Below are 93,473 nucleotides of genomic sequence, written 5' to 3' on the forward strand. Positions count from 1 at the left end.
CGCCCACGGGGTGAGCCCTGACCTGGTGATCGGGCACTCGATGGGCGAGGTCGCCGCGGCCGTGGTGGCCGGCGCGCTCACCCCCGCCCAGGGCCTGCGGGTCACCGCCACCCGCTCCCGGCTGATGGCCCCGCTATCCGGGCAAGGCGGCATGGCTCTACTCGAGCTCGACGCCGCGGCCACCGAGGCGCTGATCGCCGGACACCCGCAGGTCACCCTGGGCATCTACAACTCCCCACGCCAAAGCGTGATCGCCGGACCCACCGACCAAATCGATGAGCTGATCGCCACCGTGCGCGCCGGCAACCGATTCGCCAGCCGGGTCAACATCGAAGTCGCACCCCACAACCCGGCCATGGACCCCCTGCAACCCCTGATGCACGCGGAGCTCGCCGACCTGTCCCCGCGACCGCCGGCCATCCCGATCATCTCCACCACCTACCCCGACCCCACCACCCGCCCAGTCTTCGACGCCGCTCACTGGGCCACCAACATGCGCAACCCGGTCCACTTCCACCACGCCATCGCCCACGCCGGCACCCACCACCACACCTTCATCGAAATCAGCCCCCACCCACTACTGACCCAAGCCATCCTCGACACCCTGCACACCGCCCAACACGGAAGCAAATACATCAGCACCGGCACCCTGCAACGCGATACCGACGACACCACCAACGTCGACACCCCGGCGTCCCCGTCTGGCCGGACCGCCGGGGCGACGTCCTGGCCCTGCTCGATCACCACGTGTGCGTTCGTCCCACCGAAGCCGAATGACGACACCCCGGCCCGGCGCGGGTGCTCCCGAGCGGGCCAACTGGTCTGGGTGCGAACGACTTTCATCCGCAATTCGTCGAAGGGGATGTGCGGGTTGGGGCTTTCGAAGCGCTGGTTCGGCGGGATCTGGCCGCGCTGCACCGCCAGCACCGTCTTGATGAAGCCGGCAATGCCCGCCGCCGCCTCGGTGTGCCCGAGGTTCGTCTTGACCGCCCCGATCAGCAGGGGAGCGTCGTCGGGGCGCCCGCGACCGAGCACCGTGCCGAGGGCGCGCGCCTCGATGGGATCACCCAATAGCGTTCCAGTGCCATGTGTTTCGACGTAGTCGACGTCGCTCGGCTGCATCCCCGCATTGCTGTAGGCGGCCCGTAAGACCGCCATCTGCGCCGCGGGGTTGGGGGCCATCAGTCCGTTGGACCGGCCGTCCTGGTTGATCGCCGAGCCGCAGATCACGGCCAGCACCCGGTCGCCGTCCCGCTGCGCGTCGGTCAGCCGCTTGAGCACCACCACGCCCGCACCCTCGCCGCGCACGAACCCGTCGGCGGCCGCATCGAACGCGCGGCACTTACCCGTCGGCGACAGGGCGCCCACCTGATCGAAGCCGCGAAATACCGCCGGCGACAACAACAGGTTCACCCCGGCCGCGATCGCCAGTTGGGAATCCTCGGTCCGAAGGCTCTGACAAGCCAGGTGGATGGCCACCAACGACGACGAGCACGCCGTGTCGACCGCCACCGAGGGGCCGCGCAGGTCGAGGAAATAGGAGAGACGGTTCGCGATGATGCTCATCGCGCCGCCGGTGTTGCTCCAGCCGTCCACCCCGCAGAAGTCGTTCGAGGCGATGGCCCCGTATTCGCTCAAGCATGCGCCGGCGAAGACGCCGGTCTGTGACCGGCGCAAGGAGGTTGGCGGAATTCCCGCGTGCTCCAACGCTTCCCAGGCCACTTCCAGCAGCAGGCGTTGCTGGGGGTCCATCTTGTCCGCTTCACTCGGGGAGATCTCGAAGAACTCGGCGTCGAAGGCGTCGACGTCCGGCAGGAACGACCCCCAGCGCGTCGTCCGCGCGAGCGCCGCCGCCACGTCGGGTGAGCCGGATTCGAACGGCTGCCAGCGTTCCGGGGGCACCTGGCCGATCGTGCAACCGCGTTCGCACAGGAATTTCCATAATGCGTCGGGCCCGGCGATGCCGGGAAAGCGGCACCCCATCCCGATGACGGCGATCGGCTCGTCGAGTGAGGTTCGTGCCGGGCGCTTGAGTGCGGCGTCCGTCTCGGGCGCGGGCTCGGGTGCGGTGAGGTAGGCGGCCAGGGCGTTGATGGTCGGGTGCTGCCAGAAGTCGACGGGGGATACCTTCTTGCCCAACAACTCCGAAATTTCGCCGGAGAGCACCACCACCTCGCGGGAGCTCACGCCGAGGTCGGCCAGCGACAGGTTGGGATCGACCTCGTCCGGTGTGCAACCGATGTTGGTGACCAAGTAATCGACTAACCAGTGGCGGAGGTCATCCTCGCCACCGATGCCTGACGTCATACCGTCACGTCCAGCCTGGTGAATCCGTCGCTTTGGTAGCGCTCGACGCACGCCGAGCGCCGAACCTTGCCGCTGGTGGTGATCGGGATGGATCCCGGTGACACCAGAACAAGGTCGGCGACGCGCACGCTGTGCGATTTCGAGATCGCCGATGTGACTTCGCGTTTCACCGAGCGGAGTCGCAGCCGTGCCTCTTCCTCGGACGCTCCGCGCCCCTTCAGTTCGATGATTGCGACCAGCTGCTCGGTGATGTCGTCGGGCACCGAGATCGCCGCGACTCGACCGCCGGTGATCTCCTGAATGGTCGCCTCGATGTCGTCGGGGTAATGATTGCGCCCGTCGACGATGAGCAGGTCCTTGATGCGGCCCATGATGAACATCTCGCCGTCGGCGATGACGCCGAGGTCGCCCGTCCGCAACCACGGCCCCGCCGGACATCCCGGCGCGGGATTGACCAGTTCGGCCTGGAAAACGCGCGCCGTCTGTTCGGGCTTTCGCCAGTAGCCGAGGGCCACGTGATCCCCACGCACCCAGATCTCCCCGACGGTGCCCGCGGGGCTCTCGGTCATGGTCTCGGGGTCGACTATTCGCACGGCGGCGGGATCGGGCGAACCGTAGCTGATGAGCTCGGTGCCGACCATCCCTTCGGCTCCGCACGGTCGCGCCCGGCCGGCGGTCAAGTGCTCGTAGTCGAACCGGACCGTCTTGAGCATGGTGCCGGGTTCGGGACCCGCCACGTACAACGTCGCTTCGGCGAGCCCGTAGCAGGGTCGAATCGTCGTCGGGTGCAGGTTGAAGGGGGCGAATCGGTCGGTGAAGCGCTTGACGGTGGCCACATGGATTCGTTCGCTGCCGCTGACAATCGTCTGCACCTCGCCGAGGTCGAGCCCCGCCATGTCGTCGTCGGATGTCCTGCGCACGGCCAGCTCGAAAGCGAAATTGGGTGCCGCGGAAAAGCACTGACCGTTGGTGGCAAGCATTTTCATCCAACGGGCGGGCCGTTGCAGAAACGCCATGGGACTCATCAGCACAGCGCTGCGGTTGGTCACCAGCGGGGCACAAACTCCCAATATCAGGCCCATGTCGTGGAACAAGGGCAGCCACGACACCAAAGAAAGGTCTGCCGGAAGTTTTTCGGGTTCGCCGAAGAAGGCGTACATGCATTGCGTCACGTTGGTGACGACATTCTTGTGCGACACGATCACGCCGGCCGGTGTGCGCGTCGAACCGGACGTGTATTGCAGATAGCCGGCACCCGACGCGAAGTGCCGAGCGGGCGGCAGCTCGCGGGTGGAATCCAGGTCCAGCAGGTCGACTTCGATGACTAACGGCGCGGGGTGGCCGTCCTGGCCGCAGGCGTACTTGTTGACATCGCTGACCACGGCCGACGTGGTGAGAATGGCAACCGGATTGCAATCCCGCAGCACCGAGGAGATCCGGTCGTCGTGTACGCCGTAGAGCGGTGTGGACAGTGGAACGGCGATGAACCCGGCCTGCAGCGCACCGAAGAAGGCGGCGACGTATTCCAGTCCCTGCGGCGCCAAGATCGCCACGCGATCACCGGGGGAGCCGCAGAGCGCCAACTCCTCAGCAATGATGCGGGCCCGGCGCGAGACCTGGGCCCAGGTGAGGTGTTCGGCAAACCCGGCGGGGTCTTGCTCGTAGTCGATGAACGTGAAGGCTGTCGCGTCGGGCCGTTGCTCAGCCCGCTCCTGTAGCAAAGCAGGGATGGACGTGTCGGTAACCGGCATTGGGGGCCCTTCCAGTTCGCTGACGCCGTTTTTGATGTGCACGCGTCTCGCGTGCGGCGCGAAGAGCGGCTTCCCCGGTTACCGACAACCACTCTCGTGAAGCAACCTAAGCATTCTTTGCGGATGAGACCTTCCGATTTACAAAATCGATAAGAGATGTAGCCCACATCACAGTGGCCTGGCGGGGGCTGCGTGCCAGGGGAGACGGTTCCGCCGGATCTTGCACGCTATATATGTAGTACGCGCCCGTGGCAGGTGATGCAGCTGTTGTACGAGTGACAAATAGTAGTCAGAGTGGCAAGGGCGACTCGGTTTGCACCAAGCGACAGGCTTGGGTCCGTTGTAGTCCCAGCGCTCGGTTTTGACAACCCCTGGCGGTTCTCGTCGGCGCGGCCGGATGTGACGCCCGCCCGGGTCCGGACCGGCCGGCGGCAACCCGGGGGCCGGAATCGGCGACGTGCCGGGCGACGCGGTGTTCTTGACGGCAAACTCGCGCGCGATGGGGCCCGGGTGGCTGGCCGGAGCGGGCGGCTCGCCTGCTGCCGCGCGCGCAGCTATCTACTCGCGCACCGATCGACGACGGCTTCCTCGATATCTTTCGCGAGTTCTGGCAAATTGTCGTTCAGATAAAAGTGGTCGCCGGGAAACACCCGAATGCGGAACTCGTCGGTGGTGCGGTCGGACCAGGCCAGCATGTTCTCCTCGGCCACGATGATGTCGTTGTCCCCGACGAACGCGTAGATCGGGCACGACACCTTGACCTCTGGCGGGTGGGTATAGCCCGCGATGGCCCGCACGCTTTGCAGCGTGGGCAGGATGGTCAGGGCGAATTCGTCGTTGGCCAGCAGCTCCGGATTGGTGTCGGTCACCTGGGCGACGACGTTGAGGATGTCGCGATCGGAGCCCTGCAGTTCCTTGTAGCGGATGTGGCCGGGCGCGGCGCTCGAGGACACGAACAGGGCGGAGACACCTCGCCCCGCGGACTGGAACCTCAGTGCCACCTCGAAGGCCATCAGGCCGCCCATGCTGTGGCCGAAAAAGGCCAGCGGTGCATCGGCCGGCACGGAAGGAGCCATCATCGAATAGATTTCGTCCGCGAGTGCGGGAATGCTCGGCAGTTGGGTGAGGCCCTTCGCGCGCCCGGGGTATTGGACGGCGACGCGTTTAATATCCGCGGAGAATGCCTTGGCGAACGGAACGTAATAGCTCGCCGATCCGCCCGCATGCGGAAATATGTATAGCGCCGGCGCGGCCTGTTGCGCGTTGCCGCTATCCGGTTCCGTGGGCCTGTTCACCGCGCCACCCTATCCCGAGGCGATTCGCCGCTCGCCCGTATCGCCGTGGCGATATTCGCCCGCGGCGTCGGGCTGCGCGGCGCCGGTGGACAAATGCTGGAACAATCGAGCTCGTGTTCCGATTGTCCCCGCGAATTCCGGCGCTTTTCGCGCCGGATTTCCCGCCCGTCGGGGTCCGTGGGCGCGGGGACGCCGCCGGGTGGTCGCCAGTCGGCTCCGGAGCGGAAGGGGCCGTGGCGGCCAATTGTCCGACACACCGGTCCGCCACCGCTGTCACAAAGGCAACACCAGGCACACTGGTAACAACAAGTTTTTTGCAGACGCCAGGAGGATATGGCCGTGTACCGAGTCTTTGAAGCGCTCGACGAATTGAGCGCCATCGTTGAAGAAGCACGCGGCGTTCCGATGACGGCCGGCTGCGTGGTGCCCCGCGGTGACGTGCTGGAACTGATCGACGACATCAAGGATGCGATCCCCGGCGAGCTGGATGACGCGCAGGATGTGCTCGACGCGCGTGACTCGATGCTGCAGGACGCCAAGTCGCACGCCGAATCCATGGTGTCCTCGGCGACCACCGAGTCGGACTCGATGCTCAACCACGCCCGCGCGGAGGCCGACCGGCTGTTGTCCGACGCGAAAGCGCAGGCCGACCGCATGGTGAGCGAGGCGCGCCAGCACAGCGAGCGGATGGTCGGTGAGGCCCGCGAGGAGGCGATGCGCATCGCCACGGCGGCGAAACGCGAGTACGAGGCCAGCGTCGGCCGCGCTCAGGCCGAGGCCGACCGGCTGCTGGAGAACGGCAACATCTCCTACGAGAAGGCCGTCCAAGAGGGCATCAAGGAGCAGCAGCGCCTGGTGTCGCAGAACAGCGTGGTGGAGGCGGCCAACGCCGAAGCCACTCGGCTCATCGACTCGGCGCATGCCGAGGCCGACCGGCTGCGCGGTGAATGCGACATCTACGTCGACAACAAGCTCGCCGAGTTCGAGGAATTCCTCAACGGGACGCTGCGTTCCGTGGGACGGGGTCGTCACCAACTCCGCACGGCGGCGGGCACGCACGACTACGCCGTGCGCTAAACCCTGCAGGCGGCGGTGCGCTGGCATTATGCGGCGCGCGCCGTAGGATTTCTGCTATGACGCGGCAGCACAGCACGACCTCGCAGCGCCGTCAGAGCTCGCCGATGTCGATCGACATCACCAAGCTGGGGCGGCGCCCCGGCGCGATGGTGACCTTGCGCAAGACCGTGCCCAGCCCGTCGCGCATCGGCCTGGACATGATCGCGATCGCGCAGGACGCTCCGTTGGAACTGGACCTGCAGATTCAGTCCGTCTCCGAAGGCGTCTTGGTGACGGGGACGGTGGATGCGCCCACGGTGGGCGAATGCTCCCGCTGCCTGACGCCGGTCAACGGTCGGGTGCAGGTCAGGTTGACCGAGTTGTTCGCCTATCCCGACAGCACGACGGAGGCGACCACCGAGGAGGACGAGGTGGGCCACATCGTCGACGACACCATCGACCTCGAGCAGTCGATCGTCGACGCCGTGGGGCTGGAGCTGCCGTTCGCGCCGGTGTGCACACCCGACTGCCCGGGGCTGTGCCCCGAATGTGGGGTCGCCCTGGCGGCCGAGCCCGGCCATCGGCACGATCGCATCGACCCGCGGTGGGCCAAACTGGCCGGCATGTTCCCCGAGCCCGACTCGCCGCGGGGTGAGCAATGACGTCGCGCCAGGATCTGCTCGACGCGCTCGGGGTCGAGCTGCCCGATGAGCTGCTCTCGCTGGCGTTGACGCATCGCAGCTATGCCTACGAGCACGGCGGCCTGCCCACCAACGAACGCCTGGAATTTCTTGGCGACGCGGTGCTGGGTCTGACCATCACCGACGAGCTCTACCACCGCCACCCCGACCGCTCCGAAGGTGACCTGGCCAAGCTGCGGGCCAGCGTCGTCAACACCCAGGCGCTGGCCGATGTCGCCCGCAAGCTGTCCCCGGACGGCCTGGGCGTTCACCTGTATCTCGGGCGCGGGGAAGCCAACACCGGCGGCGCCGACAAGTCGAGCATCCTGGCCGACGGGATGGAATCGCTGCTGGGCGCCATCTATCTGCAGCACGGGATCGACACCGCTCGCGAAGTGATCCTGCGGCTCTTCGGCGGGCTGTTGGACGCGGCGCCCACGCTGGGGGCCGGGCTGGACTGGAAGACCAGCCTGCAGGAGCTGACCGCCGCCCGGGGCATGGGCGCGCCGTCCTACGTCGTCACCTCCACCGGCCCGGACCACGACAAGGAATTCACGGCGGTCGTCGTCGTGATGGACACCGAATACGGCTCGGGCGTCGGGCGCTCCAAGAAGGAAGCCGAACAGAAGGCCGCGGCCGCCACCTGGAAAGCCCTCGAAGAGCTGGACCCCGCCGGGAAAACGTCGGTCTAGATGACCCCGTCGCCCGGCTTCCCCGCGCTTGGGATCATCACGCGAACCGATGGTGATGACCCCCGTCGCCCGGCTTCGCCGCGCTTGGGATCATCACGCGAATCGATGGTGATGACCCCCGTCGCCCGGCTTCGTCGCGCTTGGGATCATCACTAGGTGCCTGAACTGCCCGAAGTCGAGGTGGTGCGCCGCGGCTTGCAGGCCCGGGTCGTCGGCAAAACGATCACGGCCGTTCGGGTGCATCACCCGCGCGCGGTGCGCCGCCACGAGGCCGGTCCCGCCGACCTCACCGCCCGGCTGCTCGACGCGCGCATCACCGGCACCGATCGGCGCGGCAAGTACCTGTGGCTGCTGCTCGACGGCCCCCAGGACCCGGACACCGCGCTCGTCGTGCACCTCGGGATGAGCGGGCAGATGCTGCTGGGCGAGGTGCCCCGCGCCGACCACGTGCGCATCTCCGCGCTGCTCGACGACGGGACCGTGCTGAGCTTCGCCGACCAACGCACCTTCGGCGGCTGGATGCTCGCCGACCTGGTGACCGTCGACGGCAGCGTCGTCCCGGCCCCCGTCGCGCACCTGGCGCGTGACCCGCTGGACCCGCTTTTCGACCGCGACGCCGTCGTGAACGTGTTGCGGCGCAAGCACTCCGAGATCAAGCGGCAGCTTCTGGATCAGACCGTGGTGTCGGGCATCGGCAACGTCTACGCCGACGAGGCGCTGTGGCGCGCCAAGGTCAACGGGGCCCGCATCGCCGCCACGCTGAGCCGCCGCCAGTTGGCCGCCGTCCTGGACGCCGCGGCCGACGTGATGCGCGACGCGCTGGCGCAGGGCGGGACGTCGTTCGACTCGCTGTACATCAACGTCAACGGCGAATCCGGTTACTTCGACCGGTCGCTGGACGCCTACGGCCGCGAAGGGCAGAACTGCCGCCGCTGCGGCGCGGTGATACGCCGGGAGAAGTTCATGAACCGCTCGTCGTTCTACTGCCCGAGATGCCAGCCGCGGCCGCGCCTTTGAATGTGCGAGCAGGGCATTGAGCGTGCACCCACGGTTGCGACACGCCGAGGGACGTCACCCGGGGCGCACGCTCGATGGGCGCCGGCCGGACGTTTGCAAGAAAGGTGAGGATATCCTCACCTCGCGTCGTTATCCTGGGTGGCATGGTGAACCGATGGAGTTGGGTCGGCTAGTGCGGAGCTCGCTTGAATCGGGTTCGCCGACCGTGCTGGCTCAGCTCGCGCCGGGCCAGCGGGCGACCGTCCTGGGCGTGGCGCCGGCGGCGTCTGCCGTGGTAGCGGGCCGACTGCGGCAGCTTGGCTTCCGGCCGGCATCGGACGTCGAGGTCATCCGGCGGGCGCCGATGGGCGACCCGACCATCTACCGCGTCCAGGACACCGAGCTGTGCCTGCGCCGCCGCGAGGCGCGGCTGATCCAAGTCGACCCCGGGAGCGTCGCATGACGTCCTGCCACGAAGAAGGCGCCGCGGTCGCGGTCGCCGGCGTGGCGCGCGTCGCGCTGGTGGGCAGTCCCAACGCGGGTAAGACGTCGGTGTTCAACCACCTCACCGGGCTACGCGCCAAGACCGGCAACTACCCGGGCGTCACGGTCGGGCGCAGGGTCGGCAACACCAAAGTTGACGGCGTCGAGATCGCCGTGGAGGACCTGCCCGGCACGTACAGCTTGCAGCCCATCAGTCCGGACGAACAAGTGGTGGCCGACCTGCTGGTCGGCAACGTCGACGGCGCCGGCCGTCCCGACGCGATCGTCCTGGTGGCCGACGCCACCACGCTGCACCGCTCGATCACGCTGGTGGCGCAGGTGATGCGGCTCGACGTCCCGTGCCTGTTGGCGCTGACCATGACCGACGAGTTGACCGCGCGCGGCGGCGGCATCGACGTCGACGCCTTGTCGACGGCGCTGGGCGTTCCGGTGCTGCCGGTGATCGCGCACCGCGGCGGCGGCATCGACGCCCTGCGCGCCCGACTCGTGTCCTTCGACCGGTGGCAGCGGCCCCCCATCCTGCCGCCCGGCGACGACGACGCCGTCGACGCCTGGGGCAAGTCGGTGCTGCGGGCGGCCAAATACGTTGCGCCGCAGCCCGATCAGCGGACCCGCGGCATCGACAGGATCGTGCTGCACCCGCTGTGGGGAACGGTCATCTTCTTCGCGGTGATGTTCTGCTTCTTCCAGGTCGTCTTCACCGTCGCCGCGCCGCTGCAGGACCGCGTCAGCCAAGGCCTCGGCTGGCTCGGCGCGCTGGTCAGCGACCACGTCGGCAACTACGTCGTGCGGGGTCTGCTCGGCCAGGGGCTCATCGGCGGCGTGGGCACGGTGCTCCAGTTCATCCCGCAGATCGTGTTGCTGTTCTTGCTGATTGCGCTGCTGGAGAACGTCGGCTACATGGCGCGCGCGGCATTCCTGATGGACCGGGTGATGGCCACGACCGGCCTGGAGGGTCGCGCCTTCGTCGCGATGCTGTCGTCGTTCGCCTGCGCCATCCCGGGGATCATGGCCACCCGGACGCTGCCGTCGTCGCGCGACCGGATCGCCACCATCATCACGGCGCCGTTGATGACCTGCTCCGCGCGGCTTCCGGTCTTCACCCTGCTGGTGGGGCTGCTGGTCTCGCCGCAGACCCAGTGGTGGGGCATGAGCGCGCAGGGCGTCGCCATGTTCCTGCTGTATCTGTGTGGCGGCACCTCGGCGCTGATCGCCGCGTCGCTGTTCAAGTCCACGATTCTGCGCAGCGATCTGCTCCCGTTCACGATGGAGCTGCCCCCGTACCGTTTCCCGTCGCCCAAGAACGTGCTCATCACCATGTGGGATTCGGCGAAGGTCTTCCTGCGCAAGGCCGGGACCATCATCCTGGGCACCTCCGTGGTGCTCTGGGTGCTGCTCAATTTGCCGGCGCGCCAAGCGGAAACCGCGCACATGTCTCCGACGGAGACCACCGCCTACGTGATGGACCACAGTTACGCCGCCGACGTCGGGAAGGCGATCGGGCCGGTGTTCGCCCCGCTCGGTTTCGATTGGCACATCAACGTCGCCCTGCTCGGCTCCTTCTCGGCCCGTGAGGTTTTCGTGTCCACCCTCGGCCAGGTGTCGGCGGCGACGAGTCCCGACGACCCCCATGAGGCCCTCGTCACGATGACCGACGACAGCGGCCACAAGGTGTTCACGGCGCCGACCGTCATCGCGCTGATGGTGTACTTCATCTTCGCGCTGCAGTGCATGTCCACCGTCGCGGTGATGCGCCGCGAGACCAACTCGTGGCGGTGGCCCGCGTTCGCGTGGTCCTACATGTTCGTTCTGGCCTGGACGATGGCGTTCGTGGCCCGCGCGATCGCGGTCGGGGTCGGCGCATGATCCCGCTGCACGCCACCGCGACCGCGGACCCGCGTCAGCTGCGCTGGGTGGTCCCGCCCGATCGGCTGCCGGCGCGCGGCGTCGTCCGGGGCGCCCCGGGCCGGCTCGGCGCGCTGCTGGACAGTGGGGTGATCACCGAGCTGGTGGTGGGCGCCGGGGACATCCTGATCACCATCGGAGCCGGCGGAAGCTGGCGCGAATTGGGTGACGACGTCCGCGAGGCGCTCGGCGAGGCGCTGCTGGATCCGCAGGGCTGGACGGTCGACGAGTCATCCGGTCCGGACCTGGAATCCGTTGCCGCGGAACTGCTTGCCGGGCCCGTCGGCGCGCTTGCCGCCTCGCACGGCGGGTCGATCGAGCTGGTCTCGGTGGCCGGCCACACCGTGACCGTCCGGATGGTCGGCGCCTGCGATGGGTGTCCGGCCGCGTCGTCGACGCTGCGGGACGTCTTCGAGCGAGAGCTGCGGAACCGCGTCGGTCAGCAGGTGGTGGTCTCCTGCGAAAACAATTCGGCGGCAATCTCATTCGGTAAGAAGCTGCTGTCGTTGATCGTCCGCTGAGGGCTCATCGAGCGTGCGTCCATGGCGGCGACACGCCGGACGACGTCGCCCTGGACGCACACTCGACGCGGCGTCGGCCGTATCAATCGAAGATGTCCCGGCGGGCAGCCCCCGCGGGCAGGGCGGGGTCGACGAACCATTCACGGGAAAACAGCAGGCCGAACACCTGAGGCGGCAGCCGGAGCAGCGCGCCGTACAGGCGCGCGCCCGCGGTGGACTCACCGATCTGCGAGCGGTGCGCGGCGAACGCGTCCCGCTTCTGGCGGGCGAAGCGAAAGACGTCAATCCGGTGGGTGATGCTCGCCCGGGGCGCGTACGCGGTGCGGGCCACGTCCGGCTCATAGGGCGGCGGCAGCCTCAGCAACCGGGCGAGACGGCCGGTCTTGACCAGCAATTCGCGCGGCATCGTCGCCTCCAGCACGCGCGGCGTAGCCGCGAGTTCGGCGGCCCGCTTGCCGACGCGGTGCACCTGGACGTGGTCGCGGTGACCGTAGCCGCCGTTCGGCTGGTAGCTGAGCAAAAGGTCGGCGTCCTCCTCGGCGAGGATCGCCGCGAGCCGGCCCGCCGCGTCCTCGACGTTCGCGCGCCCGAAACGGATTCGCCCCGGCGGGTCGGGGTAGAACAGCGGGCCGAAACCGCTATCGGCGTAGCCCAGGCACTCGATCCGCTGCACACCTAAAATGCTTGCGCTCGAACGCAATTCGTCGAGGCGGAAGCCGCCGTCTTCGTTGTGCACCCGGCCGTCGGTCGCGGTCACGACGACCACGCGATGCCCGTCCGCCGCCGCCCGCGCGAGCGTTCCCCCGGTGAGGATCACCTCGTCGTCGGGGTGGGCGTGGAAAGCGACCACGGTGGCCATGAACGCAGTATGCCCGCGGCATCGGGCGCGCATCCCCCGGTAGAAATGAGCCATGACCGAACTCTGGGTGGAGCGCACGGGAGCGCGCCGTTACACCGGACACAGCTCGCGCGGTGCGCAGGTACTCGTCGGCTCCGAAGACGTCGACGGCGTGTTCACCCCCGGCGAGCTGCTCAAGATCGCGCTCGCCGCCTGTAGCGGAATGTCGACCGACCAACCCCTGGCCCGCCGGCTCGGCGACGACTACAAAGCGGTGGTCAAGGTGTCCGGGGACGCCGACCGCGAACGCGAGGTCTACCCGCTGCTGGAAGAGACGCTCGAGCTCGACCTGTCCGGGCTCACCGCGGAGGAGAAGGAGCGGCTGCTGGTGGTGGTCGACCGGGCGATCGAGGCGGTCTGCACCGTCGGGCGCACGCTGAAGGCCGGTACGAAGATCAACGTCAAGGTCGCCGATGTCGGAACCTGACGTCCGGCTCACCGCCTGGGTGCACGGGAAGGTCCAGGGCGTGGGCTTCCGCTGGTGGACGCGCAGCCGGGCGCTCGAGCTGGGGCTCACCGGCTACGCGGCCAACCAGGCCGACGGCCGCGTGCTGGTGGTCGCGCAGGGGCCGCGCGAGGCCGCGGAGAAACTGCTGGCGCTGCTGGAGGGCGGCGAGGCGTGGCCGTCGCGGCCCGGACGCGTCGACAAGGTGGTCGCCGACTGGTCGCAGCCGCGGGAACGGTTCGAGGGGTTTGTCGAGCGCTGAGCGGCGCGGCGACGCACCCCAAAGCGTGACTGATGTGGCCATTGTGACCAGTGCGGCAAGGCGTGAACAATGGCCGCATTTCGCGCCTCCCGACACCCCTCGGTACGGCCGAGCCGGGCGATTCGAGCGGTAGTCTGGCTCGCCGTGTACCTCAAGAGTCTGACGCTGAAGGGCTTCAAGTCCTTCGCTTCGCCGACGACTCTGCGCTTCGAGCCGGGCATCACCGCGGTCGTCGGGCCCAACGGTTCCGGCAAGTCCAACGTCGTCGACGCCCTGGCCTGGGTCATGGGGGAGCAGGGAGCGAAGACCCTGCGCGGCGGCAAGATGGAAGACGTCATCTTCGCCGGCACCTCGTCGCGGGCCCCCCTCGGCCGCGCCGAAGTCACGGTCACCATCGACAACTCCGACAACGCCCTGCCGATCGAATACTCCGAGGTGTCGATCACGCGGCGGATGTTCCGCGACGGCGCCAGCGAATACGAAATCAACGGCGCCAGTTGCCGTTTGATGGACGTGCAGGAGCTGCTGAGCGACTCCGGGATCGGCCGGGAGATGCACGTCATCGTCGGGCAGGGCAAGCTTGACGAGATCCTGCAGTCGCGACCCGAAGACCGTCGCGCCTTCATCGAAGAGGCCGCCGGGGTGCTCAAGCACCGCAAGCGCAAGGAAAAGGCCCTCCGCAAACTCGATGCGATGTCGGCGAACCTGGCCCGCCTGACCGACCTCACCACCGAGCTGCGCCGCCAGCTCAAACCCCTGGGCCGCCAGGCCGAGGTGGCCCGGCGCGCCCAGACCATCCAGGCCGACCTGCGCGACGCCCGGCTGCGCCTGGCCGCCGATGACCTGGTCAACAGGCAGACCGAGCGCGACGCCATCTTCGAGGCCGAGGCCGCCATCCGCCGCGAGCACGACGAGGCCGCCGCCCGCCTGGCCGTGGCGTCCGAGGAGCTCACCGCGCACGAGGCGGCGGTCGCCGAACTCTCCCAGCGGGCCGAGTCGGTGCAGCACACCTGGTTCGGGCTGTCCGCGCTGGCCGAGCGGGTGGCCGCGACGGTCCGCATCGCCAGCGAACGCGCGCACCACCTCGACGTCGAACCAGCGCCGCCCAGCGACACCGACCCCGACGCCCTGGACGCCGAGGCCGAGCGGGTCGCCGTCGCCGAGCGGCAATTGCTGGCCGAGCTGGCCGAGGCGCGCACCCGGCTCGATGCCGCCCGCGCCGAGCTGGGCGAGCGCGAGCGCGAGGCCGCCGAGGCCGATCGGGCCCACCTGGCGGCGGTGCGCGCCGAGGCGGACCGGCGCGAAGGCCTGGCCCGGCTGGCCGGCCAGGTGGAGACCATGCGGGCGCGCGTCGAATCCATCGATGACAGCGTCGCCCGGCTGTCCGAACGCATCGAACAGGCCGCCGCCCGCGCGCAGCAGTCAAAGGCGGAGTTCGAGACCGTGCAAGGCCGCGTCGGCGAGCTCGACCAGGGCGAGGTGGGCCTCGACGAACACCACGAGCGCACTGTGGCCGCCCTGCGGCTGGCCGACGCGCGCGTCGCCGAACTGCAGGCCGCCGAGCGCGACGCCGAACGCCGGGTGGCCTCGCTGCGGGCCCGCATCGACGCGCTGTCAGTGGGGCTGGAGCGCAAGGACGGCGCCGCCTGGCTGACCGAAAACCACGCCGGGACAGGGCTTTTCGGGCCCATCGCCAAGCTGGTCAAGGTCCGCTCCGGGTACGAGGCGGCGCTGGCCGCGGTGCTGGGATCGGCGGCCGACGCCCTGGCCGCCGAGAGCTTCGGCGCGGCCCGGTCCGCGGTCGCCGCGCTCAAGCAGGCCGACGGCGGGCGGGCCGCGCTGGTGCTCGGCGACTGGCCCGCCGACGACGGCGCGGTGCACGACGCGCTGCCCGGCTCCGCCCGCTGGGCGCTGGACCTGATCGAGGCGCCCGCACGCCTGCGCGGCGCCATCACCGCGATGCTCTCGGGCGTCGCGGTGGTCGACGACCTCGATCAGGCGCTCGAGCTGGTCGCGGCGCGCCCGCGGTTGCGCGCGGTCACGCTCGACGGGGACCTGGTGGGTGCCGGCTGGGTGAGCGGCGGCTCCGACCGCAAGCTGTCCACGCTCGAGGTGACCTCGGAAATCGACAAGGCCGGCACCGAGCTGGCCGCCGCGGAATCGCAGGTCGCCCAGCTGACCGCGGCGCTGTCCGGCGCGCTGACCGAGCAGACCGCCCGCCAGGACTCCGCGGAGCAGGCGTTGGCCGCGCTCAACGAATCCGACACGGCGATCTCGGCGATGTACGAGCAGCTGGGCCGGCTCGGGCAGGAAGCCCGCACCACCGAAGACGAGTGGACCAGGTTGCTGCGGCAGCGCGAGGAGCTCGAGGCAGGCCGCGCGCAGACCGTCGACGAAGTCACGGAACTGGAAAACCGGCTGCGCAACGCGCAAGAGACGCAACACGTTCAGGCCGAGGAGCCCAACCACGCCGAGGTCCGGCAGCGGATCGCCGCCGCCGCCGAGGCCGCCCGCAGTGCCGAGGTGGAGGCCCGGCTGGCGGTGCGCACCGCCGAGGAACGGGCGAACGCGGTCCGCGGGCGGGCCGATTCCCTGCGCCGCGCCGCGGCCGCGGAACGTGAGGCACGGCTGCGGGCCCAGCAGGCGCGCGAGGCGCGGCTGCGCGCCGCCGCGGTCGCCGCGGCGGTGGCCGACGCCGGACGGCTGCTGGCGCAGCGGCTGGACGGGGTCGTCGGGGCGGCGTCGAAGATCCGCGACGCCTTGGCGGCGGAACGCCGGGACCGCGCGACGGCGATGGCGGCGGTGCGCGACGAGGTGAACGCGCTCAGCGCCCGGGTCGCCACCCTCACCGACTCGCTGCACCGCGACGAGGTGGCCAACGCGCAGGCGGCGATGCGCATCGAGCAGCTCGAGCAGATGGTGCTCGAGCAGTTCGGGATGGCGCCGGCCGACCTGATCGCCGAGTACGGGCCGGACGTGGCGCTGCCGCCCACCGAGCTCGAGATGGCCGAGTTCGAGCAGGCCCGGGAGCGCGGTGAGCAGGTGGTCGCGCCCGCGCCGATGCCGTACGACCGCGCCACCCAGGAGCGGCGGGCCAAACGCGCCGAGCGTGAGCTCGCTGAGCTGGGCCGGGTCAACCCGCTGGCGCTCGAGGAGTTTGCCGCCCTGGAGGAGCGCTACAACTTCCTGTCCACCCAGCTCGAGGACGTCAAGGCGGCCCGCAAGGACCTGCTCGACGTCGTCGCCGACGTCGACGCCCGCATCCTGCAGGTGTTCAGCGACGCGTTCGTCGACGTCGAACGGGAATTCCAGGAAGTGTTCACGGTGCTGTTCCCCGGCGGCGAGGGCCGGCTGCGGCTGACCGACCCCGACGACATGCTCACCACCGGCATCGAGGTGGAGGCGCGTCCGCCCGGCAAGAAGATCACCCGGCTGTCTTTGCTGTCCGGCGGCGAGAAGGCGTTGACCGCGGTGGCGATGCTGGTGGCCATCTTCCGCGCCCGCCCGTCGCCGTTCTACATCATGGACGAGGTGGAGGCCGCCCTCGACGACACCAACCTGCGCCGGCTGATCAGCCTGTTCGAGCTGCTCCGGGCGCGGTCGCAGCTGATAATCATCACGCACCAGAAGCCCACCATGGAGGTCGCCGACGCCCTGTACGGCGTGACCATGCAGGGCGACGGCATCACCGCGGTGATTTCGCAGCGGATGCGCGGGCAGCAGGTGGAGCAGCTGGTATCGAGCTCCTCCCCCTAGGCATCAGGTCGGGCAGTGCTCGCCGGTGAACTGACGGCGTTGGGCGTGTACTGACGGCGGGATTTCGGCGATCTCTCCGCCCAGGAGTCACACTCAACGCCCAGAACGCACACCCGATGCCCCGCGAGCGCCATCCCGCTTGAAACAATGTCAGCGTGTCGCAAGGTCTTTGGATCGCCATCGCGGTCGTCGCCGTCCTGGTTGTCATCGCCGCGCTGGTCCTGGGCCTGGTGCGGTATCGCCGCCGCCGGATCAGCTTCACCGCCAAGCCGGAGCCCGGCGCGATCGACCGGTCGGGCGGCTACACCGCGTCGTCCGGCATCACCTTCAGCCAAACGACCCAGGCCGACCGGCTCGACACCACGGGCCTGCCCGCGGTGGGCGACGACGCCACCATTCCCCGCGACGCCCCCCGGCGCACGATCTCCGAGGTCGAACTCCCGGAACCGGAGGCCCCGGAAACCCTTGCCCCGCCGCCGGTAGCGCCGACCGAGCCGCCGGTAGCGCCGACCGAGCCGCCGGTAGCGCCCCCCGAGCCGCCGCAGGCGCCCCCCGAAGCGGCGTCCACCCCCGAGATCGAGGCCATCGCGCCGCCGGAGGGCCGCCTGGAGCGACTCCGCGGCCGGCTGGTCCGCTCGCAGAACGCGCTGGGACGCAGCGTGTTGGGCCTGATCGGCGGCGGCGACCTCGACGAGGACGCCTGGCAGGTCGTCGAGGACACCCTGCTGGTCGCCGACCTGGGCCCGGTGGTCACCGATTCGGTGATGACGCAGCTGCGCGCCCGCCTGGCCGGCAGCGACGTGCGCACCGAGGCCGACGCGAAGGCCGTGCTGCGCGACGTGCTCATCCGCGAGCTGCGCCCCGAGATGGACCGTTCGATCCGCGCCCTGCCCCACGCCGACCACCCGTCGGTGCTGCTGGTCGTCGGCGTGAACGGCACCGGAAAGACCACCACCGTCGGCAAACTGGCGCGGGTGTTGGTGGCCGACGGGCGCCGCGTCGTGCTGGGCGCCGCCGACACCTTCCGGGCCGCCGCGGCCGACCAGCTGCAGACATGGGCGTCCCGGGTGGGCGCGGAGGTGGTGCGCGGGCCCGAAGGCGCCGACCCCGCATCCGTGGCGTTCGACGCCGTCGACAAGGGCATCGCCGCGGGCGCCGACGTGGTGCTCATCGACACCGCCGGCCGGCTGCACACCAAGGTCGGGCTGATGGACGAGCTCGACAAGGTCAAGCGCGTGGTGAGCCGCCGCGCAGCCGTGGATGAGGTGCTGCTGGTGCTCGACGCCACCATCGGACAGAACGGGCTGGCCCAGGCCCGGGTGTTCGCCGAGGTCGTCGAGATCACCGGCGCCGTGCTGACCAAGCTGGACGGAACGGCCAAGGGCGGCATCGTATTCCGCGTTCAACAGGAACTCGGCGTGCCGGTGAAGCTGGTCGGGCTCGGGGAGGGGCCCGACGACCTGGCGCCGTTCGAGCCGGGCGCCTTCGTCGACGCCCTGCTCGGCTGAACCGCTTACACGGCGAGCGGGACGTTAATACCGCCGAAACACCGTGGCCCCATTGCGGAAACAACCATTGCGCAAGGTTCTGGATCAGGTCACAGGCGTCGCCTGACGGCCATTCATGTCCTGACCGGAGGTGAGCGAGTGGCATTCCCGCAATTGGGCCAACCCGATACCGGCGATACCGCCTGGATGTTGGCGAGTTCCGCGCTAGTGCTGTTGATGACGCCGGGCCTTGCGTTCTTCTACGGCGGCATGGTCCGCACCAGAAGCGTGCTCAACATGATCATGATGAGCATCAGCGCCATGGGCGTCGTGACAGTGCTCTGGGTGCTCTACGGCTACTCGATGTCGTTTGGAGACGACCGGGGTGGCGTCGTGGGCAACCCGACCGACTACTGGGGCTTGGCGAAGCTGATCGGCGGCAACGCCGCCAAGGCGGACCCGAGCAAGGGCGTCACGCAGGTCGACATCCCGCTGGCCGGCACCATGCCCGCGACCGTGTTCGTGGCCTTCCAGCTGATGTTCGCGATCATCACCGTCGCGCTGATCTCGGGTGCGGTCGCCGACCGGCTCAAGTTCACCGCGTGGCTGGTGTTCTCCGGACTGTGGGCGACCCTGGTCTACTTCCCGGTCGCGCACTGGGTGTTCGCGGCGGACGGGTTCGCGTCCGAGCACGGCGGCTGGATCAACAACAAGCTGCACGCGATCGACTTCGCCGGAGGGACCGCGGTCCATATCAACTCCGGTGTGGCGGGCCTCGCCCTGGCGATCGTCCTGGGCAAGCGCAAGGGCTGGCCCACGACGCTGTTCCGGCCGCACAACCTGCCGTTTGTGATGCTCGGCGCCGGTCTGCTGTGGTTCGGCTGGTTCGGGTTCAACGCCGGTTCGGCGACCAGCTCGAACGGTTCGGCCGGGTCGACGTTCATGACCACCACCATCGCGACGGCCACGGCCATGCTGGCCTGGCTGCTCACCGAGCGCATCCGCGACGGCAAGCCCACGACGCTGGGAGCGGCGTCGGGCATCGTCGCCGGGCTGGTCGCGATCACGCCGTCCTGCTCGTCGGTCAACGTGCTGGGCGCGCTCGTGGTCGGTGCGGTGGCCGGCGTGGTGTGCGCGTTGGCGGTCGGGCTGAAGTTCAAGTTCGGCTACGACGACTCGCTCGACGTCGTCGGGGTGCACATGATCGGTGGTTTGACGGGCACCCTGCTGGTGGGCCTGCTCGCCGCGCCGGAGAGCACCGCGATCAACGGCGTGACCGGGGTGTCGAAGGGGCTGTTCTACGGCGGCGGCTGGTCCCAGCTCGAACGCCAGGCGGTCGGCGCCTTCGCCGTACTCTTCTACTCGGGCATCGTCACGCTGATCCTGGCCTTGATCCTCAAGTACACGATCGGGTTGCGTGTCCCCGCTGAAGAAGAATCAACCGGCATCGACGAGTCTGAGCACGCGGAGAGCGCGTACGATTTCGGAACGATCGGTGGGCAAGGATCCGTCCTTCCGACGGCGCGGACTCCCGTGGATGACCGCAACGGCCTGGAGGGCGATCGAGTGGGCGACAAAGTGGAGGCAGAGCAGGCATGAAGCTAGTCACCGCAATCGTGAAGCCGTTCACCCTCGATGACGTGAAGACCAGCCTCGAGGACGCGGGCGTCCTGGGGATGACGGTCAGCGAAATCCAAGGGTACGGGCGGCAGAAGGGCCACACCGAGGTTTACCGGGGTGCTGAGTACTCGGTGGATTTCGTGCCGAAGGTGCGAATCGAGGTCGTGGTCGACGATTCCATCGTGGACAAGGTCGTGGACAGCATCGTCCGGGCGGCGCGCACCGGCAAGATCGGTGACGGCAAGGTCTGGGTCACCCCCGTGGAAACCATTGTGCGAGTGCGCACGGGTGAACGCGGAACCGATGCCCTCTGACCGTGGCCGCGCATCGTTGAACCAGGCCGGACGGGCCGGGAGGGTATGACAAGCCCCCCCGGCCGGTCATCTGAAGCGGGGACAGGAAGCGCCGGCGGGGCAGCCGATTTGGCTGCCTCGCGGCGCCGACTGCTGTCCGAGGGCCGCGAGCTTGGCCCGGCGGAGCTGCGCAAGGCCTGGCTCGAGTTGCACGAGTCCTGGCTGGTGGCCAAGGGCGACGAGATCGGCATCACCGACGACAGCGGTTTCGCGATCGTCGGGGTGGGCGGGTTGGGCCGCCGCGAACTGCTGCCGTATTCCGATCTCGACCTGATGTTGTTGCACGACAACAAATCTGACGACGTGCTGCAGCGGGTCGCCGACGGCCTGTGGTACCCGCTGTGGGACGCCAACGTTCGGCTCGACCACAGCGTGCGGACCGTATCGGGGGCCCTGGGCGTGGCCAACAGCGACCTGGTGGCGGCGCTGGGCATGCTGGACGCGCGCCACATCGCCGGGGACGAACGGCTGTCGGCCGAACTGATCGACGGGGCCCGACGCCAGTGGCGCAGCGCGATCCGCTCCCGCATGGACGAACTCGTCGCGATGACATACGAACGCTGGCAACGGTGTTGGCGGATCGCGCAGCGCGCCGAACCTGACCTCAAGTCGGGCCGCGGCGGCCTGCGCGACGTTCAACTGCTCGACGCGCTCGGCGTCGCGCAGCTCATCGACCGCCACGGCATGGGCCATCCGGACGCGCCGGGGGGCTCGCTGGACGCCGCGTATCTGACGATGCTCGACGTGCGCACCGAGCTGCACCTGGTGTCCGGGCGCGGACGCGACCAACTGCTCGCGCAGTTCGCCGACGACGTGAGCGCCGCGTTGGGCGTCGGGGATCGATTTGCGTTGTCCCGCTTGCTGTCCAGCGCCAGCCGCACGATCGCCTACCATGCCGAAACCGGGCTGCGGACCGCGCAGAACGCGCTGCCCCGGCGTGGGCTCACGGCGCTGGTGCGGCGCCCGAGGCGGCGGCCGTTGGACGAGGGCGTGGTCGAGTATGACGGCGAGGTGGTGCTCGCCCGCGACGCCCAACCCCAGACCGATCCCGGATTGGTGCTGCGGGTGGCCGCCGCGTCGGCGGACACCGGCCTGCCCATCGGCGCCGGCACGCTCAAACGGCTGGCCGACAGCGCCAAAGACCTGCCCTCGCCGTGGCCGCGGGAGGCGCTGGACGACCTGCTGGTCGTGCTCCTGGCGGGGCCCACGACCGTCAACACCATCGAGTCGCTGGACCGCACCGGGCTGTGGGGTCGCCTCTTCCCGGAGTGGGACGCGGTGCGTGACCTGCCGCCGCGCGACGTCTCGCACAAGTGGACCGTCGACCGCCACATCGTCGAAACCGCCGTCAACGCCGCGCCGCTCACCACGCGCGTGGCGCGGTCGGACCTGCTCGCGCTCGGCGCGCTGCTGCACGACATCGGCAAGGGCCGCGGTGTCGACCATTGCGTGCTCGGCGCGGAACTGGTCATCCCGATCGCCACCAGGCTGGGCCTTTCCGACGAGGACACCGCCACACTCGCGGGCATGGTCCGCCACCATCTGCTGCTGCCGGTGACGGCCACCCGAAGCGACCTCAACGACCCCGAGACCATCGGGGCGGTCGCAGCCGCCCTCGACGGGGACCCGCAACTGCTCGAACTGCTGCACGCGCTGGCGGAGGCCGACTCCAAGGCCACCGGGCCCGGGGTCTGGAGCGACTGGAAGGCGTCCCTGATCGAGGACCTGGTCCGCCGCTGCCGTTTGGTCATGGCGGGGGAGCGGCTTCCCGAGGCCGAACCCATTGCGCCGCATTATCTTTGGCTAGCGGCCGACCGCGGTGTGCACGTGGAGATCAAGCCCGGTGATCGCGAGCGGCTGACCGCGGTGATGCTCGCGCCCAACCAGCGGGGGCTGGTCTCGAAAGCTGCCGCGGTGCTCGCGCTGAACTCGCTGCGAATCCATTCGGCGTTGGCCAACATTCACGAGGGCGTCGCGATCGTCGAGTTCGTCGTGTCCCCGATCTTCGGCTCGCCGCCCGAATCGGGTTTGCTGCGACAGCAATTCAACGGAGCCCTCGCCGGCGACCTCGACGTCCTCGGCACGCTGGAGAAGCGTGACAGCGACGCCATCAGCGCCGCGACCGCGCGGGCCGGCGAGATTCAGGCCGGCGTGCCCGTCACCCGGTCGACCGCCCCGCCGCGCATCCTGTGGCTCGACGCGGCGACCGCCGGCCAGCTGATCTTCGAGGTCCGCGCCATGGATCGCCTAGGGCTGCTCGCGCTGCTGACCCGGGCGCTCGAACAGGCCGGGGCCGACATCGTCTGGGCCAAGGTCAACACGTTCGGCTCGACCGCGGCGGACGTCTTCTGCGTGTCGGTGCCGGCCGACGCCGAGCACGACGCGCGGGCCGCGATCGAAGAGCATCTGCTCGCCGTGCTGGGCGGTCCCGCGGTCGAAGTGCTTCAGGAGCCGGTCGGCGACTGAGGGCGTCGAGGCGCTAGGAGTGCTCGGCGTTGAGGCGGCGCAGTGCCTCGATGCGGGCCTGGATCTGCTCGCGGGTCGCGGCGGCGATCGGCGGCCCGCCGCACCGCCGGCGCAGTTCGCTGTGGATCCAGCCGTGCGGCTTGCCGGTGCGGTGGTGGGTGGCCGACACGAGGGAGTTCAGCTCGCGGCGCAGGTCGCGCAGCTGGCCGTGCAACGTGGGCGCCGCGGACACCGCGGCCGGCTGCGCGGCCCGTCGCTGCAGCTGCTCGTCCTGGCGGCGGTGCAGCAGCGCCCGCATCTGTTCGGCATCCAGGAGACCCGGGATGCCGAGGTAGTCGGCCTCCTCGTCGCTGCCGGCCGGGGCGGCGGTGCCGAACGACGACCCGTCGAAAATGACCTGGTCCAGTTCCGCGTCGGCGCCCAAGGAGGTGAAGCCGTTGTCGGCGTCGATCTTCTCGGTCTGCGTCCTGGTGGCCGGGTCCCCGTCGAGGGGGTCCTCGTCCGGCCGGTGCGGCTCCCCGAGCACATGGTTGCGCTCGGCCTCCAGCTCGCTGGCGAGCTGCAGCAGGTTGGGCACCGACGGCAAAAAGATGCTCGCGGTCTCGCCCGCGCGGCGCGATCGCACGAACCGGCCGACGGCCTGGGCGAAGAACAGGGGCGTCGACGCGCTGGTGGCGTAGATCCCGACCGAGAGCCGCGGCACGTCCACGCCCTCGGAAACCATGCGCACCGCGACCAGCCACCGGCTGGTACCGGCGGCGAATTCGCTGATGCGCGCGGATGATCCGGGGTCGTCGGACAGCACCACCGTCGGCGCCTCCGAAGTCAGCCTCGTCAGCAGGGCGGCGTAGGCGCGGGCCGCCGTGCGGTCGGAGGCGATGATCATGCCGCCGGCGTCGGGCACGTGCTCGCGCTTCTGGCGCAACCGTTGGTCGGCGGCCGCGATCACCGCCGGCATCCATTCCCCGGCGGGGTCGAGCGCGGTGCGCCAGGCCCGCGCCGTGTGCTCGGCGGTCAGCGGCTCGCCCAGCCGCGCGGCGTGCTCCTCGCCGGCGCTGTCCCGCCAGCGCGCCTCGCCGGAGTAGGCCAGAAACACCACCGGGCGGACCACCCCGTCGGCGAGCGCCTCGGCGTAGCCGTAGGTGTGGTCGGCCCGCGAACGCCGCACCCCGTCGGCTCCGGACTCGTAGGCCACGAAGGGGATGGGGCTGTCGTCGCTGCGGAAGGGCGTGCCCGTCAGGGCGAGCCGGCGGGTGGCGTCACCGAAGGCCTCGCGGATGGCGTCACCCCACGTCTTGGCGTCGCCGCCGTGGTGGATCTCGTCGAAGACGACCAGCGTCTTGCGCTGCTCGGTGCGCACCCGGTGCAGCGTCGGGTGCGCGGCGACCTGGGCGTAGGTGACCATCACGCCGTGGTATTCGCCCGACATCCGGGCGTTGGAGTTGGCGAACTTGGGGTCCAGGGCGATGCCGTGCCGGGCCGCGGCCTGCGCCCACTGCACCTTGAGGTGCTCGGTGGGCACCACGACGGTGATCTGCTCGACGGCGCGCTGGCCCAGCAATTCGGCCGCCACCCGCAACGCGAACGTCGTCTTCCCGGATCCCGGGGTCGCCACGGCCAGGAAATCGCGCGGTTGGCCGGTCAGGTATTTGACCAGCGCCCTGCGCTGCCATCCGCGCAGCGCCCGGCCGCCGCTGTCGTCGACGGAGGTCTCCGTGCGAGCGACCGGTTGCACGGACATTTCCCCCCGGTGGTTGCAGTTCTCGAATGTGCCGAGCCTGATTAGGCGATGGCTGTGAAATCTAGCACGCCAACGCTTTTCGGCGCAGTAACGACTCGGGCGAGGTTACCGCGCCTGGCTCGCCAGGTCGCGCGCCTCGAGCCACCCATGGATGCGTTCGGCGACGTCAGCCCAGCCCGGCTCGAGCATCATGTTGTGCCCCATCGAGAAGAAATGCGGCTCGGTCCGGTAGGCGCGCGCCGTGGCGCGTACCTCGCCGACGCTGACGAACCCGTCGTGCTCGGCACCCAGGACCAGGATCGGGGTCCTCACCCGCCGGGTTCGGACGCGGCGGAGCACCGGGTCGGTCATGGCGGCGCGGACGCTCTCGGCTCCGGCGCGTTGCCTGCAGGATTCGACGATGGCCTCGGGCGTGTCGGCGCAGAACAGGTACTCGCGGGCCAGCGCCGGGGTGGCGAGGAATTTGAGTAGCGTGGGGTCGCTCCAGGCTTCCATGGTCATCGACGGCCGGCGGCGCCAGACCCGCAACGCCAAGGTGAGCACGCCTTGCGGCGGGACGGAGCCCACCAGCACCGCCGCCGGCGCGCTGCGATCTTCGAGATAGCGCTGGACTACGAAGCCGCCCAGCGAATGTCCGATCAGCACCGGCCCGCCACCCAGGTCGTCGGCCACCGACCGGACGTCCTCGATGTAATCGGCGAGGGAAACCTTGTGCAGCGGCTTGGCCGTCGGGCTGCCCCCGTGCCCGCGCAGGCTCACCGCGACCGCGCGGTAGCCCGCGTCGGCGAAGAAGTCCAGGAAGTGCTCCCAGCACCATGCGCCGTGCCAGCCGCCGTGCACGAAGAGCAGCGGCACCGGATGGTCTCGGGTGCAGGATCCGTTGTCGATCACCTCGAGCATGAGCCCATTCAAGCCCGCGCGCCGCCGCGCCGAGACTGAAACCACGCACACGTTTGCCGGCGTGTCGTGTGCGTGGTTGCAGTGTCGCGGTCCGACGGGCGTCGTCGGGCCTGCCTCAATGAGTGGTGACCCGCGGCGGCGCCAAGCCGGCCGACGCGCACAACCACTAGGCTGGCGGGGTGTTTGAATCGCTGTCCGACCGGTTGACCGGTGCACTTCAGGGACTACGCGGCAAGGGTCGACTGACCGACGCCGACATCGAGGCCACCACCCGCGAGATCCGGCTGGCGCTGCTGGAAGCCGACGTGTCGTTGCCCGTGGTGCGGGCGTTCGTCACCCGGATCAAGGAGCGCGCCCGGGGCGCCGAGGTTTCCGGTGCCCTCAACCCGGCGCAGCAGGTCGTCAAGATCGTCAACGAAGAGCTCATCGGCATCCTGGGCGGCGAGACCCGCCAGCTGGCCTTCGCCAAGACGCCGCCGACCGTGGTGATGCTTGCCGGCCTGCAGGGTTCCGGTAAGACCTCATTGGCCGGCAAGCTGGCCGCCTGGCTGCGCGGTCAGGGGCACACCCCGCTGCTGGTGGCCTGCGACCTGCAGCGGCCGGCCGCGGTGAACCAGCTGCGAGTAGTCGGTGAGCGCGCCGGGGTACCGGTGTTCGCGCCCCATCCCGGCGAATCGCCCGAATCGGGGCCCGGCGACCCGGTCGCGGTGGCCGCCGCGGGGCTCGCCGAAGCCCGGGCCAAGCACCACGACGTCGTCATCGTCGACACGGCGGGGCGCCTGGGCATCGACGACGAGCTGATGGCCCAGGCCGCGGCCATCCGCGACGCCGTCAACCCCGACGAGGTGCTGTTCGTGCTCGACGCGATGATCGGGCAGGACGCCGTCACCACCGCGGAGGCCTTCCGCGAGGGCGTCGGCTTCACCGGCGTCGTGCTGACCAAGCTCGACGGCGACGCCCGCGGCGGCGCGGCGTTGTCGGTCCGCGAGGTGACCGGCGTCCCAATCCTTTTCGCGTCCACCGGGGAGAAGCTGGAGGACTTCGACGTCTTCCACCCGGACCGGATGGCCAGCCGCATCCTGGGCATGGGCGACGTGCTGAGCCTGATCGAACAGGCCGAGCAGGTCTTCGACGCCGAACAGGCCGAGGCCGCCGCCGCCAAGATCGGCACCGGCGAGCTGACGCTCGAGGACTTCCTCGAGCAGATGCTCGCCATCCGCAAAATGGGTCCGATCGGCAACCTGCTGGGCATGTTGCCCGGGGCCGGGCAGATGAAGGACGCGCTGGCGCAGGTCGACGACAAGCAACTCGACCGCCTGCAGGCCATCATCCGCGGCATGACGCCCGAGGAGCGGGCCGACCCGAAGATCATCAACGCCTCCCGGCGGCTGCGCATCGCCAACGGGTCCGGCGTCTCGGTGTCCGACGTCAACCAGCTGGTCGACCGCTTCTTCGAGGCCCGCAAGATGATGTCGTCGATGCTCGGCGGCATGGGCATTCCCGGCATGGGCCGCAAGTCGGCGACCCGAAAGGCCAAGGGCGCGAAGGGCAAGAAGGGCAAGAAGGGTGGCCGCGGTCCGACCCCGCCCAAGGTCCGCAACCCACTCGGCGCCGGGATGCCGGGCATGCCGGCCGGTTTCCCGGACCTGTCGCACATGCCCGAGGGCCTCAACGAACTGCCGCCGGGGCTGGCGGACTTCGACCTGTCCAAGCTCAAGTTCCCAGGCAACCCGGGTAGAAACTAGCCCGCCGTGCGCGTGCACGTGCGAGGCGTCGGGCTGCCCGACGAGACCCCGACCGAGCTGTGGATCGTCGACGGCCGCATCAGCGCCGAACCGGTCGCCGGCGCAGACACCGTCTTTGATGGCGGCTGGATTCTGCCCGGCCTCGTCGACGCCCACTGTCACGTCGGCCTCGGTGAGCGCGGCGAGATCCCCCTCGACGACGCGATCGCCCAAGCCGAAATCGAACGCGACGTCGGTGCGCTGCTGCTGCGGGACTGCGGCTCACCCACCGACACCCGCAGCCTCGACGATCACGACGACCTGCCGCGCATCATCCGGGCCGGGAAACACCTGGCCAGGCCCAAGCGCTACGCGGCGGGCTTCTCGCGCGAGCTCGAAGACGAGTGGCAGCTGCCCGAGGCGGTCGCGGAAGAGGCGCGCCGCGGGGACGGCTGGATCAAGCTGGTCGGCGACTGGATCGATCGCACCGTCGGCGACCTCGCTCCGCTGTGGTCCGACGACGTGCTCAAGGCCGCGATCGAGACCGCGCACGCCCACGGCGCCCGCGTCACCGCGCACGTCTTCAGCGAGGACGCGCTGCCCGGCCTGATCAACGCCGGTATCGACTGCATCGAGCACGGGACCGGCCTCACCGACGACACCATCGAGCTCATGGCCGAACAGGGCACCGTCCTGGTCCCCACGCTCGTCAACATCGTCGAGAATTTCCCCGGCATCGCCGCTGCCGCCGCCGAGAAGTATCCGACCTACGCCGCCCACATGCGCGATTTGCATGCCCGCGGCCCGGGGCGGCTCGCCGCGGCGCGCGATGCAGGTGTGCCGATCTACGCCGGCAGTGACGCGGGCACCATGGTCGCTCCCGGCCGCATCGCCGACGAGGTCGAGGCGCTCAAGGGCATCGGGATGAGCGGAGGTGAGGCGCTGGGCGCGGCGTGCTGGGACGCCCGCCGGTGGCTGGGCCGGCCCGGCCTCGATCACGGCGCGTCCGCGGACCTGGTGTGCTACTCGGACGACCCGCGGTCGGGGCCGGCCGTCCTGCGCCGCCCGGACCTGGTGATATTGCGCGGCAAGGTTTTTCGTCCTTCGGCGTAGCTCGCGCGGGCCGCGGCCAACGCCGTCGGCGGCGCGCGCCTTAGACGCCGGTTCGCGACCCGCGCCGCCCTTAAGCAACGACCCCCGCCGTCCCCGAGTTGCATCGGCCCTGGTCAGAGGCTCGCCACGCCGACATCCAGAAAAGATTGCGAGTGCTTGCTATCTATGTTACGGTCTGTGCTACCACGACGACTGGAGGCAAAAGTGGCGTACGACGTGATCATCCGCGACGGGCTGTGGTTCGACGGCACCGGCTGTGCACCGCAGACCCGCACGCTGGGCATCCGCGACGGCGTGGTGGCCACGGTGTCCGACGGCGCGCTCGACGAAACGGGCTGCCCCGAGGTGATCGACGCGGCCGGCAAGTGGGTCGTGCCCGGCTTCATCGACGTGCACACCCACTACGACGCCGAGGTGTTGCTGGACCCGGGCCTGCGGGAGTCCGTGCGTCACGGTGTCACCACCGTGTTGCTGGGGAACTGCTCGCTGTCCACGGTCTACGCCAACTCCGAGGACGCCGCCGACCTGTTCAGCCGCGTCGAGGCCGTGCCCCGCGAATACGTCTACGGCGCTTTGCAAAACAAGACCTGGTCCTGCGCGGCGGAATACGTCAAGGCGATCGACGCCCTGCCGCTCGGGCCGAATATCGGCTCGCTGCTTGGCCATTCGGACCTGCGGGCCGCGGTGATGGGCCTCGACCGGGCCACCGACGCCGCAATCCAGCCCACCGACGCGGAGCTGGAGCGGATGGCGAGCCTGCTCGACGAGGCGCTCGACGCCGGGGTGCTCGGCATGTCGGGGATGGACGCGGCCATCGACAAACTCGACGGTGAACGCTTCCGCTCGCGCGCGCTGCCGTCCACCTTCGCGACCTGGCGCGAGCGGCGCAGGCTGATCAAGGTGCTGCGCAAGCGCGGCCGCATCCTGCAGAGCGCCCCTAACGTGGCGAAGCCGGCGACCGGCATGCTGTTCTTCCTGGCCAGCAGCCGGATCTTCAACCGGGGCAAGGGTGTTCGCATGAGCATGCTGGTTTCCGCCGATGCCAAGTCGATGCCGCTGTCGGTATACGTCTTCGGCCCGGGGACTCGCCTGCTCAACAAGCTTCTGGGCGCGCAGGTGCGATTCCAGCACTTGCCGGTGCCGTTCGAGTTGTACTCCGACGGGATCGACCTGCCGGTTTTCGAGGAGTTCGGTGCCGGAACCGCCGCCCTGCACCTGCGGGACCAGTTGCAGCGCAACGAGTTACTGGCCGACAAGGAATACCGCCGGAAGTTCCGTCGCGAGTTCGACCGCAAGAAGCTCGGGCCGTCGCTGTGGCATCGCGACTTCCACGACGCGGTGATCGTCGAATGTCCCGATAAGTCGTTGATAGGCAAGAGTTTTGGCGCCATCGCCGACGAGCGCAACCTGCACCCACTCGACGCGTTCCTCGACGTGCTCGTCGAAAACGGTGAACGCAATGTCCGCTGGACGACGATCGTCGCCAACCACCGCCCGAAGCTGCTCGACGCGCTGGCCAAGGAGGGCAGCGTGCACATGGGCTTCTCGGACGCCGGCGCACACCTGCGCAACATGGCCTTCTACAACTTCCCGCTCAAGCTGCTCAAGCGGGCCCGGGACGCCGCGCGGGCCGGCACGCCGTTCATGTCGACCGAGCACGCGGTGCATCGCCTGACCGGCGAACTGGGGGAGTGGTTCGGCATCGACGCCGGCACGCTGCGCCAGGGCGACCGGGCGGACTTCGTGGTGATCGACCCGGCCCGCCTCAACGAGGCGGTCGAGGGCTACTACGAGGAACAGGTGCCCTTCTACGGCGGCCTGCGACGCATGGTCAACCGCAACGACGACGCCGTCGTCGCGACCGGCGTGGGCGGCGCCGTGGTCTTCCGCGGGGGCCGGTTCCGCGACGGCTACGGCCAGACCGTCAGGTCGGGCCGCTACCTGCGGGCGGGTCAGCGGCAGCGGGGCCTCGGGGCCGCGAGAATCGGGGCCTGACGTGGCCAGAACCCAGCAGCAGCGCCGCGAGGAGACGGTCGGGCGGCTCCTCGACGCCTGCATCGACACGATCATCGAGGTCGGCTACGCCCGGGCGTCGGCCGCCGTGATCACCAAGCGCGCCGGGGTGTCGGTGGGCGCCCTGTTCCGGCACTTCGAAACGATGGGCGACTTCATGGCGGCCACGGCGTCCGAGGTGCTGCGCCGTCAGCTCGAGACGTTCACCAAGCGCGTCGCCGAGATTCCGCCCGATCGGCCGGCGCTCGAAGCCGCCCTGGGAATCCTGCGCGACGTCACCGCCGCCCCCAGCAACGCGGTGCTCTACGAACTGCTGGTCGCCGCGCGCACCGACGAAAAGCTCAGGGCCACTTTGCAACACGAGTTGCGGCAGTACTCCACCAAGATCCACGAGGCCGCCCGCGCCCTGCCCGGGGCGGAGAGCTTTCCGCAGGAGACGTTCCCGGTGCTGGTGGCGGTGCTGACCAATGTGTTCGACGGGGCCGCCGTTGTGGAAGGCGTGCTGCCGCAGCCGCAGATCTCCGAGCAACGGATTCCGATGCTGATGACGCTGTTGTCCGCGGCGGCGCCGGACGCGGACCTATAGCGAGCCGATGCTGGACTGCGGGTTGAGCGCGAAGCCCCAGTCGAACAGCGTCGCGGCCTGGTCCCAGTAGGTCGGCCCGCCGGCTTTGACCAGGCCGTACATCATCGCGATGACCAGCCGCCGGCCACCGCGTGCGGCCGCACCGACGAAGGTCTTGCGCGCGGCGTCGGTGAAGCCGGTCTTGCCGCCGATCGCGCCGGGATAGCGCTGCAACAGCTCGTCCTGATTGACGATCGGCTGATCCCCGTGGTCGCCGGGGAACATCGCCGACGGCTCGGCGGTGATCTGGGCGAACACCGGATTGGCCATCGCGGCTCGGAAGATGACGGCCAGGTCGTGCGCCGTGGAGGCCCCGGACCCGCCGGGCCCGTCAAGCCCGGACGGCGTCGCGGCGTGGGTGCTCGTCGCGCCCAGGGAGGCGGCCTTGGCGTTCATCTTCGCGACCGTGGCGTCGGCTCCGCCGAGCATGTGCGCCAGCGTGTTGGCGGCGTCATTGCCCGAGACCAGCAGCAGGCCGTCCAGCAGCTGGCGCGCGGTGTAGAGGTGGCCCGGTCTGACGCCGACACAGTTGCACTCCACCTGGGTGTCGGCGGTGTCGGCGACGACGGTGGAATCCAGGCTGACCTGGTCCAGGGTCACCAACGCCAGCAGCACCTTGATGGTGCTCGCCGGCGGATGGGCCACGTTCTGGTCGCGGCCGGCCAGCACCTGACCGCTGTCCAGGTCGGCGACGATCCAGGTCTGAGCCGGGCCGTCCGGGATCGGCACGGAGCCCACCGGCTGCATGCTGTCGGCCCACGACGCCGGGACGCCGGCAGCGCACGCACCGACCGTGAGCAGCGCCGCTGCTGCGGCCATGACCTTGCGCATGGGCCGAAAGTCTAACTTCCGGGCCTTTTCCGCGTCGATTTTCGTCTACTGTCCGATGCATGTTGAGCCTGGCCGAGATTTCCGACCGCTTAGAGATCCAGCAGCTGCTGGTGGACTACTCCACCGCCATTGACCAGCGCCGCTTCGACGATCTCGACAAGGTGTTCACCGACGACGCGTACATCGACTACACCGCGCTCGGGGGCATCGAGGGCCACTACCCGGAGGTCAAGAAGTGGCTGTCGGAGGTGCTGCCGAACTTCCCGGTGTACGCGCACATGCTGGGCAATTTCTCGGTGCAGATCGACGGCGACAAGGCGTCCTCGCGGGTGATCTGCTTCAACCCGATGGTGCTCGGCGGCGACAACGATCAGGTGCTGTTCTGCGGGCTCTGGTACGACGACGAGTTCGTCCGTACGCCCGAGGGCTGGCGGATGACCCGCCGGGTGGAGACGAAGGTCTTCCAGAAGGTGATGTAGACCGGGCGGCCTTCGCCGAGATTGCCGCCGCGGCCGTGCGGAACGCCCGGGCCACGACCATGGCGGCAATCTGGGCGCCATCGCCGCGATTTCTGGCGCGGCGCCCTGTTCTGGCACAATGGGCGGCTGTCCGCCGAGCGATTACGCATCGCTTCGTGGTCAGACACGCGAGGCAAAACCGGATCCGGGCATCCCGCCCCGATCGCTGAATTGCAGCGTGACACACACAGGAGAATTCGCTTAACCATGGCTGTGAAGATCAAGCTCACCCGGCTTGGCAAGATCCGCAATCCCCAGTACCGCATCGCCGTCGCCGACGCCCGGACGCGGCGCGACGGCCGCTCCATCGAGGTCATCGGTCGTTACCACCCGAAGGAAGACCCGAGCCTCATCGAGATCAACTCCGAGCGCGCCCAGTACTGGCTGTCCGTCGGCGCTCAACCCACCGAGCCCGTCCTCAAGCTGCTGAAGATCACCGGCGACTGGCAGAAGTTCAAGGGTCTGCCCGGCGCGGAGGGCCGCTTGAAGGTCGCCCCGCCCAAGCCCAGCAAGCTCGAGCTGTTCAACGCCGCGCTGGCGGAGGCCGAGGGCGGCCCGACCACCGAGGCCGCCAAGCCGAAGAAGAAGGCGCCGGCGAAGAAGGCCGCCAAGGCCGCCGAGCCGGAGGCTGCCGCGCCGGAAGCCGCCGCCGAGGCTCCCGCTGAGGCCGCGCCGGCCGAGACGGCCGCCGAGGGCGGCGAGCAGGCCGAGCCGGGCACCGAAAGCTGACGCGGCGATGAGCACGGTCGTCGTTGACGCGGTGGAGCACCTGGTCCGCGGGATTGTCGACAATCCCGACGATGTCCGGGTGGACATGGTGACCAGTCGCCGCGGCCGAACTGTCGAGGTCCACGTCCATCCCGACGACCTGGGCAAGGTGATCGGCCGCGGCGGTCGGACCGCGACCGCCCTGCGCACGCTGGTCGCCGGCATCGGTGGCCGCGGTATCCGCGTCGACGTGGTGGACACCGACCAGTAGCCGCTCATGGAACTCCGTTGGAGTTGACCGTCGGGCGCGTCGCCAAGGCGCACGGCATCGGCGGCGAGGTCGTCGTCGAGATCCGCACCGACGACCCCGGCGCCCGCTTCGCCCCGGGTAACACCCTGCGCGGCAAGGCGTCCCGCGGTGGGGAAGAGCGCGACTTCGTCGTCGAGAGTGCGCGTGAGCACGGGGGGCGGCTGCTGGTGCGTTTGGCCGGGGTGACCGATCGTGACTCCGCCGACGCACTACGCGGCACCCTGTTCGTCGTCGACTCCGATGAACTGCCCCCCATCGACGAGCCGGACACCTACTACGACCACCAGCTCGAGGGTCTGCACGTCCGGACCGTGAGGGGCCGCGACGTCGGTGTCGTCGTCGAGGTGCTGCACACCGCCGCCGGCGAGCTGTTGGCGGTGCGCCGGGGCGACGGCGGGGAAGTGCTGGTGCCGTTCGTCGGCGCGATCGTCACATCGGTATCGCTGGACGACGGTGTCGTGGAGATCGATCCGCCCGAGGGCCTGCTGGATCTGGCATGAGAATCGACGTCGTCACCATCTTTCCCGCCTTCCTGGACCCGCTGCGGCAGTCGTTGCCCGGCAAGGCGATTCAGTCGGGCCGGGTCGACCTGCGGGTGCATGATTTGCGCCGGTGGACGCACGACGTGCACCGCTCGGTCGACGACGCGCCCTACGGCGGCGGCCCCGGGATGGTGATGAAGGCGCCGGTGTGGGGCGAAGCGTTGGACGAAATCTGTTCGGAGCGAACCGTTTTGGTGGTGCCCACACCCGCCGGTGCGTTGTTCACGCAGGCCGACGCCCAGCGGTGGAGCGCCGAGGAGCACCTGGTGTTCGCGTGCGGCCGCTACGAGGGCATCGACCAGCGGGTCATCGAGGATGCCGCCCGGCGGATGCGGGTGGAGGAGGTCTCGATCGGCGACTATGTCCTGCCGGGCGGGGAGTCGGCGGCCGTGGTGATGATCGAAGCCGTGGTGCGCCTGCTCGAGGGAGTGCTCGGCAATCCCGCATCGCACCTACAGGATTCGCACTCACCTGCCCTGGACCGGCTGCTCGAGGGGCCCAGCTACACCCGGCCGCCGAGTTGGCGCGGGCTCGACGTGCCCGAGGTCTTGCTCTCCGGCGACCACGCGCGCGTCGAGGCATGGCGGCGAGAGGTTTCGTTGCAGCGCACCCGCGAACGCCGCCCGGAGCTGCTGGACCCGTCTGACTAGAGCCCGCGAACGGCACTGCTGGGGCAGTCGGTTTTAGAGCCCGCGCCGCAGCGGGTCGATCCGGCCTTCGGGAAAGATCGTCTTGACCGCCCGGGTGATGGTCTCGCGGGCGGTGGCGTCGTCGGAGGGCTGCAGGGACTGCACCACCATGATGTAGCGGCGGTCGGCACCGATCACCCCGGTCGACAGGTGCATCCAGTCGCTGCCGATGCAGCACATCCAGCCCTGTTTGACCGCCACCGGTTCGGCGTACAAGCCCTCCGGGATGCCGAAGCGTTGCGGATAGCCGTCGAGGCCGTTCGGCGTGGACTGGGCCAGGTCGTCGACGATGAGCTTCGCCTTGTCGGGCGGCAGTCCGCCGGACCCGTCGAGCAGCATTTCGTAGTAGCGGACCAGGTCGGTCGTGGTGCTCATGGTGTTCCACCAGCGTCCGTCGCTGGGCGGGGTGGTCGACGCCAGTCCGTAGCGGGCCGCGACCGCGGTGATGATGGCGTTCTCGCCGCCCTGGGCCCAGAACCTCTCGGCCGCGCCGTCGTCGGAGGACTGCAACATGATGTCCAACGCCTGCCGGTCGTCGGCGCTCAGCGCGGCCTTGCCCTCGGATTCGTGCAGCAGCAGGTCGTCGGCGATGAACAGCTTGGCCACCGAGGCGGTGCCGATCACCTGGCTGTTGCCGGTGGAAACCAGCTGATGGGTCTTGCGATCGAGGATCGCCACCGACAGGGCGGCCCCGCCCGCCGCGGCCTGGTCGACCGCCTGCTGTACCCGAGCCTGCAGCCCGACGGGCCCCGGGCTGGGTAACTGCTCCTCCGGCTGCGTCGGCTTGACCGCCTCGAGCATCAGCTGCGCCCGCTGCGGGGGCGCCTGGCGCAGGCCCCCATCGGGGGTGACGAACACCGGGAAGTTGTAGACCTTGGCCTGTACCTTCGCCTCGCAACCGGCGGCCACCACCAGCGCCACCGCCGCTGTGGCGGTGAACAAAGTCAGCGGCCGAACGCGCATTCCTCTCCTCCGGCTGGCTCGGACGGTGCACAGGCGCGGGCCGCGTCGCGCCACCTGATCCGGCCGTCACGCAAGATCCGGTAGCGCGTTCTGGCCCCAGTCATATGTACCATTCACCAGCGTTTTCGGCGCGCTGCGAACCGCCTCGGAAGCTGTGATTTTCGTGGCAAGCGCCCTGTCTGGCACAATTGACCAGTTGTCTCCAGCGGTTGCCGGCCGGCCGGGCCGCTTCCGCCTGCTGCGAGATACGCGCAAGTTGCCCAAAACCATCGGCTTGGCGACCGCCTCACACCCCAGGTGAGGGCTGTTGCCGCAGGCCGCGACCGCAAGGAAGTGCCTTCTCAAGATGAACCGCCTGGACTTCGTCGACCAAGCGTCGCTGCGCGACGACATCCCGGTTTTCGGCCCGGGCGACACCATCAACGTGCACGTCAAGGTCATCGAGGGCGCCAAGGAGCGCATCCAGGTGTTCAAGGGCGTGGTGATCCGCCGGCAGGGCGGCGGCATCCGCGAGACCTTCACCGTGCGCAAGGAGAGCTACGGCGTGGGCGTCGAGCGGACCTTCCCCGTGCACTCGCCGAACATCGACCACATCGAGGTGGTGACCCGTGGCGATGTCCGCCGCGCCAAGCTGTACTACCTGCGTGAGCTCCGCGGCAAGAAGGCCAAGATCAAGGAAAAGCGCTGAGCTGGGACGGCCGGGCGGCAGTCCCGGTCGGTTTACAGCGCCACAATCTGAGCTGGCTACTCTGATCTCGTGACCGATCCCACGGACTCACCTGAGCCCCCGTCCGCCCAGTCAGAGCCGAAGGTCTCCACCCGCATCCCGGACCCTCCCGAAGGCGAGGCGGCCAAGGCTGCCGAATCGATTCCCGAGCCGGCCGACGCGCCGGAGGACGCGCCGGAGCGGACCAAGCGGTCCGCCCTGCGGGAATTCGCGCTGCTGGCGGTGATCGCGGTGGCCCTCTATTACGTGATGCTGACGTTCGTGGCGCGGCCCTACCTGATCCCGTCGGAGTCGATGGAGCCGACGCTGCACGGGTGCGCCGGCTGCGTCGGCGACCGGATCATGGTCGACAAGGTCACCTATCGCTTCGGCCCGCCGCGCCCCGGTGACGTCATCGTCTTCAAGGGGCCGCCTTCCTGGAACCTCGGCTACAAGTCGATCCGGTCCAAGAACACCGTGCTGCGCTGGGCGCAGGACGCGCTGTCCTTCATCGGCTTCGTGCCTCCCGACGAGAACGACCTGGTCAAACGGGTCATCGCGGTCGGGGGACAGACGGTGCAGTGCCGCGCCGACACCGGTTTGACGGTCGACGGCAAGCCCCTCAAGGAGCCCTACCTGGATCCGGCCACGATGATGGCCGACCCGTCGGTGTACCCGTGCCTGGGCAGCGAGTTCGGGCCGGTCACCGTCCCGCAGGGGCGGCTGTGGGTGATGGGCGACAACCGGACGCATTCGGCCGACTCCCGCGCCCACTGCACCAGCGTCCCGGCCGAGGCGCTCAAGGGCATCTTGTGTACCGGCGATCCGACGTCGGGGACGGTCCCCGTGGCCAACGTGATCGGCAAGGCGAGGTTCATCGTGTGGCCGCCGGGGCGCTGGGGCGGCGTGTCTTCGGTGAACCCGCAGCAGCATCAGTAGCCATGGCCACGACGTGGCCGCCGCGGACGGTGATCCGCAAATCGTCGGGATTGCGCACCCTGGAATCCGCGCTGTACCGCAGCGGGTTGGGCCCGGTCGCGGGCGTGGACGAAGTCGGCCGCGGCGCCTGCGCCGGCCCGCTGGTGGTGGCCGCCTGTGTGCTTGGCCCGGGACGGCTGGAAAGCCTTGCAGCCCTTGATGATTCGAAGAAGCTCACCGAGGCCGCCCGGGAGAAGCTGTTCCCATTGATCCGCCGCTACGCGCTGGCCTACCACGTGGTGTTCATCCCGCCGGCCGAGGTGGACCGGCGCGGCGTGCACGTCGCGAACATCGAGGGCATGCGGCGTGCCGTCGCAGGCCTGCCGGTGCGGCCCGGGTATGTGCTCAGCGACGGATTCCGCGTCCCCGGGCTGCCGGTGCCGTCGCTGCCGGTCATCGGGGGCGACGCGGTGGCGGCCTGCATCGCCGCGGCCAGCGTGCTGGCGAAGGTGAGCAGGGACCGGCTGATGGTCGCCATGGACGCCGACCACCCGGGTTACGGCTTCGCTGAGCACAAGGGTTACAGCACACCGGCGCACAGCGCAGCGCTGACGCAGCTGGGGCCGTGCCCCGAACACCGCCATTCCTTCATCAACGTCCGGCGGGTGGCCATAGGGTCACAGGGGCGGGGTGGCCGCGTGGTGGCCGAATGCAGACCGGACCTCCGCCCGCGCGCGGCGGATATCGGTGAGGAAAGATGGGACCAGGATTCCCTGGGCGGAACGCCGGGGAAGTGTTTCTCCGAGAAGGACGTCTGAACAGATGAGTGCCGAGGATCTCGAAAAGTACGAAACCGAGATGGAGCTCTCGCTGTACCGCGAATACAAGGACATCGTCGGGCAGTTCAGCTACGTCGTGGAAACCGAGCGGCGGTTCTACCTGGCCAACAGCGTCGAGATGGTGCCGCGCAACGCCGACGGCGAGGTGTATTTCGAGCTGCGGCTGTCCGACGCGTGGGTGTGGGACATGTACCGGCCGGCGCGGTTCGTCAAGCAGGTGCGGGTGGTGACGTTCAAGGACGTCAACATCGAAGAGGTGGAAAAGCCCGAGCTGCGGCTGCCCGAATAGTCGGGCCTAGCCTTCTTCCGGGGGCGGCAGCTGGCCGCGTCTCTCGATGACCACCCGCGCGACGTCGGCCAGCTTGATGTTCAGCGACTGGGAATGGCGGCGCAGCAGTTCGAACGCCTGGTCCTCGCTCATGTCGTGCAGCAGCATCAGCATGCCGACCGCCTTGCCGATCTCGCGGTTGCTCATCAGTCCCCGGCGCAGGCTGCTGGCGTCCTCGCCCTTGGCGACCGCGTTGATGGCCACGCTGGCGAACGAGGCGAGCACCGCCGCACGCCCGGCCGCCTCGGCGTCGAACAGGTTGGGGGTGTCGCTGAAGAGGTTGAGCGCGGCCGCCTTGCGTTTGTCCACCAGCAGCCGAAAGCCCATCGCCCCGCGCACCGGGGTTTCCGCCACCAGGACCTTCGCCAGCTTGGGCCACAGCGACGGCGAGGTGAGGTCGGGGTCGATCTGCGGGGTTTCCTCCTCGATGGCGTCGATGCACGGCCCGTCGCCCGAACGCCGTTCCAGCTCGTCGACCTCCTGCGCCAGCCGGTCACTCGCGCCGACGGTGACGTAGCGGTCGCCTTCGCGCACCAAGAGGCTGGCGTGGTCGCATCCGGGGACGACCAGGGTGGCGGCGACGCAGATGGCCGCATACATCTGGCCGGCGTCCGAGCCCTGGTAGATGATCTCGGCCAGCGCGGCGAAGACTGTCCCGGGGTCGGCCTTCTCCCCGCCGGGAGTCGGCCGCTCCGTGGCCGTCGAATCGTCCCCCATGCTGTGCCTCTTTTCCTGCGCAGTCGGCAGCGTGACCCGCGTTCGATCGCCGTAGATTATCGGCTCTCGTCGCTGCCCTCACATGCCGTTCGGCGCGATTGCGGCGAAATCGTCAGCCTCGGCCGTCAGTGCCGGGGCCGGCGGACATTTGCTGACATTACGGGCAGCCGCGCGCCCGGCGCTCGCGAATGGCGCCAGCTCGAGGCGGCGCCATGGGTGACGTTTCCCACCAGTGGTTTCGGCGGGCCTTGGAGGGGAAAGAGTCCTGGGGTGGGAATTACCGTCGCGGTGACCGGGCCGACCGGTGAGATCGGGATGTCCGCGGTGACGGCGCTGGAGCGCGAACCGGCCGTGGACGCCATCATCGGGATGGCGCGCCGGCCGTTCGACCCGTCCTCGCGCGGCTGGCAGAAGACCACCTACCAGCAGGGCGACATTCTCGACCGCGAGGCCGTCGACGCCCTCGTGGCCCAGGCCGACGTGGTGATCCACCTGGCCTTCATCATCATGGGTTCGCGCGAAGAGAGCGCCCGCATCAACCTGCAGGGCACCCGCAACGTGTTCGAGGCGACGGTCGCCAGCGAGCGGACCCGGCGCCTGGTGTACACGTCGTCGGTGGCGGCCTACGGGTACCACCGCGACAACCCGGACCCGCTGACCGAGGACGTGCCGGCGCGGGGCTCCGAGGAGCACTACTACTCGGAGCAGAAGGCGGCGTGTGAGGCCCTGCTCGGCGAGATCACCAAGGACTCGCCCCTGGAAGTCTTCGTGTTGCGGCCGTGCATCGTCGCCGGTCCCAACGCCACCGCCCTCGCCGACGCGATGCCGTGGAACCAGCTGCCCGGCCCGATGCGAGCCGTGGTCAAGGCGGTGCCGGTACTGAAGCCGGTGGTCCCCGACCCGGGCTACCCGCTGCAGCTGGTGCACCACGACGACGGCGCGAGCGCGATCGCGCTCGCGGCCACCGCGCCGGCGCCGCCCGGCGCGTACAACATCGCCGGCGACGGGGTCGTCACGGTGGCCGACGTGGCCAGGGCGCTTGGTGGCCGCCCGGTCCGGGTCCCCGCCGCCGCGGCCGTCGCGGCGTCGGCGGCGCTTTCCCGCGTGCCGCTCGTTCCGTCCATGCTGGAATGGCTGCACACCGCACGCACGTCCATGGTCATGGACACCACCAAGGCGCGCACCCAACTCGGCTGGCGGCCGGTCCACTCCTCGGCGGAAACCCTGACCGCGCTGGCCTCGGCGCTATGAGGCCGAGGTAGTTTTGCTGCGTGAGGTCTCTGCGCTCCGCCGCAATGCCCGCCGACGGTGAAATCGCCTCGTGCGGCGCGTAACTGAGCGCCGGCGGGTGAAGCACCTGACCGCCGGTAAAGCCAGCACCCGGCCCGAGAGCCTGGTCGTCGAGGAACCGCTCGAGATCCGGGTGAACGGCGCGGCGGTCACCGTGACCATGCGCACTCCAGGGGCGGATTTCGAACTGGCGCAAGGCTTTCTGCTCACCGAGGGAATCATCGCGGGCCGCGACGACGTGCAGACCATCCGCTATTGCGGTGGCGCCGTCGAGGGCGCGAACACCTATAACGTCCTGGACGTGACGCTGGCCGCGGGCGTCGCGGCGCCCAGCCTCGACGTGACCCGAAACTTTTACACCACCTCCTCGTGCGGCGTCTGCGGCAAGGCGTCGCTGGATGCGGTGCGGTTGATCGGCCGCTTCGCCCCCGGGGCGGATCCCGCGACTCTTGCGGCGGCCACGCTCGAGGCGATGCCCGCCCAACTGCGTTCCGCGCAGAAGGTTTTCGACAGCACCGGCGGCCTGCACGCCGCCGCGCTGTTCGAGGTCGATGGGACCATGCTCGCGGTGCGCGAGGACGTCGGCAGGCACAACGCCGTCGACAAAGTCATCGGCTGGGCGCTGGAACAGCGCCGGGTGCCGCTGGAGGGCTCCGTGCTGCTGGTGAGTGGGCGGGCCTCCTTCGAGTTGACGCAGAAGGCGGTGCTGGCGGGGATTCCGGTGCTGGCCGCCGTGTCCGCGCCGTCGTCGCTGGCGGTCTCGTTGGCCGAGGAGTCGGGGATCACGTTGGTCGCCTTTCTGCGCGAGGACTCGATGAACATCTACACCCGGGCCGATCGCATCCGCTAGACGCATCCGGCCGGTTGTGGATGAACGCGGCACTGGGGATAACCGGCCGTCGCGGACGGCTCACCCGCGCCGCTGCGGCCCGCCGTGTCGGGGCCGGCCCGCACAGTGGCCGGCATGACGACCGAAACGACGTTGACCCGGGTCCAGCTCGGCGCGCTGGGTGAGGCGCTCGCCGTGGATCACCTGACGAGGGCGGGATTGCGTGTCCTGCAACGTAACTGGCGGTGCCGCTACGGCGAGCTCGACGTGATCGCCTGCGATGACGCCACCCGCACGGTGGTGTTCGTCGAGGTGAAGACGCGCACCGGCGACGGCTACGGCGGGCTGGCCTACGCGGTCACCGAGCGTAAGGTCCGCCGGTTGCGCCGCCTGGCCGGGCTGTGGCTGGCGGGCCAGGACGCGCGTTGGGCGGCGCTGCGCATCGACGTGATCCGGGTGCGGATCGGGCGCCGGCGCACCCCCGAAATCACCCATCTGCAAGGGATCGGCTGATGGCACTGGGCCGCGCGTTCTCGGTCGCCGTCCGCGGCGTGGACGGACAGATCGTGGAGATCGAAGCCGACATCACCTCCGGACTGCCGGGCGTTCATCTGGTGGGTCTGCCGGACGCCGCCCTGCAGGAATCCCGCGACCGGGTCAGGGCCGCGGTCACCAACTGCGGCAACAGCTGGCCGATGGCGCGGCTCACGCTCGCGCTGTCACCGGCGACGCTGCCCAAAATGGGGTCCGTCTACGACATCGCCCTGGCCGCGGCGGTCCTGTCGGCGCAGCGCAAGAACCCGTGGGATCGCCTGGAGAAGACGGTGCTGCTGGGCGAGCTGTCGCTGGACGGCCGGGTGCGCCCGGTGCGCGGCGTGCTGCCGGCGGTGCTGGCCGCCAAGCGCGACGGCTGGCCGGCCGTCGTCGTCCCGGTCGACAACCTGGCCGAGGCCAGCCTGGTCGACGGCATCGACGTCTGGGGCGTGCGCACGCTGGGGCAGTTGCAGAAATGGCTCAGCGGATCCGTCGCCCTGCAGAACCGGATCACCACCACGCCCACCCCGCCGGAACCCGCGATGGATCTGGCCGATGTGGTCGGGCAGACGCAGGCGCGGTTTGCGGTCGAGGTGGCCGCCGCCGGTTCACACCACCTCATGCTCACGGGACCACCGGGTGTCGGCAAAACGATGCTCGCCCAACGGCTTCCGGGGCTGCTTCCGCCGCTGTCGGAGAGTGAGTCACTCGAGGTCACCGCGATCCATTCGGTGGCCGGGCTGCTGTCGGGGGAGACGCCGCTGATCACCACGCCGCCGTTCGTGGCGCCGCATCACAGCTCGAGCATGGCGGCGCTCGTCGGCGGGGGCTCGGGCATGGCGCGCCCCGGGGCGGTCAGCCGCGCGCATCGCGGGGTGCTCTTCCTCGACGAATGCGCGGAGATCAGCGTCAGCGCGTTGGAAGCCTTGCGAACGCCGTTGGAGGATGGGGAGATTCGGCTCGCCCGACGCGACGGTGTGGCCTGCTACCCGGCCCGCTTTCAGTTGGTGCTGGCCGCCAACCTGTGCCCCTGCGCGCCCGCCGACCCGCAGGACTGCATCTGTGCCGCCGCGGCCAAGCGTCGCTACCTCGGCAAGCTGTCCGGTCCACTGCTCGACCGGGTGGACCTGCGGGTGCAGATGCACTCGGTGCGCGCGGGCGCGTTCTCCGGCGGCGAAGCCGAGTCGACGGCCCAGGTTCGGCAGCGGGTGGCCCAGGCCCGCGCGGCCGCGGCCCAGCGGTGGTCGCCGCACGGATTCCGCACCAACGCCGAAGTCAGCGGGGCGCTGCTGCGCCGGAAGTTCCGTCCCGGCAATGCGGCGATGGCCCCGCTGCAGAAGGCGCTGGATCGTGGGGTGCTCAGCATCCGCGGCCTGGACCGGACTCTTCGGGTCGCGTGGAGCCTGACCGATCTGGCCGGCGGGGTGTCGCCCGGGCTGGATGAGGTCGCGGCCGCGCTGAGCTTCCGGCAGCCGGGGGCGCAGCGATGAGTGCCGGCCGCGGATCACCAGTACGCGTGCGTCAACCAGTCGTTGTGGCCGCCGCGGACCGCTATCGCGGCGGTCACCAGGATGGCGAAGGCCCGGGCGAACTGTGCCATCGCGCGACCGCCCTCGCCGCGCTGTTCCATGTCATGCAACGCGACGAACGCGAGGCCGCCGCTGAGGATCGGGATGGGCATGCCGCACCAGCTGACCAGGCTCAACGCGAACGCCGCAACCGCCCAAGGGTTGATGGGGCGGGCGGGTGCCGCGAGCTGGGTCGGCGCGCAGACGATCATTGTTCGCTCCGTTCCTTGCCGGCCGCGCGATGGCGAATGGGTGTCGACGACAACACATTCGCGGATGGGGCTAAAAGGATCCTTGGCGAACACTTGAAGTCGGGGGCGCCCCAATGTTGACCGCTGTCGACGACCCCGTACTGCGGTCCTGGGCATACCTGTCCCGGGTGGCCGAGCCGCCCTGCGCCGAACTGGCAGCGCTGGTGCGGTCCGTCGGCCCGGTGGAGGCGGCCGAGCGGGTGCGCCGCGGTCTGGTCGACGACGATGTCGCGCGGCAAACGGAGGCGAGGCGCGAAATCGACTGTGCCGCAGCCGACCTCGAGCTGCTCGCCCGTCGCGGGGGACGGTTGGTCACCCCCGACGACGACGAGTGGCCGCTGCTGGCGTTCGCCGCCTTCGGGAGCGCCTCGGGCAAGGCGCGCGGCGCGGCCCCAATGGTGTTGTGGGCACAGGGCCCGGCCCGGCTGGACGAGGTGGCGGACCGCGCGGCCGCCGTGGTGGGTACGCGGGCCGCGACGGCATATGGCGAACACGTGACCGAGGACTTGGCGGTCGGGCTGGCGCAACGGGAGGTGGCCGTCGTTTCCGGCGGCGCGTACGGAATCGACGGCGCGGCACACCGGGCGGTGCTGAACGCCGACGGCATCACTGTGGCGGTCCTGGCCGGGGGACTCGACATTCCGTATCCGAGCGGCCATGCGGCGCTGCTGCATCGCGTCGGCCAACACGGCCTGCTCTTCACCGAATACCCGCCCGGCGTCCGGCCCGCGCGCCACCGATTCCTGACCCGCAACCGGCTGGTGGCCGCCGTCACCGGGGCCGCGGTGGTGGTCGAAGCCGGGCTGCGCAGCGGCGCGGCGAACACCGCCGCGTGGGCGCGGGCGCTGGGGCGGGTGGTGGCCGCGGTTCCCGGCCCCGTGACGTCGTCGGCGTCCGCCGGCTGCCACGCGCTGCTGCGCAACGGCGCCGAGCTGGTCACCCGCGCCGACCACATCGTCGAGCTCATCGGTCGCATCGGCGAGCTGGCCGCCGATGAAGCGCGCCCCACGACCGCGCTCGACGGGCTGAGCGACGCCGAGCGCCGGGTGTACGAGGCGCTGCCGGGGCGCGGCGCCGCAACCGTCGAGCAGCTCGCGGTCGCGTCGGGGCAGGTGCCCGAGCGGGTGCTGGGGCCGCTGGCCATGCTCGAGCTGGCCGGGTTGGTGTGCCGTCACGAGGGCGGGTGGCGACTTCTCCGGGCCGCGAGCGGCCAAGCTGCATCGACGACGCGGCTCGTATAGTCGACGGGGGTCGGGCGGGGACAGGAGGACAAGTGGCGGGTCGACCTCTGCAACGCTTCGAGGTTGTCGATACCAAGGAGCTCACACCGCACATGGTCGCGGTCGTGCTGGGCAGCAAGGACTTCGACGCCTTCGTGCCCAGCAAATTCACCGACTCCTACGTCAAGTTGGCGTTCGTCGCCGACGACATCGACGTCGCGGACCTGCCCCAGCCATTGACGCTCGACAGCTTCGCCGGCCTGCCCCCCGAGAAACGGCCGTCGGTTCGCACTATGACCGTCCGCCACGTCGACAGCGCCGCCGGTCAGATCACGCTGAACATCGTCACGCACGGCGAGCACGGGATCGCGGGGCAATGGGCGGCCGCGGCGCACCCCGGCCAGCGGATCTTCCTGATGGGTCCCGGCGGTGCCTACACGCCCGACCCGTCCGCCGATTGGCATCTGCTGGCCGGCGACGAGTCGGCACTGCCGGCCATCGCCGTGGCGCTGGAAGCGTTGCCGTCGAGTGCCGTCGGCAAGGCGTTCATTGAGGTGGCGGGCCAGGAAGACGAGATCCCCCTGGCCGCGCCGGAAGGCGTGGAGGTGCATTGGGTCTATCGCGGGGGCCGGGCCGACCTGGTCCCCGAGGACCGCGCCGGCGACCACGCCCCGCTGATCGAGGCGGTCACCACCACGCCATGGCTGCCCGGGCAGGTGCACGTCTTCATTCACGGCGAGGCGCAAAGCGTCATGCACAATCTGCGGCCCTACATCCGCAAGGAGCGCGGCGTGGACGCGAAGTGGGCGTCGTCCATCTCGGGCTACTGGCGGCGTGGCCGCACCGAAGAGACCTTCCGGCAGTGGAAGAAGGAACTGGCCGAGGCGGAGTCCGGGGCCTCCTAGCGGGTTCGTCGGTCCGATCGCCGGCTGGCATCCTCTAGTTCCATGGCGCATTACGGCGATTACCAGAACGAGATCTACTTCAAGGGTCTGGGCGGGATCGCGCCCGCGCTGCCGATGGCCTTCGCGGAGCTGGAGGCCCGGGCCGAGCGGGCGATGTCGCCGTCGGTGTGGTCCTACGTCACCGGTGGCGCCGGAGACGAGCGCACCCAACGGGCCAATCGCGAGGCGTTCGACCGCTGGGGCCTGATGCCCCGCATGTTCGTCGGGGCCGCCGAGCGTGACCTGTCGGTAGAGGTGTTCGGCCTGACGCTGCCGTCACCGTTGTTCATGGCGCCGATCGGCGTGATCGGCATCTGCGCGCAAGACGGCCACGGCGACCTGGCCACCGCGCGCGCCGCCGCGGCCACCGGTGTCCCGATGGTCGTGTCCACCCTGACCGCCGACCCGCTGGAAGACGTCGCCGCGCAGTTCGGCGATACCCCCGGTTTCTTCCAGCTGTACACGCCGAAGAATCGCGAGCTCGCCGCCAGCCTGGTGCAACGGGCCGAGGCCGCCGGCTACCAGGGCATCATCGTCACCCTGGACACCTGGATTCCGGGATGGCGTCCGCGCGACCTGAGCACGGCGAATTTTCCGCAGTTGCGGGGTCTGTGCCTCAGCAACTACACCAGCGACCCGGTCTTTCGCGCCGGCCTGCAGCGCCCGCCCGAGGAGGACCCGCAGGCCACCGTGCTGCAGTGGATCACGACGTTCGGCAATCCGTTGACGTGGGACGACCTCCCGTGGTTGCGATCGCTGACCGAGCTGCCGCTCATCATCAAGGGCATCTGCCATCCCGACGACGCCCGGCGCGCCAAGGACGGCGGCGTCGACGGCATCTACTGCTCGACGCACGGCGGCCGCCAGGCCAACGGCGGCCTGCCCGCGCTGGACTGCCTGCCGGGGGTGATCGAGGCGGCCGACGGCCTGCCGGTGCTGTTCGATTCGGGCATCCGCAACGGGGCCGACATCGTCAAGGCGCTGGCGCTGGGCGCGACCGCGGTGGGCGTCGGTCGGCCGTACGCCTACGGTCTGGCGCTCGGGGGCGTCGACGGGGTCGTGCACGTGCTGCGTTCGCTGCTGGCCGAAGCGGACCTGATCATGGCCGTCGACGGCTATCCGACACTGAAAGATCTCACCCCGGACACGCTTCGGCGCGTCGACTGATCGGAGTCCGCGGCCCCTGCGAACGTTGCAGGCGTGGAGGCCATCCTCGAGGAATTCGACGAGTACCTGGCGCTGCAATGCGGCCGCTCGGCGCACACCCGTCGGGCCTACCTCGGCGACCTGCGCTCGCTGCTGACGTTCCTGGAGAGCCGCGGCGCCGGGCTGGACGGGCTGAGCCTGCCGCTCCTGCGCTCATGGTTGTCGTCCGCGGCCACCGCGGGCGCCGCCCGCACGACGCTGGCCCGTCGCACCTCGGCGGTCAAGGCGTTCACCGCGTGGGCCGCGCGGCGCGGGTTGCTGGCCGGGGACCCGGCCGCGCGGCTGCAGGTGCCCAAGGCGCACCGCACGCTGCCGGCGGTGTTGCGCCAGGACCAGGCGCTCGACGCGATGGCCGCCGCGAAATCCGGTGCGCAACAAGGTGATCCGATGGCGTTGCGGGACCGGCTGATCGTCGAAATGTTGTACGCCACCGGAATCCGGGTGAGCGAGCTCTGCGGCCTGGACATCGACGACGTGGACACCCGTTATCGGCTGGTCCGGGTGCTCGGCAAGGGCAACAAGCAGCGCACCGTGCCGTTCGGGATGCCGGCCGCCGAGGCGCTGCGCGCCTGGCTGGACCAGGGCCGGCCCGCCCTGGTGACCGCCGAGTCGGGGCCCGCCCTGCTGCTGGGCGCCCGCGGCAGGCGGCTCGACGTGCGCCAGGCCCGCACCGTGGTGCACCAAACGGTGGCCGCGGTGGACGGCGCTCCCGACATGGGCCCGCACGGGCTGCGGCACAGCGCGGCGACGCATCTGCTGGAAGGCGGCGCCGACCTGCGGGTCGTGCAGGAGCTGCTCGGCCATTCCAGCCTGGCGACCACCCAGCTCTACACCCACGTCGCCGTCTCCCGGTTGCGGGCGGTGCACGATCAGGCCCACCCTCGGGCGTGAGCGTGCACCCACGGGAGGGTGCGGACCGGGCGCCGACACACCGTGGGGGACCGCCCCGGGCGCACGCTCAGCCCCGCAGCGGCTTGAGCCGGATCGGCGTCGACTTCACCAGGCCCAGCGGATCGACGTAGTGGGCGCCGGACGCCGGCCCCCACATCGCGCCCCAGTGCAGGCACGCCGCCGCCCCGCAGCCGGCATGCCCGACCTCCAGCGAGCCGATCACGGTCCGGGCCGTCACCGGCTGACCGACCCGCACCGCGGCGCGGACCGGCTCGTAGCTGGTGCGCAGGCCACCGGGGTGGGCCAGCGACACCACCGGGCGCCCCGCCAGCTCCCCGGCGAACACGACGGTGGCGGTGCCCGCCGCGTACACCGGCTGACCGGGGGCGCCGGGCAGGTCCACCCCCCGATGCCCGGGTTTCCAGTCCGGCGCCGGCGCATCGAACCCCCGGGCCACGGCGGGCGGCGGGCGCAGCGGCCAGTCCAGGCGACCGTCGTCCGCGGCCGCCGGTGCCGCGCCCAGCATCGCCAGCCACGATAAAAGCCACCAAACCCGTCGCATCGGCTCAGTGGAGTGCGCCGGCGGCCCCGCCACCAGTCAGGTCCGGCCGGTGCTGTGCAAAACCACCAGCTGAGTCCGTGTAAACTGCTGGTCGCAGCTCGTTCGCGGGCTGACTTCGCGCGTCCGCCCCGCGTCTCCCGTTTGACTAGGAGTTCGCACCGCGTGCCGGGCGGTCCCCGCCAGGGTTTCCTGGCGAGGTCCGGCATCGCAGCAGGCGCCAGGGCCCGGCTTCACCCGATGCCGGGCGACAACCGACACAAGTAAGGCACACGCATGGCCGTCGTAACCATGAAGCAGCTGCTCGACAGCGGCACCCACTTCGGGCACCAGACCCGTCGCTGGAATCCCAAGATGAAGCGGTTCATCTTCACCGACCGCAACGGCATCTACATCATCGACCTGCAGCAGACGCTGACCTTCATCGACAAGGCGTACGAGTTCGTCAAGGAGACCGTCGCCCACGGCGGGACGGTGCTGTTCGTCGGCACCAAGAAGCAGGCGCAGGAATCGGTCGCCGCCGAGGCGACCCGCGTCGGCATGCCGTATGTGAACCAGCGCTGGCTGGGCGGCATGCTCACCAACTTCTCCACCGTGCACAAGCGGCTGCAGCGCCTCAAGGAACTCGAGGCGATGGAGCAGACCGGTGGCTTCGAGGGTCGCACCAAGAAGGAAATCCTGATGCTGACCCGGGAGAAGAACAAGCTGGAGCGCAGCCTGGGCGGTATCCGCGACATGGCCAAGGTGCCGTCGGCGATCTGGGTCGTCGACACCAACAAGGAGCACATCGCCGTTGGCGAGGCCCGCAAGCTGGGCATCCCGGTCATCGCGATCCTGGACACCAACTGCGACCCCGACGAGGTCGACTACCCGATCCCGGGCAACGACGACGCGATCCGCTCGGCCGCGCTGCTGACCAAGGTGATCGCCTCCGCGGTCGCCGAGGGCTTGCAGGCCCGCGCCGGCGTCGGCCGCGGCGACGGCAAGCCCGAGGCGGAAGCCGCCGAGCCGCTGCCCGAATGGGAGCAGGAACTGCTGGCCTCCGCCGCCGCCAGCGCCCCCACCGACGCCGCTGCGGGCGCCACCGAACCAACCACAGACCCTTCATAGGAAGGCTGATATGGCCAACTTCACCGCCGCCGACGTCAAGAAGCTCCGTGAGCTCACCGGCGCCGGCATGCTCGACTGCAAGAACGCGCTGGCCGAGAGCGACGGCGACTTCGACAAGGCCGTCGAGGCGTTGCGCATCAAGGGCGCCAAGGACGTCGGCAAGCGTGCCGAGCGCGCCACGGCCGAGGGCCTGGTCGCCGCGCAGGGTGGCGCGCTGATCGAGCTGAACTCGGAGACGGACTTCGTCGCCAAGAACGCCGAGTTCCAGAAGCTCGCCGACGACATCGTCGCGGCCGCCGCGCAGTCCAAGGCCACCGACGTTGACGCGTTGAAGAGCGCCAAGGCCGGTGACACCACGGTCGAGCAGGCCATCGCCGACCTGTCGGCCAAGATCGGCGAGAAGCTGGAACTGCGTCGCGTCGCGTACTTCGACGGCACCGTCGAGGCCTACCTGCACAAGCGCGCGGCCGACCTGCCGCCCGCCGTCGGTGTCCTGGTGGAGTACCAGGGCTCGGATGCCGAGGCCGCGCACTCGGTCGCGCTGCAGATCGCCGCCCTCAAGGCGCGTTTCCTGTCCCGCGAGGACGTTCCCGAGGACGTCGTGGCCAGCGAGCGCCGCATCGCCGAGGAAACGGCCAAGGCGGAGGGCAAGCCGGAGCAGGCGCTGCCCAAGATCGTCGAAGGCCGGCTGAACGGTTTCTTCAAGGACGCGGTGCTGCTGGAGCAGCCGTCGGTGTCCGACAGCAAGAAGACGGTCAAGGCGCTGCTCGACGAGGCCGGCGTCACGGTGACGCGGTTCGTGCGCTTCGAAGTGGGCCAGGCCTAAGCCCCGCGCGGAGGCGAGCTAGCGTCGATCCATGCGACACGTGCATGCGTTCGGCGACGACGCCCTCGGTGACCTCGACGCGGTCGGCCTCGCCCACGCGCTACAGGCCGGCTGGGTCAGCAGGGCGGAGGTCGTCGAGGCGGCCATCGCCCGCACCGAGGCCGTCGACCCGATCCTCAACGGCCTGGCCTACGCCGCCTTTCAGCAGGCGCGAACCGCGGCCCCGGTGGGGAACGGTTTCTTCGACGGCGTCCCGACGTTCCTGAAGGACAACGTCGACATCGCGGGCCAACCGACGATGCACGGCACCGACGCGTGGACACCGTGGAACGCCACCTCCGACGGCGAGTTCACCCGGCTGTTCCTGGCGACCGGGCTGGCGCCCGTGGGCAAGACGCAGCTGTCGGAATTCGGTTTCAGCGCATCGGCCGAGCATCCCCGACTTGGGCCGGTCCGCAACCCGTGGAACACCGACTACAGCGCCGGCGCATCGTCGTCGGGCTCGGGGGCGTTCGTCGCGGCAGGCGTGGTGCCGATCGCCCACGCCAACGACGGCGGCGGATCCATCCGCATCCCCGCCGCCTGCAACGGCCTCGTCGGGCTGAAGCCGTCGCGCGGGCGGCTGCCGCTGGACGCGCACCTGCGCCGGATGCCGGTGGGCATCGTCGCCAACGGTGTGGTGACCCGTTCGGTGCGTGACACCGCGGCGTTCTATCGGGAGGCCGAACGCATTTGGCGTAACCCGAAGCTGGCGCCGATCGGGGACGTCACCGGGCCCGGCAGGCAGCGGCTGCGAATCGCCGTGCTGACCCGGTCGGTGCAACGCGACTGCAGCCCGCAGGTGCGCGAGCTGGCGCTGAAGTCGGCCGGCCTGCTCGAGGAGCTGGGGCACCGCGTCGAGCACCTCGAGGAACCCCCGGTGCCGGCCAGTTTCGTCGACGACTTCGTGCTGTATTGGGGTTTCTTGGCACTGGCCCAGGTCCGCACGGGGCGCCGAATGTTCGGCGCGACGTTCGACCGCAGCCGGCTGGACAGTCTGACGCTCGGTCTGGAGCGACACACCGCCCGCAACCTGCACCGACTGCCGCTGGCGATCCTGCGCCTGCGCCGAATCCGCAGGCGCACCGCAGAATTCTTCGGCACCTACGACGCGGTGCTGACCCCGACGCTCGCCGACGAGACGCCCCGCATCGGCTATCTGGCACCCAGCGACTACCACCAGGTCATCGAGCGACTGATCGACTGGGTCTCGTTCACCCCGCTGCAGAACGTCACCGGTGAGCCGGCGATCTCCTTGCCGTTGGCACAATCCGACGACGGCATGCCGGTGGGCATGATGTTGTCGACCGACACCGGGCAGGAGGCGCTGCTGCTCGAGCTGGCCTACGAACTCGAAGAGGCCCGACCGTGGGCCCGGATCCAATCCGCTTGATTGCCGGTCAATCGGAGCCGAGCTTGTCGAGCATCCGTTTGAATTCGCGCTGCTGAGGCTCGGTCAGCTTGGCCAGGATGCGGGCGTCGGCGGTCCGCACCGCGCCTTCGGCGCGCTTGAGCAGGGCGCGGCCCTGCCCGGTCAGCGTGGCGGGCAGCGCGCGGCCGCTGGACACCGACGTCGGGCGCGCCACGGCGCCAATGTCTTCCAGCTTGCGCAGCACCGTGTTCATCGCCTGCGGGGTGACCCCGGCCTGCCGGGACAGTTCGGCGCTCGACATCCCCGGCAGTATGGAAAGCATTCGCAGGCAGACGAATTCGGGCAACGTCAGGCCCAGCGGGCCCAGCACCGCCGAAACCTCCGGTCGCAACAGGCTCGCCACCCGGTACAACAGGTAACCAAGCGGGGCGTCTTCGGCCTGAACCATGTCAACCATCTTGACATATTTTGCCGGCCCGAAGGGGACGTTCGGGCGCGACGGGCTGATTGCCGGCCGGTCAACGGGGTAACCGACCAGCGCGACTCGTCACGCGCACCGTTAAAGGAGGTTCCCATGCCGAAGACCACGAAAGGCGGCAAGCCGAAGAAGGACGAATTGCCGAGCACTTTGCAGCGTTCGAACGCCAAAGCGCAACGCACGTTCGCGAAAACGCATGATGCGGCCGCCGACGAATACGGCAGCGAAGAGCGTGCCCACCGGGTGGCCTATTCCGCCCTCAAGCACAGTTTCGAAAAGGTCGGCGACCACTGGGAGCCCAAAGAAAAGAAGGGCCCGTCGGACGAGCGCGCCGAGAGCGGTGGCCCGCGAGCCTCGGGCGAGTCCGCGGAGGGCGTGAACGCCAACGCGAGCAAGAAGCACTTGCTGGATCTGGCCCGGCGACTCGACGTCCGGGGGAGGTCCACGATGAGCAAGGCGGAGCTGGTCGACGCGATCAAGAAGCACAATCGCCGGGTCCGCGGCCGCTGATACGCGCCACCGCACCGATGTGACCGAGACCGCACCCGGTGGCGTCGTTTAGGTCCGCGGCTTGCGGGCATCCCGACAGCCATGGTTGCCTCCACCACCCCCAGTCAGCTGCGTCAATGCCTAAGTGACGTCGACTTTCCGGCGAGCAAGCAGGATCTGCTCGACGCCGCCGATCGCAATGGCTGCGACCACGACACGGTCCGCGCCCTGCGCGGCATCCCGCCCGAGACCTACAACAACGCCGGCCAGGTCGCCGCGTCGGTTACCATCGCCGACGACCGTGACACCCAGGGCCGGGCCGCGGCGCATCGTATCCACACCAAGCCCGGGCTGGCCCAAAGCGCCAAGGACAATCCCGTCCAGAGCCCGATCGTCGACGAGCTCGGCGAGAACCGGGGCTCCTGAAGCCCCGCGCGCACTTCGTTGGGGCGCTAGAGAATCGGCCGGCCCCCGGTCACGGCGACCCGCGCGCCGGAGATGTAGCTCGCGTCGTCGGAGGCCAACAGCACATACACGGGGGCCAGCTCCGCGGGTTGCCCGGCGCGGCCCAGCGGTGTGTTGTCGCCGAACGATTCGACGCTGTCCGGCGGCATCGTGGAGGGAATCAGCGGTGTCCAGATCGGACCGGGCGCCACGCTGTTGACCCGAATCCCCTTGTCGCCCAGCAGCTGAGCGAGGCTGGCCGAAAAGTTCGCGATGGCGGCCTTGGTCGCCGCGTAGGGCGCCAGCGTGGGGTTGGGCGTATCGGAGTTGACCGACGAACTGCCGATGATCGAGGCGCCGGCCTTCATGTGCGGAACGGCAGCTTTGGCGAGGTGAAAGTATGCGCCGACGTTGAGCCGGAACGTGTAATCCCATTCCTTGTCGCCGATTTCGTCGAGGCTTTTGTGCATCATCTGGTACGCGGCATTGTTGACCAGGATGTCGATGCCGCCGAACTCTTCGACGGCACGATTTACCACGGCGCGGCAATGCGCGGCGTCGGACAGGTCGCCGGAAACCAGCTCGCATTTCCGCCCCGCATCCTCCACGTAGCGGGCGACGTCGCTGGCATCGTCGTCCTCATTGAGATAGGAGATCAACACGTCGGCGCCCTCCCGGGCGAAAGCGATCGCGACCGCGCGGCCGATGCCGCTGTCGCCGCCGGTGACGATCGCCTTTTTGCCGGCAAGCTTTCCCGAGCCCCGGTAGCTGTTTTCGCCGCAGTCGGGCACCGGGTTCATCTCGGCCTGCACGCCAGGAGGGGATTGTTGTTGAGGCGCAAAGCCCATCTGTTTCCTCTATTCGTGTCCAAATTGTTGCGAGCAAACAGCTCGCCGGTTTTACGGCTCGCGAGTTATCGGGCCGGCCGTGGGCACGTCGGGGTCGTCGTCGGCCGGGGGTTCGGGATCACGCCACTCCTCGGCGCGACTGGGCCGGTTACCCCGCAACGTGCCGTCCAACTCATGCTTGAGTTCGTCGTCCTCGCGCGGGCTGTGCTTGGAGCTTCCGCGTTCCATCGACGGCCCCTTTCGTTCTCGTCGGTTGCGTACCGCTCCGACTACCCGTCGGGGCGGGCGCTAATCGCTCGCGTTGCGACAGTGAGCCTGCGTGAATAGCGATACGGATGTTAAAAACTGATGCGAAAGATGCCGTCCAACAAACGAACTGATTTTCGCCAGCTAACCGGCGCTAATTGAATATTCAGCGGATACACATGTTTAGAGCGGAAGGCGAATGGCTATCTGCGAATCGTGTGTGTATTGCCCTTCCGGGGGGCGATTGTTCAACACGAAAGGAATGAGCAATGAAGGTCACCAAGAGGGCCATCAAGACTGCTGCCGCTGCCGGGGGTATAGCGGTGGCGAGCGTTTTCGCCGCGTCGACGGCCGCCGCCGCGCCGCCGAACATCCAAGGCTTCGGCACCAGCGAGCAACTCGTCGACGGGCCGCTGATCACCAACTACACGGTGAGCAACCTGCAGCCCAGCAATGTCACGATTCCCGGCTACACGCCCAAGGGGACGCTGTACCAGGCGGACGTCACCGCCCGGTCGGACGGCGGACTCGTGACCCCCATGGTCAATGACTTCATCGCCCGCGGCCCCAACGGCCAGAACTACCGGGTGATCGACAAGGTTGGGGTTCCCAACGGCCTTAACCCCGCGCCGATCCCGCAGGGGAGCGAGTCGACCGGAACGCTGTACTTCGACGTGACCGGCGCTCCGCCGAACGGCGTCGTCTACAACGACGGGATGCAAGACATCCTGATGTGGACGTCGAACGTGCAGGGTGGCTCGGCGCCTGGCGCCGCCCCGAACGCCAGCCCGGCACCGGGCGCTCCGCCCGCCCCGGCCCACACCTGATCCGGCTTGCGGATACCTCCCCGCGTCGCGTGCGACGCGGGGAGTTCCGCGTTTGGGAAAGAGTTGAATCGTGCGCGCTTGAATCGGGTACACCGCAACCATGAGTAACCCGGATCACAGGCCAGTCGAGATACGCGAACAGGCGAAGCGGAACGCCAAAGAGGCGCGGGCGACGATGGAGGAGCGGCGCAGCCGCCAGGAGGGCGGGGTCAGCGGCTGGGTCGCCGAGCGCGCCGGCGAATGGGATCTCAGCGGCCAGGACGAGACCACGCTGCAGCGGCAGAAATATCTGTGGAATGTGCTGGTGGACTACTGGTTTCGGATGGAAATCGACGGCTGGGAGAACATCCCGGCGCCACCGGCGCTGCTGGTGGGGATCCACTCCGGCGCTCCGTTCGTCTGGGACGCCTGGACCGTCGGGCTGCAATGGTGGCGGCGCTTCGGGCAGGAGCGTCCGCTGCACGGCACGGCGCATGACGCGTTGATGGCGATTCCGGTGATCGGCCGGTACTTCCGCTCGATGGGGGTGCTGCCGGCCGCCCCGGATGCGATTGCCACCGCCCTGGCCGAAGGTCGTGACGTGGCGCTGTGGCCCGGCGGTGAGGTGGACTCGCTGCGCCCCTGGACGGAGCGCGACCAGGCCAACCTCGCGGGCCGAAAGGGCTTCGTCAAGATGGCGATTCGGGCCGGTGTGCCGATCGTGCCGATCGCGACGGTTGGCGGCGCCGACGCGATGCCGGTGCTGATCCGCGGTGACAAGCTGTCGAAGGCCTTGCAGCTGGACCGCCTGCTGCGCCTCAAGGTGTTCCCGTTGGCGGTCTCACTGCCGTGGGGGATCGCGCCGGCGGCGCTGCCGCAGCTGCCGCTGCCGGCCAAGATCCGGACCCGGTTCATGCCGGCCGTCGAGCTCGACCACGACCCCGACCGGGCGGAGGACGACGCCTACGTCGAAGGCAAGTACCGCGAGGTGCAAAACGCCATCCAGGAGGGAATGGACGCGCTCGCGCGCAAGCGCGCGTTTCCACTCTTCGGCTGATCGGGAAACGGTTGGGGCGCAAACGGATTCACTGCGCCGGCGCCACTCCCATCGGGGACGTCGACTCGCTGATGATCCACTCCGGGTGCGGCGGGGTCGCCGCCATGTAGCCCACGCCGCGGACCGTGTCGACCATCGACTGATGGCGCGGCCCGAGCTTGGCGCGCAGCCGCCGGATGTGAACATCGACCGAACGGACGCGACCGTTGCAGTCGTAACCCCACGCTTCGTGCATCAGCCGGGTGCGGGTGAACGGCCGACCGGCATGCTGCACAAGGAAACTCAGCAATCTGAACTCGGTCTGCGTCAAGCTCAGGTCCTTGCCTTCCAGCGACCCGGTGAGGCTGGTCGGGTGCAGCAGCAGGGCACCGAATTTCAGGCTGCCGTCGATGGCGCTGCGCCGGTGGGCGATCGCCCGCCCCAGCCGTTCCTGCAACTCGTCCGCGTCCGCACCGGTCGGCATGACGTCATCGACGTTCCACTCGCCGTCGACCATGGCGTCGGCTCCCGACACGAGCGCGACCACCGCGGTGGCGGGGGCATCGGTCGTCAGGCGGCGGCAGGCGGTCTGCGCCGCCGCGAGGTCGTCGCGAGCATCGACGATGGCCACGTCGCCGGAATGGGCGGGACCGTGGCCGTCACCGGTGAGGGGCGCTCGCCGCATGATGCGCGCGAACGAGTTCAGGGGCGGCAGAGCGCGATCGAAGTCGTCCGCGTCGGTCAGCAGTAGCACGTCCAAGGACATCTCCGGAAAAAACTTCGTGTAGGTTCCCGGCCCGTAGGCACCTCAGGGAGATGTCTGCAAGCGCAGCGGTGATTACCCGCTCGGCGCGAAATTATGCAAACTGTGTTGAATTAGCCGCCGACTATGTCGGACCGGCTAACCGGGATCGATTGTCCTGTCCCGGAAAAAGTCGATGGGCCCGGTCCGTTTACACAGACCGGACCCATCCTCCCAGCAAGCTACTGATTGGCCTTCTGGCGCTGCTCAGCGGCCTCGGCGCCGCCGCGGGCCGCCTCGGCCTCGGCTTCCTTCTTCGCCGCGTCGCGCTGGGCTTCCGCCTTGTCCTGCTGGGCCTGGCCTTCGCGGGTGAGGTCGTCTTGACCCGTCACCGCACCAACGGCTTCCTTGGCCTTGCCCTTGACGTCCTCGACGACGCCCTTGACGGCTTCAGCAGGTCCCGAGTTGTTGTCCGCCATGGATCAGTTCCTCCTAGTAGGCGTACCTGAGCGATGCGCGCTCTCTGCCGATCGCCGTGGCGACCGGTCCGGTCATGCGGCGAGATTGGCCCTTGTTCTCAAGGCTGTGAAGTCCCCACCGCGATGGTGCGGATTCCCCCTCTCGGGCACCGTTCAAACATCCTGGATCGGCGGGTGAGGAAACCGCCGCGTCGGCGGCGTCACCTGGACCGATAGCCGCGAAAAGTCGTCGCAGTCGCCAACTCTGCGCATAATGCACCCCGCCGACGCCGCGTTGTGCTGCGATGAGGCAGGATGTGAAATGCCGTTCCGGAGAGGTCACCCCGGGATGGCACTCTCATGCGAGGAGCCTGATGACGGAGTCCAGGGAGCCCCACGCCGCGGCCCCGAAGCCGGAGGCGTCGGCACCGGAGAATGGATCAGCTGCCGGGCGGCCGCGACCGCGGCCCAAATACTCCAGGGTGCTGCTCAAGCTCGGTGGCGAGATGTTCGGCGGCGGCCAGGTTGGGCTCGATCCCGACGTGGTGGCGCGGGTGGCGCGGCAGATCGCCGAGGTGGTGCGCGACGGTGTCCAGGTGGCCGTCGTCATCGGCGGCGGCAACTTCTTTCGGGGCGCGCAACTGCAGCAGCGCGGCATGGAACGCACCCGTTCGGACTACATGGGCATGCTCGGCACGGTCATGAACAGCCTGGCGCTGCAGGACTTCCTGGAAAAGGAAGGGATCGTCACCCGCGTCCAAACCGCGATCACCATGGGACAGGTCGCCGAGCCCTACCTGCCGCTGCGCGCCGTCCGTCACCTGGAGAAGGGGCGTGTGGTGATCTTCGGGGCCGGCATGGGGCTGCCGTACTTCTCCACCGACACCACGGCCGCGCAGCGCGCGCTGGAGATCCGCGCGGACGTCGTCCTGATGGCCAAGGCGGTCGACGGGGTGTTCACCGAGGATCCGCGGGTGAACCCCGAAGCCGAGCTGATCGCCGCGATCAGTCACCGGGAGGTCATCGACCGGGGGCTGCGGGTGGCCGATGCCACCGCGTTCAGCCTGTGCATGGACAATGGCATGCCGATCCTGGTGTTCAACCTGCTGACCAATGGGAATATCGCCCGGGCGGTCGCCGGTGAGAAAATCGGGACACTGGTCACCACCTGAGGGGAAGAGCGAACGATGATTGACGAGGCTCTCTTCGACGCGGAAGAGAAAATGGAGAAGGCCGTAGCGGTCGCCCGTGACGACTTGTCAACCATTCGGACCGGTCGCGCCAACCCGGGCATGTTCTCCCGGATCGCCATCGACTATTACGGCGCCACCACCCCCATCACGCAGCTGGCCAGCATCAACGTCCCGGAGGCCCGGCTGGTCGTGATCAAGCCGTACGAAACCAGCCAGCTGGGCGCGATCGAAACTGCGATCCGCAACTCCGATCTGGGCGTCAACCCCACCAACGACGGCACCCTGATCCGGGTGGCGGTGCCGCAGCTCACCGAGGAGCGCCGCCGCGAGCTGGTCAAGCAGGCCAAGGGCAAGGGCGAGGATGCCAAGGTGTCGGTGCGCAACATCCGCCGCAAGGCGATGGAGGAATTGCACCGCATCCGCAAGGACGGCGAGGCCGGCGAGGACGAGGTCGGACGCGCCGAAAAGGACCTGGACAAGACGACGCATCAGTACATCACCCAGATCGAAGACCTGGTCAAGCACAAAGAAGGCGAGCTGCTGGAGGTCTAGCGGCCGCTCAGCAGCTAAGTTCACCCAGGTCCGTGGCAACCACCGGCGCAGCCAGCACGCCCGACGAGCCGGCGCGTGAGAGCAAGGACACCGGGCAGCAGCCGGCCACGAAGACGTCCCGCGCGGGGCGTGACCTGCGCGCGGCCATCGCGGTGGGCGCCGGCATCGGCGGCGTGCTCATCGTCACGCTGGTGTTCGCACCGCGGTTCTGGGTTGCCATCGTCGCGATCGCCATCCCGGTTGCCACCCATGAGGTGGTGCGACGGCTGCGCGAGGCCGGCTACGTCATCCCGCTGATCCCGTTGCTGATCGGCGGGCAGGCCACGATCTGGCTGACGTGGCCGTTCCACGCCGCCGGCGCCCTGGCCGGCTTCGGCGCCATGGTGGTGGTGTGCAACGTCTGGCGCCTGTTCATGCAGGACAACAGCAAGCGACCCGAGCCGTTCGCCGGCTCCCCGTCGGCAAACTATTTGCGCGACGCCTCCGCGACGGTGTTCCTGGCGGCGTGGGTGCCGCTGTTCGCCTCCTTCGGCGCCTTGCTCGTCTACCCCAAGGACGGCGCGGGCCGGGTGTTCTGCCTGATGGTCACCGTCGTCGCGTCCGACGTGGGCGGCTACGCCGTCGGCGTGCTGTTCGGCAAGCACCCGATGGTGCCCGCGATCAGCCCCAAGAAATCGTGGGAGGGATTCGCCGGCTCGCTGTTCTTCGGAATCACCGCGGCGATTTTGACGGCGACCTTCCTGGCCGGCAAGCCGGTGTGGATCGGCGCGGTGCTGGGCGTGATCCTGGTGCTGACCTGCACGCTTGGCGATCTGGTCGAGTCGCAGATCAAGCGCGACCTCGGGATCAAGGACATGGGCCGCCTGCTGCCCGGCCACGGCGGCCTGATGGACCGGCTCGACGGTGTGCTCCCGTCGGCGGTCGCCGCGTGGACGGTGCTGACGCTCGTGCCCTGAGGAGGGCCGATACTGGACTGGACATGGTCCAACAACTGGTCTTCACCGAACCCCGCCCCAGCAAGCCACCGCGGCACCTGGCCGACCTCGACGCGGACGGTCGCGCCGCGGCCGTCGCCGAGCTCGGCTTGCCGGGGTTCCGCGCCAAGCAGCTCGCAAATCAGTACTACGGCCGCCTGATCGCCGACCCCCATGAGATGACCGACCTGCCCGCGGCCGTGCGGGACCGGATCGCCGACGCGATGTTCCCGCACCTGCTGACGTCGGCCTCCGAGGTCACCTGCGACGCCGGGCAGACCCGAAAGACGTTGTGGCGCGGGACCGATGGGACGACCTTCGAGTCGGTGCTGATGCGTTACCCGCAACGCAACACCGTGTGCATCTCCTCGCAGGCCGGCTGCGGTATGGCCTGCCCATTCTGTGCGACCGGGCAGGGGGGCCTGACGCGCAACCTGTCGACCGCGGAGATCGCAGAACAGGTCCGCTGCGCCGCCCTGGCCCTGCGGGACGATTTCGGGGATCGGCTCTCCAACGTCGTGTTCATGGGCATGGGGGAGCCGCTGGCCAACTACGCGCGGGTGGTGGCCGCGCTGCGTCGCATCACCGAACCGCCGCCGCACGGCTTCGGCATCTCGGCCCGCTCCGTCACCGTCTCGACCGTCGGCCTGGCCCCGGCCATCCGCAAGCTGGCCGACGAGCGGCTCGGGGTGACGCTGGCGCTGTCGTTGCACGCGCCCGACGACGAGCTGCGCGACACGCTGGTGCCAGTCAACAACCGGTGGAAGATCACCGAGGCGCTCGACGCCGCCCGCTATTACGCCGACGTAACCGGCCGCCGGGTGTCGGTGGAGTATGCGCTGATCCGCGACGTCAACGACCAGCCGTGGCGGGCCGACCTGCTGGGCAAACGCCTGCACCGGGCGCTCGGCCCGCTGGTGCATGTGAACCTGATCCCGCTCAACCCGACGCCGGGCAGCGAGTGGGACGCCAGCCCCAAGGCGGCGGAGCGGGAGTTCGTCCGACGGGTGCGGGCCCACGGGGTGTCGTGCACGGTGCGGGACACCCGCGGCAGGGAGATCAGCGCCGCCTGCGGACAGCTGGCCGCCGAAGGCGGGTAGCTGGAGCGCGGGCGAATTAGCCGAAGCCTGCGGACAGCTGGCCGCCGAAGGCGGGTAGCTGGAGCGCGGGCGAATTGGCCGAAGCCTGCGGACAGCTGGCCGCCGAAGGCGGGTAGCTGGCTACCTGATCCAGCCGCGCCGGCGGCCCCACAGGTCGCGGACCAGGACGAAGAGCACCAACGCGGCGAACCCGATCAAGAACCAGTTCTCGACGTGGCCCACGTGGTTGCCGCGCAGCATCGCCAACAGGAACCCGAAGATGACCAGGCCGGTGATGTGCCAGGTGCGGTGATTGATCCTGCTCCAACCCCACGCCGCCGACGGCACCTCAACGGTGTCGACGCCGCTGAACTGTTCCACCTCGGTACTGGCCACGGTGCGTCCCTTTCGTCGCTTCTGCAGCGATTCTGGCATACCCGCGGCCGGGTCCCGCAGCCGTCGCACGCTCCGGTGGCGGGGCACAATGAGTGAGTGACAACCGCGACACCCGACGGCCGCCTGCGTGTGCTGGTGCTGGGCAGCACCGGCTCGATCGGCACCCAGGCGCTCGAGGTGATCGCGGCCCATCCCGACCGCTTCGAGGTGGTCGGGCTTGCGGCGGGCGGTTCGAACCTGGACACCTTGCTGCGGCAGCGCGCCGAGACCGGCGTCACCAACGTCGCCGTCGCCGACGAACGCGCGGCCCAGGCCGCCGACGTCCCCTACCGCGGCCCCGAGGCGGTGACCCGGCTGGTGCAAGACACCGAGGCCGACGTCGTCCTCAACGCGCTGGTCGGCGCGCTGGGCCTGCGGCCGACGCTGGCCGCGCTGGAATCGGGCGCCCGGCTGGCCCTGGCGAACAAGGAATCCCTGGTCGCCGGCGGCCCGCTGGTCCTCCAGGCGGCGCGGCCGGGTCAGATCGTGCCCGTCGACTCCGAGCACTCCGCCCTGGCCCAGTGCCTGCGCGGCGGCACCCCCGACGAGGTCGCCAAGCTGGTGCTGACGGCCTCCGGCGGGCCGTTCCGGGGCTGGACCGCCGCCCAGCTCGAGGCCGTCACCCCGGAGCAGGCCGGCGCCCACCCCACCTGGTCGATGGGCCCGATGAACACCCTGAACTCGGCATCGCTGGTCAACAAGGGCCTCGAACTGATCGAGACGCACCTGCTGTTCGGCATCGACTACGACCGCATCGAGGTCGTCGTGCACCCCCAGTCGATTGTTCATTCGATGGTCACCTTCATCGACGGCTCGACCATCGCCCAGGCCAGCCCCCCGGACATGAAGCTGCCCATCTCGTTGGCCCTGGGCTGGCCGGCGCGGGTTCCCGGCGTGGCCCCGCCGTGCGACTTCAGCACCGCCTCTAGCTGGGAATTCGAGCCGCTGGACGGCGACGTTTTCCCCGCCGTCGAGCTGGCCCGGTACGCCGGCCAGACGGGCGGCTGCATGACCGCCGTGTACAACGCGGCCAACGAAGAAGCCGCCGAGGCGTTCCTGCAAGGCCGCGTCGGGTTCCCGGCCATCGTCAAAACCATCGCCGACGTGCTGCACGCCGCAGACCAATGGGCGGTTTCACCCGCTAACGTGGATGAGGTACTAGACGCGCAGCGCTGGGCTAAGGAGAAGGCCAGGCGCCAAATCGATCGAGTCGCACACGCACGGCCCACCGAGGCCTCCGTCAACGCCTCCGGAATGGTGTGAGAAAGGTCCTGCAGCGGAGATGATGTTCGTTATCGGCATTGTGCTGTTCGCGCTCGCCATCCTGATCTCGGTGGCCCTGCACGAGTGCGGCCACATGTGGGTCGCCCGCGCCACCGGCATGAAGGTCCGCCGCTACTTCGTCGGGTTCGGGCCCACGCTGTGGTCGACGCGGCGCGGCGAGACCGAATACGGCCTCAAAGCCGTGCCGCTGGGCGGCTTCTGCGACATCGCCGGCATGACCTCGGTCGAGGAACTGGCGCCCGACGAAACCGACCGCGCGATGTACAAGCAGGACGTCTGGAAGCGCGTCGCGGTGCTCTTCGCCGGTCCGGCGATGAACTTCGTCATCTGCCTGGTCCTGCTTTACGGCATAGCCCTGGTCTGGGGGTTGCCCAACCTGCACCCGCCGACAAGAGCGGTGGTCGGTGAAACCGCTTGTGTCGCACCGGAAACCGCCCCTGGGAAGATCGCCGACTGCACCGGTCCCGGGCCGGCCGCGCTGGCCGGGATCCGCGCCGGAGACGTGGTGGTCAAGGTCGGCGACACCCCGGTGTCGACGTTCGAGGAGATGGCCGCCGCGATCCGCAAGATGCACGGCACCGTCCCGGTCGTCGTCGAGCGGGGCGGCACCACGATCACCACCCAGGTCGACGTCACGCCCACCCAGCGCTACCTGAGCACGGGGGCGAGCGGGCAGGGCGCTCAGCCGACACCCTCGACGGTCGGGGCCATCGGCGTCGCCGCCGTGAAGACCCCGCCGACGCGCTACAACGCGTTATCGGCGATACCGGCGACGGTCGCCTTCAGCTGGTCGCTGACCGGCGAGGTGGGCAAGGCCCTGGTCACCATTCCCACCAAGGTGGGTGCCCTGGTGCACGCCATCGGCGGCGGGCAGCGTGACCCGCAGACCCCGATGAGCGTGGTCGGCGCCAGCATCATCGGCGGCGACACCGTCGACCACGGGCTCTGGGTGGCGTTCTGGTTCTTCCTGGCCCAGCTGAACCTCATCCTGGGCGCGATCAACCTGGTGCCGCTGCTGCCGTTCGACGGCGGCCACATCGCCATCGCGGTGTTCGAAAAGATCCGCAACCTCGTCCGGTCGGCGCGCGGCATGGTCGCGGCCGCACCGGTGAACTACCTCAAGCTGATGCCCGCCACCTACGTGGTGCTGGTGTTCGTGGTCGGGTACATGTTGCTGACCGTGACCGCTGATCTGGTCAACCCGATCAGGCTCTTCCAATAGCTAAGGAACCACAACAGTGACCGTTGGCCTGGGCATGCCGGACGCTCCGGCGCCCACGCTCGCCCCCCGCCGTAAGACGCGCCAGCTCATGGTCCGCGACGTCGGCGTGGGCAGCGACCATCCGATTTCGGTGCAGTCCATGTGCACCACCAAAACCCACGACGTCAACACGACGCTGCAGCAGATCGCGGAGCTGACCGCGGCCGGCTGCGACATCGTCCGGGTGGCCTGCCCTCGTCAGGAGGATGCCGACGCGCTCGCCGAGATCGCGCGGCACAGCCAGATCCCGGTGATCGCGGATATCCACTTCCAGCCGAAGTACATCTTCGCCGCCATCGACGCCGGGTGCGCCGCGGTGCGGGTGAACCCCGGCAACATCAAGGAGTTCGACGGTCGGGTCGGCGAGGTCGCCAAGGCCGCGGCGGCGGCCGGGATCCCGATCCGCATCGGCGTCAACGCCGGCTCGCTGGACAAGCGGTTCATGGAGAAGTACGGCAAGGCCACCCCGGAGGCGCTGGTCGAGTCCGCGCTGTGGGAGGCCTCGCTGTTCGAGGAGCACGGCTTCGGCGACATCAAGATCAGCGTCAAGCACAACGACCCCGTCGTGATGGTCGCCGCGTACGAGCAGCTGGCCGCGCAATGCGACTACCCGCTGCACCTCGGGGTGACCGAGGCCGGTCCGGCCTTCCAGGGCACCATCAAGTCCGCGGTCGCCTTCGGCGCGCTGCTGTCGCGGGGGATCGGCGACACGATCCGGGTGTCGCTGTCGGCGCCGCCGGTCGAAGAGGTCAAGGTCGGCATCCAGATCCTCGAGTCGCTGAACCTGCGGCCGCGGGGGCTCGAGATCGTGTCCTGCCCGTCCTGCGGCCGCGCGCAGGTCGACGTCTACACCCTGGCCAACGAGGTCACCGCCGGGCTGGACGGTCTCGACGTGCCGCTGCGGGTCGCCGTGATGGGCTGCGTGGTGAACGGCCCCGGCGAGGCCCGCGAGGCCGACCTGGGCGTCGCGTCGGGAAATGGCAAGGGGCAGATCTTCGTTCGCGGCGAGGTGATCAAGACCGTGCCCGAGGCGCAGATCGTCGAGACGCTCATCGAGGAGGCGATGCGGTTGGCCTCGGAGATGGGTACCGATCACGGTCCTGACACAACATCCAGCGGTTCGCCGATCGTGACCGTAAGCTGATGGGGGCCGGTTCCCTGTTGCCGGTCCTTTAGTTCGCAGCACAGAGAGTTCGCCAGATGTCGGCTCCGCCCCTCTTCCGCCTTGTCGGTGAGCGACGGGTGTCGGTGGTGCGCGACGCCGCCGCCGTCTGGCGGGTGTTCGACGAGGACCCGGTCGGTTCGTGCATGGTCGCGGCCCGGGTGGCGGACCACGGGATCGATCCCAACTCCATCGGCGGCGAGCTGTGGACCGTGCGCGGGGCGCATGAGTCGCTGTGCTTCGCCGGCGCCAATCTGATCCCGCTGCGCGGCGCCGCGGCGGACATGGACGCCTTCGCCGACGAGGCGATGAGCGGAACGCGCCGCTGTTCGTCCCTGGTGGGCAGGGCCGATCTGGTGATGCGGATGTGGGAGCGGCTGGAGTCGGCGTGGGGCCCGGCCCGGGACGTGCGCGACCACCAGCCGCTGCTGGCGCTGTCGCGCCACCCCAATTGCGACATCGACGCCGGCGTGCGACAGGTGCGGCCGGACGAGCTGGACGCCTACCTGGTGGCTGCCGTGGACATGTTCATTGGCGAGGTGGGTGTCGACCCCCGCATCGGCGACGGCGGTCGGGGCTACCGGCGCCGGGTGGCCAGCCTGATCGCGGCCGGCCGCGCGTGGGCCCGCTTCGAGCAGGGCCAGGTCGTCTTCAAGGCCGAGGTGGGCTCGCAGTCGCCGGGCGTCGGCCAGATACAGGGGGTCTGGGTGCACCCCGAGTGGCGGGGCCTGGGCCTCGGTACCGCCGGCACCGCGACGGTGGCCGCGGTGATCGTCGGCAGCGGGCGCACCGCCAGCCTCTACGTGAACAACTTCAACACCGTGGCTCGCGCCGCTTACGCCCGGGTCGGCTTCGCCGAGGTGGGCACTTTCGCGACGGTGTTGCTCGACTGAGCCGCTCGCCGCGCTCGCGACCGTAACGTGGTGGCGATTTTTGGCCGCCTTTTTCGCCGTGGCGTTACGAGCGCGGGCATAACGGTTGCATCTCGGTGTGTCGGCGCCGGTGCAACAGCCGGGCTTCATAACATCTGTACCAATGGTCACAAAAACCCCACTGGTAATCGTGGCGGCCGGATTGCTGCTCGCGGCCGTCGCGACGTCCGGGTGCACGCCGCGGCCCGACGGCCCCGGCCCGGCCGCCGAGAAGTTCTTCGCCGCCCTGGCGATCGGCGACACCGCCACCGCCGCCCAACTCAGCGACAACCCCAACGAGGCACGCGAAGCGCTCAACGCGGCGTGGGCGGGGCTGCAGGCGAGGCATCTCGACACGCAGATCCTCAACGCCAAGTACGCCGAGGACACCGGCACCGTCGGCTACCGCTTCACCTGGCACCTCCCCAAAAACCGGACCTGGACCTACGACGGCCAGCTGAAGATGGCGCGCGACGAAGGCCGCTGGGAGGTCCGGTGGACCCCCACCGGGCTGCACCCCAAACTGGGCGAGCACCAGACCTTCGCGTTGCGGGCCGACGCGCCGCGGCGCGCCTCGGTCAACGAGCTCGGCGGCACCGACGTGCTGGTGCCCGGCTACCTGTACCACTACACGCTGGACGCCACCCAGGCCGGATCCGGCGCCGCGCTGATCGGGACGGCGCACGCGATCGTGGACGTCCTGCATCCCTTCAACGGCACGCTGAACGATCCGCAATTGCTCGCCGAGCAGGCCAGCTCGGCGACCCAGCCGGTGGACCTGGTGACGCTGCATCCCGACGACAACGACAAGGTTTTCCCGGCCATCGGCCGGCTGCCCGGCGTCGTCGTCACGCCCCAGCCCGAGATCCTGCCGACCGACCCGCATTTCGCCCCGGCGGTGATGGCCGAGGTGAAGAAGGCCGTCGTCGACCAGCTCGACGGCGAGGCGGGCTGGCGGGTGGTCAGCGTCAACCAGAACGGCGTCGAAGTCGAGGTGCTGCACGAGGTGGCGGGTTCACCGGCGCCGTCGATCTCGATCACGCTGGACCGGGTGGTGCAGAACGCCGCCCAGCGGGCGGTGGACACCCGCGGCGGCAAGGCGATGATGGTCGTGATCAAGCCGTCGACGGGGGAGATCCTGGCGATCGCGCAGAACGGGGGCGCCGACGCGGACGGCCTGGTCGCCACCACCGGCCTGTTCCCGCCGGGGTCGACGTTCAAGATGGTGACCGCGGGCGCCGCCGTCGACCGCGACATGGCCACCCCGAACACCATGCTGGGCTGCCCGGGCCATCTCGACATCGGGCACCGCACCATCCCCAACTACGGCGGCTTCGACCTCGGCGTGGTGCCGATGTCGCGGGCGTTCGCCAGCTCCTGCAACACCACCTTCGCCGAGCTCAGCAGCAGAATGCCGCCCCGGGGCCTGACGCAGGCCGCCAGCAGGTACGGCATCGGGCTGGACTATCAGGTGGACGGCATCACCACGGTGACCGGGTCGGTGCCCCCGACGGTCGACCTCGCCGAGCGCACCGAAGACGGCTTCGGCCAGGGCAAGGTGCTGGCCAGCCCGTTCGGCATGGCCCTGGTCGCGGCGACCGTCGCCGCCGGAAAGACGCCGACGCCGCAGCTCATCGCGGGCCGGCCGACCGCGGTGCAGGGTGACACCACGCCGATCAGCCCGAAGATGGTGGACGCGCTGCGCCCGATGATGCGGCTGGTGGTGACCAACGGCACCGCCAAGGAGATCGCCGGCTGCGGGGCCGTCTACGGGAAGACCGGGGAGGCCGAGTTCCCGGGCGGATCGCATTCCTGGTTCGCCGGGTACCGCGGCGACCTGGCGTTCGCGTCGCTGATCGTCGGGGGCGGCAGCTCGGAATACGCGGTCCGGATGACCAAGGTGATGTTCGAGTCGCTGCCGCCCGACTTCCTGGCCTGACACGGGGCGGCCGCTCAGCGGTAAATTGCGAACATGACGGATCCCGGCGACATGGTGGCTCCGGTATCACTGCGGGTCTCCGACGCCGACCGCAACGGCACGATGCGGCGACTGCACAACGCCGTTGCGCTCGGGCTGATCGATATCGACGAGTTCGAGCAGCGCTCGTCGCAGGTGTCCTACGCCCGCACCCGGGATGAGCTGGACGGGCTGGTCGGCGACCTGCCCGGGCCGGGCGCCATCGTCACCTCGGCGGCCGACCGGGTGGAGCTGCGCGGCTGGGCCGGCTCGCTGAAACGCCACGGCGAGTGGACGGTGCCCACCCGACTGGCGCTGGTTCGCCGGCTGGGCTCCATCGAACTCGACCTCACCAGGGCGCGGTTCGCGGGCCCGGTGGTCGTCATCGAACTCGACATGCGAGGCGGCTCGGTGGACATCCGGCTGCCCGACGGCGCGAGCGCGTCGATCGACGACGTCCAGGTCTACGTGGGCAGCGCCCGCGACCGCCGCAAGGACGCGCCCGGCGAGGGACGGCCGCACGTGATCCTGACCGGGCGGGTGGTGTGCGGCTCGGTGACCATCCGGGGACCGCGGCGCTCGCTGATCCGCGGCCGCCTCGACGGCCCGCATCGTGGCCGACCGCGCGGTTAAGCTGGTCGGCATGCCTGCTCGCACCGCGCTTTCCCCCGGAGAGTTGTCCCCGACTCTGCCGGTGCCCGGCCGCATCCCCCGCCCGGAATACGCCTGGAAGTCCAGCGTGCGCGAGGGCAGCGAGCCGTGGGTGCAGACGCCGGAGGTGATCGAGAAGATGCGGGTCGCCGGCCGGATCGCGGCCGGCGCGCTGGCCGAGGCGGGCAAAGCCGTGGCGCCCGGGGTGACGACCGACGAACTGGACCGGATCGCCCACGAGTACATGATCGACCACGGCGCCTACCCATCGACCCTGGGCTACAAGGGCTTCCCGAAGTCGTGCTGCACGTCGCTCAACGAGGTCATCTGCCACGGCATCCCCGACTCGACGGTGATCGCCGACGGCGACATCGTCAACATCGACGTCACGGCCTACATCGACGGGGTGCACGGTGACACCAACGCGACGTTCCTCGCCGGCGACGTATCCGAGGAGCACCGGCTGCTCGTGGAGCGCACCCGGGAGGCCACGATGCGCGCGATCAACGCCGTCAAGCCGGGACGGGCGCTTTCGGTGGTCGGCCGCGTCATCGAGGCCTACGCGAATCGGTTCGGCTACAACGTGGTTCGCGACTTCACCGGTCACGGCATCGGCACCACGTTCCACAACGGCCTGGTGGTGCTGCACTACGACCAGCCGTCGGTGACGACGATCATGCAGCCGGGCATGACGTTCACCATCGAACCGATGATCAACCTCGGCAGCCTGGACTACGAGATCTGGGACGACGGCTGGACCGTGGTCACCAAGGACCGCAAGTGGACCGCGCAGTTCGAGCACACCCTGCTGGTGACCGACACCGGCGTCGAGATCCTCACCTCCATTTGAGCAAAGCCGTGAACCCGTGAGCGGGGCGCTGCTGGTCGCCGGCACCAGCTCCGACGCCGGGAAATCGGTGGTCGTCGCGGGCCTGTGCCGGTTGTTGGCGCGGCGCGGCGTTCGGGTGGCGCCGTTCAAGGCGCAGAACATGTCCAACAATTCCGTGGTCACCATCGAAGGTGGGGAGATCGGCCGGGCCCAGGCGTTTCAGGCGCGGGCGGCGGGGCTGGAGCCCAGCGTGCGGTTCAATCCGATCCTGCTCAAACCGGGCAGCGATCGGGCGTCGCAGCTGGTGATACGGGGACAGGTCGCCGACTCGGTCACGGCGGCAAGCTATGTCACGCATCGGGATCGCCTCGCGGGGATCGTCGCGGACGAATTTTCCAGTCTGCGTGCCGAATTCGACGCCGTCATCTGCGAAGGCGCGGGCTCGCCCGCCGAAATCAATTTGCGTGCCACGGATTTGGCCAACATGGGCCTGGCCAGGGCCGCGGACCTGCCGGTGGTCCTGGTCGGTGACATCGACCGCGGCGGGCTGCTCGCCCACCTGTTCGGGACGGTCGCCGTGCTCGACCCCGACGACCAGGCGCTGATCGCCGGTTTCGTGGTCAACAAGTTTCGCGGCGACCCCGCACTCCTGGAGCCCGGACTGCGGCAGCTGCAGGCGATGACCGGACGCCCGACCTACGGGGTGCTGCCGTACGCGGACGAGCTGTGGCTGGACGCGGAGGACTCCCTGTCGGTGGTCGCCCACCGCGTCATCGGCGCTCCGGCGCCGCCGCGCGGACGCGACTGGCTGCGGGTGGCCGCGATCCGGCTGCCGCGGATCTCCAACTCCACCGACGTCGAGGCGCTGGCGTGCGAACCGGGCGTCGTCGTGCGCTGGACCGCCGACCCGGCCGACCTGGCCGACACCGACCTGATCGTGATCCCGGGGAGCAAATCCACCGTCGCCGACCTGGCCTGGCTGCGCGAGGGCGGCCTGGCCGACGCGGTCACCGCGCACGCCGCGGCCGGCAAACCGGTGCTGGGAATCTGCGGGGGCTTCCAAATGCTCTGCCGGCGCATCGACGACACCGTGGAGTCCAAGGCGGGCGAAGTCGCCGGGCTCGGGCTGCTGGATGCGGACATCGCCTTCGGCGATGCCAAGGTGCTGCGCCGCTGGCCACCGCCGCTTGCCGGCTACGAAATCCATCACGGCCGGGTGTCGCGCTGCGCCGAGGAGAGCTGGTTCGGCGCGGAGGGCGGCCGCGACTGCGAACCGCACGGCCTCGCCCGCGGCGCCGTCTTCGGCACCCACTGGCATGGCCTGCTCGACAACGACGACTTCCGCCGCGCATGGCTTACCCGCGTCGCGGCCGCGGCGGGCCGTGGCGGGTTCGTCGCCGCCCACACCAACGTCTCCGCGCGACGCGACGCTCAGCTCGACACGGTCGCCGATCTGCTGGCTGACCACCTGGACGTCGACGCGGTTCTCGGCCTGCTCGACGGTCCGCCGCCACGCCGACCGCATATCGCAACTCACTTGCGGCCGTAGGCCATTCACGGGTATGCGCACGCACGGCCATCCAATTTACGGCGACGCAAAACCCGTTGGCGCGCACGGAATTCGACAAATCCTCGCGCATGCATGCCGATCCGCTGTAGCGTGCGTAGATGCCCTCAATGATGACCACGCTCGACGGGTTCCCCGTCCCGGTAGCGGTGGCTGGTCCCGAGCAGGGCGTCGTGGTGGTCATCCTGGGGGACGAGGAACGAGTTCCCGCCGCGTACGACGCGGTTTGCGAGCGTCTGCACACGGCATCGCTGCGGACCGTCGTCGTCGGCCTGGACGCGCGCCTGACCCCCAAATCGGTGATCGGCATCCTCGACGCACTGGGGATCGGGTGGGCCGTGGTGGTGGGCGACCGCGCCGGCGGCGACTTGGCCTGGGAATTGGCGGCGACGAAGCTGGGCCGGTTCGTCGGCCTGGTCGTCATCGACCGCGGGCACCCGCGGGCCGCCGACCGCGACGGCGTGGTGCGCGACGACCACTGCCCGCCGGTGGAGATCGGCACCACCGTGCTGGTCAGCTCCCCGGCGGCGCGCGCGGTGGCCCGCGCGAGCCAGCAGTACGTCTACGCGGAATACCGCGTGGTGCACCTGGGCAGGCGCACGGTGCAGGAGTCGACGGCACAGCTGGCCGCCGAGATCGTGTTGCGCACCAGCACCTGGTAAGCCGATTCGGCGCGCCGAAACATTCACTCGCACAAGCGCATTGATTATCGCTCGGCTGTGGGCGGCGCCGGTCGCGCCTGGGCGGTACCGTGTCGAACGGAGCCCGCGGCGCCTGTGCTGAGCGGTCGCTCGACGAGGATCGGGAAAGGACGCGCGGTTGTGAACGCCCCTGGCCGCCCGGTGGTGGGCCTGACCTGCTACCTGGAGCGGATCCGGACCGGGATCTGGGACATGCCCGCGGGCTACCTGCCCGCCGACTACTTCCAGGGCGTCGTCATTGCCGGTGGGGCTGCGGTGTTGCTGCCACCCCAACCGGCGGATCCCCAGACCGTCGCTCCCGTCCTGGACGGCCTGCACGCCCTGGTGATCACCGGTGGCTACGACCTGGACCCCGCCGGGTATGGCCAGCAACCGCATCCGACCACCGATCAACCGCGCGCCGACCGCGACGCCTGGGAGTTCGCGTTGTTACGCGGCGCGCTGGACCGGGGTTTGCCGGTGCTGGGCATCTGTCGCGGCGCGCAGGTGCTCAACGTGGCGCTCGGCGGCACGCTGCACCAGCACCTACCCGATGTCCTCGGCCACGACGGGCACCGGGCGGGCAACGGCGTGTTCACCACGCTGCCGGTGCGCACCGTTGCGGGCAGCCGGCTGGCCGCCCTGCTGGGGGAGTCCACCACCGCGCAGTGCTATCACCATCAGGCGATCGACAAAGTCGGCGAGGGCCTCATCGTCAGCGCCCGGGATTCCGACGGCGTGGTCGAGGCGCTGGAGCTGCCCGGGGACGGCTTTGTCCTTGCGGTGCAATGGCATCCGGAACAGTCCCTGGACGACATGCGCCTTTTCGCCGCGATCGTGGACGCCGCGCGCGCTTATGCGAGCGCGCGAGCCGAGCGCCGCTAAGCGACCGTCCCGGGGCAGACGGCCAGCGGCGCCGCGGCGGCCGCCCACGCTCGCGGTACCGATAACCCTCCGACGCACGTCGCGCGGCCGACCGCCACGGGGATCGTCGCGGCTCGCGCCACGCGGCGATTGGGCAGCAGGCACTGCAGGGCCGCCGCCTTGTTGAGCGAATTCAGTTGGGCGATCGCGACATCCGACGGCGCCGTCAGAGAGCTCAGTTTCGAGAGCGGGCCGGTCACCGGCGCGAGGGAGACGTCGAACGTGGCCAGCGGAGTCGAGGACAACGCCCGCAGCGCGCCGGGGGCGGCGGCGATCAATTGCCGGCCGGCCTCGACGACCTGCGGCGCCGAATCCAGCGTCCACGTGCCTTGGGCCGGGCGGCCGGGCGGCAAGGTGAACGGGGTGAGGGCCGCGGCGTTCGCCGACGCCTCGGCGTAGGCGTACATGGCCGCGGCGCCCCGGGCCCACATCCGTTCGTACTCGGCCTCGGTGTCCGCGATCGCGGGAGCGGCCAGGCCCAAGGGGTTCGCCAGGATCAGCGACCCGAGCAGCACGCGGTTGGCGGCGATCGACGGCGGCGGCACCGTCGCCGCCAACGCCGCCTCGTGCGCGCTCGCCGCCGCGGCGGCCTGGGTGGCCGCCTGCTCGGCCCGTATCGCCGTGGCGCTGAGCCACTCGACATAGGGCGCCGCGCCGTCCGGCGCGGGTGCCGGCCCCTCCCAGCCGGCCACCAGCTTCGAGGTGACCGCCCGGTAATCCGCGACCGCGGTGTGCAGCCGAGTGGCCAGCCGGGCCCAGGCGGCCGCGGCTTCGGTCAGTGACCCCGGGCCGGGGCCGTCGTGGAGTTGGCCGGAAACGATTTCGGGAGGGAGCGTGGTGAAATTCATAGCTATCTCTGCCTAACGACGGCGCTCTGAGCCCGGGAACACGGACTCTTCTGTTGGGACGTAGGCACGGGGGTTACAGGCCTACTTGCAACTGCGGCAGTGCAACGACGGCGGCTGCCGCGGGATGTCGAACCCTCAGCAGCGAGCGACGCAGAGTTGCGTCAATAGATCTTGGTGGTGTGCCACGGCCCCCGGGGCGCGCGACGGCGGGCGGGGTGGCCGAAACGCCGCCGCCGCGAACGGTAACGGCGACCCGATTGACGGTGGTGAGGAGCGCGCCCACGTCGGCGGCCGATCCCGTGTCATCCACGCATTCTTGGTGGTGCTGTGATGCGTCGGCGCGGAGTCGGATGAAAAGTGTTGTGCCGCAAAGCTCGCGTCGCGCGAATGCGCCCGCGCCGGGTCAATCCCGGCATGCGTCGCTTCCTGCACGGCGAGATGCGGTGGGCCGACGCCGGCGACGGCGGTCCCGCGCGACGCCCAGCCCGCGGTCATCGCGCAGAACACGCAGAGCGCCGCGAGGATCGCGATGGCTGACCGCCATCGCCGATCTCTAGGGGCGCCTCCGACTGTCACAGTGGCCCGAATTTACAACACGAGGCTTGGCGGCCACGGCGTGCGAGCTGTGAAAACGATCAAAGTCCGGTGTGGGTGTCACGATCGCCCGAGCTAGCCGGCTCCAGGGTGAAATCGGCGACTGGCCCATCGGTCAATCGCGGCGCACCGGCTTCGTCGCGGCCAACGCCCGCTCGTACGCGTCGGCGGCCGCGGCGACGCGGGCGGCGGTTTGCTCGGCCAACTCGGCGGTGGCGCGCAGCCACGTTATGTAGGGCGCCGTCGTGGCGCCCATCTGCACGGCTCCGGGTCCACGCACCCCGTCCAGCAACCCCGCGGTGATGAGGTACTTGGTCGCGGTGTCGCGGAGACGGTCCGCCAGCCGTTGCCAGATGGCCGCGGCGGCCAACAGTGATCCGGGGCCGGGGCCCGAAAACGTTCGCGCGGTGTCGATCTGCGGGGGTAGCGTCCCGTAATCCATGGCTATCTACGCCTCGGGCGGGTCGGCACCCAACCGGGGCGCGTGACGGGGTGGGCGGCAAACATGACTTCCTTGGTTTGGGTGGCGACCGACATTCATCATCGGTGCTGGAGGTGACCCGCGCAGGCCGGGCGGCTCGGGCCTGCCCGGCTAACGCGGTCGGCTTTTCGCCGGCGCACGGCGCGCCGGGGCCGAAAATGACTAGTGGGTCTCGGCGCCGCTCAGCGGCGGGACACGCAGAAAATGGTCAAAATGTCTTGAGCCGCAAGGACCGCCGAGGGCGCGCGCGGCGAGCATGCCTCGATGGGCGGTTGCGCTCCCGTGGCCGACGCGGACGACGACAACGTCCAAGCCCATCGCGGCACCGACAGCGAAAAGGTCGTCGGCCGATCGCGCTTCAGTCCCGCGCTCTTGAAGGCCTTGTCGTCGTCGAGGGCGGAGCCGAAGTCCGGGTGGGGCTGGGGCGCCGAGCTAACCCCGGATGGGGCCGTCGCGGTCGCGGCGGCCGGCACCGCGCCGTGCTGGGATGACCCGGCCTGCGTCCCGACCTGCAACGCCCAGAACCCGAAGGCAGCGGCGAAAAGGGACAGTGCGGCAAATACGGCCACCGCCGTGTGGCGTCGTGGCGAATGTGAAGATCTGCCTGTTCCGCGGAAAGTCACAGTGCTGCCACCGTAACAGCGGGCGCGAGCGGGCAGCCCGGCGAGCCTCCTTTGAAAATGCTTAAAGGTAGCGCAATTTCGGCTGTGACAGCGTCACCGGGACGGTCTGGCGGCGACTAATGCTCGGCCGCAGGGGATCTCAAGGCGATGAGGGGGATCGCCATCTCGGCGGGTGTCCCCGCGCCGTGAAAACCTATGAGGCGGGCCGATTCCGCCGGCTCGTGCCCCGTTGCCAGCACGGCGGTGTCGCCGGTGCAGACGGCGACGATATCACCGATTCGCCGCAGGTGCGCGGGGCTGACCGGCCCGAACATCCCGGTGGCCACGGCTTCCTCGCGGCTGTAGATCAACGCCCGCCCGTCGAGCACTTCGCTCCAGGCGGCGTGCACATCCGCCGCCGCGCCCTGCTCGGTGTGCAGGTAACGCACCCGCGGCTCACCGGCGACCACGCGGATCCCCGCGCCCAGTCGCGGGTCGGTGTCGAGGTCGACGCGCGCGCCGGGTGGAACGTTGAAGCCGCCGTGGTCGGCGGTCACCAGCAGCGCCGCGGTCGGGGGCAGCGCCTCGACCAGCCGGGTCAGGAGCGCGTCGACCTGGGCCGCGGCGTCGTGCCATTGGGATGACCCGACGCCGAACGCGTGGGCCGCGGTGTCCAGGGCGGCGGTGTAGCCGTAGACCAGTCCGGGCGCCGCACGCAGCTCGTCGGCGACCCGCTGCGCGGTGTCGTCCGTCGGCTGGACCGGGCGGAATTCGGCGCCCCGGTAGGCCGCGTCGGTCAGCCCGCTACCCATGAACGCGGCCGGCAGGACGGCCCGCGCGCTGACTCCCGCCTGGTTGAGCCGACCGAACCAGGTCGGTAGCGGCTGCCACTCGCTGTGCGGTGGGTCATCGCGCCACAGGATGTGGTTGATCACCCGATCCGAGCCGGGAACGTTGAGCGTGAAGCCCAGGATCCCGTGCTCGCCGGGCTGCGCCCCGGTGCCCATCGACACCAGGCTGGTCGGGGTGGTCGACGGAAACGTGCAGGTGAGCTCCGTGAGGCGGCCCACCTGGCCCGCGGCCACGGCGGCGAGCAGCGGCGCGCTGCCGGCCAGCTCGCCGAGCAGGCGCCATCCCAGGCCGTCGACCAGCACCACCGCGACGCGATCAACCTGGTCGGCGCCGACCCAATCGGCCAGGCCCAACTTGTCGACGGCGTCCGGCGCGCCGAGCAGCGCGCCGGCGGCGGGCAGCACGTCGCACAGGGAACCAGGCACGGGGGCAAGTCTGGCACGAGCCGGCCCGTGAAGTCGGCGACCCGGCATGGCCGTGCCCGCGATCGCCGCTAGACGCGCGCCAGTCGCTCGCTCGTCACGCGCAGCTGGCGATCGGTTCCGTCGGCGAGGGCACGGACCTGCCGCGGGGAGAGCCGGCCGCAGAGCCGCCCCCAGTGCAACGCGACCTCGTCGCCGGCGGCCACGTCGGGCACCGCGCTGTACCCGTCGGTCCAGACGTCGAACGACCGCGGCGACGGTTCCGACAGCACGAGCGCTCCACCGTCGAGCACCAGTTGCCGGCACCGCACCTCGATCCGGTCGTGGTCGCGGCGCAGCACGGTCCCCCAGGTGATGCGGCAGTTGTCGAGGACGGTCAGCGGGTGTTCGTCCATACCGCGGCCCAGGAACCGCGTCCATGGGTACACGCCGAACACGTGGAAGCTGTGATTGGCGGCGGCCTCGCGGGCGAGGTCCGGCGTCAGATGTGACCAGTAGCGGCCCGCCTGCGGGCCGATGATCGCGAGCAACGCGTCGAAGAAGCGTTGCGGGTTCAGGTCGGCCCCGACGCCGCCGCCCAGCCAGTACGACTCGACGAGCCGATCGTCCAGTGGGTCGGCGATCCCGGTCAGGGCCGACAGCACCCGCAGGTACGGCCAGGCCCCGGAGAATTTGGTCGCCGCCCGGCGCACCTCGTCCTGCGAACCGTCGCGCAGGGTGGCTCCCAGCGGGGGACCGCAGTAGCCCAGTGCGTTGGGCGCGTACGCGTAGCGGGCGAACATCTCCACGCCGCGCTGCGAGCCGTTGGTGTCACCGGTCAAGCGCGCCCCACCAGCTTGACGGCGTCACGGTGCATCCGGCCGAAGTTGTAGTAGGCCGCGCAGGCTCCCTCGGGGGACACCATGCAGGTGCCGATCGGGGTCTCCGGGGTGCACGCGGTCCCGAAAACCTTGCACTCCCAGGGCTTCAGCACCCCCTTGAGCACCTCGCCGCACTGGCACGCCTTGGGGTCGGCGACCCGAACGCCGGGCATCGAGAATCGCAGTTCGGCGTCGAACCCCGCGAAGTCGTCGTGCAGCCGCAGCGCGCTTTGGGAGATGAAGCCCAGCCCGCGCCACTCGAAGTGGGGACGCAGCGCAAACACCTTGCCCATCAACGCCAAAGCGGCCGGGTTGCCGCTTTCCGGCACCACGCGCGTGTACTGGTTCTCCACCTCGCAGCGGCCCTCACGGATCTGGGTCAGCAGCATCGCGACGGCGGCCAGAATGTCCAGCGGCTCGAAACCGGCCACCACCAACGGCTTTCGGTACACCTCGGGCACGAACCGGTAGGGGCGGTTGCCCACCACCGTTGACACGTGTCCGGGGCCGATGAATCCGGACAGCCGCAGGTCCGGTGACTCCAGGATGGCCTTGATCGGCGGGACGATCATCACGTGGTTGCAGAACACGCTGAAATTTCTCAGCGCCAGGTCACGCGCCCGCACCAGCGTCACGGCCGTCGACGGCGCGGTGGTCTCGAACCCGATGGCGAAGAACACCACATGTTTGTCGGGGTTGTCGAGCGCGATCTTCAGCGCGTCCAGCGGCGAGTACACGAACCGCACGTCGGCGCCGCGCGCCTTGGCGTCCAGCAGGCTGCCGTTCGAGCCGGGTACGCGCATCATGTCTCCGAAGCAGGTGAAGATCACGTCGGGCTGCCCGGCCAGCCACATCGCGTCGTCGATGCGGCCCATCGGGATCACGCACACCGGACAACCCGGGCCGTGCACCAGTTCGACGTTCTCGGGCAGCAGGTGTTCGATGCCGTGCCGGTAGATCGTGTGTGTGTGCCCGCCGCACACCTCCATGAATTTGAACTGCTCACCGTCGTCGCCGGCCAAGCGTCCTATGGCGCCCAGCAACTTTCGCGCCGCGGCCGGATCACGGAACTCGTCAACGAATTTCATGTGCGTCCCCTTCAGGTGATGGCCCAACCCGTCGGTCCGTTCCCGGACCGCATCGGCGCCGGGCTAGATGATCGACGACGAGTCGAAGGCTTGGATCTCGGTGTCGTAGGCGTCGCCGAGCTTCTTGACGGCGGCCAGGGTGAGCAGCGCCTCCGTCTCGTCGATCTTGGCCATCGCGAACCCTACGTGGACCAGGACCCAGTCGTCGGGCTCGGGCATGTCGTCCTCCAGCAGCCGGACGCTGATGGTGCGCTGCACACCGCTGACGTCCACCTTCGCCAGATGGTTGGCTGGATCGGTGATCTCGACGATCCGGCCCGGAATTCCAAGACACATGCGCGCCTTCCTTCCTTAACAGATCCTCGGCAGGGGATCGCCGACGAGCATGTCGACGATCCGGGTGCCGCCGAATCCGGTTCGCAGCACTACGCTTTCGGCTGGTTCGGTGACGATTTCTCCGACCTCGGCCGCGTTCGCTCCCAGCGGGTGCGACCGCAGGGCGGCCAGCCCGGCCTCCGCCTCCTCCGGCGCGACGACGGCGATGAACTTGCCCTCGTTGGCGACGTAGAGCGGGTCGATGCCGAGCAACTCGCAGGCGCCGTTCACCGTGGGCGCCACCGGAAGCCGCTCCTCTTCGAGCAACACGCCGAGGCCGCAGGCCTGGGCCAGTTCGTTGCAGACGGTGCCCACCCCGCCCCGCGTCGCGTCGCGCATCCACCGGGTCGACGGCGCGGCCGCCATCAACAGTTCCACCAGGGGGCTCACCGACGCGGTGTCGGATGCGATGTCGGCCTCGATGGCCAGGTCGCCGCGCGCCAGCATGACCGCCATGCCGTGGTCACCCATCGACCCCGACAGCAGCAGCTTGTCGCCGGGCCGCACCGCCGCCGCCGACAGCGCGCGCCCCGCCGGAATCACACCGGCTCCGGCGGTGGTGACGAACACGCCGTCGGCCGCGCCCCGGGGGACCACCTTCGTGTCACCGGTGACGATCCGCACCCCCGCGGTGGCGGCCGCCGCCGCCATGTCGGCGACGATCTCCTTCAATTCGCTGATGGGGAAACCCTCTTCGAGGACGAACGCCGCCGAGATCCACGACGGCACGGCGCCGGCCATCGCGAGGTCGTTGCAGGTGCCGTGCACCGCGAGCGCGCCGATGGAGCCGCCGGGAAAACGTCTGGGCTGCACCACGAACGAGTCCGTGGACATGGCCAGGCGCTCGCCGCCGGGCAGCGTCAGGATCGCGCTGTCCCCGAGCGACTCCAGGAGCGGGTTGCGGAACGCCTCCATGAATACGGCGTCCACCAGCGCCGCGGAGGCCTTGCCGCCGGCGCCGTGCGCCAGCGTCACGTGGTCGTCGAGCAAGCGGGGGCGGCGCCTGCGGAACGATTCGATCCGCTCGATCACCTCACCCTCGGCGAAGCGTGGTCCCGACGAAAGATATTCGCCAGCAGAGTTTTTCATGCCGCCCCCCGACCCCGCTCGCCGCGGAGATGTTGATGTACGTTCAGCCACAGCTGGTAGCCGAGCAGCGCCTGTGACTCCTGAATCCGGTGCACGCTCTGCGAACGAACCGCGAAGCAGGCGTCCACGTTCGGGTTGTTCGCGAACGCGCCGCCGTCGTAGCCGGCGAACCCGATGGTGTACAGGCCGCGTCGACGCGCCTCGGCCAGCGCGGCGAGCAGGTTGGGCGAGCCGCCGCTGGTGGACATCGCGATCGCGATGTCCCCGGCGCTCGCGCGGGCGATCAACTGGCGGGCGAACACCAACTCGAATCCTACGTCGTTGCCCAGCGCGGTCAGGATCGCCTGATCGGTGGTCAGCGGCCACGCGGGTAACGGTTTGCCGACCGGCGGCCGCGCGAACAGCCTTGCCAGCGTGGTGGAATCGGTGCAGCTGCCGCCGTTGCCGAAGGTGAACATGCGCCCGCCCGCCGTGAAACGGCGCGCCACCTCGGCGGCGGCCTGACCGAGCAGAGCGGCGTTGGCGTCCAGCGTCGAGCGTCGCAGCGCCAGGCTCTCGGCCGCCTTCGCCTGCGCCGACGCGGCCAGGTCGGCCAGCAGCGAGGCGGGATCGTCTTCCCGCGCGTCGATGAAGGGGTACAGGAAGTTGGTGGGTTCGTCGGCGTCGCGGCTCATCGGTCCTCCTCGTCCAGTCTGCCGATCGCCATGCCGGCGTGCACCAGCATCAGGTCCCCGGCGGCGACCGGTTCGATCAGCGTGGTCACCACGGTCTCCACGCCCCGCGCGGTGCGCACCACGGCGTGCCCGTCGGCCGACGCCGTCACCGCCTCGCCGGGGCGTCCCTCGTCGCTGCAGGTGACGCAGAGCGACTCGGGGGGCTCCGGTTTGAGCAGGCCGGGGTGCTCGAAGCACACGTGGGTCAGCTCCCACAGGAGGTGGTAGAACAGCACGAAACCGCCGGTGGCGGGCACGCGTGGATCGGGGTCGTCGAGCCACAGCACATGGTCGGCCATCCCCGCCGCGGGTCGTTCGCCGCTACCGATCCAGATCGTGGTGGCACCCCACGCGGGCGCGCGCCGCATCACCGAGCGGACCTGTGCCTCCTCGGCACCGGAAACCGCGATCACGATGTCGCCGGGGCGCACCGAGACCCGCACCAGATCCACCAGGTCGGGTCCGGTCAGCGCCACCGCGGGTAGCGCCCGTTTGCCCATGATGACCGGGTGGACGAATTCGACCGCGATGTGCAGCGCGTGTGGTTCCCACGACGGCGCGATGGACCACATGGTGGCGCCGGCGGCGAAGCGCTTGGCGAGGGTGAACGCGCTGGCGGCGAGGTCTTCGGCCAATTCGGCGCCAAGCCCGCGGTCGATGGCTGTGGTGGTCATGACTCAGCCCTTCTCCTGCCCGGTGAGCACGGCGATCGCGGCCTGACCCAAAGCGAGTCCGCCGTCGTTCGGCGGAACGGTGTGATGGGTCAGCACCTCGAACCCGGCCAGCTGCAATCGCTGTCGACATGCCTTCAGTAACAACACGTTCTGGAACACCCCGCCGGTGAGGCCCACCAGCCGGATGGTGCCGGCCAGCTGACCGACCGCCTTGGCGACGGCGATCGCGACGGCCTGGTGAAACGCCGCGGCGAGCACGGCGGGCCGGGTGCCGGCGTGCAGCGCCGACACCAGCGTCTGCACCATGGGGGCGGGGTCGATCACCCCGTCGGCGCGCACCATGAGCGGCAGCGACGGCCCGGACCGCCCCTGCGCCGATTCGGCCAGCGCCTCCAGCTCGACGGCGGCCTGGCCTTCGTAGTCGATGCGGTGCCGCACGCCGAGCAGGGAGGCGACCGCGTCGAAGAGGCGGCCCATGCTCGAGCAGGGCACGCATCCGGTCCCCGACTCCAATTGCGAACGGGTGACTAGTAATTCGTCCCGGGTGGCGGCGGCGACGGGGGCCAGGTCGGGGGTCCAGGCGATGCCGGCGTACCACAACTGGGACAGCGCCATCCGCCACGGGTTGCGCACCGCGGCGTCACCGCCGGGCAATGGCACCGGCAGCAGGTGGCCGGCCCGGACGAATCGGTGGCTGTCGGTGCCGAGACGCAGGATCTCGCCGCCCCAGATGGTCTGGTCGCATCCGTAACCGGTGCCGTCGAAGGAGACGCCGATGACGGGTTCGCCGAGGCGTCCGTGCTCGGCCAGCAGCGACACCACGTGCGCGTGGTGGTGCTGGACGAGGTCCAGCGGCCGACCGTCGGCGCGGCGCTCCGCCCAGCTGCGGGTGTGGTATCCGGGATGTAGATCGGCGGCCAGCCGCGCCGGTTCGCCGCGAATTCCGCTGAGCTGGCGCACGGCGCGCTCGAAGGCGCGCAGCGTCTCCCAGGTGCCCATGTCGCCGATGTGCCCGGACAGGTACGCCCGCGGGCCGTCGGTGAGGCAGAACGTGTTCTTCAATTCCCCGCCGACGGCCAGCACAGCCGGCCCCGAGACGTTGAGGTCGACCGGGAGCGGCGCGTAGCCACGGGAGCGGCGGATCGGCAGTTCGTGACCGTCGACCACGCGGACCACCGAGTCGTCGCACGGGACATGGATCGGGCGGTCGTGGTCCAAGATCGCATCACAGAGCGCTGGAAGGCGTTGTGTGGCATCGTCATCGGTGAAGCAGATGGGTTCGTCGGAGCGGTTGGCGCTGGTGAGCACCAGCGCGTCGGGCGCCGGCGCGGCGGCGCCCGGCACGGGCGCCAGGAGCAGGTGATGCAGCGGGGAGTACGGCAGCATCAGGCCGAGCAGTGGGCTGCCGGGCGCGACGCCGTCGGCGACCGGGGCGTCCGGCCGTCGCTTGAGCAACACGATCGGGCGGGCGGCGCCGAGGAGCACGCCGGCCTCCGTGTCATCGATGCACGCGTAGCGCCGGGCGACGTCAAGGTCGCGGACCAGCATGGCAAACGGCTTGGCGCCGCGGGCCTTTCGCGCGCGCAGCGCCGCGACGGCCGTGTCGTCGCCGGCGGCGCAGGCCAGGTGGTAGCCGCCGACGCCCTTGATGGCCACCACGGCGCCCGCGGCCAGCGCGCGTTGGGCGGCCGCCAGGGCGGCGTCCGGCCCGTCGACGCGGCCGGCCGATGACGAAAACCACAGTGACGGACCGCATTCGGGGCAGGCGATGGGCTGCGCGTGAAACCGGCGATCCGCCGGGTCGTGGTATTCGGCGGTGCAGCGCTCACACATGGCGAACCCCGCCATGGTGGTGGCCGGGCGGTCGTAGGGCAACTCGCGGATGATGGTGAATCGCGGCCCGCAGTTGGTGCAGGTGACGAACGGGTGCCGGTAGCGCCGGTCGCGCCGGTCGAACAGCTCGGCGACGCAGTCGTCGCACACCGCGATGTCGGGTGGAATCGGTGTCGTCCCGCCGGGCTCGGCCCGGCTGGCCACTATCCGGAACCCGCACCGACCACCGGCGTCGGCGACGAGCTCGCGGACCGTCACGTCGCTGATTCGGGCCAGCGGCGGCGCCTCCGCGCGCAGGCGCCGACCGAATTCGGCCAGGCGTGCCCGCTCGCCCTGCACCTCGAGGAAGACGGCGCCGGAATCGTTGCCGACGAAACCGGACAAGCCGAGCTCGGTCGCGATGCGGTGCACGAAAGGCCGGAAGCCAACCCCCTGCACGACACCGGTCACGGTGAAGCGCTGCCGAATGTCGTCGTGCCGCAGCAGCAGGGGGGACGGGGTCATCTCAGCCGCCCTCCGGGAGGTCGAACGGATCCGTACGGCCCCTGCCCATCAGCTCGAGGCCGGCCATCGCCTGCTCGGCGCCCTCGCGGTCGGTCTTCTCGACGGCGAAGCCCATGTGGATGATTATCCAGTCGCCGGGGGCGAACGTCTCTTCCGGCAGCATGCCGACGTTGACCCTGCGCTGCTCGCCGGTGACATCGACCAACGCGAGCTGCCCTTCGTAGCCGTCCAGCATCCGGATCACTTGGCCGGGGATCCCTAAACACATGGCTCAGCGGCCCTCCCGGCTGGTTGCCACCGAGTGCGCCTGCAACGCCGCGACGATCTCCTCGACGGCCCGCGCGGCGCGGGGGACCGCCTTCGCCACGGGTTCCGTGAGGCCGATGCCCTCCTCGACGCTGCCCGCCTCGCACCCGACGACCACCGTGTACGGGGGATTGCCGCCCAGCGCCCGCAGGCTGGCGAACACGGCGGCCGGATCCATGCTGTGCCCGTCGAAACCCACTGCGGGCGAATCGGATTCATGGTCCGCCTGGAAGACGTGCAACGTGCCGGGTTGGCCGCGGCTGGGCACGGCGTCGACGAGGACCAGCGTGTCCCATTCCTCGAGCAGGTCATAGGCGAGGTGCATGCCGCTGATGCCGTAGTCGGTGACGCGGACGCTGGGATCGTCGCGGGATATCTCGGCGGCGCGGATCACTTCGGATCCGAATCCGTCGTCGCCGAGGAAGATGTTGCCGATGCCGGCTACCAGGATGCGCGCTGTCATCTCCGGTGCCGGCTACATCCGCCTCAGCTTGAGGTAGCGGCGGGCATCGGGCAGGGATACCACCCCCAGCACCAATCCGACCGCGAGCACCAATGCGATGATCGCGACGAATATCCAACCCAGGATTTCCATCTCGAACTCCTTTCACGAGTTTGCCGGGCTGCGTTGAGCTTCCAGAGGCTCGATTTCGTCGGGGGAGAAGTACAGGTAACGGCCGTACCAGTCATGCAGGTCGGCGGCCGGGTCGTCCTCGACGACGACGCCGACGTGCTTGTTGCCCTCGACGTCCTCATGCACCGAGGTGACGCGGGCCGTCTTTCCGGCGACGAAGATGTCCTGCGCGTCGGCGTTGCGCCTCGGCCGCAACCGGACCTGGCTGCCGCGCGCCACCCGGATCCCGTTCACCAGCACCGCGTCGATCTCGGGGCGGACCGCGTTGTCGGCCAGCGGATCCCACCAGTCGACCCCCTCCGGGATCTCCGGGACCAGACCGGATATCGCGTGGGGGTCGCGCAGCACGCCGTGCAGGCGCGCCATCGCCTCGGGGGACATGGCGTCGCACTGGTCGATGATCCGCGCCGCTCGTGGGTCGGTGGCGCGGGCCTGCGCCTTCTCTTCGTCCGTCATGGTCATCACGCGCAGGGTGAGGATCTCGTCGATCTCGGTGCAGTCGTACAGCGCGGTGTCGCTCTGTTCGGCGATCTCGGGGTGGTCGTAGAGGATGATCGGCGAGATCAGCAGTGTGTCGTGCGCGCCGGGCGGGCCGGCCAGCACCGGGAAGCAGCGGTGCTGGGCGCACCGGGCGACCGCGTCGGCCGCGGCGGGCGGCGGCTCGAGTAGCGAAACGAACTGCCCGCGCTCGAGCTCGGCGATGAGGTGGGTGCCGATCATGGACCGCGCGATCGCGTCGTTCTTGTCCAGCGCGCCGGCGCCGACGTTGCGGACCCGCACGGACACCCGGCGCAGGTCGCCGTCCGCCTCGCTGGCGACCGTCAACACGCCACGTACCTCCCGTCGTCGGCGCACCAGGCGCCCGCCATCGAGCATTTCGACGTCGGTGCCCGCGTCCGCCGTCACCGACAGTGTCCACGTCCTCCCGTCCAGGGCGACAGGGCCGAAGGGCCTTTCGCATTCGACCGCCTCGTCCCAGGTCAGCCAGGAGCCGCTCGGGGTCGTCAGCTCGTCGACGGCTTGGTATTCGCCGTCGGTGACCTCCCGCTCCGCGCGTCGGTGTTGCAGCTGCAGGAACCGCACCACCAGGTTCAGCTCCCCAGCGCCGTCGACCAGGAACTGCGCCGCCAGGCTGTCGTCCTCGCCCACGCCCGCGTCCGCCGCCCCCGGCGGTCCCAGAACGCCGAATTGCCAGCGGGATTGGTTCTTGGTCGACGTCCCGCGGTAGGGGTAGAGCAGGTACCCCTCGTACAGGACCGCGTCGGCGACGGCGCGGGCCCGGTCCCGATCCTCGGTCACCGCGCCGTCTCCCGGTCCGCGTCCAACAGTGCGGTGATCGCGTGGTCGAGATCGAGCAGCCCGTGCGCCGACTTATACGCGGCCAGCGCGCTGATCGTTTCGTGACTCAGCCGCAGCCAGCCCGCATTCGGATAGTGCTGGGCCATCAGCTGCCGCCACACGGTGACCGGCATGTCGTAGCGGTATTCGCAGTCCCAGGGGACCTGCTGGACGGAGAAGCCGCGCTCGGATTTGGCGAAAATCGTTCCGCTGAAAAGGAACTGGAGGGGCAGCGCGCCGTCGCGCAGCGCGTGCAGGTATTTGGCGGCAGCGACCTCGAAATCGTAGGTGCAATCCAGGGGCAGGGCGGCCGTCGTGGTGCCGGTGAACCCCGGCACCATCGCGGTGCAGTGCTGCCAACAGAAGGTGCGTTGGGTGCTGGCCCAGCGTTCGCGCGGGCCGAACAGGTCGGCCAGCCCGGCGGCTTCGTCGTCGGAGTAGGACCGTCGCAGCGGTTCGATGCGGACCTGGCAGCGCAGGGCGATCGCGTGCACCGGGTCGTCGCCGGTGGCCACCGCGATGCGGGCGGTCAGCACGGGGCTGACGGTGTACGGCTCGGGCGCGACGTCGAGGACCGTGAAGTCGATGTCCATCATGGCGGCGTCCCCCAAGGCGTTTCCACCGCGCGGTCCCGAAGGTGGGCGAAGAAGCCGTCGATGAACGCGCGGGCCTCCTGCCCCCCGTCGAACCCACGCCACAGCATGCGCAGGCGCCCGACGAATTCGTAGCAGGCGTCGATGGGCACCAGATAGGTTTGCGGCGGACCGGTTTCGGGGACCCGCACCAACAGCGCCTCCACGTCGTCGGCCAGCAGGCTTGCCCGCGCGTCGGCGCCGCTGAGCGTGTCCCAAAGATCCAGCGCGAGTTCGGATTCGCAAGCGCCTGCCGGGCCGGGGTAGAAGGCGACGGTGCGTCCCAGCGCGGAGTTGGCGAAGAAGAAGGCCACCCCCACGGGGATCTGCAGTGCCTCCCACGCGCGGCGATCCAGCGCGAAGTCCGGGAAGGACAGGTACCGGTCGGGCACCGCGCGGTAGCGCAGTTCGGCCTGGGCGTCGGTGAACAGCAGGTAGCAGGCTCGGCACACGCACATGAGCTGCCGGTCCGCCACGTTGACCACGTGCTGGTGTTCGTCGGCGATTGATTCCGAGCACATCTCGCAGCGCTCGCCGGCCGGTTCGGGGGCCGCCCGGTTGGTGCGGATGCGGGCCAGGACCTCGTACGGGGTGGTCATGCCGGCGCGCCCATCACGTGCGCCGGCTCATGGGCCGGCAGCGCCACCGACAGCACGCCGTCGCGATCCAACAACGGGAGCGGGTCCAGGTGCGCGCCGTTGGCGCCCGCACCCGCATGGACGGCGTCGAAGTCCGTGCCGCAGCGGGGGCAACGCAGTTGTGCGCCATGCAGTTTCGCACCGGCCAGCGTGGCGTCGCACACGGGGCAATGGTCCCGGTAGGCGAACGTCTGGTCGCCGACCCGGCACGCCAGCACGGTGGTTGCGTCGAACCGGTAGCCCGCCACCTCCCCGGGTGTCAGCTCGGCCAGCTCGGGCGCCGGATGCCAGCCGCTGGAGCCGTTGGAATGCACGCGGGCCAGCAGCGATTCGGCCGGGATGACGCCGGGGGTAGCGGGATCGGCGGTCACCACCTGGATCGACAAGACCTCGGGCGCCGCGGCGCGCACGGCGTCCTCGACGGCCAGCTCCAGCGTCACCGCCGACGACGGACAGCTCTTACAGCTGCCCTTGAAAGCAAGGTGCACGCCAACACCTTCGGGTTCTTCCGTCACCTCCAGCAGGTCGACGTCCCCGCCGTGCGAGCCCAGGTACGGCCGAACGCGGTCCAGCGCGTCGGACACCCGGCGGCGCACGTCGTGCGGGTGCAGGCCGTGCACAAGGAGCAGGCTGGCCACCAGGTCGTCGGTGGCCAGCCGCTCGGCTGCGGCCGGGTCCCCGGCCTCGGCAAGACACTCCATGATCCGTTGCAGCCCGGCCCCGTAGAGGCCGACCACCTCGCGGACCAGCTCGGTCGCGCGCTCCCGTGCGGCCGGCCCACTGGCCGCGCAGGAATCCAGGAGGGTCTGGATCCGATCGCCCGCTGTGCGCCACCGCGCCTCGTTTTCGTCATGGGTGTCCGGGCGATCCACCTTCACTCACTCCCCGGCGGGTGACTGTGTCGGTGTGTGCAGTCTGTCGAGGGTCTTGCCCTTACCCAGATACATGTGCACACCGCAGGGCAGGCACGGATCGAAGCTGCGCACCGTGCGCATCACGTCGATGCCCTTGAAATTCTCCCGGCCGTTCTCCTCGAAGATCGGCTGGCCTTGCACCGCGTCCTCGTACGGGCCCGGCGTGCCGAAGCTGTCGCGGGGGTTGGCGTTCCACGGGGTGGGGGGGTACGGGTGGTAGTTGGCGATCTTGCCGTCCCGGATCACCAGGTGGTGGCTGAGCACACCGCGGACCGCCTCGGTGAACCCGCATCCGATGGCCTCGTCGGGCACCTCGAAGCGCTCCCACGTCTTGGTGCGCCCGGCGCGGATCTCTTCGAGCGCCTTCTCGGCGAAGTACAGCCCGCACGCGGCCGCGTAGGCCTGGAAGTAGGTCCGCGCGCGGTCGCGTTCGATCGTGTTGCTGCCGTACTTGGGAACCTTCCACTCCAACTCCACCGGGCCCTTGAGCGCGGTCTTCGGCAGGTTGATCTTCACGCTGTTCCCGGTCGCCTTGACGTAGCCGATGTCGACCAGCCCGGCCAGCGCCGTCGCCCACAACCGGGCCAGCGGGCCGCCGCCGGTGTCCAGCGCCAAGTGATCCTTGCCGTCGAACCAGCGCGGCGACATCACCCAGCTGTACTTGCCGCCCTCCATGTCCCGCTTCTGCGGATGGGGGTTGGTGTGCTGGTTCCAGGGGTGCCGCCGGTCCACCGCGTTGCCCAGCGGATCGGTCTTGACGAACATCTCCTGGTCGGTCCAGTCGTCGTAATACGAACTGCCCAATAGGATTCGGATGCCCAGGTTGATGTCGACCAGCGAGTGGGTGACCAGTTTGCCGTCGACGACCACGCCCGGGGTCACGAACATCGCGTTCCCCCAGCGCTCCATGTCCTTGTACGCGAAGTTGCACACCTCGGGGTCCTGGAACGAGCCCCAGCACCCGAGCAGGGTGCGGCGCAGCCCGACGTTCTCGTAACCGGGCAACGCCTCGTAGAAGAAGTCGAACAGGTCATCGTGCATGGGCACGACCTTCTTCATGAACTCCACGTACCGCATCAGCCGCGTCATGTAGTCGGTCATCAACTGGATGGTGGCGACGGTGCCGACCCCGCCGGGGTACAGCGTGGACGGGTGCACGTGGCGACCCTCCATGAGGCAGAACATCTCTCGCGTCCAGCGGCTGACCGCCAGCGCCTCGCGGTAGAACTCGCCGGTGAACGGGTTGAGCGAGCGCATGATGTCGGCGATCGTCCGGTACCCGTGCGCGCCCGCCTGCGGCGCGGGTGTCTTCTCCGCCAGGGCCAGCACGCTCGGATTGGTCTCGGAGACCATCTTCTCGCAGAAGTCGACGCCGACCAGATTCTCCTGGAAGATGTTGTGGTCGAACATGTATTCCGCGGCCTCGCCCAGATTGACGATCCACTCGCCCAAGTGCGGCGGCTTCACCCCGTAGGCCATGTTCTGCGCGTAGCACGAGCAGGTGGCGTGGTTGTCGCCGCAGATGCCACAGATGCGGCTGGTGATGAAGTGCGCGTCGCGAGGATCCTTGCCCTTCATGAAGATCGAGTAACCGCGGAAGATCGACGAGGTGCTGTGGCACTCGACGACCTGTCGGTTCTCGAAGTCGATCTTGGTGTAGATACCCAGGCTGCCAACGATTCTGGTGATGGGATCCCAGGCCATGTCGACGAGTTGGCCGGGTTCCCGCTTGGCGTGCATGGGTTCAGGGGTGATGGTTGCCATTGCAGTACCGCTCTCCGCCCCGAGGGCTTCAGTGATGAGAACGAAGCGCGCCGACCCGGTAGCCGAGGTGGGCTACCAGGTGCGGCGCGCTCCGGTGGTTAGTTGATCGCCGTTGTGGCGCCAGCGCGGCTCCTTATCGACGGTGCGTCCCGTGATACCCCTCAGATTGCGAATCACGGTGCCGTACAGTCCCGATGCGGTGCTCGATAACTTGCCGCCCGGCGGTTCGTCCATGAAGGGCATGAACTTGTCGGGGAAGCCCGGCATGGTGCATCCGATGCAGATGCCACCCACGTTGGGGCAGCCGCCGACACCGTTGATCCATCCGCGTTTGGGGACGTTGCACTTGACAACCGGGCCCCAACAGCCCAGTTTGACAATGCATTTCGGCGATCCGTATTCGGTGGCGAAATCACCCTGCTCGTAGTATCCGGCCCGGTCGCAACCCTCGTGGACGGTGTTGCCGAACAACCATTTGGGGCGCAGCGCGTCGTCGAGCGGGATCATCGGCGCCTGACCGGTCGCCATGTAGAGCAGGTAGGTCAGCGTCTCGGACAGGTTGTCGGGATGGATCGGGCAACCGGGCACGCAGACGATCGGGATGCCGGCCTTGCTCTTCCAATCCCATCCGAGATAGTCGGGCACGCCCATCGCCCCGGTCGGATTGCCGGCCATGGCGTGGATGCCGCCGTAGGTGGCGCACGTCCCGACCGCGACGATCGCGGTCGCCTTGGGCGCCAGCCGGTCGAGCCATTCGCTGGTGGTCATCGGCTGGCCGGTGGCGGGGTCGTTGCCGAAGCCGCACCAGTAGCCCTCGTCCTTGAGCTTCTCGTTGGGGATGGATCCCTCGACGACGAGCACGAAGGGTTCCAGCTCACCGCGGTCGGCCTTGAAGAACCACGACAGGAAGTCGTCCGCCCCGCCATTGGGGCCGCATTCGAAATCGATTAGGGGCCAGTGCACGGCGATCTTCGGAAGCCCCGGAAGAGCCCCCAGGGCGATCTCCTCGACCGTCGGTTGGGTGGCGGCAGTCAACGCCACCGAATCGCCGTCACAACTGAGCCCCGCATTAATCCAGAGAACGTGGATCAACGTTTCTTCTGCTTTGACTGCTGCTTCTGTTGGCATGCTGCAGCTTTCCGGGGCCGGGCTGAGACCCCTGCGCCGCCGGAGTCGACCGTCGGCCCACTTGCGCAGCGCTAATTTTTGGGTCTACTCCTCACCGCCGAGCGTGTCAACGGTTCTGCGGCACCAACTAGTTAGACAACCGTTGCATATATTTCGCCCCGCGGTTCGGGCGGTGCCGGCCGGGGCGGCGGGACCCCACCATCATGCAAATTGCTTGCAGAACACGCGGTCAGGCCGAGGGCTCCGCGGCGAATCGCCGCAGCCAGCCGAACCACGCGGCCATCCCGGCTCCGGTACGCGCGCTGACCGGCAGGATCGTCGCCGTCGCATTGACCTTGCGCACGTGAGCGATGTACTCGTCGACGTCCACGTCGAGGTATGGAACCAGGTCAATCTTGTTGAGCAGCACCACATCCACGGAACGGAACATCACCGGATACTTCATCGGCTTGTCCTCGCCCTCGGTCACCGAGTACACCATGGCCTTGGCGTGCTCACCGACGTCGAACTCCGCCGGACAGACCAGGTTGCCGACGTTCTCGATGATCACCAGGTCCAGCGCGGGAAGGTCGAGCCCGGGCAGGGCGCGGTTCACCATCGGTGCGTCGAGATGGCATTCGCCGCCAAAACCATTGCTGGTGTTGAGCAGAGAGATCTGGGCACCGCGCCCGCGAAGCTTGGCCGCGTCGAGGTCGGTGGCGATGTCGCCTTCGATCACCCCGATGGCAAGCTCACCGGCGAGCTCGTCGAGCGTGGCCTGCAGGATGGTCGTCTTGCCCGATCCGGGCGAGCTCATCAGGTTCAGCGTGCGCACGCCGTTGCCCTCGAACGCCGCCCGGTTGGCATCGGCAAGGAGGTCGTTTTCGGCGAAGATCGCCTCCAGCACGTCGACCCGCTGCTTGCCGGTCCGGTATCGGCCGTGGTCGCCGTGCTGGTGATCCGGATTGTCGTGCTCGTGGGTGTGCACCGTTCCGTCGTCATGCCGATGAAATCTGCCCATGGTCAAATCCGTTCGGAAAAGGCGCTTTTCATGAGACGTCCAGCGACGTCACCAAGAATTCGTTGCCGCGCAGCACCTCGACGTCCGAACTGTCGCACCGCGGGCACCAGATCGACCAGGCCGACGTGATCTCCGATCGCCGGCCGCAGGCGCGGCAGCTCACCTCGGCGTCGACGCACTCGAGTTCCAGCTCGGCCTCCGGCATGTTCTCGGCGTCGCGGACCAGCGTCCAGCAGAACGAGAGGGATTCGGGCACCACCTGGCGCAGCGCCCCGATCCGCACACGTACCACGTCGACGTGCCGACCGTCGGCATGGGTCTTGGCCACATCGGCGATCGCTTCACAGAGCGACAGCTCATGCACCGCCGACCACCGGCGTCCGCCGCAGGCTCATGAGCACTGTTCTACACCCGAACGCCCCGGGTGCGCAGCTGGGTCAGGGCGAGGACGTCCACTTCTGTTCCAGCCGGCCGTAGCGCCAGACCAGCACGGCCGCCGCCCAGGTGATGGCGAACGCGCCCACCACGAAATAGCCGACGGTGTTGAGGTCCAACCCGCCGATCCAGTTCCAGAACGCGCCCCGCCAGCCGAACTGTTCGGCGAACAGCGTGAGGAGTTCGACGCTGCCGATCAGCAGCGCGACCACGACCGACAGAGCGGTGATGGTGATGTTGTAGTAAATCTTGCGGACCGGGTTGGAAAAGGCCCAGCCGTACGCGAAGTTCATGAACGAGCCGTCGACGGTGTCCAGCAGGCACATGCCTGCGGTGAACAGCACGGGCAGGCACAGGATGGCGTACCACGGCAGTCCCGCGGCGGCGCTGGTGCCGGCCAGGACCAGCAGCGCGATCTCGGTCGCCGTGTCGAAGCCGAGACCGAACAGCACCCCGACGGGGTAGGAGTGCCACGACTTGGTGATCGATTTGGTGAACCGACCGAGGAATCGGTTCATCAGGCCCCGGTTGTCCAGCTGCCGTTCGAGTTCGGCTCCGTCGATTTCGTGGTCGTAGTCGCCGCGGCGCAGCCGGGCGAACACCCGCAGGATGCCCACCAGCACCACGACGTTGAGTAGGGCGATCGCATAGAGAAACACGCCGGAGACGCCGGTGCCGATCAGCCCCGTGTAATGGTGCAGCGCCGACGAGTCGTCGCGGACCGGCCCGACGATGGTCTTCACCCCGGACGCCAGCAGGACCGCCAGCGCGAACACCACCCGCAAGCTGATGAACGACGGGCAGCGCCCGCTCGCGGTCGGATTCTTCTTCTCGCTCGGCCATTCCACGGTGGTGTTCGCGCTGGCGGTCCTGCTGGCGTCCGGGGTGAAGACCATCGTCGGGCCGGTCCGCGACGACTCGTCGC

General features: G+C 69.5%; 94 protein-coding genes and 4 pseudogenes. 58 read left to right on the forward strand and 40 right to left on the reverse strand.

Features of this window, described 5'->3' with window-relative positions; translation table 11 throughout:
* Positions 1-688, forward strand: a pseudogene (locus tag A5681_RS26285) (acyltransferase domain-containing protein); the annotation flags it as partial.
* On the opposite strand, the pseudogene A5681_RS04385 reads toward A5681_RS26285, so the two are convergent.
* The 3 genes and pseudogenes from A5681_RS04385 to A5681_RS04395 all read right to left on the reverse strand — a co-directional run.
* Positions 616-2,307: pseudogene (locus A5681_RS04385) on the reverse strand (beta-ketoacyl synthase N-terminal-like domain-containing protein); the annotation flags it as partial. The pseudogenes A5681_RS26285 and A5681_RS04385 overlap by 73 nt on opposite strands.
* Positions 2,304-4,058: a long-chain-fatty-acid--AMP ligase FAAL26/FadD26 gene (fadD26, locus tag A5681_RS04390; protein ID WP_067269922.1), complete on the reverse strand. Its 1,755-nt coding sequence runs from the start codon at positions 4,056-4,058 to the stop codon at positions 2,304-2,306. The gene fadD26 and the pseudogene A5681_RS04385, both read right to left, overlap by 4 nt.
* 554 nt (positions 4,059-4,612) lie before the next feature.
* Positions 4,613-5,353: a thioesterase II family protein gene (locus A5681_RS04395; RefSeq protein WP_067269758.1), complete on the reverse strand. Its 741-nt coding sequence runs from the start codon at positions 5,351-5,353 to the stop codon at positions 4,613-4,615.
* A 339-nt stretch (positions 5,354-5,692) separates the two neighbouring features.
* On the opposite strand from A5681_RS04395, the gene sepIVA reads away from it, so the two are divergent.
* From sepIVA to A5681_RS04430, 7 genes are all read left to right on the forward strand, one after another.
* On the forward strand, positions 5,693-6,430 hold the full coding sequence (sepIVA, locus tag A5681_RS04400) for a cell division protein SepIVA (protein ID WP_067269924.1): 738 nt from the start codon (positions 5,693-5,695) through the stop codon (positions 6,428-6,430).
* A gap of 56 nt (positions 6,431-6,486) precedes the next feature.
* Positions 6,487-7,071: a YceD family protein gene (locus A5681_RS04405; RefSeq protein WP_197498505.1), complete on the forward strand. Its 585-nt coding sequence runs from the start codon at positions 6,487-6,489 to the stop codon at positions 7,069-7,071.
* Positions 7,068-7,781: a ribonuclease III gene (gene rnc, locus A5681_RS04410; RefSeq protein WP_067269760.1), complete on the forward strand. Its 714-nt coding sequence runs from the start codon at positions 7,068-7,070 to the stop codon at positions 7,779-7,781. The genes A5681_RS04405 and rnc overlap by 4 nt, the downstream gene beginning before the upstream one ends.
* A gap of 156 nt (positions 7,782-7,937) precedes the next feature.
* Complete coding sequence (gene mutM, locus A5681_RS04415; protein ID WP_067269761.1) at positions 7,938-8,798, forward strand: DNA-formamidopyrimidine glycosylase; 861 nt, start codon at positions 7,938-7,940, stop codon at positions 8,796-8,798.
* Positions 8,799-8,970: 172 nt separating this feature from the next.
* Positions 8,971-9,240 (forward strand): FeoA family protein, encoded by a 270-nt coding sequence (locus A5681_RS04420; protein ID WP_231996211.1) that lies wholly within the window; start codon positions 8,971-8,973, stop codon positions 9,238-9,240.
* Entirely contained in the window at positions 9,237-11,147 is a 1,911-nt protein-coding gene (gene feoB / locus A5681_RS04425) for a ferrous iron transporter B (protein WP_067269765.1), read from the forward strand. Before A5681_RS04420 ends, feoB begins: the two co-directional genes overlap by 4 nt.
* A complete protein-coding gene (locus A5681_RS04430) occupies positions 11,144-11,707 on the forward strand; it encodes a NifU family protein (RefSeq protein WP_067269766.1) in 564 nt (187 codons plus the stop codon). Before feoB ends, A5681_RS04430 begins: the two co-directional genes overlap by 4 nt.
* An 82-nt stretch (positions 11,708-11,789) precedes the next feature.
* On the opposite strand, the gene A5681_RS04435 is transcribed toward A5681_RS04430, so the two are convergent.
* Positions 11,790-12,566 carry a PIG-L deacetylase family protein gene (locus A5681_RS04435; protein WP_067269768.1) on the reverse strand — a complete coding sequence of 259 codons (777 nt, stop codon included), beginning with the start codon at positions 12,564-12,566 and terminating at the stop codon, positions 11,790-11,792.
* A 52-nt stretch (positions 12,567-12,618) separates the two neighbouring features.
* Here A5681_RS04435 and A5681_RS04440 point away from each other — a divergent pair, with 52 nt between their 5' ends.
* The 7 genes from A5681_RS04440 to A5681_RS04470 all read left to right on the forward strand — a co-directional run bounded on the left by A5681_RS04440 (position 12,619) and on the right by A5681_RS04470 (position 22,994).
* A complete protein-coding gene (locus tag A5681_RS04440) occupies positions 12,619-13,032 on the forward strand; it encodes an OsmC family protein (protein WP_067269769.1) in 414 nt (137 codons plus the stop codon).
* Positions 13,019-13,312: an acylphosphatase gene (locus A5681_RS04445; protein ID WP_067269771.1), complete on the forward strand. Its 294-nt coding sequence runs from the start codon at positions 13,019-13,021 to the stop codon at positions 13,310-13,312. Before A5681_RS04440 ends, A5681_RS04445 begins: the two co-directional genes overlap by 14 nt.
* Positions 13,313-13,456: 144 nt before the next feature.
* Positions 13,457-17,068: a chromosome segregation protein SMC gene (smc, locus tag A5681_RS04450; RefSeq protein WP_067269772.1), complete on the forward strand. Its 3,612-nt coding sequence runs from the start codon at positions 13,457-13,459 to the stop codon at positions 17,066-17,068.
* 155 nt (positions 17,069-17,223) lie between these two features.
* A complete protein-coding gene (gene ftsY / locus A5681_RS04455; protein WP_067269774.1) occupies positions 17,224-18,576 on the forward strand; it encodes a signal recognition particle-docking protein FtsY in 1,353 nt (450 codons plus the stop codon).
* Between the two features lie 186 nt (positions 18,577-18,762).
* Positions 18,763-20,154: an ammonium transporter gene (locus A5681_RS04460; protein WP_067269928.1), complete on the forward strand. Its 1,392-nt coding sequence runs from the start codon at positions 18,763-18,765 to the stop codon at positions 20,152-20,154.
* Positions 20,151-20,489, forward strand: coding sequence for a nitrogen regulatory protein P-II (glnB, locus tag A5681_RS04465; protein ID WP_066952569.1), 339 nt, complete (start codon positions 20,151-20,153; stop codon positions 20,487-20,489). Before A5681_RS04460 ends, glnB begins: the two co-directional genes overlap by 4 nt.
* A gap of 45 nt (positions 20,490-20,534) precedes the next feature.
* Positions 20,535-22,994 (forward strand): [protein-PII] uridylyltransferase, encoded by a 2,460-nt coding sequence (locus A5681_RS04470; RefSeq protein WP_082968192.1) that lies wholly within the window; start codon positions 20,535-20,537, stop codon positions 22,992-22,994.
* A gap of 13 nt (positions 22,995-23,007) precedes the next feature.
* On the opposite strand, the gene A5681_RS04475 is transcribed toward A5681_RS04470, so the two are convergent.
* Positions 23,008-24,735, reverse strand: a complete 1,728-nt coding sequence (locus A5681_RS04475) for a DEAD/DEAH box helicase (protein ID WP_067269777.1) — start codon at positions 24,733-24,735, stop codon at positions 23,008-23,010.
* Between the two features lie 105 nt (positions 24,736-24,840).
* Positions 24,841-25,635 (reverse strand): alpha/beta hydrolase, encoded by a 795-nt coding sequence (locus A5681_RS04480; protein WP_067269779.1) that lies wholly within the window; start codon positions 25,633-25,635, stop codon positions 24,841-24,843.
* 179 nt (positions 25,636-25,814) lie between these two features.
* Between A5681_RS04480 and ffh the strand changes: the two genes are divergently transcribed.
* The 4 genes from ffh (at position 25,815) to A5681_RS04500 (ending at position 31,071) form a co-directional block, all read left to right on the forward strand.
* The gene (gene ffh, locus A5681_RS04485) at positions 25,815-27,380 is read left to right on the forward strand and encodes a signal recognition particle protein (RefSeq protein WP_067269781.1); all 1,566 of its coding nucleotides are present in this window, start codon (positions 25,815-25,817) and stop codon (positions 27,378-27,380) included.
* Positions 27,381-27,386: 6 nt separating this feature from the next.
* Entirely contained in the window at positions 27,387-28,472 is a 1,086-nt protein-coding gene (locus tag A5681_RS04490; protein WP_067269783.1) for a metal-dependent hydrolase family protein, read from the forward strand.
* Between the two features lie 165 nt (positions 28,473-28,637).
* Positions 28,638-30,467 (forward strand): N-acyl-D-amino-acid deacylase family protein, encoded by a 1,830-nt coding sequence (locus A5681_RS04495; RefSeq protein ID WP_067269785.1) that lies wholly within the window; start codon positions 28,638-28,640, stop codon positions 30,465-30,467.
* Position 30,468: 1 nt separating this feature from the next.
* Positions 30,469-31,071 (forward strand): TetR/AcrR family transcriptional regulator, encoded by a 603-nt coding sequence (locus A5681_RS04500; protein WP_067269787.1) that lies wholly within the window; start codon positions 30,469-30,471, stop codon positions 31,069-31,071.
* On the opposite strand, the gene A5681_RS04505 is transcribed toward A5681_RS04500, so the two are convergent.
* A complete protein-coding gene (locus A5681_RS04505; RefSeq protein ID WP_067269789.1) occupies positions 31,066-31,941 on the reverse strand; it encodes a D-alanyl-D-alanine carboxypeptidase family protein in 876 nt (291 codons plus the stop codon). The two genes, A5681_RS04500 and A5681_RS04505, sit on opposite strands and share 6 nt — an antisense overlap.
* Before the next feature lie 59 nt (positions 31,942-32,000).
* Here A5681_RS04505 and A5681_RS04510 point away from each other — a divergent pair, with 59 nt between their 5' ends.
* From A5681_RS04510 to trmD, 5 genes are all read left to right on the forward strand, one after another.
* A complete protein-coding gene (locus A5681_RS04510) occupies positions 32,001-32,420 on the forward strand; it encodes a nuclear transport factor 2 family protein (protein ID WP_067269791.1) in 420 nt (139 codons plus the stop codon).
* 246 nt (positions 32,421-32,666) lie between these two features.
* Positions 32,667-33,188: a 30S ribosomal protein S16 gene (gene rpsP / locus A5681_RS04515; protein ID WP_067269793.1), complete on the forward strand. Its 522-nt coding sequence runs from the start codon at positions 32,667-32,669 to the stop codon at positions 33,186-33,188.
* Positions 33,189-33,195: 7 nt separating this feature from the next.
* Positions 33,196-33,438 carry an RNA-binding protein gene (locus A5681_RS04520; protein ID WP_003878715.1) on the forward strand — a complete coding sequence of 81 codons (243 nt, stop codon included), beginning with the start codon at positions 33,196-33,198 and terminating at the stop codon, positions 33,436-33,438.
* A gap of 17 nt (positions 33,439-33,455) precedes the next feature.
* Positions 33,456-33,977, forward strand: a complete 522-nt coding sequence (gene rimM / locus A5681_RS04525; protein ID WP_067269794.1) for a ribosome maturation factor RimM — start codon at positions 33,456-33,458, stop codon at positions 33,975-33,977.
* Positions 33,974-34,669 (forward strand): tRNA (guanosine(37)-N1)-methyltransferase TrmD, encoded by a 696-nt coding sequence (gene trmD / locus A5681_RS04530; RefSeq protein ID WP_067269796.1) that lies wholly within the window; start codon positions 33,974-33,976, stop codon positions 34,667-34,669. The genes rimM and trmD overlap by 4 nt, the downstream gene beginning before the upstream one ends.
* 33 nt (positions 34,670-34,702) lie before the next feature.
* On the opposite strand, the gene A5681_RS04535 is transcribed toward trmD, so the two are convergent.
* Entirely contained in the window at positions 34,703-35,671 is a 969-nt protein-coding gene (locus A5681_RS04535; protein WP_067269798.1) for a hypothetical protein, read from the reverse strand.
* 346 nt (positions 35,672-36,017) lie between these two features.
* Between A5681_RS04535 and rplS the strand changes: the two genes are divergently transcribed.
* From rplS to A5681_RS04555, 4 genes are all read left to right on the forward strand, one after another.
* Positions 36,018-36,359: a 50S ribosomal protein L19 gene (rplS, locus tag A5681_RS04540; RefSeq protein ID WP_007775353.1), complete on the forward strand. Its 342-nt coding sequence runs from the start codon at positions 36,018-36,020 to the stop codon at positions 36,357-36,359.
* Positions 36,360-36,428: 69 nt separating this feature from the next.
* Positions 36,429-37,316 (forward strand): signal peptidase I, encoded by an 888-nt coding sequence (gene lepB / locus A5681_RS04545; RefSeq protein WP_067269801.1) that lies wholly within the window; start codon positions 36,429-36,431, stop codon positions 37,314-37,316.
* A 2-nt stretch (positions 37,317-37,318) separates the two neighbouring features.
* Positions 37,319-38,113, forward strand: a complete 795-nt coding sequence (locus A5681_RS04550) for a ribonuclease HII (protein ID WP_067269803.1) — start codon at positions 37,319-37,321, stop codon at positions 38,111-38,113.
* A gap of 4 nt (positions 38,114-38,117) precedes the next feature.
* On the forward strand, positions 38,118-38,423 hold the full coding sequence (locus A5681_RS04555; protein ID WP_007171389.1) for a DUF2469 domain-containing protein: 306 nt from the start codon (positions 38,118-38,120) through the stop codon (positions 38,421-38,423).
* 6 nt (positions 38,424-38,429) lie between these two features.
* Here the strand turns inward: A5681_RS04555 and A5681_RS04560 are convergent, their stop codons facing one another.
* On the reverse strand, positions 38,430-39,179 hold the full coding sequence (locus A5681_RS04560) for a GAF and ANTAR domain-containing protein (protein WP_067269805.1): 750 nt from the start codon (positions 39,177-39,179) through the stop codon (positions 38,430-38,432).
* Between the two features lie 270 nt (positions 39,180-39,449).
* Between A5681_RS04560 and A5681_RS04565 the strand changes: the two genes are divergently transcribed.
* The 4 genes from A5681_RS04565 to A5681_RS04580 all read left to right on the forward strand — a co-directional run bounded on the left by A5681_RS04565 (position 39,450) and on the right by A5681_RS04580 (position 43,322).
* The gene (locus tag A5681_RS04565; RefSeq protein WP_067269807.1) at positions 39,450-40,430 is read left to right on the forward strand and encodes an NAD-dependent epimerase/dehydratase family protein; all 981 of its coding nucleotides are present in this window, start codon (positions 39,450-39,452) and stop codon (positions 40,428-40,430) included.
* Between the two features lie 70 nt (positions 40,431-40,500).
* Positions 40,501-41,319 (forward strand): formate dehydrogenase accessory sulfurtransferase FdhD, encoded by an 819-nt coding sequence (gene fdhD, locus A5681_RS04570; protein WP_067269809.1) that lies wholly within the window; start codon positions 40,501-40,503, stop codon positions 41,317-41,319.
* A 114-nt stretch (positions 41,320-41,433) separates the two neighbouring features.
* Positions 41,434-41,811, forward strand: coding sequence for a YraN family protein (locus A5681_RS04575; protein WP_067269810.1), 378 nt, complete (start codon positions 41,434-41,436; stop codon positions 41,809-41,811).
* On the forward strand, positions 41,811-43,322 hold the full coding sequence (locus A5681_RS04580; protein WP_067269812.1) for a YifB family Mg chelatase-like AAA ATPase: 1,512 nt from the start codon (positions 41,811-41,813) through the stop codon (positions 43,320-43,322). The genes A5681_RS04575 and A5681_RS04580 overlap by 1 nt, the downstream gene beginning before the upstream one ends.
* A 14-nt stretch (positions 43,323-43,336) precedes the next feature.
* Here A5681_RS04580 and A5681_RS04585 read toward each other — a convergent pair whose 3' ends face one another.
* Complete coding sequence (locus A5681_RS04585) at positions 43,337-43,612, reverse strand: DUF4190 domain-containing protein (protein ID WP_067269814.1); 276 nt, start codon at positions 43,610-43,612, stop codon at positions 43,337-43,339.
* A gap of 113 nt (positions 43,613-43,725) precedes the next feature.
* Between A5681_RS04585 and dprA the strand changes: the two genes are divergently transcribed.
* The 4 genes from dprA to A5681_RS04605 are packed head-to-tail and all read left to right on the forward strand — an operon-like array spanning position 43,726 to position 47,912.
* Positions 43,726-44,892, forward strand: a complete 1,167-nt coding sequence (gene dprA / locus A5681_RS04590) for a DNA-processing protein DprA (protein ID WP_067269816.1) — start codon at positions 43,726-43,728, stop codon at positions 44,890-44,892.
* Between the two features lie 32 nt (positions 44,893-44,924).
* Positions 44,925-45,776, forward strand: coding sequence for a siderophore-interacting protein (locus A5681_RS04595; RefSeq protein WP_067269818.1), 852 nt, complete (start codon positions 44,925-44,927; stop codon positions 45,774-45,776).
* A 42-nt stretch (positions 45,777-45,818) separates the two neighbouring features.
* On the forward strand, positions 45,819-46,982 hold the full coding sequence (locus tag A5681_RS04600; protein WP_067269820.1) for a lactate 2-monooxygenase: 1,164 nt from the start codon (positions 45,819-45,821) through the stop codon (positions 46,980-46,982).
* 33 nt (positions 46,983-47,015) lie between these two features.
* Positions 47,016-47,912 (forward strand): tyrosine recombinase XerC, encoded by an 897-nt coding sequence (locus A5681_RS04605; RefSeq protein ID WP_067269822.1) that lies wholly within the window; start codon positions 47,016-47,018, stop codon positions 47,910-47,912.
* Positions 47,913-47,988: 76 nt separating this feature from the next.
* Here A5681_RS04605 and A5681_RS04610 read toward each other — a convergent pair.
* Positions 47,989-48,510 (reverse strand): annotated as a pseudogene (locus A5681_RS04610) (M23 family metallopeptidase); the annotation flags it as partial.
* 237 nt (positions 48,511-48,747) lie between these two features.
* Between A5681_RS04610 and rpsB the strand changes: the two are divergent.
* Genes rpsB through A5681_RS04625 form a run of 3 tightly spaced genes read left to right on the forward strand, consistent with a single transcriptional unit; the run spans position 48,748 to position 51,839 of the window.
* Positions 48,748-49,581 carry a 30S ribosomal protein S2 gene (rpsB, locus tag A5681_RS04615; protein WP_067269826.1) on the forward strand — a complete coding sequence of 278 codons (834 nt, stop codon included), beginning with the start codon at positions 48,748-48,750 and terminating at the stop codon, positions 49,579-49,581.
* A gap of 10 nt (positions 49,582-49,591) precedes the next feature.
* On the forward strand, positions 49,592-50,407 hold the full coding sequence (gene tsf, locus A5681_RS04620; RefSeq protein WP_067269828.1) for a translation elongation factor Ts: 816 nt from the start codon (positions 49,592-49,594) through the stop codon (positions 50,405-50,407).
* Positions 50,408-50,438: 31 nt separating this feature from the next.
* Complete coding sequence (locus tag A5681_RS04625; protein ID WP_067269830.1) at positions 50,439-51,839, forward strand: amidase; 1,401 nt, start codon at positions 50,439-50,441, stop codon at positions 51,837-51,839.
* A gap of 7 nt (positions 51,840-51,846) precedes the next feature.
* Here A5681_RS04625 and A5681_RS04630 read toward each other — a convergent pair whose 3' ends face one another.
* Positions 51,847-52,266 carry a MarR family winged helix-turn-helix transcriptional regulator gene (locus A5681_RS04630; protein WP_067269832.1) on the reverse strand — a complete coding sequence of 140 codons (420 nt, stop codon included), beginning with the start codon at positions 52,264-52,266 and terminating at the stop codon, positions 51,847-51,849.
* Between the two features lie 126 nt (positions 52,267-52,392).
* On the opposite strand from A5681_RS04630, the gene A5681_RS04635 reads away from it, so the two are divergent.
* Entirely contained in the window at positions 52,393-52,806 is a 414-nt protein-coding gene (locus A5681_RS04635) for a ChaB family protein (protein WP_067269834.1), read from the forward strand.
* A gap of 81 nt (positions 52,807-52,887) precedes the next feature.
* Positions 52,888-53,211, forward strand: coding sequence for a DUF2795 domain-containing protein (locus tag A5681_RS04640; protein ID WP_067269836.1), 324 nt, complete (start codon positions 52,888-52,890; stop codon positions 53,209-53,211).
* A 26-nt stretch (positions 53,212-53,237) separates the two neighbouring features.
* Here the strand turns inward: A5681_RS04640 and A5681_RS04645 are convergent, their stop codons facing one another.
* On the reverse strand, positions 53,238-54,077 hold the full coding sequence (locus tag A5681_RS04645; RefSeq protein WP_067269838.1) for a glucose 1-dehydrogenase: 840 nt from the start codon (positions 54,075-54,077) through the stop codon (positions 53,238-53,240).
* Between the two features lie 51 nt (positions 54,078-54,128).
* Positions 54,129-54,305 (reverse strand): hypothetical protein, encoded by a 177-nt coding sequence (locus A5681_RS27355; protein ID WP_197498506.1) that lies wholly within the window; start codon positions 54,303-54,305, stop codon positions 54,129-54,131.
* Between the two features lie 287 nt (positions 54,306-54,592).
* On the opposite strand from A5681_RS27355, the gene A5681_RS04650 reads away from it, so the two are divergent.
* Together A5681_RS04650 and A5681_RS04655 are read left to right on the forward strand one after the other, a co-directional pair.
* On the forward strand, positions 54,593-55,150 hold the full coding sequence (locus A5681_RS04650) for an MPT63 family protein (protein ID WP_067269840.1): 558 nt from the start codon (positions 54,593-54,595) through the stop codon (positions 55,148-55,150).
* 100 nt (positions 55,151-55,250) lie between these two features.
* A complete protein-coding gene (locus A5681_RS04655) occupies positions 55,251-56,186 on the forward strand; it encodes a lysophospholipid acyltransferase family protein (protein ID WP_067269843.1) in 936 nt (311 codons plus the stop codon).
* 28 nt (positions 56,187-56,214) lie between these two features.
* Here the strand turns inward: A5681_RS04655 and A5681_RS04660 are convergent, their stop codons facing one another.
* A complete protein-coding gene (locus A5681_RS04660) occupies positions 56,215-56,931 on the reverse strand; it encodes a response regulator transcription factor (protein WP_067269845.1) in 717 nt (238 codons plus the stop codon).
* Positions 56,932-57,149: 218 nt separating this feature from the next.
* Entirely contained in the window at positions 57,150-57,386 is a 237-nt protein-coding gene (locus tag A5681_RS04665; protein ID WP_067212426.1) for a CsbD family protein, read from the reverse strand.
* Between the two features lie 353 nt (positions 57,387-57,739).
* Between A5681_RS04665 and pyrH the strand changes: the two genes are divergently transcribed.
* The 4 genes from pyrH to rlmN all read left to right on the forward strand — a co-directional run bounded on the left by pyrH (position 57,740) and on the right by rlmN (position 61,184).
* The gene (gene pyrH, locus A5681_RS04670) at positions 57,740-58,537 is read left to right on the forward strand and encodes a UMP kinase (RefSeq protein WP_067269847.1); all 798 of its coding nucleotides are present in this window, start codon (positions 57,740-57,742) and stop codon (positions 58,535-58,537) included.
* 15 nt (positions 58,538-58,552) lie between these two features.
* Complete coding sequence (frr, locus tag A5681_RS04675) at positions 58,553-59,110, forward strand: ribosome recycling factor (RefSeq protein ID WP_067269849.1); 558 nt, start codon at positions 58,553-58,555, stop codon at positions 59,108-59,110.
* Between the two features lie 134 nt (positions 59,111-59,244).
* The gene (locus tag A5681_RS04680) at positions 59,245-60,066 is read left to right on the forward strand and encodes a phosphatidate cytidylyltransferase (protein WP_156763421.1); all 822 of its coding nucleotides are present in this window, start codon (positions 59,245-59,247) and stop codon (positions 60,064-60,066) included.
* Between the two features lie 23 nt (positions 60,067-60,089).
* A complete protein-coding gene (gene rlmN / locus A5681_RS04685) occupies positions 60,090-61,184 on the forward strand; it encodes a 23S rRNA (adenine(2503)-C(2))-methyltransferase RlmN (RefSeq protein WP_067269861.1) in 1,095 nt (364 codons plus the stop codon).
* Positions 61,185-61,304: 120 nt separating this feature from the next.
* Here the strand turns inward: rlmN and A5681_RS04690 are convergent, their stop codons facing one another.
* Positions 61,305-61,559, reverse strand: coding sequence for a DUF2631 domain-containing protein (locus A5681_RS04690; RefSeq protein ID WP_067269863.1), 255 nt, complete (start codon positions 61,557-61,559; stop codon positions 61,305-61,307).
* Positions 61,560-61,655: 96 nt separating this feature from the next.
* Between A5681_RS04690 and dxr the strand changes: the two genes are divergently transcribed.
* The 10 genes from dxr (at position 61,656) to A5681_RS04740 (ending at position 72,785) form a co-directional block, all read left to right on the forward strand.
* A complete protein-coding gene (gene dxr, locus A5681_RS04695; protein WP_067269865.1) occupies positions 61,656-62,861 on the forward strand; it encodes a 1-deoxy-D-xylulose-5-phosphate reductoisomerase in 1,206 nt (401 codons plus the stop codon).
* 19 nt (positions 62,862-62,880) lie between these two features.
* Positions 62,881-64,104: a M50 family metallopeptidase gene (locus A5681_RS04700; protein WP_067269868.1), complete on the forward strand. Its 1,224-nt coding sequence runs from the start codon at positions 62,881-62,883 to the stop codon at positions 64,102-64,104.
* Positions 64,105-64,120: 16 nt separating this feature from the next.
* Positions 64,121-65,287: a flavodoxin-dependent (E)-4-hydroxy-3-methylbut-2-enyl-diphosphate synthase gene (ispG, locus tag A5681_RS04705; protein ID WP_067269870.1), complete on the forward strand. Its 1,167-nt coding sequence runs from the start codon at positions 64,121-64,123 to the stop codon at positions 65,285-65,287.
* Between the two features lie 56 nt (positions 65,288-65,343).
* A complete protein-coding gene (locus tag A5681_RS04710) occupies positions 65,344-66,198 on the forward strand; it encodes a GNAT family N-acetyltransferase (RefSeq protein ID WP_067269875.1) in 855 nt (284 codons plus the stop codon).
* A 142-nt stretch (positions 66,199-66,340) separates the two neighbouring features.
* Positions 66,341-68,155 (forward strand): penicillin-binding transpeptidase domain-containing protein, encoded by a 1,815-nt coding sequence (locus A5681_RS04715; RefSeq protein WP_067269877.1) that lies wholly within the window; start codon positions 66,341-66,343, stop codon positions 68,153-68,155.
* Between the two features lie 33 nt (positions 68,156-68,188).
* The gene (locus A5681_RS04720; protein WP_067269879.1) at positions 68,189-68,806 is read left to right on the forward strand and encodes a DUF1707 SHOCT-like domain-containing protein; all 618 of its coding nucleotides are present in this window, start codon (positions 68,189-68,191) and stop codon (positions 68,804-68,806) included.
* A 10-nt stretch (positions 68,807-68,816) separates the two neighbouring features.
* Positions 68,817-69,674: a type I methionyl aminopeptidase gene (map, locus tag A5681_RS04725; protein ID WP_067269930.1), complete on the forward strand. Its 858-nt coding sequence runs from the start codon at positions 68,817-68,819 to the stop codon at positions 69,672-69,674.
* A 16-nt stretch (positions 69,675-69,690) separates the two neighbouring features.
* Entirely contained in the window at positions 69,691-71,202 is a 1,512-nt protein-coding gene (locus A5681_RS04730; protein ID WP_067269880.1) for a cobyric acid synthase, read from the forward strand.
* A 119-nt stretch (positions 71,203-71,321) separates the two neighbouring features.
* The gene (locus A5681_RS04735) at positions 71,322-71,882 is read left to right on the forward strand and encodes an alpha/beta hydrolase (protein WP_197498507.1); all 561 of its coding nucleotides are present in this window, start codon (positions 71,322-71,324) and stop codon (positions 71,880-71,882) included.
* Between the two features lie 114 nt (positions 71,883-71,996).
* Positions 71,997-72,785, forward strand: coding sequence for a gamma-glutamyl-gamma-aminobutyrate hydrolase family protein (locus A5681_RS04740; RefSeq protein ID WP_231996212.1), 789 nt, complete (start codon positions 71,997-71,999; stop codon positions 72,783-72,785).
* Here the strand turns inward: A5681_RS04740 and A5681_RS04745 are convergent.
* The 23 genes from A5681_RS04745 to A5681_RS04850 form a co-directional block, all read right to left on the reverse strand.
* Entirely contained in the window at positions 72,782-73,672 is an 891-nt protein-coding gene (locus A5681_RS04745; protein WP_067269884.1) for a PPE family protein, read from the reverse strand. The two genes, A5681_RS04740 and A5681_RS04745, sit on opposite strands and share 4 nt — an antisense overlap.
* 709 nt (positions 73,673-74,381) lie before the next feature.
* Positions 74,382-74,708, reverse strand: a complete 327-nt coding sequence (locus A5681_RS04750; RefSeq protein WP_067269887.1) for a PPE domain-containing protein — start codon at positions 74,706-74,708, stop codon at positions 74,382-74,384.
* 221 nt (positions 74,709-74,929) lie between these two features.
* Positions 74,930-75,316, reverse strand: coding sequence for a hypothetical protein (locus tag A5681_RS04755; protein WP_082968194.1), 387 nt, complete (start codon positions 75,314-75,316; stop codon positions 74,930-74,932).
* Positions 75,317-75,486: 170 nt separating this feature from the next.
* Entirely contained in the window at positions 75,487-76,626 is a 1,140-nt protein-coding gene (locus A5681_RS04760; protein ID WP_067269891.1) for an alkaline phosphatase family protein, read from the reverse strand.
* A 68-nt stretch (positions 76,627-76,694) separates the two neighbouring features.
* Positions 76,695-77,444 (reverse strand): DUF6390 family protein, encoded by a 750-nt coding sequence (locus tag A5681_RS04765; protein WP_269454941.1) that lies wholly within the window; start codon positions 77,442-77,444, stop codon positions 76,695-76,697.
* On the reverse strand, positions 77,441-78,571 hold the full coding sequence (gene hypD / locus A5681_RS04770) for a hydrogenase formation protein HypD (protein ID WP_067269893.1): 1,131 nt from the start codon (positions 78,569-78,571) through the stop codon (positions 77,441-77,443). The genes A5681_RS04765 and hypD overlap by 4 nt, the downstream gene beginning before the upstream one ends.
* A gap of 63 nt (positions 78,572-78,634) precedes the next feature.
* Positions 78,635-78,907 (reverse strand): HypC/HybG/HupF family hydrogenase formation chaperone, encoded by a 273-nt coding sequence (locus A5681_RS04775; RefSeq protein ID WP_067269895.1) that lies wholly within the window; start codon positions 78,905-78,907, stop codon positions 78,635-78,637.
* 15 nt (positions 78,908-78,922) lie between these two features.
* Positions 78,923-80,035 carry a hydrogenase expression/formation protein HypE gene (gene hypE, locus A5681_RS04780; RefSeq protein WP_082968195.1) on the reverse strand — a complete coding sequence of 371 codons (1,113 nt, stop codon included), beginning with the start codon at positions 80,033-80,035 and terminating at the stop codon, positions 78,923-78,925.
* Positions 80,032-80,709 (reverse strand): D-sedoheptulose-7-phosphate isomerase, encoded by a 678-nt coding sequence (locus A5681_RS04785; protein ID WP_067269897.1) that lies wholly within the window; start codon positions 80,707-80,709, stop codon positions 80,032-80,034. The genes hypE and A5681_RS04785 overlap by 4 nt, the downstream gene beginning before the upstream one ends.
* Entirely contained in the window at positions 80,706-81,422 is a 717-nt protein-coding gene (locus A5681_RS04790; RefSeq protein WP_067269899.1) for a HypC/HybG/HupF family hydrogenase formation chaperone, read from the reverse strand. The genes A5681_RS04785 and A5681_RS04790 overlap by 4 nt, the downstream gene beginning before the upstream one ends.
* Positions 81,423-81,425: 3 nt before the next feature.
* Positions 81,426-83,759 (reverse strand): carbamoyltransferase HypF, encoded by a 2,334-nt coding sequence (gene hypF, locus A5681_RS04795; RefSeq protein WP_067269901.1) that lies wholly within the window; start codon positions 83,757-83,759, stop codon positions 81,426-81,428.
* 1 nt (position 83,760) lies between these two features.
* Positions 83,761-84,027 carry a HypC/HybG/HupF family hydrogenase formation chaperone gene (locus A5681_RS04800; RefSeq protein WP_067269903.1) on the reverse strand — a complete coding sequence of 89 codons (267 nt, stop codon included), beginning with the start codon at positions 84,025-84,027 and terminating at the stop codon, positions 83,761-83,763.
* 3 nt (positions 84,028-84,030) lie between these two features.
* Positions 84,031-84,528: a hydrogenase maturation protease gene (locus A5681_RS04805; protein WP_067269905.1), complete on the reverse strand. Its 498-nt coding sequence runs from the start codon at positions 84,526-84,528 to the stop codon at positions 84,031-84,033.
* 12 nt (positions 84,529-84,540) lie between these two features.
* Positions 84,541-84,660, reverse strand: a complete 120-nt coding sequence (locus A5681_RS28125) for a DUF6893 family small protein (protein ID WP_419866291.1) — start codon at positions 84,658-84,660, stop codon at positions 84,541-84,543.
* Positions 84,661-84,672: 12 nt separating this feature from the next.
* Positions 84,673-85,998: a hypothetical protein gene (locus A5681_RS04810; protein ID WP_067269907.1), complete on the reverse strand. Its 1,326-nt coding sequence runs from the start codon at positions 85,996-85,998 to the stop codon at positions 84,673-84,675.
* The gene (locus A5681_RS04815) at positions 85,995-86,633 is read right to left on the reverse strand and encodes a DUF6084 family protein (protein ID WP_067269937.1); all 639 of its coding nucleotides are present in this window, start codon (positions 86,631-86,633) and stop codon (positions 85,995-85,997) included. Before A5681_RS04815 ends, A5681_RS04810 begins: the two co-directional genes overlap by 4 nt.
* Complete coding sequence (locus A5681_RS04820; protein ID WP_067269910.1) at positions 86,630-87,268, reverse strand: DUF5947 family protein; 639 nt, start codon at positions 87,266-87,268, stop codon at positions 86,630-86,632. The genes A5681_RS04815 and A5681_RS04820 overlap by 4 nt, the downstream gene beginning before the upstream one ends.
* On the reverse strand, positions 87,265-88,185 hold the full coding sequence (locus tag A5681_RS04825) for a NifU family protein (protein WP_067269912.1): 921 nt from the start codon (positions 88,183-88,185) through the stop codon (positions 87,265-87,267). Before A5681_RS04825 ends, A5681_RS04820 begins: the two co-directional genes overlap by 4 nt.
* Positions 88,186-89,985: a nickel-dependent hydrogenase large subunit gene (locus tag A5681_RS04830; protein WP_067269914.1), complete on the reverse strand. Its 1,800-nt coding sequence runs from the start codon at positions 89,983-89,985 to the stop codon at positions 88,186-88,188.
* A gap of 72 nt (positions 89,986-90,057) precedes the next feature.
* Positions 90,058-91,113, reverse strand: coding sequence for a hydrogenase expression protein HypE (locus A5681_RS04835; RefSeq protein WP_067269916.1), 1,056 nt, complete (start codon positions 91,111-91,113; stop codon positions 90,058-90,060).
* Between the two features lie 229 nt (positions 91,114-91,342).
* Positions 91,343-92,113 (reverse strand): hydrogenase nickel incorporation protein HypB, encoded by a 771-nt coding sequence (hypB, locus tag A5681_RS04840; RefSeq protein WP_067269918.1) that lies wholly within the window; start codon positions 92,111-92,113, stop codon positions 91,343-91,345.
* 28 nt (positions 92,114-92,141) lie between these two features.
* Entirely contained in the window at positions 92,142-92,477 is a 336-nt protein-coding gene (locus tag A5681_RS04845; protein ID WP_067269920.1) for a hydrogenase maturation nickel metallochaperone HypA, read from the reverse strand.
* Between the two features lie 73 nt (positions 92,478-92,550).
* Positions 92,551-93,396, reverse strand: a complete 846-nt coding sequence (locus A5681_RS04850; protein ID WP_156737847.1) for a HoxN/HupN/NixA family nickel/cobalt transporter — start codon at positions 93,394-93,396, stop codon at positions 92,551-92,553.
* Between A5681_RS04850 and A5681_RS27015 the strand changes: the two are divergent.
* A pseudogene (locus A5681_RS27015) lies at positions 93,338-93,473 on the forward strand (HoxN/HupN/NixA family nickel/cobalt transporter); the annotation flags it as partial. The gene A5681_RS04850 and the pseudogene A5681_RS27015 overlap by 59 nt on opposite strands.

This window comes from Mycobacterium scrofulaceum (assembly GCF_001667885.1).
Taxonomy (GTDB): domain Bacteria; phylum Actinomycetota; class Actinomycetes; order Mycobacteriales; family Mycobacteriaceae; genus Mycobacterium; species Mycobacterium scrofulaceum_C.

Excerpts from the sequence above, each read along its gene's own strand:
- A5681_RS04805 (WP_067269905.1), bottom strand. The coding sequence starts at position 84,528 with ATGACAGCGCGCATCCTGGTAGCCGGCATCGGCAACATCTTCCTCGGC.
- A5681_RS04560 (WP_067269805.1), bottom strand. The coding sequence starts at position 39,179 with ATGGGGGACGATTCGACGGCCACGGAGCGGCCGACTCCCGGCGGGGAG.
- A5681_RS04640 (WP_067269836.1), top strand. The coding sequence starts at position 52,888 with ATGGTTGCCTCCACCACCCCCAGTCAGCTGCGTCAATGCCTAAGTGAC.
- A5681_RS04800 (WP_067269903.1), bottom strand. The coding sequence starts at position 84,027 with ATGTGTTTAGGGATCCCCGGCCAAGTGATCCGGATGCTGGACGGCTAC.
- A5681_RS04580 (WP_067269812.1), top strand. The coding sequence starts at position 41,811 with ATGGCACTGGGCCGCGCGTTCTCGGTCGCCGTCCGCGGCGTGGACGGA.
- A5681_RS04700 (WP_067269868.1), top strand. The coding sequence starts at position 62,881 with ATGATGTTCGTTATCGGCATTGTGCTGTTCGCGCTCGCCATCCTGATC.
- hypD (WP_067269893.1), bottom strand. The coding sequence starts at position 78,571 with ATGAAATTCGTTGACGAGTTCCGTGATCCGGCCGCGGCGCGAAAGTTG.
- tsf (WP_067269828.1), top strand. The coding sequence starts at position 49,592 with ATGGCCAACTTCACCGCCGCCGACGTCAAGAAGCTCCGTGAGCTCACC.
- A5681_RS04820 (WP_067269910.1), bottom strand. The coding sequence starts at position 87,268 with ATGACCACCCCGTACGAGGTCCTGGCCCGCATCCGCACCAACCGGGCG.
- rpsP (WP_067269793.1), top strand. The coding sequence starts at position 32,667 with ATGGCTGTGAAGATCAAGCTCACCCGGCTTGGCAAGATCCGCAATCCC.
- A5681_RS04430 (WP_067269766.1), top strand. The coding sequence starts at position 11,144 with ATGATCCCGCTGCACGCCACCGCGACCGCGGACCCGCGTCAGCTGCGC.
- glnB (WP_066952569.1), top strand. The coding sequence starts at position 20,151 with ATGAAGCTAGTCACCGCAATCGTGAAGCCGTTCACCCTCGATGACGTG.
- A5681_RS04535 (WP_067269798.1), bottom strand. The coding sequence starts at position 35,671 with ATGCGCGTTCGGCCGCTGACTTTGTTCACCGCCACAGCGGCGGTGGCG.
- A5681_RS04585 (WP_067269814.1), bottom strand. The coding sequence starts at position 43,612 with ATGATCGTCTGCGCGCCGACCCAGCTCGCGGCACCCGCCCGCCCCATC.
- A5681_RS04520 (WP_003878715.1), top strand. The coding sequence starts at position 33,196 with ATGAGCACGGTCGTCGTTGACGCGGTGGAGCACCTGGTCCGCGGGATT.
- A5681_RS04510 (WP_067269791.1), top strand. The coding sequence starts at position 32,001 with ATGTTGAGCCTGGCCGAGATTTCCGACCGCTTAGAGATCCAGCAGCTG.
- A5681_RS28125 (WP_419866291.1), bottom strand. The coding sequence starts at position 84,660 with ATGGAAATCCTGGGTTGGATATTCGTCGCGATCATCGCATTGGTGCTC.
- A5681_RS04445 (WP_067269771.1), top strand. The coding sequence starts at position 13,019 with ATGTCGGAACCTGACGTCCGGCTCACCGCCTGGGTGCACGGGAAGGTC.
- A5681_RS04790 (WP_067269899.1), bottom strand. The coding sequence starts at position 81,422 with ATGACCACCACAGCCATCGACCGCGGGCTTGGCGCCGAATTGGCCGAA.
- A5681_RS04635 (WP_067269834.1), top strand. The coding sequence starts at position 52,393 with ATGCCGAAGACCACGAAAGGCGGCAAGCCGAAGAAGGACGAATTGCCG.
- A5681_RS04630 (WP_067269832.1), bottom strand. The coding sequence starts at position 52,266 with ATGGTTCAGGCCGAAGACGCCCCGCTTGGTTACCTGTTGTACCGGGTG.
- A5681_RS04745 (WP_067269884.1), bottom strand. The coding sequence starts at position 73,672 with ATGAATTTCACCACGCTCCCTCCCGAAATCGTTTCCGGCCAACTCCAC.
- A5681_RS04645 (WP_067269838.1), bottom strand. The coding sequence starts at position 54,077 with ATGGGCTTTGCGCCTCAACAACAATCCCCTCCTGGCGTGCAGGCCGAG.
- A5681_RS04495 (WP_067269785.1), top strand. The coding sequence starts at position 28,638 with ATGTTACGGTCTGTGCTACCACGACGACTGGAGGCAAAAGTGGCGTAC.
- A5681_RS04785 (WP_067269897.1), bottom strand. The coding sequence starts at position 80,709 with ATGAGCCGCGACGCCGACGAACCCACCAACTTCCTGTACCCCTTCATC.
- A5681_RS04505 (WP_067269789.1), bottom strand. The coding sequence starts at position 31,941 with ATGCGCAAGGTCATGGCCGCAGCAGCGGCGCTGCTCACGGTCGGTGCG.
- hypB (WP_067269918.1), bottom strand. The coding sequence starts at position 92,113 with ATGGGCAGATTTCATCGGCATGACGACGGAACGGTGCACACCCACGAG.
- A5681_RS04440 (WP_067269769.1), top strand. The coding sequence starts at position 12,619 with ATGACCGAACTCTGGGTGGAGCGCACGGGAGCGCGCCGTTACACCGGA.
- rlmN (WP_067269861.1), top strand. The coding sequence starts at position 60,090 with ATGGTCCAACAACTGGTCTTCACCGAACCCCGCCCCAGCAAGCCACCG.
- A5681_RS27355 (WP_197498506.1), bottom strand. The coding sequence starts at position 54,305 with ATGGAACGCGGAAGCTCCAAGCACAGCCCGCGCGAGGACGACGAACTC.
- rpsB (WP_067269826.1), top strand. The coding sequence starts at position 48,748 with ATGGCCGTCGTAACCATGAAGCAGCTGCTCGACAGCGGCACCCACTTC.
- A5681_RS04750 (WP_067269887.1), bottom strand. The coding sequence starts at position 74,708 with ATGGATTACGGGACGCTACCCCCGCAGATCGACACCGCGCGAACGTTT.
- A5681_RS04480 (WP_067269779.1), bottom strand. The coding sequence starts at position 25,635 with ATGCTCGAGGTGATCGACAACGGATCCTGCACCCGAGACCATCCGGTG.
- fadD26 (WP_067269922.1), bottom strand. The coding sequence starts at position 4,058 with ATGCCGGTTACCGACACGTCCATCCCTGCTTTGCTACAGGAGCGGGCT.
- A5681_RS04405 (WP_197498505.1), top strand. The coding sequence starts at position 6,487 with ATGACGCGGCAGCACAGCACGACCTCGCAGCGCCGTCAGAGCTCGCCG.
- frr (WP_067269849.1), top strand. The coding sequence starts at position 58,553 with ATGATTGACGAGGCTCTCTTCGACGCGGAAGAGAAAATGGAGAAGGCC.
- A5681_RS04460 (WP_067269928.1), top strand. The coding sequence starts at position 18,763 with ATGTTGGCGAGTTCCGCGCTAGTGCTGTTGATGACGCCGGGCCTTGCG.
- A5681_RS04625 (WP_067269830.1), top strand. The coding sequence starts at position 50,439 with ATGCGACACGTGCATGCGTTCGGCGACGACGCCCTCGGTGACCTCGAC.
- dprA (WP_067269816.1), top strand. The coding sequence starts at position 43,726 with ATGTTGACCGCTGTCGACGACCCCGTACTGCGGTCCTGGGCATACCTG.
- A5681_RS04600 (WP_067269820.1), top strand. The coding sequence starts at position 45,819 with ATGGCGCATTACGGCGATTACCAGAACGAGATCTACTTCAAGGGTCTG.
- A5681_RS04655 (WP_067269843.1), top strand. The coding sequence starts at position 55,251 with ATGAGTAACCCGGATCACAGGCCAGTCGAGATACGCGAACAGGCGAAG.
- A5681_RS04575 (WP_067269810.1), top strand. The coding sequence starts at position 41,434 with ATGACGACCGAAACGACGTTGACCCGGGTCCAGCTCGGCGCGCTGGGT.
- A5681_RS04830 (WP_067269914.1), bottom strand. The coding sequence starts at position 89,985 with ATGGCAACCATCACCCCTGAACCCATGCACGCCAAGCGGGAACCCGGC.
- A5681_RS04475 (WP_067269777.1), bottom strand. The coding sequence starts at position 24,735 with ATGTCCGTGCAACCGGTCGCTCGCACGGAGACCTCCGTCGACGACAGC.
- pyrH (WP_067269847.1), top strand. The coding sequence starts at position 57,740 with ATGACGGAGTCCAGGGAGCCCCACGCCGCGGCCCCGAAGCCGGAGGCG.
- A5681_RS04470 (WP_082968192.1), top strand. The coding sequence starts at position 20,535 with ATGACAAGCCCCCCCGGCCGGTCATCTGAAGCGGGGACAGGAAGCGCC.
- hypE (WP_082968195.1), bottom strand. The coding sequence starts at position 80,035 with ATGAAAAACTCTGCTGGCGAATATCTTTCGTCGGGACCACGCTTCGCC.
- A5681_RS04720 (WP_067269879.1), top strand. The coding sequence starts at position 68,189 with ATGACGGATCCCGGCGACATGGTGGCTCCGGTATCACTGCGGGTCTCC.
- map (WP_067269930.1), top strand. The coding sequence starts at position 68,817 with ATGCCTGCTCGCACCGCGCTTTCCCCCGGAGAGTTGTCCCCGACTCTG.
- rnc (WP_067269760.1), top strand. The coding sequence starts at position 7,068 with ATGACGTCGCGCCAGGATCTGCTCGACGCGCTCGGGGTCGAGCTGCCC.
- A5681_RS04435 (WP_067269768.1), bottom strand. The coding sequence starts at position 12,566 with ATGGCCACCGTGGTCGCTTTCCACGCCCACCCCGACGACGAGGTGATC.
- A5681_RS04735 (WP_197498507.1), top strand. The coding sequence starts at position 71,322 with ATGCCCTCAATGATGACCACGCTCGACGGGTTCCCCGTCCCGGTAGCG.
- A5681_RS04710 (WP_067269875.1), top strand. The coding sequence starts at position 65,344 with ATGTCGGCTCCGCCCCTCTTCCGCCTTGTCGGTGAGCGACGGGTGTCG.
- A5681_RS04715 (WP_067269877.1), top strand. The coding sequence starts at position 66,341 with ATGGTCACAAAAACCCCACTGGTAATCGTGGCGGCCGGATTGCTGCTC.
- A5681_RS04555 (WP_007171389.1), top strand. The coding sequence starts at position 38,118 with ATGAGTGCCGAGGATCTCGAAAAGTACGAAACCGAGATGGAGCTCTCG.
- A5681_RS04550 (WP_067269803.1), top strand. The coding sequence starts at position 37,319 with ATGGCCACGACGTGGCCGCCGCGGACGGTGATCCGCAAATCGTCGGGA.
- A5681_RS04660 (WP_067269845.1), bottom strand. The coding sequence starts at position 56,931 with ATGTCCTTGGACGTGCTACTGCTGACCGACGCGGACGACTTCGATCGC.
- hypF (WP_067269901.1), bottom strand. The coding sequence starts at position 83,759 with ATGACCCCGTCCCCCCTGCTGCTGCGGCACGACGACATTCGGCAGCGC.
- A5681_RS04775 (WP_067269895.1), bottom strand. The coding sequence starts at position 78,907 with ATGTGTCTTGGAATTCCGGGCCGGATCGTCGAGATCACCGATCCAGCC.
- trmD (WP_067269796.1), top strand. The coding sequence starts at position 33,974 with ATGAGAATCGACGTCGTCACCATCTTTCCCGCCTTCCTGGACCCGCTG.
- A5681_RS04650 (WP_067269840.1), top strand. The coding sequence starts at position 54,593 with ATGAAGGTCACCAAGAGGGCCATCAAGACTGCTGCCGCTGCCGGGGGT.
- A5681_RS04665 (WP_067212426.1), bottom strand. The coding sequence starts at position 57,386 with ATGGCGGACAACAACTCGGGACCTGCTGAAGCCGTCAAGGGCGTCGTC.
- rplS (WP_007775353.1), top strand. The coding sequence starts at position 36,018 with ATGAACCGCCTGGACTTCGTCGACCAAGCGTCGCTGCGCGACGACATC.
- A5681_RS04815 (WP_067269937.1), bottom strand. The coding sequence starts at position 86,633 with ATGATGGACATCGACTTCACGGTCCTCGACGTCGCGCCCGAGCCGTAC.
- A5681_RS04835 (WP_067269916.1), bottom strand. The coding sequence starts at position 91,113 with ATGCCAACAGAAGCAGCAGTCAAAGCAGAAGAAACGTTGATCCACGTT.
- feoB (WP_067269765.1), top strand. The coding sequence starts at position 9,237 with ATGACGTCCTGCCACGAAGAAGGCGCCGCGGTCGCGGTCGCCGGCGTG.